A 115,343-nucleotide genomic window follows, 5' to 3' on the forward strand; every position below is an offset into this window, starting at 1 on the left:
CTTCGTCCGAATCATGCGCAATACGCTCGCCCAGAGCTTCCTGTCGCTTTTGTTCGGATTCCCTATGCCGATCATACTGGCGCTCATGATTAACGAATTGCGTAACGGCTGGTTCAAGCGGACATTCCAGACCGTCTCTTATATGCCGCACTTTATTTCGTGGGTTATCGCCGCGAACATCATCGTCACGATGTTATCCTCCGGCGGGGTCATCAACAACCTGCTGACGGGACTCGGAATCGTCGACGAACCGATCCAGTTCATGCAGAAAGGGCCGCTGTTCTGGTGGATCATCGCCATCTCGAATACGTGGAAGGATATGGGCTTTAACGCCATTATGTACTTGGCCGCGATCTCGGCGATCAACCCTGAACTGTATGAGGTAGCCAAGGTGGACGGAGCGAGCAGGCTGAAGCAGATGCTGCACATTACGCTCCCGTCGATCCGGCCGACGATCATTATTTTAGCTATCCTTGCGGTCGGCGGCATTCTGAATGCCGGCTTCGATCAGCAATATTTGCTCCAGAACAACACGGTACTGCAATATTCCGAAGTCATCGACACGTACACGTACAAGTATGGTTTGCAGAACGGCATGTTCTCTTACGGTGCGGCTGTCGGCTTATTCAAATCGGTCGTGGCTTTCATACTCGTCATCAGCGTGAATCAGATGGCCAAAAAAATGAATGAACAGTCCTTGTTCTAGCAAAACGAAGAGGAGATAAGCGCCATGGTGAAAGACAAGAAAGATTTTCTCTTTATGACCGCCGTTTATGCGTTTATCGTTGCGGTGTTCGTCGTGACCTTCTATCCATTCTGGAATATATTCATTATTTCGTTGAACAGCGCGGAGGATACGCTGCGGGGCAACTTGTACTTATGGCCGCGGGAATTCAGCCTGGCGAGTTACGCACAAATCTTATCCGATAGCGAAATATGGATGGCGATTAAGGTGACGGTGCTGCGAACGGCAGTCGGTACGCCGCTGGCCGTGATGACGATCAGCATGCTGTCGTTCGCGCTGAGCAAGCGGGAGCTGGTGGCGAACCGCTTCTGGATGCTGTACTTCGTGTTCACGATGTATTTCGGCGGCGGCTTGATCCCTTATTATATGGTGCTCAAAAACTACCACTTAATCGACAACTTTATGGTCTTTATCGTACCGGGACTGATGAACGTGTTCTATATGATCATCATCCGGACGTTCATGCAGGGACTGCCGCAGGAGCTTGACGAATCGGCGAAAATCGACGGCGCCAATTATCTGCAGATATTTTTCCGCATCATCCTGCCGCTCACGACGCCCGTGCTTGCGACGATCGGACTGTTCACCGCGATCAGCCATTGGAATTCGTGGTTCGATTCGTACGTGTTCACTTACGATCCGGGGCTGAAGACGCTGCAGGCGGTGCTCGTTAAGATTCTGAACCAATACCAGACGGGTTCGATGGTCGGGGACGCGCAGCAGATGGCCAACTCCGCCAAGCGGCTGGCCGTATCGCCGGATACGATCCGGATGGCGGCGACGATGGTCGCTACGCTGCCGATCATCATGGTGTATCCGTTTCTGCAGAAGTATTTTGTCAAAGGCATGACGCTGGGCGCGGTTAAGAGCTGATTCGTCTGCAGGCTGAGGGCGAATGACTTAAGGGAGGTGTTGCGGCCGGATCTATTATCTATTAGGAGTACGAAACGTTTTTCTGATAAAATGACGACAACGAATAAGGGGGATTTTGCATGAACGCAAAGAAATGGCTGCTCTCGATGCTCACTGCCGTAATGTTGGTATCCGTATTGTCCGCATGCGCTTCGAACTCATCCAATAAACCAAGCAACGGCAGCAACGCGGAGAATGGCGCCGAAGGCACCAACGAACCGGGTACGGAGCCGATTACGATTACGTTTTTCGATAAAAACACGGGCGACAAATTCGATAACCAAATCGCCCAAGAGATAACGAAACGAACCGGCGTTACGATCGAAATTCAACAGCCTACCGGCAACCCGACGGAGAAGCTGAACCTGATGCTGGCGAGCGAGGACCTTCCGGATATGATCATGTTCGACCGCTCCAGCGATCTGGTGGCGAAATATATCGAAGCCGGCGCTATTATTCCGCTTAATAAATTGATTGAAGATTACGGCCATGACGTATCCGAAATGTACGGAGATGTGCTGAACAAGACGCGCTATAAGGACGGAAACAACTATTACCTGTCGAACTGGTACGGCCTTGAGCATGAGCCGGTATTCGGCTTCAATATGCGCAAGGATATCGTGAAGGAGCTCGCTCCGGACAAAGCGGAAGGCGGCGTGCCGTTCACGGCGACCGAATTCAAGAAGCTGCTGAGCGACTTCAAAGCGAAATATCCGCAAATCGACGGCAAAGACACGATCGCCCTTACGATGGACGGCGAGAACTTCGGCGGCACGATGGGCACGTTCAAAGGCATGTTCGGCCTGACCAACTATTACGAGAAAGACGGCAAGCTGCAATACGATGTGAAAAATCCGGCATACCGCGACATGATCCTGTACATGAACGATCTGTACCGCTCGGGCTTGATGGACAAAGAATGGGCGATCAACAAGCGCCAAGTATGGGAGCAGAAGATCGCGACAGGCACGATTTTCTCTTCGACCGGCGCGTACTGGGATCTTGGCAACTCCAATACGATCATTAAAAAGGACATCGGCGAGGAATCGCAGCTATTCGCTTACAAAGTCGTCGCCGACGGTCTCGATCCGTCGAAAACGACGTATGGCGGCCGGAGCTCCCTTGGCTGGGACGCGATCGCGATTACGAAGAAGAACAAAAATCCGGAACGCACGATGCAGTTCATCAACTTCCTGGCCAGCGAAGAAGGCCAGTACTTGCTGATGTGGGGGATTGAAGGCACGCACTGGGATATGAAGGACGGCAAGCATACGCCGCGTCCGGAAGTGCTCCAAAGCTTCAAGGACGACTGGGCGGCTTACACGAAGGAAACGGGCATTCGCAAGTGGACCTGGTTCATCAAGAACGGTCCGGGCGCCGACGGTACGCCCTACGATCTTCCAGGCCGTTACGAGCGTTCCCCGATCGACCAGATGGCGATCAAGAACTTGTCCGATTCGGTGTTCGACACGGCGATCTACGACGGTTTAAGCCCGCAAGGCGGCACGCCCGAAGCGCTGAACGAGCAGAAGATCAACGATATTACGAGGCAGGCGATCACGAAAGCGATCATGGCGCCTTCTGCCGAGGAAGCGGGAGCGATCTTCGACAAAATGTTGTCCGACATGAAGGCGGCCGGCGACGAGAAAGTAGAAGCGGTGTATACGGCTAACTTTGCGGTTCGTTCCGAATTGTGGCAGTAATAGGCGGGTTAGAATCGATTGTTTAATAAATGGAGGGCCAGCATTGCTGGCCTTTTCCTTTCGGGCCAGAAGCGTCCCAACATACCAATAGGGGGAGAGGATTACTCATGACAACGGTCATTGGGCAAATCAAGCTGGAGAAGGATCATGCCGCTTACATCGCGGATAACGGCATTGTGAAAGTAACGGCGAATATTGCGGAAGGGACGCTATCGCTTGCTTGGAAGGATGGACAGTCGTTGAACGGCCTTTATTCTGAAGCTCGATTCGGCTGGGAGACGGTGCGGTCGTCGCTGTACGGCAAGCATGACGTGCATGCGGAATCGGTGCTGCCGATTGCGGACGGCTTCGGAGAAGGCGTGTGCTTCTGCTTCGAGCATGCCGAACCGGGCAAGCCGCAGCTCCGTCAGCACATTCGCTTATACGAAGGGCTGCCGTATGCGCTTGTCGAGCTGGAAGCGGCAGGCGAGGCGGAGTGGGAGACCAATGAGCTGACTCCGATCGCCGCTTACTTGAATGACGGCGGCGTGCTCGACTTCGGCGATGAGGCCGGGGAAGCCGAAGTACGGGCGTTGTTCATCCCGTACGATAACGACAAGTGGGTGCGCTTCGCCTCGCATGCCAATCAGAACAGCGTCCGCAGCTACGAAGCGACGGCCGTCTACCGTTCCGAGTCGCGCCGCGGCTTCGTGTTCGGTTCGGTGACGCATGATACGTGGAAAACGGCGATCGACGTTGAAGGTACATTTACTTCTACCATAGGCCGGTTACGGGTAATTGCCGGCGTTGCCGACCTGCAGACTCGCGATACCGTGCCGCACGGTTCGCTGCGGGGCGAGAGCATTGTCTCGCCAACGATATTCGTCGGCGCGTATCTCGATTATCGCGAGGGCATGGAAGCTTACGGCAAAGCGAACGCCATTGTGAAGCCAGCGCTGAATTGGTCCGGCGGCGTGCCGATGGGTTGGAACAGCTGGTCGGCCGTCATGGCGAAGCTCGATTACGACGTATATACGCATACGTCGGATTTCTTCGCCTCGGCGTTGCAAGGGGAAGGCTTTGCCGACGATAGCGGCAGCCTGTACGTTAACTTCGATGCCTTCTCGGACAACTTGACGGCGGAGCAGCTTGCCGATGCCGTGCGCCGCGTGAAGGCGAACGGCCAGAAGCCGGGCACGTATTATACGCCGTTCGCGTTCTGGGGAAGCAATCCGGATATGCCGGTCGAAGGAACGGACGGTGCTGTACTGTACCGGGAAATTTTGCTCAAGGACGCCGGGGGGAATCCGTTACCGAAGCTGGACGGCGCGTTCCCGATCGACCCTTCGCATCCCGAAGCGATTGCCCGAATTATGCGTAAACTGGATGAGGTTGTCGCTGCGGGCTTCGAATATTTGAAAATGGACTTCCTTGCGCATGGCGCGATGGAAGGCGTGCATCACGATCCGTCCGTGCGGACCGGCATCCAAGCATACAACGCCGGCATGGCCGCCATCGCGGAGGCGCTAAGCCCTGCGCGGATCGGCCGCGAATTTCTCATCAACCTGTCGATTGCCCCGCTGTTCCCGCATGGTTATGCGCATAGCAGACGCGTCTCCTGCGATGCGTTCGGAACGATCGGCGATACGGAATATATGTTGAACGCCGTGACATACGGCTGGTGGATCAGCGACAACCTGTACCGCTTCAACGATCCCGACCATATCGTGCTGTACAAGAGCGACAATCAGCGCGCCACCTCGGAGCAGGAGGGACGAAGCCGGTTGAACGCGGGCGTCATTGCCGGCACGTCGTTGCTGCTCGGTGACGACTACCGGATGAAGGAGGCGGCGCGCCGCGCGAAGGAATGGATGACGAACAAGGCGGTCATGACGCTCGCGCGCCGCGGCGAGACGTTCCGTCCTGCGGAAGGCCGCAGCGGCACGAAGGGCGAGGACCTGTTCACGTTAGCCGGCGACGGCGGCGTATACGTGGCCGTATTCAACTTCGACGCCGCGAACGGTCAGTCGAAGACGGTCGACCTCGCGCGCGTCGGCATCGACGCAGCGAAAGGCGTTGCCGTCCGCGACCTATGGTCGGGCGGCGAATACAGCCTGACGCCGGGCACGGCCGAGCACGCCATAACTTTGGAAGCAGCCGAATCCAAGCTGCTGTTCTACAAATAAACGAAGAAGGGCTTTCCTGGCGGGAATTAATGGCTCGCTGGCAAAGCCTTCTCTATTGCCCCTATTTAAATAGCCAAGCTTATATCCATCCTCCTCCGCTAGCGGAGAAGAGAGGATGAATCGGCACATAAGGAAGGGATAAGGGGTGTATAGGTAGAGAAATCCATCTAATTTTCGAGAAAATGAGCTCAAATTCAGGAAATAAGATGGATAATCCAACTTAGCTGTGGCGCGCCGATGTAGAGGGAGGATGAATCGGCACATAAGGAAGGGATAAGGGGTGTATAGGTAGAGAAATCCATCTTATTTCGAGCAAATGAGCTCAAATTCAGGAAATAAGATGGATAATCCAACTTAGCTGTGGCGCGCCGATGTAGAAGGGAGGATGAATCGGCACATAAGGGAGGGGATAGGTTGAGAAATTTGCTGTGTCTCCCATGGGGCTGCATGAGCGTATCGCATCAATACTTCAGCTTCAGCATATTGCGCTCGGTGATGAAGGTCGTGGTGTTGAACAGCAGCAAGACGTCTTCGATACCGTTCTGCTCCATATAGTCGGCGATGCTGCCGTTGTAGTAGCGAATGTCGATGACATGGATTTCGGGCACATGCTGCGTAAGGAAAGGCAGCATGCTGTGAGCATACGAATCTTTGATGACGAGCAGTTTCTCTTTATCTGCATACTCCGGATCAATATTCGTCTTAAGCGTCATAAGCGCATGGACGCCGCCTTGGAAGTAGGAGTATTTGTCCTTCTTATCCAGATAGCTCTTATCGTACATGCTGTCGAACTTCTCATCCGAATCCGCGACATACATTTGCGTTGCTGCCTGATTCAGCGGCTTATACGCCTGGATCGAGTCCGGCTTCAGGCCGGTGAACTGGCTGCGCGTATGATAACTGCCCAAGAAGCTGTCCGTCACCGTCTCGATGACGAACTCGGATTCCGGCAGAGGCGCCCAGCCCATCTGCTTGGCGTAAGCCGCATAAGCCAAGTATGCGCCGTACGACGTCCAGTGATGGTCGGTCCGGTAAAAGATCGGCTTTTCATCCGCGGCATGCGGCTTGAGCATATCGAATCCGTCCATGAACGTTATGCTGCCTGCCAGCTGCTTCGCGATATAGTCGTTAACCAACGCCTGCGGATAAGCTTCTGCGAGCCATGGCAGCCGGTTATCGTATACGCCAATGGAATTGGGCGCGAGCAGAAACGTCATGCCGGACGCCGGATGAGCTTCGGCGAAAGCCTTGACGGCATCGGTCAGCTCCTTGATCTGCGCATAATCGGGCTTCGAGAACTTCTCGAACAAGTAACCATCCTTGCCTTTGAAAATGCTGTTGTTTTCCTGCTGCAGACGAAGCTGCTCCATGGCGGATTTGACGGATACCCAGTTGTCCCGGTAAGGGAAGTGGTCGGTCACGTAGTTCTCCGCCTGCTCGGCGAACTTCTTGTTCCATATATTGTTCCAAGAAAGCTCGGGCTTGCCCTGCAGGCTGCGGTTCTCCGTATCGGAGAAAGCTTGTTTCGCAGAGAGAAGAACAACGCCGACATGATGAGCAAGCTTCCGGCGAATCCCCATACGTATACGCCGGCATTTGTTTTCTTCATAGCTGGAACAACCCCTAGAAGCGGAAATATAAGAACGGATTAAACGTTGCATCGACGAGATAGGCGACGGACAAGAAGAACAGGATGCCGTGCCAGACGAGACGAGCGCCGCCAGCGCCGATCGTTCTGCTCCTCCGTGCCGGCACCGATGCTGCAATTAGAAAGATCAACAAGACCGCATTCGTATACAACAGGTACAAGCTGTTGTTATCCCATAGCGGCTGCCCGTTTGCGCCAGCCATCGCCGTGAAATAAGCGCCCATCTGCGGCAAGTCCTCGAATGCGAAAAACACCCATCCGAGCAGGATCAATACAATCGCGTACAAATGCCGAACCCAGGCTGGCACGCGTTGCAATAAACGCAGTCCGATCCATTTTTCGAAGATGAGCACGACCCCGAAGTACAGCCCCCAAAGCAGGAAGTTCCAGCTCGCTCCATGCCATATGCCCGTCAGCAGCCATACCATCAAGATGTTGCGAAGCTGCTTCCAGATGCCGTGGCGGTTGCCGCCGAGCGGGATGTACACATAGTCGCGGAACCAAGTGCCGAGCGAAATATGCCAGCGCCGCCAGAAGTCGGTAATGCTTCGTGCCGAATACGGCTTGTTGAAGTTCTCGTTGAATCGGAAGCCTAACATAAGGCCGAGACCGATCGCCATATCGGAATAGCCGCTAAAGTCGAAGTAAATCTGGAACGCGAAAGCAATAATGCCGATCCAAGCCGTTACTGCGGTCAGCGTATCCGGACCGTTGCTTGAAATCCCGTCCCATAACAGGCCGATATTGTTCGCCAGCAGCACTTTCTTGGCCAGTCCGATGATAAAGCGCTGAACCCCTTCGGCGAACATCTCCATCGTGACGGTCCGATGCCGCAGTTGCTCGGCAATCGTCGAGTATTGAACGATCGGCCCGGCGACAAGCTGCGGGAAGAGCGCGACGAACGTACCGAAGTCGAGCCAGTTGCGCTGCGCCTTCGCCGTTCCGCGATAGACGTCGATAATATAGGACATCGACTGGAACGTGTAGAACGAGATGCCGATCGGCAGCGGCAGATCCGTAGGCGGGATGCTCGTGCCAAGCAGCGCGTTGATGTTGTGTATAAGAAAGTCGGCATACTTGAAAAATCCGAGCAGCGTCAGGTTGATGAGGATCGAGACGACGACGATCCCTTTGCGCTTACCCGCGCTTATATTCGGCCTGCCGAGCAGCAGGCCGAAGAAGTAGTCGGTGATCGTCGACAGCAGCATGATCGCAATGTAGATCGGCTCGCCCCATGCATAGAAGATGAGGCTTGTAACGAACAACACTAAGTTTTTGATCCGCCACGGAGAGCTGAAGTAGAGCAGCAATACCGCCGGCAGGAAGATGAATAGGAATAATAGGCTGCTGAATACCATAAACGTTATTTTTGCGCGAAGAAGGTTTCGAATTCGGCTACGAGCTTATCGGCTTCCGCACTGTCCGAGATAACGAACAGAACATATTTGCCTTTCGTGACAAGCTTGTAGTTCTTGGCGTTTTCGTATTGATCTTGGAGGTAAGTTTCGAACTGCTTCTGTACGTCGCCCGCACGTTTCTTGATCGCTTCCTCGACCGCAGGAACATCCTTTGCATCTTTCACTTTGATTATGGCAACCTCGTTCGTCTTAATGTTCATCATCGGCGTCATAATCGTATATTGGTCAAGCAGAGCCGCATCAAGGTAGTACATTTGCGCCAGCATGTCGCCTTGCAGCTCCATAAGCGCCGGCGGTTCGATTGTCGCGAGCATGGCATCCATCATTTCCTTTGTCGTTTGCGTCGGTTCGGTTACCTTATCTTCTTGTTGCGTATTGTCGGATTCATTATTTGCACTGTTGTTTTTGCCCCCATTGCCACCTGAGCAAGCGGTAAGCATAAGTCCTAATATGATCGTGAGCAGTAGTGCCATGTACGTTTTTTTCATCGTGTCTGATCTCCTTGTTGTCTATTATTGCGTTTCATATAGCCTCAAACGTTGAGGACGCAGCAATTGTTGCAATGAATATTTTGGAATTGTATGCTCTTGCTCGAACTCCACAACAAAAAAAGCCGCTCTGCTTGAGAGCGACTTTCACGTCAATTGTAAACCGCCGTATACGTTCGATCCTCCGTGCTAAAGTCGACGAGCTTGCAGCGGCCTTCAAAGGTCAGCTTGTCCAAATAAGCGGCAACGGCAATGTAGATGTCCGGCTTGCCGGAGGACATCCGCTTGTCGCTGGCAAGCTTCTGCTCGATCAGAAATTCGGATACGGAACGGGCGCTTATTCGGCCGCGATGAAGCGCGTCGTCGATGATCCGCTGAGACGAAGCGCCTAGCCGGAAGAGGTTGGCTTTAGAAGGCTCCGTCACAGGTACGTAGGCGGGCAGCGCAGCAGGAGCAGGTGCCGGTGCTGCTTCCTCCTCGAAAAGATCGAATAAGAACATGCCTTGGCCTTCATCATCCGCCATAAAGCTTGGTTCGTCGGCCGCCTGCTGGGGAGCAGGTTCGTCCCCGGCAGGCAGCGTGAAAGCTGCATGATCCGCCGTGTCTCTGTCCTCGTCGGCGAAGGAGGATCCATTGCCGAAAGGCTGACGGTACGAGGCGCTAGTTTCTTTCGGCAGAGCTTCAATTCGCTCGAGCCTGTTCTGCTTCTCGAGCTCGCGCAGCTTGGCGCGCAGCCGAATCAACTGTCGTCCAAGCAGCGGCAGCTTAACCTGCAGATGCTCCTGGATATCTTCGGGCACGAGGAAACCTTCCGGGAATGGCAAATAGACCTGATGCTCGATCCGCCAACCGTCCCTGTACTTTCCGAGCACCTCGTTCATCTCGCCGTCGAGCACGTCGAACCCTTTTAGAATCGCGCTAACCGCTTTGGCGTCAATGCCCGTATGAAGCTGCAGATGCTCTATGCCGAAGTAACGAATCGTATTCGTCGGCACATGAAGCACTTTGTGCTGATATCTCAACGATCTGCCGCATTCGCATTTCGTTAAGGGAGATACTTCGCCGCTGTCCGTGAATCCCTGGTAGTCCCATTCTTCTATAAACGCCTGTATTTCTTCGAATTCGGCATCCTCGGGGATGAATTGGACTTTTACGCGGGCAAGCTGTCTGGCGAATAACGTTCTTCTGCCTCTGACGAGCACATGATGAATGAAATGCCGCTGCTCCTCCGAGAGCTGGGCCATAATCTGATCACGCTGCTCAATCGTTAGCTCATAGCTCATCGTCTGCACCCCTCTCATCGTGAGTTTTAACCGTTATATCAACTATACCATATTCGGATAGGTGCTTAGCCTGTCCTTTCATTATATAATAAGGGTCGGCGCCCCAAGCAAGAGAGGTGCCGCAGCGAGAGGAGGCTACGAGAGCATGTCAGGCACGAAAGTGAAGGTAGAAGCGCCGAAATTGCCGGCAGCGATGGAGTCAAGAGTAATCGATGCCTACGAGCTGTCCGACGAATATGCGATCAGCGATTGCGTCATTCGGGATAGCGAAGTGGACAATCAGACAGGCTATCGCGTGTGCTTCGATCGTATATCGTTTCAAAATGTCGTTTTTCGAGGAACAAGCCTGCCGAAGTCGGAATGGACGGATGTCAGGTTCGACAATTGCGATCTGTCGAATATCGATTTGAACGGGGCTATTTTCCATAGAGTGACGTTTCATGAATGCAAGCTGCTTGGCATGGATTTGACCGAAGCGACGCTGCGCAACGTGCTGTTCGATGAATGTTATGCGGATTATGCGGTGCTGCGCTTCTCGAATACGAAGCAGGTCAAGCTGGTGAAGAGCTCATTCGGAAAAGCGGACTTATCCAATATGACGTTAGCGCAGACTTCGCTCCAAGAATGCAATATCGACGGCGCGCAATTTGCGCAAACGAAGCTTCGCGGCATGGATCTTAGCAGCTGCGATTTCGCTAGCTTGAGCGTTAACATAGAGGATTTGCAGGGCTGCATCATTTCACCGCTTCAATCGTCGTCGTTCGCGACCATGTTCGGTTTAGTTGTGAATGAGGACTAGAAAGCTTACAATAGGTAGAAAAAGACGGCGATATTTGCGAATAAGCTTGAGGTGAAGGGCCTGTCTTACTTATAATGATTAAAGCTAATGAAGTTGACGATGCAATATCATGTAGGAGGACATAGACAGATGGAGTATGTAAGCACTAGGGGCAAGATTGGGAAAATCGGTTTTTTGGACGCATTCCTGATGGGACTTGCCAATGACGGAGGATTGCTCGTACCAAGCGAGATCCCGGTTGTTCCCGCAAGTACGTTGAAGGAATGGCAGCAGCTTAGCTACCAGGAGCTGGTACTTGCTATTTTCTCGTATTACACGAACGGCGAAATTCCAGAAAACGAGCTGAAGGAAATGGTGTATGCCAGCTATGCAAGCTTCCGCGATCCGGAAGTGACGCCGGTGCGCAAGCTGACCGACGACTTGTACCTGCTTGAGCTGTTCCACGGCCCAACGTTCGCGTTTAAGGACATTGCGCTGCAATTCATGGGGCAATTGTACACCTACGTTTCCCGCAAGCAGGGCAAGAAAATTCACATTCTCGGCGCGACGTCCGGCGACACCGGCGCTTCGGCGATCGAGGGCGTGAAGGGCAAGGAAGGGATTAAGATTTGCATCCTGCATCCGCACGGCAAGGTGAGCAAGGTGCAGGAGCTGCAAATGACGACCGTTCTTGACAGCAACGTGCTTAATCTGTCGGTAGAAGGCAACTTCGACGACTGCCAAGGAATGATCAAGGAGCTGTTCAACGATCTGGACTTCAAGGCCAATAACCATCTGGCGGCGATCAACTCGATCAACTTCATCCGGATTATGGCGCAGATCGTCTACTACTTCTACGCGTACTTCCAAGTGGCGAAGGAAACGGGAGCCGCCGAAGTGAACTTCAGCGTTCCTACGGGCAACTTCGGCGATATTTTCGCCGGTTACATGGCGAAGCGGATGGGGCTTCCAATCGGCAAGCTGATCTTGGCAACGAACGAAAACAATATTTTGGAACGTTTCGTGCTGGAGGGCGTGTACAAGCCAGGCGACTTCCGCATGACCTACAGTCCGTCGATGGATATCCAAGTAGCAAGCAACTTCGAGCGCTATTTGTATTATGTGCTGGGCGAAGACGCTGCGAAGATCAGCGAGCTGATGAACCAGTTCAAGTCGGAAGGGCAAATCGTCATTTCCGGCGACGCTCTTGCGAAGGTGCAATCGGAGTTCGGCGCGCATGGCGTCCAAGGACAGGAATGCCTCGATACGATATCGAAATACAAAGCGGAAACAGGCTACCTGCTTGATCCGCATTCGGCATGCGGCGTTGCTGCAGCTAACAAATACAGCGGCGACGGCTTGGTGACGATATCTCTGGCGACTGCGCATCCGGCGAAGTTCGACGAGGCAATCCGCCTTTGCGGCATCGAGCAGCAATATCCGGAGCAAATCTCGTCGTTGTTCGAGAAAGAACAGCGCCAGACGCGGGTCGACGGCTCGCTGCCGGATGTTGTTAGCGAACTGCTTAAATTCTATAACGCCTAAAGCGCTGGGGCAGCGCATATGAAGCCGTTGCGTAAGGAGAAATCCTTATGCAGCGGTTTTTTGCTGCCGCAAAGCGCGAGCGGACGCTGTAAGTGCACATATGCACTTACAGCATCGAGGTCACAAATATTACCCGTCTGTAAGTGCACGTATGCACTTACAGCGACGAAAGGACAGCAGGTACTCAACAGATAGATGAAAAAGATGTAACAGCTCCTTTTCAAAGGGTGGAGGTGATGCGCTAAACGATAACAACAAACCATTTTACGATTAAAATATATTGTAAAACGATAAATAATGTGCTAAATTCAATATCGAGATATCGAAAGGAGGGGTGTTTGATGAAACGAGGTTCTACCTTTTTCCTGAAGGGGGTTGTCGTGCTACTTGGCCTTGGGGCACTTGCAGTATGTATCTTCTTGTTGCCGTGGATTGCGAGCGGAGATGCGGAAGCCCACCCGGAGGACAGTTATTTGCAATATCCGTTTTTGGTGTGTTCGTATTTATTGTCTATCCCTTTTTTTGCAGCATTGGTTCAGACGTTGAAACTTTTAAGCTACATCGATCGGGGCCAAGCCTTCTCGGAATTATCGGTTAGGGCTCTGAGGTCTATCAAGCATTGCGGCATCGCAATAGCTGCGTTCATTGCGTTAGGCGTGCTGTTCGTCATGGTGTTTATTGACGACGATATCACGCACATTATTACCCTGGGAGTGCTATTCATCTTTGCTTCAAGCGTCATTGCATCCTTTGCTGCGGTTCTGCAGAAGGTTCTGCGAGATGCCATAAGAATCAAAATAGAAAATGACCTAACGGTCTGAAATGAATTAAAATTTACAATAAGCGAGGGGCTTTTTTATGGAACGGGGAACGACACTCTTTTTAAAGGCGGCTGTTGTTGTTATCGGTCTTCCAATACTTGCGTTATGCATATTCGCAGTGCCGGAGATAGCGAATTATACAGTAGAGCTGTATCCGGATCATTCGTATTTGAAATATCTTGTTTATATCGTTTTTTATGGAGCGGCGATCCCATTTTACTTTGCCCTGTATCAAGCATTTAAGCTTTTGAACTATATCGACATGAACAATGCTTTCTCGGAACTGTCCGTACGCGTGTTAAAAAATATCAAATACTGTGCGATTATCATCAGCTGCATTTTCGTGTTAGGCATGCCGATCTTCTATCTTTTTGCGGAGAGGGACGATGCGCCGGGTGTCATCGTAATTGGAATGGTGCTGGTCTTTGCCTCCATGGTGATTGCTGTATTTGCCGCTGTTCTCCAAAGGCTCTTGAAAGAAGCTATCGATATCAAATCAGAAAACGACCTGACGGTCTGAGGTGAATGATATGGCGATTATTATTAATATAGACGTGATGCTGGCTAAGCGGAAAATGAGCGTGACCGAGCTTGCCGAGCGGGTCGGAATTACGATGGCTAACCTTTCTATACTGAAAAACGGAAAGGCAAAAGCGATTCGGATCTCCACTTTAGAGGCGATTTGCAAAGCTTTGGATTGTCAGCCAGGGGATATTTTGGAATACAGAAGCGACGAAGACGGCACGTCTTGAGTCCTTTAGCTCACTATCCCTTTGGCTCAGAGGAACAGATGAAGCAGCCTATCCGCCGAAAGGATGGGCTACTTCTGTTTGTTCTTTTTTCTGTTCTTGATCATATTCTTGGTCCCACAGCAGGCGCATTTCGTGCGAAGAGCTCAGCAGCTCGGACAACGTTCCTTCCGCCTCGATGCGGCCGTCCTTCAGTACGATAATATGGTCGGCGCGCTGAAGGGCAGCTCTGCGGTGAGAGACAATGAGGCAGGCCGCATGCGGCGCATGGGCAACTCGCTCCCATAGCAGCTGCTCGGTCGCGACGTCGAGCGCGCTCGACAGGTCGTCGAAGACGAGCAGCTCCGGCTCGCGAACGAACATGCGGGCAGCAGCCGTGCGCTGCGCTTGGCCGCCGGACAGCTTGACGCCCCGTTGACCGATCATGGTGTTCAGTCCTTGCTCTAAGCTCGAAATATCTTGATCAAGCACGGCCGTATGAATAGCGCGTTCACGCTTATCTTCTTCGCTCGACGGCAGTCCAAGTAATATATTCGTTAACAGCGTTTCACTGAAAAGATTCGGCACTTGCGATGTATAGGCGCTTCTTGGCGGAACGAAGAAGGAAGCGGGATCCGTGACGATGCAGCCGTTCCAACGGATATCGCCCGCCTCCAGCGGCAGCAGTCCGAGCACAGAGCGGAGAAGCGTTGTTTTGCCGGAGCCGATGCGGCCTGTAATAACGGTGATGCCCCCACGACGCAGCTCCAAGCTAATACCGTCGACTCCTCTGCCGGAATCGGGATAACGGTAGCTAAGATTGCTTACCGTCAATGACTGGAATGGTGCATCGCCATCTATACTACCGCTAGCAATGTCGATTGGCACAGCAGGTTCCTCCGACCATTCTTCTCTCAGGTGCAGGGGGCGATGTTCAGTCAGCGATTCGGATGGAACGCCTTGCAGCAGCGCATACATCCGTTTGAACGATACGCCCGTCTGCTGCAGGTGGGAAAGGAAGTTGCCGAAGAACGACGTAAAGTCCGTTACGAAAGCCAAATAATAGATGAACAGGGCGAAGTCGCCCACCGTCAACTCGGAGCGCTGAAGGGAAGCTGCTCCAAGCAGGAGAATAAGTCCCGTCCCAACGTTAACGATGTTGGAGAAGACGGAAGCGAGCAGGGAGCTGAACAGTCGGTCCTTCAATGCGGCTTGCCTGCGCCGCATGTTCAGCTCGCGGAATCGTTCGATGAAGCGCTCTTCTGCTCCGGCGAGCTGAATCGCCTGCACGGAGCCGAACATTTCACCGACATGGCCCGATACTTTGCTCGTCGCTTCGCGGCTCTCGGCACGGTAGGCTTGCACCCGTTTCGTTGCGATCTGAGTGACCGATACGATGAGAATGATCGGAAGGAACACATAGCAGGTGATTTTGGCATCGACGCGGAGCAGAAGGACGATGGCTGCCGCCGCAAAGACGATTTTACCGATTAGATCAAGCGTCCAGCTAATGGCATCTTCGGCTTGACTTGCGTCATCGCGGAATTGAGAGAGCGCTTCGCCCGGAGAGCCGGGAATCGCTGCCGCCGCCGGCTGCTTCAAGATCTGGCGCAGCATATTCGTACGGAGCAATGCCCCCATGTTGAAGCGATGGAGCGAATCGGTCCATGCCCCGCCATAGATATTAACGATTCGGGCGATGGAAATAGCCATCAGCAGAGCTGCCAGCCCATAGGCGCTTAAGGCCGACGTGGACTGCCCTGATAGTTTATCGAAAAACTGCTGTATGATTAACCCCGGAAATAACGGGAATAAGTGAACGCCAATCCATAGAATCGCGTTAGCCGAATAAAGAATAGGACGATAGCGAATGAGCCGCCACATCGATTGCAGCGTAGACGGTATGTTTTTATTAGCGTTCATATTCTTCAAGCTCATACAAGCACCTCTTCCGTCCCGGTCTTCAATAATTGATAGAGGCGCGATCCGTTGTCATCTGCCAGCTTGGTGCGCAATCCGGATTCAACAACACTGCCCGCATCCAAGATGAGGATGTCGTCTGCCCGTTTGATCGTTGTCAGCCTGTGGGCAATAATGATGGCCGTACGCCCTGAAAGCAGCTTATCGATGGCTTTCTCGATATGCGACTCCGTCGCAGGATCAAGCCTGGATGAAGCTTCGTCCAGAATGACCAGACTTGGATCGGATAGAAAAGCGCGGGCGAATGCAAGCAGCTGCGCTTCTCCTGCCGAAAGACCGCTGCCGCCTGAAGCGAGCATCGTATCAAGACCGTTCTCAAGCGCTGCCAGCCATGAAGCTAAGCCCAGCTCGGACAGCACCCGGGTGAGTCGATCATCCGGTATGGAACGGTTGTATAAGGTTAGATTGTCACGGACAGTAGCTTGAAATAATTGAATGTTTTGCGATACCATGGCAATCCTGCCACGTAGCTGAGATACGGCGACCTCTCTTACATCCTCGCCGCCGATACGGACAGTCCCGTCGGTCGCATCGTAGAATCGAACGAGCAGGCGTGCAAGGGTGCTTTTGCCGCTTCCCGTCCTTCCCAGCAAACCGAGCACTCGGCCCGGAGCGAGCTCGAAGCTGACATTGCGCAGCACAGACGTCTCGCTATCCTCGCCGCCATAGTTAAAGCTCACGCTTTCGAACCTAACGGCTAGCGCGCCGTCTTTCAACTGAGCTTGCGATTTCTTCTCTACGAGCGCAGACTTCGTCGCGAACAGCTGGCTCACCCTTACAATACTCGCGTCGGCTCGCTGCAGATCCTGAATTTGCGTTCGGATTTGCTCGAGCGGATGGTTTAATAGCTCCGTGTAGGTGAAGATCAAATAGATCGTTCCGAGCGTCATCGAATCGGTAGCCCACAAGTAGCCGCAGTAAATAAGCGCAAGCGAACGGCTTAGTGCGAATACGAAGATCGTCGAGACCCACATCGTGTAGCCGCCGAAGCTTGCTTTCATATGAATAGGGAGCAGCTTGCGCAGAATGCCATGGAAGCGACGCATGACGAAGGAGCTTGCACCGTTCGCACGGGTATCCTCCGTACCTGCCATATGCTCGCCCAGAAAACCGTACATCTCGGCATAAGCCTCGCTGGATTTGACCCAAGCGGGCGAGAATGAGGATCGGATTCGCTGCAGTACGAAAATGGCGGCTATGACGAATAGCGTCATGCCTAGTCCGAGGATCCAGTCCTCGAGGAACATCATAACCAGCACCCCCGAAATGAGCAAAGCATTGGCAGACAGCGCGAATACGAAGCTGGAGAAAAAGTTGGACAGCTCGTTCACGTCGCCGTCTATCCGCTGAATCATTTCGCCGCTCGTACGATCCTTATGGAACGTCTGATCAAGATGAAGGCAATGCTTGGCGAGATCGCCACGCAGCTCATTCGTCGCCGTCCAGCCGACCTGCTCGCCTATATATCCGGAGCACACGGTAACGAGCTGATACAGAAGAGCGAGCACGATGAACAGGACCGCGCTTCCGATGAGGGCGCCGATTGTGACGCCCGGCTTCATCGCGTCGTCTATAAACTGCCTCATAATTTGAGGATTCCAGAGCTGCAGTCCGATGCCGGCGATAAGCAATAACGCGAGTATAGCCAGCTTACGACGTTCATGCCGCAGGTAGGAGCTGAGCAAGCGCCAATATTGTTTGATAGGTATGTTCAATGTGATTTCCTCCAGAGAAGACAAATTCATCCATGATATGTTCTAATAGTAGGGTGAGCTAATTGCAAGCACAAGGTAAAAGTTAAATATAAAGTTAAATCTACTGGTCTGGCAGAACGATGCCGAAGAGGTGACGATATGGATCAATTATTGCAGCAAGCAGAGGCAGTGCTTATCGCGCATAAGCAGGAGCATGTGGTTTCGGTTATTAGGCGGCTGGACGCGCCGGAGCGGGAAGCTTTGTGCCGGCAGGTGCTGGGTGCGGATTTGGATCGATTGAAGGGGATAATGGATCAGCAACGCAATATCTCTATCCAAGAGCCGCATACGATAGCCCCAATCGGCTATCTGGAGTGGGATCGCTTCGGAGAGGAGGAACGCGATCGCTACAAGGAGCTAGGTTGGCAGAATCTGCAGGACGGCAAAGTGGCGGCGCTCGTCGTCGCGGGAGGACAAGGCAGCAGACTCGGCCATGACGGGCCGAAGGGGACGATTGATATCGGCCTGCCATCGGGCAAGTCGCTGTTCGAGCTGCAGGCGGATCGTCTTGCCTCGCTGTCGCGAGAGGCAGGCGCGTTCATTCCTTGGTACATTATGACAAGCCCCGATAACGATGCGGAGACGAGAGCTTTTTTTCAAAAGGCGGGGTTCTTCGGTTATCCGGAGCAGGACTGCTTCTTCTTCCAGCAGCATACGATGCCGGCGGTCGACTTAAATGGCAAGCTGCTCTTCGCGTCGGAATCGGAGCTTAGCTTCGCGCCGAGCGGCAACGGAGAGTGCTTCTCTTCCTTGCGAAGCACTGGCGCGATTGAAGATATGAAGCGGCGGGGCGTCGAGTGGGTGTTTTATTACAACGTCGATAACGCGTTGATCCAGATCGCCGATCCCGGTTTCGTCGGAGTTGCGGCAGACGGTCATTATCCGATCGCAACGAAAGTCATTGAGCGGTCGAATCCGGACGAGAAGATCGGCATTCTTTGCACGAAGGATGGCAAACCAACGGTCGTTGAGTATACGGAAATTCCGCAAGCCATGCTTGAAGCGCGGGAGCCTGATGGAACCTTGACGTATCATTTGGGGAACGTCTCGATTCATCTGTTCCGGCTCGACTTTATCGATCAGCATGCGGATAACGACCTTCCCTATCATCTCGCGATGAAAAAAATCGACTACGTCGATGACGAAGGACGTCAAGTCACGCCTGCCGAGCCTAACGCTTATAAGCTGGAGAGGTTTATTTTCGACTTCTTTCCGTTGTCGGAGGGGATGACGGTATTGAAGGCCAGTAGGGAAGGCGAGTTCGCACCGGTCAAAAACAGGGAGGGAGAGGACAGTCCCGCGAGCGCGCGAGAGCTTGTTATGCGAGCAGAGGCGGCCGAGGTACAGCGTACCGTTGGCAACGAACCGGCGTTTACGTTCGTGAACGGACCGTATTTGCAATGGCCGACCGAGCAAGGCATGACGATGATGTGGGAGACTTCTTTGCCCGCCGTCGGGAAGCTCGAGATATACGCTGCCGATCGCATTCATAGCGGGGAGCGGGGCAATTACGCGCTCCGTGAGCAGCCACTGTTGACCGTGCAAAGCGAAGGGGACGCGCGAGTTCGCATTCAACGGCTTACGGTGGATGGCCTAGAGCCGGAAACGACTTATTTCTATAAGGCGTATGCGGACAATGGGGATGGGAAGAAAGTAGAGGCTGGACCGTATCCGTTCCGAACGGCTACGCGAAGAGGCGTACCTTGTTCGTTCGTCGTAACGAGCGAAACAGGGGGCTACAGCTATTTTGATCAGAGTGGCGGAGGTATAAATAAAGCGTTATTCGAGGGGATGCGGAAGTACCGTCCCGACTTCGCGTTATTCGTCGGCGATATGGTGGACGATGGCCGCAGGCAGGAGGATTGGCATACATATTTGTTCGCACCGGGCAAGGAATTGCTCACAACGACGCCGTTCTACAGCTGTCTAGGCAATCATGAACATAACGGTTCGTGGTATTACGATTACTCGGCTTATCCGAGTCCCGGCAATTACTATTCCTTCGACTACGGTGATGCTCACTTCATAGCGCTCGATAGTACCGATTTCATTAAGGACGAGCATTATCCGAACGGCGATGGATCGATTGGCCCTGGCCATCCGCAATACGATTTTTTGGTACGCGATTTGCAGGAGGCTGCAGAGGCTATGGACATCAAGTGGCGGATTGTATATATCCACTATTCGCCGTATGTGTCGGGCGGCTATGAACTGGAGGCGCTGAGGCAGCTCGTACCGGTCATGGAGCAGTACGGCGTCGATGTCGTATTCAGCTCGCATACGATCGTGTACGAGCGAAGCCATCCGCTGCGGAACGGGAAGCCCGATTTCGATAACGGAATCGTCTATGTCGTGGCCGGAGGGGCAGGAGAGATGCCGAACTGGCAGCTTCCGAAGCGGGAGTGGCATACGTCGCAGTCGCTTGCCGTACCGCATTTTGTACAGGTGACGGTGGCCGGCAACTGCTTGGACCTTCGTGCCATCGATGTCGAGGGCCGGCTGTTCGATATGCTCAAGATTCGGAAAGGCAGCGAAGGATCGAAGCAGTTTGTGTAGCGTGAGATGAATCACTATGAACCACCATGTTTGTTAGATGCTTAAAGTCAGACAAAGAAGGGCCAAGAGCATTAAAGCAACACGGAGGGGAATTACGCGATCCCATCGGTTTTGAAGCAATCGTACATTGGAAGGAACACGTGCCGCTTGAGCCGCTTGGATTAACTCTATATTAACGTGATACTGTGGCGTACAAGACAAGAAACATAATTTGGGCAATAAGAGCCGTGAGAATCCATCCAAGAGATGAAATAGACATGGAGTTGAACAACCATTGGGTAACTGCCAGAGCGAGTGTTGAAACAAGGGCGGAAGCCCCGAAGATGGGCATTCTTCCACTTGAAACTTCATGGATTCTGCCGATTACTTCTGTCATCCCGGCATCGGAGCTTCGAGTCAATGCCTTTCTCACAATGACAGTGAAGAATACATCAACACCGTACACGACTCCGATGCTAAGAATAGCGATGCTATGCAAGATTCGAACGAAATCATCCATTATTTCTTAGCCTCCTTGGAAATAGGTTTGCGTTTTTTTCAGTAGTGAATGGCTACCGCTTTTTTTATGGATTGCCTTGAATTCACTTGTTTTACGATGAAATCTGCCAAATCAGCCCGAGAAATAGTGCTTGTTAACTTCAAGTCGGCCGATTCCCCCGCACGATATTTCCCTTTAAGCGGGCCATTGGTTAGAAATGGAGGTCTAACAATCGTCCAATCCAAACCGCTGTTCTTCATGTATTGTTCCATAAGTTCCTTATCCTCAATGGCCTGTTTGTCGAGGAGCAGCCGGATAACAGCTCTACCAAGCATGGGCAGCTTACTTAACGATTCAGATACGCTGGCTTCACTTATTGCAATTAAACGCTGCACTTTATTTTGGGCCATAGCTGTTAGAATCCGCTTTATCCCTTCTGAACATATCGTTTTGCTTGAAGTACTTGTAATCCCAAGAGACGATATCACCATATCATGATGCCGTATGGCCCTATCGATATCTTCTGTCCGAAGGACATCCCCTTCAACGACGACAAGGTTGGGATGACTTTGGTGGATACTGCTCCGTGTGCGGACAAATGCAGTAACGGTGTGTCCGCTCTGTAATGCGCTATCTACGATATGCCGACCCGTTCTACCGCTTGCGCCAAAAATGATAAGTTTCATTTTGCAGCTCTTCCTTTGTCCGTCTTGCCATTGATTCTAAACCATTCCACCGTATCCCGCATGGTATCTTCAAGCGGTCTGAAACTGATTTGCAGATCGCGGATTGCCTTAGCTCCGCTAGTTCGCTTCATTTCCGTCATGACTCGAAGTTCATCTATAGACAGATCCGTTACTCTATTCCGCCATGCTGCTATTTTTTCATTTACCCATGTTGACAGATAGACCATGGTGAGTGGAAACCTTTTGGAAGGTCCTTGAATGCCGGACACTTTCTGCAGGATGCGGAACAAATCTTCTAAACCAACGTGATAAGCAGATAAAATAAATCGATCATTGCCTGGAGAGGATTCGGCTGCTTTAATCATCGCGTGTGCGACATCTCGGGCGTCCACAACATCTATGCCCGATTGGAACGATCCCGGAAACTTCCGCCCGAGGAAATTCAATACCAATTGGCCGCTGCCGGTCGGTGCGGCATCGCCAGGGCCGAACATCCATGCGGGCAGAACAGTAACGATCGGTATTCGGTGATGCTTTGCGAATTTATCGATCTCCTGATCGCCTACAAGTTTGCTCTTCCCATATAAATTAAGCGCCTCATCCGGATTCATCCGATCGTTTTCATCGCTGATTTGTCCGTCCTTGCGCTTGCGGATGGTCGCATTTGTGCTAGTGTGAATAATTTTTCCTACCCCGTATTTTTCCGCGAGCTCAAATAATCGAACGGTTTGCGTCACATTAACTTTCTCCAGATTTGTCCAGTGATCTCCTCTGCGGAACGTCTCGCGAAAATAGGCAGCTGTATGGAAGAGGACATCGCAATCTTTCATGTAATGCGCCCAGGATTCAACGTCCATCATATCCCCTGTAACGACCTTAACTTGCAACCCGCCGATTAACGTCTCGGCTTTTTTGGCCGATCGTGCTAATGCAGTGACCCGATACCCGCGCTCGACCAAAATACGAATCAAGTTGCTGCCCAGCAATCCTGTGCCGCCTGTTACAAAAGCATGCATCAAACCATCTCCTTTTTCTTTAACAGATAAACCTCCAATACTTGCTAATTACTGCTGCAATCAAAATATACAACAAAAAATGAATGTTGTAAACTAAATTAATAAAATTAGTTCAGTTAGTATATTTGGTTTACAACGTTCACTTTTAATTTAATGTGATATACTAAGTCAAAGACGGGACAGGAGGTTTCTATGATGGAGAAGGCAAATAACAAAAACAAATACTTCGAAAAAATTAAGCCCGTGTTTAGAAAAAGCAGATTCAGCCAACTGAATATGGACGATATTGCGAAACAGATGGATATCAGCAAGGCGACAATGTATAAATACTTCTCGTCGAAAGACGAAATGATAAAAATGTTCGTTGACCATTGCGCAGACTATTTCAAAACCGGCGATATCTTGATGACAGACGAGAGGATATCCTACACGGAGCGATTCCAGATCGTCTACGAGCAGTCTTTGAAAGCAGCCGTGTACATGCCCGATATTCTTTTGCAGGATTTGAAAGAGGTGTACCCTAGTTTATTGGATAACGTTTTGTCGGCACAACAAGAACGCCTTGCAAGTTTCCGACAGTTTTTCGATGCCGGCGTATCCGGAGGCGTGTTCAATCCGATAAATCCTATATTGTTTTTGGTGCAAGACGACGTCGTGCTTCGGCGGATCTTGGAACCGTCATTTACGATACATTTTGATCTCACCTTGAAAAAAGCGCTCATCGATTTTTACTTGATAAAAAAACATCAATTGATTACTCCAAAACATTTGGATACGGTGGATGATTTGTTAATGGAAAAGAAAATTTCGCAAATTATTCAACAAATTTCATAGGTACTTGGATAAAACGATCACCGATTAGGACCCCGCAACCCTGCGAGGTTCCTTTTTTTGTATTTTAAGAAAATAGAGGGGATTGATTGAAGTTTATATTGGGGAATGAACAAAATGAAGTCGGGAAATCCGTCTTATTGCTGCCAATCCTGCAAGGTTGGCCGAAATAAGACGGATAACTCTACCTATCGCCCTATTTATGCAGTGGCACAAGCTCATAACGAAGTCTTTCATGCGCAATAAGCCGGATAACTCATCCTAATCGATGCTGATTAAGTCAGTTTACTAGAATAGGATGGATTTCTCTTCCTATTACCTGAATAGTAGTAGCCTAACGAGCGTAAGTATGCTGTGGAGCAAGCATCTCGCGCAGGTAGCGGCCCGTTAAGGAGTCGCTGCTGGCAGCAACCTGTTCCGGCGTGCCGGAGGCGACGACCGTACCGCCCTTATAGCCCCCGTCTGGCCCCATGTCGATTATATGGTCGGCGATCTTGATCATATCGAGATGATGCTCGATGATCACGACGGTATGACCGGCATCGACGAGATGGTTTAGGCAGTCGATCAACCGCTGAATGTCCCGCAGATGAAGACCGGTTGTCGGCTCGTCGAGCACGTATAGATTATGCGCGCCACGCTTCACTTTGCTCAGCTCGGTCGCAAGCTTGATCCGCTGAGCTTCCCCTCCAGACAGCGTGGCCGACGACTGGCCGAGCTGCAAATAGCCGAGACCGAGGTCGTTCAGCACGGCCAGCTTGCGTGCGATATAGGGCTGATCGTCGAAGAAGGCGACGGCATCCTCGATGCTCATATCGAGGATCTCCGCAATGTTTTTCTCCTTAATGCGTATATCGAGCACGCTCTCGTTGAAGCGAGCGCCCTTGCATACCGGACAGACCGCTTCGACGTCAGGCATGAATTGCAGCTGCGTCGTTACCGTTCCTTCCCCCTGGCAATGCTCGCAGCGGCCGCCGTTCTTCTGATTGAAGCTGAAGTCATGCTTGGTAAGCGGACTGCCTTCCGCGCTTGCCGCCTCCGCATACATCTCGCGAATCCGGTCGAAGAAGCCGACGTATGTGGCTGGATTAGACCGGGAGCTGCGGCCTATCGGCGATTGATCGATATTGATAATGCCGCTAAGCTGCTCATGCCCTTCCAGCGCGTCATGCTCGCCAGGCACGATGCGGGCGTCATGGAACATCGCATAGAGCTGTTTGCACATGACCTCGTTAATGAGCGTGCTCTTGCCCGAGCCCGATACGCCGGTAATGCACACCATAACGCCAAGCGGAATGTCGACGGTAATGTTCCGCAGATTGTTCGCCCGGGCGCCGCGTATGGTCAGCTTCATCTCGCCCGTCTGTCTGCGCTGCGCGGGCACTTCGATTTTGCGCGCTCCCGTCAGGAACGCGCCGGTAATGGAGTCCGCTTGCGCGCGAAGCTGCTCGGCCTTGCCCTCGGCGATAATGCGGCCCCCGTGCCGGCCCGGTCCGGGTCCGATCTCGATAATATGGTCGGCGCTGCAGATCGTATCGATGTCATGCTCGACGACGATGATCGTATTGCCGATATCCCGCAGCTTCTTCAGCGTGTCGATGATGCGCATGCTGTCGCGGGCATGAAGACCGATGCTCGGCTCGTCGAGCACGTACAGCATGCCCATAAGTCCCGAGCTGATCTGCGTCGATAGGCGAATGCGCTGCGCCTCGCCCCCGGAGATCGAGTCGGAGCGTCTGCCAAGGCTTAAGTAGTCGAGCCCGATATCGAGCAGCAGAACGAGCCGCGACTGAATCTCCGCCGTAATCTGTCGGCCGATAACCGCCGTTTCTTCCTTGAACCGCAGATCTTTCAAAAACTCATGCAGCTCTTGCAGCGACATCTGGCATAGCTCATGAATATCGGCGCCGCCGACTCTGACATGGAAGCGCTGCGGCTTCAGCTTGCGCCCTTCGCAGTCCGGGCAGGTGTGCTCGATCATGACGCGCTTATAGAACTCTTCCTCGGCGGGGCTTGCCGCCTTGCGCTTCAAATACAGCTTATACCACCAGTTGACCATATGGACGAGACCGCCGTAGCTCATTAACTTGCCGACATGACGGGCTTGGGTTTTGCTAATTTCCTCACCCGGCGTAAAAGGGAATTTCTCCCCTCGGGATCCATAGAAAATAAGGCTGTGAGCCCATTCGGGCAGCTCCTTCATCGGCGTATCGAGGCTGAAGCCGTAATGCTTCGACAGGCTGTTCAGCATCGCCCAGTTCCATGTCGTCATGTTCGTTCCGAGCAGCTTCGGATCAAGCGCGCCCTTGTTAACGCTTTTGTCGGCGTTCTTCACGAGAAACTTGGCGTCCGCGCGCATGAACGTCCCGATGCCGCCGCATGTCCGGCAGGCGCTGTCCGGATCGTTGAAGGAGAAGTAATTCGGCTGCAGCTCGCCGAGCGTCAGATGATGCTCCGGACAGGCGAAGCCATTGTAGAAGTCATTGGCGTTCACATGCTTGCCTTCAGGCACGCCGGTAATCTCGAAGCGGATGAACCCTTCGCCAACGAGCTTCAGGCTGTTCTCGATCGTCTTGGTCAGCATCTTGAACACGTTCGGCTGCACGACCACTTTATCGATGACGACTTCAATCTGATGCTCCATTTCCTCGTCCATCGGGATCGGATCTCCCAGACTATGCCTCGTTCCGTCGATAATGACCGTACGGAAGCCTTTGGAGCGAATCTCGTCGAATGTCGTTTCATAGTTTTCGCCATAAATCTTATAGACCGGCGCAAGCACCTCCAACTCCGTACCCATTGGCAGTTGCTGAATGCGATCGATCATTTGACCGGGTGTCCGGGCCGGTACCTTGCGGTCGCAGAACGGACAGCCGGCATCGCTGGCAGAGGCGAACAGCAGTCGCAAGAAGTCATAGATATCGGTCATTGTGCCGACTGTGGAACGAGGATTGACAATGCCTTTCTTCTGCTCGATCGCAATGACGGGCGACAGTCCGAATACGAAGTCGACGTCCGGCTTCTTGAGCTGATTCATCCGGCTCTTCGCGAAGGTAGACAGCGATTCGAGAAATCGCCGTTGTCCTTCTCCGTAGATGACTTCGAACGCGAGTGACGACTTACCGGAACCGCTTACCCCGGTAATGACCGTCAGCTTGTCGCGCGGAATGTTGACGTCGATATTTTGCAAATTGTTTTGTCTCGCTCCGCGTACCTCAATAAACTGTTTCATTCTTAGATCACATCCCCCATTGCATGTCTTCTAAATTCTCGAAAAGATAGGCAGGCTCGCTCAAGCTTACTCGGCTAGCAGGCGTCGCCTTCGTATCCGATTCCAGCTTGGCGATCAAGCCATGTTCGGCCAACCAGTCGCAGCCTGTCGTAATCGCCCCGGCATCGAGGTCGATGACTAAGCCGAACTTGTGCATAATGTCCGTTGCGGTCCGAACGTCCGCTTCTTCCTTCAAGTAGGCAAGTACAGGAGCGAATAGCCGCTCGGCACGGTCGTTCATGTACGTGTTAATGCTCTTGAGTGCCGCGTCAACCTTATCCTCGCGGACCTCGGCTACGATCAACCCCGCATACACCGTTCCAAAAAAGTCCGGGTTGTACGTCAGCGCTTGCTGCACGCATTCGCGCATCGGGATGTCGCCGTTCAGCAGCACTTCGATCTGGGATAGCGTATCGATCATCTTGATAATCCAGAAAGCGCTATACGTGAAGTCGCGCTTCACGTACTGCCATTTCTCGGCCTTCGCCAGCAGCGATAGAGAGAAGCAGCTAAGCTGAAGCAGCCGAAGCTGTCTATCGCGTTCCCCGACATAGCGAATTTGCTCGAAGTAAGACTGAATCGACGAATCCTTCGTGAACAACAGCGTGCTTCGCACGAGCATCGAGTGGCCGAACGAGCCTTGTACGGTCCGCTCCATTTCGCGCTTGAAGTCATTCCTCGTCGTAATACTCGCGTTGATCGGCACGTCGTTCTCCACGAAGGTCCGGTAGCCGTACTTCAACTTCTGATCATGCACGATCAGCTTCAAATCAATATCGGATTTCTCCCACACCTGGTCGTAAGACAAGCTGCCGAGCAAGACGACGGCGATCACTTGATCATCCTGCTTCACCTTGTCGACGAAGGTTTGCAACGCCGACCGGAAGACGGCTGTCATGGCGTCCGCCTGTTTTCTATGGTCCATATATTTACCTCCACCTTATAGATGCCAACGCTTCGAGAATGCTATCATCTAGCTAAGATTATTTTCCAATAAGTTGACTCGCTTGTTTCTTGAATTCGTTGCAAGAAATGGAAATCCTGTTTTTACTATTGCAAAATGGCAACGGTTACGACGGAGAGACACGAATCATCGTTTCTCCAGTCGAGGATGAGTGGAATTCCAATAAAAATGCTCTTTTCCAATAACTTTCGCCGATTGTGTCGTTCCCAAAGAATGCCGGACAACTTACAATGAAGGTACTAGCCTTATCGGATTCGAAAAGGGGGAAGCGAAAATGCCTTCGGATAAGATGGAAGTGTTGATCGTCGACGACGAGCCGAGGCAGCGGCGGGGACTTGCGGCAATGGTTCGCTCCTTGCGTCCGGCCTATAAGGTCGGCGAGGCGAAGAACGGCAAGGAAGCGCTCGAATACGCGCGGGGCAGGCAGCTCGATATCGTCTTCACCGATATTCAGATGCCGATTATGAACGGCCTTGATTTCGCCGCCGAGCTGGGCAAGTCATGCCCGAAAGAACCTAAAATCGTTTTTGTAAGCGTATACCATGAATTCGATTACGCCCGGAAGGCGATCCGGCTCGGCGCCAAAGATTATTTGGTGAAGCCCGTGAGCTCGGAAAGTCTGGACGGCGTATTGCAGGAGCTGGAGAACCAGCTTATACAGGAGAGCTCGGTAATCGCGGAGACGCGGCAGCTGTCGGAGGAGCTCGCCCACACGAAGCCGATCTATCTGGAGCATCTGCTCTTTAAATGGATGACAGGCGAATTGCAAGCCGCGGAAAAGAAGGAAATCGAGCAGCACTTCGATATCCGAGGACACGGAACGGTGTTAATTCTGGAATCTCATTGCACGCAAGCTTCGGAAGACAGCCACGAATGGAGGAGCATTCTGAAGCGTGCGGCCGCACAAGCGCTTGGCAAGTGGGCTATGGCGTATATGATCTCGCCTGAGCATGAGCGAAACAAGCTGTATACGATCATCCAGTGGAAGCCTGGCGTGCAAAGCGCGGAGGGGCTGAAGCAGCTTCAGCTTGCGCTTGCGGCGCTGGAGAAGGTTCACGATAAATCGATTGGCGCGGGTATAGGCCATGAAACGTTCGATCTGGAGAAGGATATGAAGAGCTGTTACGAGAGCGCGGCGACGGCGCTTGAATATTTGTATTATTTCCGCGACGGCAGATGGGTGTCCGCGGAGCAGCTTCGCAAAGAGAGGGACAGCTTCCCTTCGGGCAGAAGCGTCGGCGTGAAGGACAACGGTCGACTGGAGCAGGCGGTAACGGGGGGGAATGTCGAGCTGTCTATCCAAGAATGCATGGCGATATTGGATAAGCTTGCTGCGGCTAAACCATCTCCGTTCCGCATGAAATGCAATGCGATTCAACTGCTGCTCTCGTGCTTAAAGCAAGCCGAGCCTGTGATGGACGATCGCAATTATGCGGCATTAGCCCTGCAGATCGACGAGCAGCTGCTCCGTACGGATTCGCTTCTTGCAACGAAGGCGACGGCGGCCGGCTTACTGGGCGACATCGTCAATCAGATGAAGAAGGACAAGGGCTCGCGCAGCGAGCTCATTATGCAGAAGTGCCGCGAATATATCGAGGACAATCTCCATGAAGACCTGGGGCTCGAGGTTGTCGCGCAGCATTTTTTCTATAACGCCTCCTATTTCAGCATTTTGTTCAAAAACCATTTCGGCATATCGTTCACCGATTTTCTCGTGAAGCAGCGCATGCAGAGGGCGCGCAGTCTGCTGCTTGAATCGGATAAGCGGGTAGGCGATATCGCCAAGCTGGTCGGTTACAAGGACATTAAGTATTTCAATAAAGTGTTCAAAAAAACGTTCCTCTACTCGCCGGAGGAGTTCCGCAGAATGTTCGCCACAACTTAAGCGCAAATGAGGTCAGCCTATGCTCTTGATGAGAAAGCTTGCAGCTTTGATCGCCAATGCCAAGTTCCGCATTAAGCTGATCGTTTCTTATTTTCTGCTCGTCAGCGTCATCATTCTTATTCTTGGATTCACGTATTACCGGATTAGCGCCAGCAATATGCTCATGAACGTGAGGAGCAGTCTCGGCAATGTCGTCCTGAACAACAACCAATTGCTTGACGAGAAGCTGGAAGCGATTCGCGGCAAGAGCGACGTCTTGCCTGTCGATAGCGAGCTCTATCAGATCATGATCGGGCTGAAAATGTCGGATAACGAATCGTTATTGAAGGCAGACCGCCGTCTGACGGAATTATTGTTTCAATACTTTGGCGGCAATGACGATATATACGCCTCGTTCATCGTGACCCGCGATTATACCTTCGGCAACGGGGCAAGGATGTACGTGCCGTCCGCCGGTTTCTTCAATTCGGAGCTGCATCTGCTCGCGGAGCGTTCCCAGGGCGACCTTGCCTGGATCCCGACGTATGACTTCGCCCGAACGTTCAAGGATCAGCACATGGAGCCGATTTCCTTCGAATACAGCCAACTCGTATCGGCCGTTAAGGAGCTGAATCTCACTTACATCGATGAGGAGGGGATCTTCCATTCGCTTCCGCCGGGGATGGAGCGGCCGGTGCTGATGATTAATTTTACGACGGACGACTTCGGCAAGCTGTTCAAGGATTATGCGAGCAAGAACGAGTATCGCAATCTGTCCTACGGCATCGTGAGCGCGAAGGGTGACATGATCATTCATTCGGAGAGAGAGTTGGAAGCAAGCCGCAAAGCCCCGCTATGGCTCGAGGAGGCATTCAGGCAAGGAGAAGGAAGCTTCGAGAAAGTGACCGACGGCAAAGAAATGCTCATCAGCTTCGATCGGATGGAGAGCACGGGCTGGATGTCCTACGTCGAAATTCCGGTAGAGGATGCGCTGTACGGGCTGAAGTCGCTGCAATCGGTGTCGTTCCTCTTTCTTGCGGTTATGCTGCTCGTATCGGCGTTGCTTGCTTACCTGATGTCCATCTTCATTACGAAGCCGATCATTCGGATCAAAAAAGCGATGAAGATGGTCGAGCGCGGCAACTTCGATATACGCATACCGGAGAAAGGGCGCGATGAGCTCGGTCAGTTGACCCGAATGTTCAATCATATGAACGGAAGAATTCAGGCTTTGATCGAAGAGAATTACGCCTCCCGCCTGAGGGAGAAGGAAGCCGAGCTGATGGCGCTAAACCTTCAGCTTAATCCTCATTTTCTGTACAACACGCTAACGACGATGTATTGGATCGCCGTAGAGAACGGACAACAGGAAATTAGCACGATCATGCGCAATTTGGCCGAAATGCTGCAGACGTCTACACGGAACAAGAACGAGACATGGCCGCTGCGAACGGATCTCGATTGGCTCGAGAAATACATCTACATTATGGCAAGCCGGTTCGGGAATCAGTTCAAGGTGAGCTTCGAGGTGGATGACAGCCTGCAGGATATGATGGTGCCGAAGCTGTTCCTGCAGCCGTTCGTCGAGAATGCCATCATTCATGGTTTTGCCGAGATGGAGGAAGGTGGACTCATCGTTATCAAAGGCTGGTGCGAGGACGATCAAGTGCTGTTCTCCGTGGAGGATAATGGTGCGGGTATCGAAAAAGATGCGATGGATCGGATGAAGTCCGGCGAAGGCGGATCGACGGGCATGCCCAATGTAGAAAAGCGAATCAAGCTGCTTTATGGAAACAGCCAGGGGATCGACGTCTACTCGCTTGCCGGAAAAGGTACCAAAGTCGTCATACGCATGGGTACGTGGACGGGGGGACAACGGAGATGAAGGCGATGAGATTCAGATTCGTATGGTTGCTGGCGATCTGCGCCATGCTTGGGGCGGCGGGCTGCAGCTTCGGGGCGGGCGGAAATGGCGGCAGCAGGGAGGGCGCTTCGAATACGGACAACGACCCGTTCACGGTCGACGGCCATGAGCGGGTTACGCTTACCTATGCTTCTTGGGGATCGCCGAACGAGAAGCAGGTGCAGGAGCGGATCGTTGCAAAGTTCATGGAGAAGTACCCGTGGATCACGGTGAACTATTTGTTCGTGCCAGGCGATTATGTGAAGCGGTTGACGACGCTGTATGCCGCGAACAAAGCGCCGGATGTGTTCGTTATCTATAAGCATTTTGCGCTTCAATGGGCCGAGCAGGGGAAAATATACAATCTTAATGAGTTTCTGAAGCAGGATGAGGATGTAAATGAAGCGGCCCTCATACCGAATGCGATTATGTATTGGGCTCCGAACAAAATCGCGGGGATTAAGGTAGCGGAAGAAGTATTCGCGCTCTATTACAATAAGGAAATGTTCGACGAGGCGGGCGTTGACCTTCCGCCGTCTAGGGCAGAGGAAGCTTGGACGTGGGACGAGTTCGTGCATCATGCCAAGCTTCTTACGCTCGATGAGGACGGCGATAACGCGCTGTCGCCGAGCTTCAATCCGAACGAGATTAAGCAATACGGGGTCCGCTTCAACAATTGGGCGTGGCATTTGTTCGTCCCCTCCAATGAGGCGAGCGTCATTGCGCAGGATGGTAGCGGCCTTAATCTGGAAGACCCAGCAGTCATTGATGCCGTGCAGCGATTAGCCGACTTGATTTATGTTCATCATGTAGCGCCGTCCCCGATTCAGGAGAAAAGCTTGCCTACGCCGGATATCGCGCTTCAGAGCAAGAAGGTGGCAATGGATCTGAACGGTCAATGGGTGCAGCTCGATCTAGCGGCTACGGGGATCAAGTACGGAGTCGGCGTGCTGCCAAAGCTGAAGAAGAGCGTGACGGTTCAATTCGGCGAGCCGCACGTCATGTCCCAGACGACCAAGCATCCGAAGGAGGCATGGCTGTTCTACAAGTGGCTGCTTGACGCGGACAGCGCGATCGATATGCATGCCAGCGGCCTATGGATGCCGACGATGAAGGATTATTATACGAAGCCGGAGCTGATCGACAAGTGGGCGACCGTCGCTCCCGGCCATGCCGAGGGGTACGAGGATGCCGTCATGCGGCAGACGCTGGAGAACGGAGTCAACTCGTACGACTACTATGTGAAGAACATTGAGAAGATCAACGGCATCCTGAATCCCGCGCTTGACCAGATATGGCTAGGCAAAAAAAGCGTCAAGGATGCGTTCGAAAGCATTATGCCGAAGATTAACGCCGAGTTCAGAGGGACGTATCCTTGAGCGGATGTGCGGGATAGCGAGATTGGAGGGAGACTGGAGACTGGAACTGGTGCGCTATGAGGGAACTCACTAAATAGGGAGGAGAACCTTACTATTTAGGGCCGTTTTTGGCCGTCGCGCGAAAGGAATGAGGCAAACCTCACTGCTCGTGAACCTAGGTTCATGGCTAGTGAGGTTTGCCTCATTGTTTTTTACTAGACCTAGATTTTCCTTTAATTGTATGAGGAAAGCCTCATAACTAATGAATATAGCCTCATTTCGTCCCTTGCTCCCTCCTCCAACCACCGTCCCCTCCCTTCCAAACCGAATCCAATAAAAATCGCCTAATCCAATGATTTTCCGAATTGTTGCTTATGTAAGCGTTTGCTAAGCTAAGGTTGTCAATCGCTGCAGCGTGACGCATGGTTTCTGAAGGCGGCACAAAACCGAAAAACTGGAGGAACTTCAATGAAAAAAGCAGTTGCTGGTCTACTTAGCTTTTGCATGATTGCGACAATAATAGCGGGGTGCAGTTCGAACAATACAGACAAGAATACAGGTGCAAATGGTGGCGACGGCGGAGCATCCGGCAGCAAAGTGAAGCTGACGGCTCTTATAACGAAGCATCCGCTGACGCAGGAGCTATCCAAGATGACATGGCTTCAAGAGGCGGAGGATAGAGCCGGCGTAGACATCGAGTGGCAGGAGGTTACGGCGGACTGGGATCAGAAGAAAGGCGCGTTGCTTGCAAGCGGTGACGTACCGGATCTGATCGTCGGACCGAACGCGATCACCGATGCGGACTTCGCGCAATTCCCGGGTTTGTTCCAGGATCTTACGGAGCTTGTGGAAACCAATGCCCCGAATGTTAAAACGTTGTTCTCCGAGAAGCCGGAGACGAAGGTTATCGCCACGCAGCTGGACGGTAAAATCTATGGCCTTCCGAAATACCAGCGGTTCTGGCCGGGAACGGCAACGAGACAATTCATTAACCAGAAGTGGCTCGATAATCTCGGTCTCCAAATGCCGACCACATGGGACGAGCTGTATAACGTATTGGTTGCCTTCAAGGAGAAGGACGCGAACGGCAACGGCGATCCGAACGACGAGATTCCGATGGACTTCGCGCCGACGGGAACGGTAGCCTTCGGCTTCTTCATGCCGACGGTGCTGCTTGGAAGCCTTGGCATTACGCTGACGGACGCGAGCGGCTTCGGCTACTTCGTCGAGGACGGGAAAGTGAAAAACTTCCTCGTCGACGATCGCTACAAGCAACTGATCACCTTCCTCAACAAGCTGTATAGCGCGGATCTCATCAATAAGGAAGTATTCACGCAGGATTATACGAAGTATCAATCCGTTGCACGCGGCAATGGCGAGACGGCAGCCGTAGGCTTCACTTGGGGCTGGGAAATAACGGACCGCGTCGGCAATACGCTCGCTCCGCAGTATGCGTTTATGTCGCCGCTCAAGGCAACCGCGAATCAATCCGAGCAGGTGTCGTGGAGCTACGACTTTAACGCGCTTAACTATGGCACGAACATGGTTACGATGTCGGCCGAGACGAAAAACAAAGAAGCAGCCATGAAATTCATCAACGAGCTGTACGATCCGAAAGTGAGCATGCAGGTGTTGTTCGGCTCGCTCGGCACGAATATCGAAGATAAGGGTGACGGCAGCTACGCGATTTTGCCTCCGGCTGATGCGGCGATGGATCCGGGCACATGGAAGTGGACGTCGTCGTGGGCGGATAACGGTCCGATGTACATCTCCGATTCCCTTAATCTGACGCTGGGTACCGATATGCAATCCGTTGGCAAGCAGACGGAGCCTTTGCAGGCCGCGCTCGATGCGGTAGACAAGGAGAAGGACGTACTGCCTAGCATGTTCATCAAGTACAGCACGGCAGACAACAGCACGCTTGGTATTAACAACACGAACCTCATGAACTTGGCGCTGGCTAAGTGGTCGCAATGGATTACGGCCGGCGGTATCGATTCTGAATGGGATGCTTACTTGAGCAATGTGAAGAAAACAGGACTTGAAGCCAACTTGGAGATTATGCAGAAGTATTACGATGAATATATGAGCAAGTAATCAAACGATGGCGTCGCCGGATGCTTCTGCTGGAAGTGGCAGGGCAGGGCATTCGGCTAAGGCGTTAAAGGGAGTAGGGAATCATGGCCGCTCAAACGAAGGTTATTACTCGCAAAAACGCAAACCACGGCCTCGGAAGAAAGCCGTCGATCGCTATGGAGTTCGTACGCGACTACCAGCTTTGGCTGATGATTTTGCCGGCTATCGTCGTCATTATCCTCTTCAACTACATTCCGATGTACGGCATTCAGCTCGCCTTCCGCGATTATGATTTTACGAAAGGGCTTACGGGCGGCGAATGGCGGGGACTGTTCTACTTCAAGCAATTCATTGACAGCTACATGTTTGCCGACTTGATGAAAAATACGATTGTCATCAGCCTAGCTACCATTGTGCTTGGTTTTCCAGCGCCGATTCTGCTCGCCCTGCTCATTAACCAAGTGAGATGGAAGCACGCGAAGAAGACGCTGCAGACGACCGTTTATTTGCCTCATTTTATATCGATAGTCGTTATGGTTGGTCTGATGAACGTGCTGCTCTCGCCTAACTCGGGCATCATCGGACATTTGTTGTCCTCGCTCGGCATGGGTGAGGTGAACGTGCTCGCATCGACGAATACGTTCGTGCCGGTCTATGTCCTGTCGGACATCTGGCAGCATTGCGGCTGGAACAGCATTATTTATTTGGCGGCGCTATCGACGGTGGATCCGCAGCTGTACGATTCCTCCAAGATCGACGGTGCTAACCGATGGCAGACGATTCGGCATATCGACCTGCCTGCTATTTTGCCGACTATTATCATTTTGCTCGTGCTCAGTATGGGCAGCGTGCTTGGAACGGGCTTCGAGAAAGTGTTCCTCATGCAAAACTCGCTTAACCTGCCGGTATCGGAAGTCATTGCAACGTACGTCTACAAGATAGGTATTATTTCGAACCAGATCAGTTATTCCTCGGCCATCGGTTTGTTTAATACACTAATTAACTTTATTTTCTTATTCGCTGCCAATGCAATCTCTCGGCGAGTCGCGAATATCAGCTTATGGTAATGGAGGCAAGGCTATGGGATTAATACGCAAAAGCACCATGGGCGATAAAATGTTCGATGCAGCCGTCATCGTGTTAGGCCTCTTCGTTTTCTTGATCGTCGCTTACCCGCTGTACTTTGTCATTATCGCCTCCGTGAGCGATTCGACGCTTGTGGCTACCGGCAAGGTGACAATATTCCCGAAAGGGTTCAGCCTGTTTGGCTACAACGAGATTATGGGCGATTCGCGGGTATGGACGGGGTATAAAAATACGATCCTCTACACGACACTTGGGACGCTCGTGAACCTGGTGTTCACGCTCCCTGCGGCCTACGTGCTGTCGCGGAAGGAGTTCCGTGCAAGGCGCGTTCTGATGCTCGTGTTCGTCATTACGATGTTTTTCAGCGGCGGTCTTATCCCGACTTACCTGCTTATGAAAGGCTTGCACATGACGAATACGATGTGGGTATTTATTTTCCCGTTCTGCGTCAACGTCTACAATCTTATCATTACGCGGACGTTCTTCGAGAGCTCCATTCCGAAGGAACTGTACGAGGCCGCGGCGATCGACGGCTGCTCGCACTTCGGCTTCTTCATGAAGGTGGCGCTTCCGCTCTCCAAAGCGGTTATCTCCGTCATCGGCCTCTATTATTTGGTGGCACACTGGAACGATTTCTTCACGGCGCTCATCTACGTTAGAAGCAATACGCTTCAACCTCTGCAGATCGTTCTGCGGGACATATTGCTGTCCAACCAAGTATTCTCAGGCGGAGCAGGAGCGGGAGGAGCGGCGGGCGGTTACGCTCAGAAGTACGCAGACCAGATCAAGTACGGCGTTATTATCGTATCGACGCTGCCGATCCTGTTCGTCTATCCGTTCATTCAGAAGTACTTCGAGCAAGGCGTCATGATCGGTTCTGTAAAAGGATAAAATGGAAACATTGTCCCCCTATATGCCGTTTAGTAAGTAATGCTTTACTAAGCGGTAGGTAGGGGGATGGTTTTGTTGGTACGCAATTTGATGATTATACTGATGTTGATGGTTGCGGTGGCAGCTTCGGGCTGTACGGCGGAGGCCAACATCGATGAACCTATAAGTTTAGGCCTGCTCTATCCTGGAGAGATCGAGCGCGTAGATCGGATGGAAGTGATGAGCGGGTCAACGGGAGAGAAGAAGATGTTTGACGATGCTGGACAGGTGCAGAGCTGGCTGAAGTCAATCCAGGACATCGAATTGACGGTCTCACTTGATCAGAGCAAGAAGGACGGCTTCCTCTATTCCGTCTCACTGTTCGAGGGGGACAAGAAGACAATGGGTTTCACGCCTAACTTCATTGATGACAAATACTATGAAACGGATGAGAGAGTTGTTGAAGCGATAGAGGTGTTGTTCGAGAAGCAATGAAGTGGTGACGTAGCAGAGGTTGCAAGGGCTAATTATGGCCCTAGCAGCCTCTTTTTTTTATTTCCAGCAATTTCAAAAATGGTATACTGAAGGAAGTGTTATTTTGAACTATTTGTGGCACAAGAGACGTTAAGACTGTCAATAACGATAGCAATGATTTTCTATAAGGAGATGAAAAAACATGGATCTTAGAAAAATGAATTCATTGACTAAATATCCTAGTATTTTAACGTACCACAAACTTGGAGAACGTGGGAAATTAACGGAGGAAATAACAGAAGAAAGAGGTTTTTTAAATGAATGTGATAGAGTCTACGTTTATGAGAAAGTGGATGGGGAGAACTCACGAATAATCTTTTTCAAAAATCAATTCGGTGAAATGGACTATCTTATCGGCTCTAGAGAAGAATTATTATATGCAAAGGGAGATCGCATCGGTAATCCGTATGGGAACATTGCCGAATTTCTAAAGCCTATTGCAGAAAAGTTTATTCAAAATAATGTTCCTAAAGATGACTGGGCTTTAACCGTTATGTATCAGGAGTCTTACGGCGGTAAAACGAAAGCCGCTAAGAACTATACAGATAATAAGACACAAGCATATAGGGTTTTTGATATCTTTTCTTTAACAAAAACGGAATTGGATGAACTCCTCCATTTACCAAATGAAAAGATCGCAGAGTGGCGAGAACATGGGAATCAACCATTTTATAACGAAAAAGAGAAAGTTGGATTCGTGAAATCAAATGAGCTTGAATATGCTCCCCTTCTTGCTGAACTTAACGGATTAGAGTTTCCTAAATCTCTAGAGGCTACATTTACTTATTTGAAGAACTTTGAACAAACAAATGTGGGTATAGATTCTGCGGGCAGGTCTGAAGGAATTATTGTTCGATCTGCCGATAGAAAACAAATCCGGAAAATTCGCTTCGAAGATTACGAAAGGACATTCAGAAAATAATGGAATGAAACAAGTGATTTATTGGCACATCACAAGTTTGCAACAAACAAAGAAGTTAATGGATCGGAGTGTCGTTCTTGACTAGAAGAAAACTAAGTTTAATTTCAATTATTATTTCGGTTGTAACTTTATTAATAGTGTTCGGAATCATGTCCATTTTTTATGATCAATCTCAATGGGTAAATTCACTAGTATTATCGATAATAGTGTCATTCATTTCGGGGACATTAAGTTATAGAACATTAATAAGGGCTTTTAATTTTGACATAAAAGATCAGGAATTAAACTGACAAAGAGTTGATCTACTCATACTTAAGGTTTAACAATAAACATAAGGAACGGTTCGAAACCGTCTAAATTCATTAAACATTTATCCTAAGTAGGTGAATCAATGAAGCCAAGTAGAATTCTATCTATTACGCCTAGTGGTCTTATCTATCAAAGCCTATCAGGTCAGACTGTTTTTGTTGATTTTGAACAATGTAAACAAAATTTCACCAAATGGCTTCAATTTGAAAATGGTCTTACTGATGAAGAAACAAAAGAATTAGAAATGAAGACAAGATGTGTAGCAATTCGGGATGCTTTTGAAGATCCCCAATATATAGAATTTATTTCAGAACCAAAAGTTAGATTTGAATTCAAAAAAACATTATTTAAAGATGAATATAAAGAATTTAGAAAATTAGATTTAAAGATAAATGAAGTAGGATGGAAGACCTTTGATATGGGGTAGGTTCGAAGAAGAGACTGCATAGCATAACACCGTATTCACGCTGCGGGCCATTCGGCCCTCGGTCCGGCCGGAGTTAGAAGAGGATTCGAAGAGGCAATGCGACAGCTGGGAAGTATTTCAGCCGGACACACCCGTACCACCTAACCGCATCGCGGCCGCCACTTCGTGGCTTAAGGTGGTGGGGAAATACAAGAATGTTATGTGAAACCTGTGCAAAATACTTGAAGGAGAAAAAACCAATGAATCAATTCTCAAAATTTACAAGGCCAATTAATAGAACATACAAGTTTCTTTTTTCTTTTTTTAAATCAAATTGGAATTTACAAGACTACCCAATTGAATTTAGACAACAACAATTGTTGAATCTTTCAGAGTATCCATGGGAAGCAAGAATAATAAATTGGTATTGGATGAATGGAGATGGACAATCAAAAACAGAGGCATATTTAAAACTTAAAGAAAAATTTAATAAATATAAATCAGAAGGACATTTACTTCCCAGACCTGGTCGCAAGATCCAACTAACTTATGCAAGTGTAGAACGAATGGATCAGTATGAGAATGAAGCAGTTCATTTCTTTAAAGAAATACTTGAAATGGATTATTACGAAATGTTTGTTAGTGATAAAACATCAATGTATGATTTTTGTTGGACGGATGAGATGTTGAATGAAAAGTACATACAAATACAAGAAATCTATGGAGTTCAAATAGAAGACATAGAAGGCTTAATGATCGCAGATATTTTACAACGAATTTCGAGAAGGCACAGGCATCTCATAACATCAGTCCGGCAAGAGTTAGAAGTGGAATCGTAGTGGCATCTCAGTACGCAGAAGTGAACCCAACCGGACACATCAGCACCTCCTAATCGCATCGCGGCCGCCCTTCGGGCTTAAGGTGGTGGGACATCGTGAACAAAACAACGTTATACGTAATAACTGAGAACAATAAAAAACGGAGATCAAAGAACATGATGAAATACATAATGATAATTAGTATTTTAGCCTTTTTGATTGGATGTAGTAATACAAATGAAAACTTAATAAAAGAAACAGAAAGTAAACTAATTATCGAACAATATTTTTACACTAAGAATGAAGAAGATTTAAGGTTACTCTCTGAGAAGTTACGAGAAGAAGGATATAAAATAAATGATTATAAATCATACGAATTACGTGGGGAGACAGAATGGTATTTTTATTCAAGTAAAGAGATTTATGAAGATGAAATTGATATAGAAGATAGTAAGAGCGAGAACTACGCGAAAGAATATAATGTGGGATATGATGGTCATGGATTTCCACTAGAATAAGACGAGTTCATTGTAAGTAACTCAAGAAGTCGGTTACTGCGTATAACACCATATTCACGCATCGGGATTTCGCCCTCGGTCTGGCAGAAGTTAGAAGTGGGGTTCGGAGAGGCATTTCAGTTGCAGGGAAGCATATTCAGCCGGACACATCCGCACCGACTTAGCGTATCGCGCCCGGCGACTTCGTCGCCTTAAGTCGGTGGGAGGTCGTGAATACAACAACGTTAGATGAAAGTCCTGCAATCCTTGAAAGAGGTGAAAGAATGTTTAAGTGGTTCAAGAGGACAAAATCAATTTCAGGAGCTGAACAATACAGTAAGCTTAAAGAGATAGGGATTATGCTAATAAAACAAGAATATTTTGATCTGAGTAAATCGGAGTACAAGAAAAATCCCTACATGCAATTATTAATTTCAATGGGTTCAGAAGTTGAAAATAGTAATGATATTATTTATCCAAGCAATAACGTTTGGTATCTCGATAGAGAGTGTATTGAGGATCATGGTGATTACGTAAGCATTGTCGAAAGAATAGCTGAAATAATAAAAGAAGAAGTTGTTATTTCTAATATTCAAGATTATGTAGATATAGAAAATAAAAAAGCTAGAATCTCATTCCTATTGAATGATCTTAATTATGAATACGAACTCAATGTTATCAACGACTGGGTAGATCTAAGTATTCTCGAGTATTTCTCTAAGTTGCTAGCAGAGAGTGGGAGTGAATACAGATTCTTTTTCTCAGATATAGATCAAAGTGTATTAGTCGTATTCATAAAGAAAGGATACTATTATCAACTAAACAAACTGCTCAACATCTTTATTCCAGCGTATCTCAGAGAAGGCAGGCCCATCATCTAACATTGCATTCACGCATCGGTGACGACCCTCGCTTACGCGCTTAAGCCGGTGAGGGCTCATGAATGCAGAAATGCTAGGCGAAATGCATCTATTAAATAGTTCGGAGGAGCATATGAATATTATTACAAAACAAAATAAATTTGAAGAGTTAAGTGATATTAAATATGAGGTGCATATTGGAAATTCGTATATTGTTGATTATCAAACCATTATGATTTTGAAATTTATTGGTGTTTATGGACTCGGCTCGAGTGGGAATTCTGATGCAACTTTTATGTGCGCAATCGGTAAAGCAGCATTAGAAGCTTGGGACCCAAGTGGACTAATTATTGATTTAAGTGATTTGTCTTATCAGTGGGGAGATCTATTAGAACGTGTTTTTGATATTGGAAATGATAAATATATTGATGCACCATTTCCTTTGGCTTTAATAGTTGGTAATAGTTCTGAAGAAGCAGTCAGAACACTGCTATTGGGAATTGATAGCAAGAAAACTATAAAAGAGATAGGATGGGTCTTTAAAGATCTAAAAGATGCATGGACTTATATTGAAAACAAAATGTAAATCATTCTAATTCGTATCAAGACAATTCACTTCGCCTAACATCATGTTCACGCTTCGCGGCATTTGCCCCTCGGTCCAAACCCGAGTATGAAGTGGATTCGACTGGAGTAGCAACTGTAAGTAATTCAGCCGGACACATCCGCACCATCTAACCGCGACGCGGCCGCCCCGTTGGGGCTTAAGATGGTGGGACGTCGTGAACACAAGAACGTTATCTGAAAGATCGGAAAAAGTTAAAAGAAAGAAGTGATAGGACATAGAAACATCAAAATTATTCAAAATTGTTAAGGATAGTATCAATGAGTGGGACCCTGCACAATTATTAGCATTAGATTTCCCTGAAGATGAGTACAATATAGAAATTCGAGAAATTTGTAAATTAATTGAGACAAGAGAAATTGAAGATTTGAATATTGATGATTTGAGTTTAATTATTAATAGAGTAATCAAAGATTATTTCGGAAGTGAATATCAGGCAACGAAAGAAAGAATTGATGAAATGAGTAATAGAATTTTAGTAAAAATAAGAAATGAATCAGAAATCTGAAACGAACATTTTTTTTGGATACTCAATGAAGCCCGATCCTTCAGATAACAAACGTATTCACGCATCGGGGCATACGCCCCTCGGTCCGTACCGAAGTAGAAGTGCTGAGGGGAAATTCAACCGGACAACCACTGCGAGCCTAAGTCTGGCGACCCGTTCCCGATGGTCACTTAAGGCTCTCGGGTACGTGAATACAAGAACGTTAGATGAAATGTTCGATAAATCTTAAAACTACTAATCATACTCAAGAAATAACACTTTTTCTTTTATAAAATCTACTTCAACAAATATTTTTTTATTACCTTTTTCGTTTAAGTTCTTGGTGTTACAAAGCAAGATAAGGTTACTTATTGTAACTTTATGAATATAAAACCGTTCTGTTTTTTCTTCATTCTTGATCTCAATGTAATGGTAACTGGTTTTCCTGAATGTTTCAAATGTTGGCATGGCAAAGCTAATGAATATAAACCAAGCAATAACTAATATAATAAAAAGTGCAACGTAATACTCTATTGGCTGCTCACTATCTATGAGCAAATGAATATAAATTACAAAAATTGATAGGAATAAACTATAAGAAAAAATTTGTATTGCTTGAATCATTAGATTTTTTTGATCATTAAGGATTAATCGTTCAATTTTCGATGTTTTCAACATAGCAATGATTTTGAAGATTGCGACGATAGTTACCGGTAAAGACGTTATTCCTAACCAAGGGATTAGCTGTTGTAAAAGTTCCACACTGATCACCAACCTTAAGATTATTAATAATGAAATTATCGGTAAAGAGATCAAGAAAATGAATGTTTGGTCGAAGAAGTCGGACACTTCATCTAACACCATATTCACGCATTGGGCCATTCGGCCCTCGGTCCGGACAGATGTAATTGGCATGGAAGTTGGATCAGCCAGACACATCCGACTTCGTCGGACGTCGTGAATATACAAAACGTTATTCGAAATCCTTGTAAGTGCTTATTAAAACCAACCTCAAGGAGACATAAAATGATTGAACAGAGAAGACATATTAGAATCGATTCAGAAGACTTCGTAGAAGATATAGAAAATAGTCAGGTCGATGTAGTCGTAATTTTTCCGGATTCTACGACTTGGATTTCAAACTTTTATACAATTAAATGTATTGAATCAATGAGAAGTGACTATTTAAAGAATGGTCGATGTTTGAATGGAGCGTATTGGTGTGCTTCCAGTCCAGTCATTATTGTAGATAATGTAAGTCGTGAACGAATTGAGCAAGTAGTTGATGAATTAATCGAAAATAAAACATTTGAATATTTATTTGAGTATTTTGGTCCAGTACAGGAAAGAGATTTAACTCGAACACGATTTAAAGATGATTTTTTTAATACTGAATCAAAAATAGAACCTTCAATAGTATACAGACAAGCCACTCAATTAAAGCAAATGTTAGATCAAGCAAGTGATGAAGTAAAAACAATAATAATGAAAGAAGTATTTGGGGTATCACCATGAAGTCAAGGACTTCGTATAACACCTTATTCACGCATAGGGCATTCGCCCTCGGTCCGGCAGGGGTCAGAAGTGGATTCGGTGAGGCATATTAGTATACGAGGAAGCAGGAGTAGCCTGACACATCCGCACCACCTAACCGCATTGCGGCCGCCCTTTGGGCTTAAGGTGGTAGGACGTCGTGAATACAACAACGTTAGCTGAAATTACTGAAAATATTAAAAAGTAATTTAAATCTTGTTGAAGTGAGGCAAGAACTAATGGAAGATATTACACCGAAGTATTTAAAAAAAGAAGCAATTGAAAGTCTAAATAAGAGATTAATCTTACCTGCGCTCGATCCGTATTCCCAAGATTGGGAATACGAACTTGCAGATTCCTCAAAATTAAATGAGTTTATAACATATTATGAAAAAAGTACTTTAACTATTGATGAGAAATTTGCTCTTATGGCATTGATTATTTCATCCTTTGACGATTCTTTATCTGAAGGAAAATTATCTGATCATACAAGAGATACAATCAAATATTTATTGATTAAAGATATTGAAATACATAGAAATAAAATTAAATATTGGGCACGTGAAGAGGAGGATGAGTTAGAGGATTGTTTTGCTGTAACTCCATTAATGAGAGAAATATTAGATAAGCAAAAACAATAGATATAATAAATATTTTAGCCACTCGATGAAGTCAGCAACATCAGCTAACACCATATTCACGCATCGGGCCATTCGGCCCTCGGTCCGGCAGAAGTCAGATGCGTTTCGATGAATCATTATGCTTTATGTTAGGAAGTTGATGACATATGTTTGAAAAATTATATTCAAGAAGATTGATGAAAGCATTGTACCGGTTATTCATTTCTATTCGTGCAAAGCCAGATAATCCGCTTCATATAGAAATTATCAAAGCATTTCAATACCACTTTGATAAAGATATTAAATTCTATAAATTAAACGGACTTATTAGAGATATTAAAAAACTTGAAGAAAATGACTATACAAACACTATTATTAAAACCCTAAAAAAACATGAATTCTTCAAAACGAGATATTTCACCTTAATTAGAATTAGTAGAAGCATCTCTGTACTGAAGGCAATTCTTGAAAAATTATTAATAAGAATTGATAGTCGGGATTTTGATAAAGTGAGAATAATGGCAAGTGCAGTACATAACTATCCAGACTTTTTGATTAATGAATATAGAATGAAATCTGAGGAGTTTTGGGAAGGTCATATTAATTACTATACCAGGACATGCGAAGAGGATTTTCTTAAGGAATGGGAATATTTATTTAAAGAATTCTATCCAAACAATTAAAGATTTATTTAAGCAATTCGAAGAAGAGGGAGCATCCGATAACACCATATTCACGCCTGCGAGGCTTACGCCCCTTGGTCTGCCCGAAGATATTTCGGTGAAGTGGAATCAGGCAGACAACCCTGCACTGGCTAAGTCCATCGGACCCGGCGCTAACGCGCCTTAAGCCAGTGAGGGTTCGTGAATACAACAACGTTATAGGAAATCGGGGGAGAGCTTTTAACTTAGGAGGAATATTCAATGGGGATGGATTTTTGTGCTTATTTAGGTCATTCTCTCGACCTAAGTGGAATAAAAAATTTATGTAATGATTTAAATAATAACGCCTTGAAATTCACTGCCTCATTTATAGGTGATTTAATAGAATTCAACCCGAATGATGTAGGTAAAGAATGGCGAATTCAATATGATAGTATAGGGGGGACTACTGAATTAAGTGGTCCTTGTGGTCTTCAGTTTACTTTCTCAGAAAAAGTTTGTGTCGTATCACATTACACGAGGTGGCTTACATTTTTACTAAATGATTTAGAAATTGATTTTCAAACACATTTAAGGAAAGTCTCATACGAAATTATGAGTTATTTTAACTCGGTATTTGTTATTTATGTTCCAGATAGTGGAGCTAAAGAATCAGGAATAATGGATTTTATCTGGGATGATGAGAATAAAGATATTTATTATATAAAGGATTGGTTAGTAAGAAAGTGCGGAGAACCAAAGAAACAGATAAGAGATATCTATAAAGATGTAGATGATACAACATGGGAATCAGAAGGATACTATATAGATTACATAAACGATGTAAAACATAATTTATAGGTTGAATCGTAGAAGCCCCCGACATCCTATAACACCGTATTCACGCTGCGGGCTAACGCCCTTGGTCCGGACCGAAGTGGAGAAGCCAAGAAGCTAATTCAGCCGGACAACCATTGCGAGCCTAAGTCTGACGACCCGTTCGCTATAGCTCACTTAAGGCTCTCGGGTTCGTGAATACAAGAACGTTAAGCGAAATTCCCGAGATCATAAACTACAAAATCATTAAAAAATAAATTAAATTATTACAATATTAATAGCTAAGTCATGGAGGAATTTTTGTGCAAGATTTCATTCGATTGCTACAGTTGGGATTGCCGGAATCTGAGATTGAATTATTTGATCAGAAAAAAGTTGAATATAATAAGAAGACAAGTAGCATTCTTAGGAAAAGTAGAGAAGATTCTAAAAGACCAAAATGTTATTTATGTAGCAATGACTGTAGTAGCTTTTGTAATTCTCATTCAATACCGCGCTTTTGTTTAGAGAATATAGCTCTTAACGGACATTTATATTATTCTGGAAATCTCATTGATATGCCGATGTTCGATAAAGAGAAAGGTGTAAATGAAGCTGGAACATTTCGAATAATTTGTAGAAACTGTGATAGTACAGTTTTCAGTGATTACGAAAATCCAGAACATTATTCAAATGTGCCAACCGATAAAATGTTGTCTCAAATCGCAATGAAGAACTATTTGAAAGGTATTAGTAAACGTGAACTAGAAATTTCACTTTATAACAACATGGCTCAAATGGCAGGAAATGATTTATCACAACAGCAAACAGTTAATGAACTAGATTTAAACGAGTATATTAATGAGTTCGAATATGCGAAGAAAGCATGCGGATCTAAATGGAATGATAACTACTACCTGTATTATTACGAGATACTTGAGTATGTTGTACCAATTGCTTTTCAGAATAATATAGCATTGGTAGGTGATCTTGATGGCAATGTGATAAATAACATATATCACCATTCTGCCGATTACGTGTTAAAAGATATTCATATATGTGTCTTTCCATTAAAGACTAGAAGTGTTGTACTCATGTTTATTAGAAATGGAGAAAGTAGGTATAGGGCTTTTTTTAAGCAATTCAATAAACTCTCGGCTAATGAAAAGCTCAAAGTAATTAATTATATATTATTCAGCTACTCTGAAGATGTTTTTATTTATGGTGGGATTGATGAAAGCGTAATGAATCATGAAGGATTAAAATTAGCTGCAAAGCAAACATCAATTGCTATAGCAGACACTCCATTTATTGATCCACTAGAACAAGCATTAAGAACTTTTGATCTAAATAAGAGATCAACAATACCAAATTTATTAGATGAGAATTATAGAGTGAGATAATATTATCTCTGATATTTATTTTATAAGTTGTACAAGAAGTCAGGAACTTCGCTTAACACCATATTCACGCATTGGGCATTCGCCCTCGGTCCGGGAGGAGTGAAGGCATGGAAGCGGAAGCAGCCGGACACATCTGCAAGACTAATCTCGCTTCGCGAACCGGTATGCAGGATGGCTGCGCCAATCCGAGCAGACCCTTAAGTCTTTCGACGTCGTGAATCCCAAACGTTATATGAAACTTACGAAATATAGAAAATGGTGATAATTCAATGAAGTTATGTAGAAGGTGTGGTAATCCAGTTAAGGTATACGAGAATGATTATGATATTTTTGAAGGAATGCATTGGATTTGTTTCCATCTTGAGTTTGAACATGGTGATTATGATCCAGACGAAGCATGCGATGATCCAAGTTGTCTATGGAACAGGATAAATCATAAAAGTGAATATATTATTGAACATGAAAAAAGTTTTGTTTTTAAGAAAACTCGACAATTTATAGGTTTTATCTGTTTGGAACAAATAAAAGATATTTATCCAAGTGTAAGGTTCAAGATTTCAGTAGAAGCTTTTGAAAATTTCATTCAATATGATGGTATTTGGTTTGACAAAGAAAATATCACTCAATTTATTGAAGATGCACTCAAGCTAGAGAGGCAAAGAGAAGGAAGTGCTTTAATAAAGTCTATGTCCCCAGATGAATTCACTATGAAGATAGAAGCTAATAAAAGAGGAATATTGGTATTAGACTATGAATTACAGAAATTCAATTTGAATTTACACAAAGCAGCGATAATTGGAGAGATGGAGATATATCCTGAAGAACTTTTAAAGCTATGTAAGTATTTCAAAGAGGTCGTAAGCATCATATAACACCGTATTCACGCCGCGGGCCTCACGGCCCTTGGTCTGCAGAGGCATTTCGGGGAAGCGGAATCAGCAGACAACCCTGCACCACCTAACCGCATCGCGGCCAGTTGCTATCGCTCCTTTAAGGTGTTGAGGGTTCGTGAATACACCAACGTTAGGTGAAATCCCTGTAAATACTATGATAGAGTGAATTCGATGGAGTTAATAGAAATCAAGCTTCTTAATTATTTTCGTATCGATGATGAAAGCAACAATACCTCCAATTGTATATGCAATCATATCCATAGGGTCGAATATAGAACCAATTACTAGCTGTGCAATTTTATTGTGTTGAAGACCTAGAATTGAAGCAAAGTGAAAATACTGCAGCACTTCTGTGATTAAAGCCAATACAAGAGTAAAGATTACAACATAAATTGAACTAAAATCTTTCAGAGTCATAATAAAATAATATATAAAAACTACTATAATAACATCCCCAACCAATCCTCTTATGAACGGCGTTTCACTAAAGAGCAAAACTATAAGTATACAGAAAATAATACACATTAAGGACAGGCTAAAGTAAACTAGTCTTCTATTCATAAGTACACCTCGTGTTTTCTTTGTATGAGAAATGACATCAGAGAAAAATTTTTATAGTTCTTTTATAAGGTGAAGTATATCCTATTAACTCAGTAGTGCCAATCGCCGGTTCCTTACATAAATAAAGAAGGCTTCGGATTAACGAGATCTCAATGGCAGGGCCGGCCAGTTTAAATAAATTAGCAATGCCAGAAATTCGATGTGGTCTAGACAAATTACAATGGGGAAGAGTAAAAGAAATAATCTCTAGAGATCACATTTGCAGATTATAGATAAAGAGAAGGGATGTAGCTCGAAAAAGACAGGGACATCACCTAACACCATATTCACGCATCGGGCATTCGCCCTCGGTCCGGCAGAAGTTAGATGGGATTCTAGGAGGCATTTCAGCAGCAGAGAAGCGGAATCTGCCGGACACATCCGCACCACCTAACCGCATCGCGGCCCCCCTTCGGGCTTAAGGTGGTGGGACGTCGTGAATACAACAACGTTATAAGAAATCCCCGCAAGATCGTTATAATTGAGGTGATCCAGTGAAGAAGACAAATGCAAAAATATACTTTAGATTGTATGGTGATGATTTTCCAATTGAAACAATATCCAACCTACTTAAATTGGAGCCAACTAATTCACACGTTAAAGGTGAAGAAATAATAAGAAAACCCAATCCACATGTTACATACACCAAAGCCCACTATAAGAAGGATACAATCTGGGAAATTGGAACGGAGTATGAGGAAACTTTTGATCTTGAAGAGCAAATAATCAAAGTAATAAAACAACTGGAAAATAAAGAAGAAATAATAGATGAAATATGTGAGACCTATAGGCTGAAATGTTATTTCATGATTGTGATTATCATTAATGAAGGTGATACACCTGCAGTTACAATAAATAAAGAGTTCATAAGAATGGCTAATCATATTGGCGCAGAAATTCATTTTGATATTTACGCAAACCCATATAAGTCAAAATTAGATGAGTGACATTGTAAGTGGTGCATAGAAGGCGGGGACATCTTATAACACCATATTCACGAATCGGGCATTCGCCCTCGGTCCGGTACGAAGTTAGAAGTTGAATCGAAGAGGCATTTCAGTAGCAGGGAAGTAGAATCAGCCGGACACGCCCGCACCGACTAAGCGCATCGCGCCTGGCGACATACGTCGCCTTAAGTCGGTGGGACGTCGTGAATACAACAACGTTATATGAAACTGGCGAAAACCAAAAGAGCAATAAAGACAAGGAACCCGTTAAAACATTCTTCTCAATAATCTAGAGTAGGTGAGTATTATATGACAAAATCGGAAGACCAAAAGATAAAGAATATCTTTTTAAACAAATCAAACTTCTCTGAACTAATTAATCAAAAAACGATTACTAGATCAGAAGTTCTTAATAATGGGGCAATAGAAATACATTTTGAAGATGATACAAGTATTACAATTATAGGTGGGGAAGGACTTTATTATAAATCTGATGGAGTAACAAGATAATAGGTTTTTTATAATAAAGGTTCAATTTAGTATGTTTCTCGCAGTAGACGCCAGCATCACATCATATAACAATGTGTTCACGCATCGGGGGACAAGCCCCCTCGGTCCCGGAAGATAAGTCGAAGAAGCAAAATTACCGGGACACATCCGTACCACCTAACCGCATCGCGGCCGCTTACTATATTCGCGTAAGGTGGTGGGATGTCGTGAATACACAACGTTATAAGAAATTGGCGAAAAAACCTAAAAATATTCAAAACATTAATGGGCAAATTTTGTGAAATTGAATTAAAGGGGTGGCTGAATGGAAAGGGATATTGCATTGAAATACTCGAATAAGTTCAAAGCATTACTAACACTACAAGACGAGGTAAAAAGCATTCATCCATTGCTAAGTGAACATTTCCCGATTGCGATTGTAGAAGATAAACAACTACACATCTTTGAATATAAGAAAGGAAGTTACAGTTTATCACATATTGAACCTGATACCATGGATATACCAGTAGGTGTCAGGGCTGCTTTTCCGCTGGAATGTATGCAGAATCAAGCAGTTGTCGTTGTAACTGGAGAGGTGTTTAACACTGTTAGTGAGCAAGTGATTATTTTTCATGAGTTTGTGCATTGTTACCAGTACCACACATGCGAAATGCAATTGAGGGAACATATTGATTTAGCCAAACGGTCAGTTAACACAGGTAATTATTCATGGGAGTTGAACTACCCGTTCCCTTATTCGGACAACCAGTACATAGAAATCACAAGGTCATTATTTGAAAGTTTAGATAAGAAGGATGACAAGTTAATTGGCTCGACAAGAAGAAAACTTAAAGAATGCTTGACTACTGAGCAAGTCGATTATATGGTTTGGCAAGAATGGAAAGAAGGATTTGCAAGATACATTGAGAATCAGGTCAAGTTCTTTCTGGGAATTAATTTGAATCACGGAGGAAGGGATGAACCTTACAGGCGAACTACCTTTTACGAGATGGGTTCACAATTCATTAAACTTATCGTCCAAGCTTCACCAGGTTCACTTTACAGAATTGAACATTAAAAAATGATTTGTTTTTTGAGACTAGTGAAAAGATATAAGGGATTACACAAGTAGTTCAAAGAAGGCGCCACCATCTTATAACACCGCATTCACGCATCGGGCTGATGCCCTCGGTCCGCAGAAGGGAACTTGGAGAAACTGGAACTGCGGACAACCTCCTGCGGAGGTTCGTCGAATGCAAAGACGTTATCCGCCATTGCCTTGGACAAAGAAGCATTGCCCATTAGGATCATAACAAAGTCATTGTGTAGATAACTCGGAGAAGAACGATTGAATCGTCGCTCGCCTTTAGTCAGGCGTTCTCAATCCAAATGTAATAGAGCGGCACAATGACTTTTCATGATCGAAGAGATTCCTGAACGAAATCGTATACGACTTTACCTAACGAAGCTTTCAATATGAACACGTACAAGACGAAATAAGATTCATCCAATGAAAAGACGTAAAGGGTTAAACCGAAATGCGATTGAATACAGAGCGGAAGTTAGTTTCCGCCCTAGATACAATCAGTTCTGCCCCTTCACGTCCCCCTGGAAAACAAATCGAATGAATCCTTAAGCCAGGTACAAAGCATATTGAAAGACGATAAAAAGCGCTAGGTAAAGACCGTATAAACGCGATTTCTTGGGTTAAGTCGAAGAAGAGGCAACATCGTATAACACCGTAGTCACGCTACTGAAATTATTGCAATACAATTATGTAAAGCACACTCAAGGTGGTGTTAAATTTAAGTATTTCAAAGGAGCATGATTTTTTACTTCAATCCGTAAAGAGATGGTTCAATCGTCCGGATCAAATCTCTTATTACTATGATGAAGTATCTGGTGGGCTGACAGAAGCAGAACAGTATTTATTAAATAATTTACCTAACAATGGATCTATTCTTGACGTTGGTTGTGGAGCCGGAAGAATAAGTATGTACTTAGCGGAAAAGGGTTACATGGTAACGGGAGTTGATATTAGCGAAGGACTTATCACTAGAGCTCGTGAACTATCAACCAAAAAAAATCTCACCATCAATTTTATTAATACAGAAGGATTAGATTTACCTTTTAAAGATGCAACGTTTGAAATTATGGTCGGATTTAAGGTGCTATGTTATATACCTTCAAGGAAATTAAGACATGAATATCTCCAGGAATTATTCAGAGTGCTTAAACCAGGAGGTACACTGATTATGACTCAAAATACTGTTCCAGAAGAATATATTGACGAAGCAAAGGATGAATTTTTTGAAAGTTGTCCAGCGTCGCAATTCATGATTCTAGAACCAGGTGATAATTTTCCGTTAGGAGATGGATACGTTCGATGGTTTACAGAAAGAGAATTACTAGACGAAATTAAGAAAACAGATTTTGTAGTTGAAGTATTCGATTCAGATGAGGCACATAATGGAGCAGGTTTTTTAAAACTTATCAGACTAAAGAAATTTTGTTAGGAATTCGAAGATGGCAATAACTTCACCTCCTGAAATACATATATAGCCTCATTAAAGAGAATCAAAGGAGTTGATCATAGATGTCACTATGCTATTACGACAATTCTGAAATTACAGATAAACCTGTCAACTTAATTGATCGAGTTTATTGTTTAGATTTTCATCAATTTAATAAAGAGACGTGGAACAAGCTAGGAGAGATTTATTCAATTCTTCCTTCGCAAGTAATAATTAATAATATCGGTCAAGCTGCTTGGTTTGGTGAAGAAGGTAAATCAGATAATTACTTGTGGGCATCAGTCGAACCTTCAGGTTTGCAAGTTGCAGGGAAATTACTGACTAGTGATTGGAAAGACTGGGAAGGGAAATTTAATGAATTAATAATTGATTTTCCATTCTTTGAGTGCTAGAGATTGAATGATGGGCCATTTGGCCCTCGGTCCGGCCGGAGTTAGAAGTGGAATTGAAGAGTCATTTCAGTTTTCGAGGAAGCTGAAGCAGCCGGAAACATCCCACCACTTAACCGCATCGCGGCCGGCGACATTCGTCGCCATAAGGTGGTGGGACGGCGTGAATACAATAACGTTAGGTGAAATCATCTATAATGCTTTATAAAGAAAGAGAGGAGAGATAAAGTCTATTATTCTTTTCCTCATTCATCATTTTCTGAAGAATTTGTAGAGGAAGTATATAAATCGTTTTTTCATTACTTTCCTTATAAATCAGGATATTGGGAAGCAGAAGATAACTCACTTGAAGAGATTATTAGATGGAATACCAATCTTTTGTTAGGATTCAATCAGCATGTAAAGAACAATTACAAACAAGTACTATTAGATTCTGGATTACATAATCACCTGAGATTATTTTGGAGCTGTGACTCCAAAGAAATAACATTACATATGATCACTTCTGAACGAGATGTAGTTCTGGATGATAATACTTGGAGATTCAACGGGAATCAGATCAAATCTTTTATAAATCTTTCTGTAGATGTATGGGAAACCCACATAACCAATAATATTCAAACCTATCATGAATTAGATGTTCCAATACCCATAAATAGAATATTGAAAGGCGAACACCCAGCAACAGACCCATTTTGTATTATTTGTTCAAAAACTTTTGCGAAAATAAAAGATCAAATTGAAAGTCGGTATTTTCTTAAAACCATTAAAGATGGAGTTCTTATTTTAGACAAGATATATGCAAGTTTACTCGAAGAAGATAGATGACTTCACATAACAACGTATTCACGCATCGGGCCATTCAGCCCTCGGTCCGGCAGAAGCACTTCGGTGAAGTGCAATCAGCCGGATACATTCATTCCCCTAAGATAAGAGCTATCTAAGGGGAATGGACGTCGTGAATACAAGAACGTTATAGGCAGCGTAAACCCTAATATATTAAACCTCGTTCTTGACATGAAATTGAATACATAATTTTGATTGGTGGTGGTTGACAATGCATGAACAGTCAAAACATCTAATTGCTGTATCAGCTCTTGTTAAGAATGAGATGGGGCATGTTTTGATGGTCCGGACACATTTACGAGCTGAAACTTGGGAATTGCCTGGAGGATTTGTTGATGCTGGCGAGTCATTAGAAGTAGCGGTATGTCGTGAATTTCTCGAAGAAACCGGAGTTGTCATCCGTCCTATCGGAGTGTCCGGTGTCTACTACAATGAAAGGCTTCATGTTTTGTCAGTAGTTTTTAATGCGGACTATGTTAGCGGTGAAATAACAATTCAACCCGAAGAGATACTAGAAGCGAATTTTTTACACTTGGATGCAACTAAAATGGATGAATACATTAAACGGCCTCATTTAAAGTCGCGAATTTTAGATGCGCTAAATGTGGTACACTCTATACCCTATGAGGCATGGAATTTGAACCCACCTGACTATAAGCTGCTGTCAAGAATAGACGGGGAACATCAGAATGCAAAAAAAGTTTTTTTGCTCACGGGAAAGCCAAGAACAGGAAAGTCAACTTTGATAAAAAAGCTTATAAATAAGATGGGATCAGAATTATGCGGTGGATTCTACACGGAGGAAATAACCAATTCCAATGATAATCGAATTGGTTTCAGATGCGTATCTGTTGATGGAGACAGTGTGGAAATTGCTAATGTAGAAAGTCCAAGTGAAGTTCGAATAGGAAGATACGGAATTGATATAGGAAAATTCGAAAAATTTGCTTTAAGAGTATTGCAAGAAGCCATCATCCTTAAAAAAGTTATTGTTATTGATGAAATTGGATTTATGCAAATGCTATCCTCATCTTTCCAAAGAAAGGTGCAAGAAATTATTTCTGAAAATCGCATTGTATTAGGGACAGTTCCTCTAGATAGTCATCCTGAAATTGACAAAATCAAATATATCAAGGAAGTGCAGTTAGTTAGGATTAATGAATTTACCCGTGATGTGATAACAGAATTATTAGCAACGGATATTTTGAAAGCTATAGAATCAAGTGTTTAAAATAATCTCTGAGAAGGCGCTGACATCCTATAACATTATATTCACGTATCGGGTCGACTCTGTCGTGGCAGAAGTTAGGAGTGGATTCGGTGAGGCATTCAGTGTTCGGGAAGCAGAAGCAGCCGGACACATCCGTACCGAATAAGCGCATCGTGCCCGGCGACTTCGTCGCCTTAAGTCGGGGGGACGTCGTGAATACAACAACGTTATATGAAATCCACTAAAGACCTTATATATTGGAGCTGAATCATGGAAGAAGAAATAAAGAAAATTAGAAATAAGCAATCTAATATTTTGTTTTATTTCATGTTATCGATCGGATTGATAGGCTCATTAACAATTCTACTTCAGAATATATATCGTTGGACCATTGTGGATATTTTCACACCTTTTATTGCACCGTTCATTGAGATGATTGGTTATCTAGTTTTTATAGTTTGCTCATTGATAGTTTTTGTGTATTTTGTTGTAAGTAAACCATTCCAAAGAGCAAGAAACGGGATACCAATCTTGATAAATATTGTTGTTCTTGTACTGGTATTCATTGTTCCTTTTACTTCATTAACATTAAATCTTGATTATCGTTTAAATAAGTCAGAACGCGAAGAAGCTATTAAATTGGTATTAGATGAATCGTTGAAACCCAACGTACCTTACAATACAGCATTAATACATTTACCTAATAAATATGAGAAGTTGTCCAAAGGCGGTGGTGAGATAGTTGTCAAAGGAAGTGGACAGGATACTCATATTCTTTTCTATACTTATCGTGGAGTAGTTGATAATTTCGCTGGATTTATATATACGGCAGATGGAAGAAGCCCGGATGAAACGTTATTTGGGGATTTTATTCAAGTAAAGAAATTAGATAAGAATTGGTATTGGGTAAGCGCTACGTAGCAGCGGACTTCATATAACAATGTGTTCGCGCATCGGGGTACAAGCCCCCTCGGTCCCCGGAAGATAAGTCGAAGAAGTGATTGCCGGGACACATCCGCACCGACTAACCGCATCGCGGCCGCTCACTTCGTTCGCTTAAGTCGGTGGGACGTCGTGAATACAATAACGTTAGTGGAAATTTCCTAAAGACGAAAAATTTAAATGAAAGCTAGATCTGATTTATCAAGCAGGATAGGCCATTACTACTTTTGATAAATGATAAGGAGTAGATAACTTTTGTCAAATAGTGATTTTCCAAGAAATGCTGAAGAAAAAACAGGATACTCTTTAGTCTTCAAAGATGATTTTAATTCATATGATCTTGATAATAATAAATGGTTTCCCTACTATTTGCCTCAATGGAGTAGTAAACAAAATTCTAAAGCAAATTATAGGATTCAAGACAGCCAATTAATATTGCAAATAACAGAAACTCAACTGCCGTGGTGTCCTGAATTTAATGGAAACGTTAAGGTAAGTAATCTCCAAACAGGAGTTTATTCTGGTCCCTTAAATAGTGAATATGGTCAACACAGATTTTCAAAAAACTGTCTCGTTAGAGAAGAACAGAAAGAAGTAAGGCTTTTTACTCCACAATACGGCTACTTTGAGATTAGAGCTAAAGGATCTAATGACCCAAATAATGTTTTCGGATTCTGGATGATTGGATTTGAAGACCTCCCACATCGCTCGGCCGAAATATGTCCTTTTGAATTGAAAGGCTGGAATGTGAATACTACCAAGTCTACAATAGGATTCGGTATTCATTCATTTGGAGACCCCGAAATTAAAGAAGAGTTTTTTGAGAGAGAGTTTATGATAGATCCTACGAAGTTCCACATTTATGCAGTGAATTGGACGCCTGATGGAGTTGATTTTTACCTCGACAATGAATTAATTCATAACTCAAGTCAATCCCCTCAATATCCGATGCAACTGATGCTTAATATCTATGAGATTCCACCATTAGAAAGTGGTTCAAAAAGGGCTCCTACTTACCCAAGTGAGTTTACCATTGATTATATTCGTTGTTATCAGAAGAAGTAAAATTAATGGTATTTTCAGAGGTGAAGAAAAACTTCGTCTAACACAATTCACGCATCGGGGGACAAGCCCCTTGGTCCGGTACGAAGGTAGAGAGGATTCACTGAGGCATTTGCAGGGAAGTGAATTCAGCCGGAAACATCCCACCACTTAACCGCATCGCGGCCGGCGACATTCGTCGCCTTAAGGTGGTGGGGCGTCGTTAATACAAGAACGTTAGATGAAATGGGACAAGTACTTATTTTTAAAGAATATATTAATGTAAATAGGTGATTCTATTGAATATTTATGGTCACACAAAAAATGCGACACAAGAACTAAGGCATATATTCAATAATGATAATAAGAAGGATATCAACTCTATTTTACTTGCGATTAAATCTTCATGGAGATTTATTCATAAGTACATAAAGAACATACATCCAGAATGGACTATTGAATTCTCGACGAAGCTAAATATCATTAATCCAGAAGAATTAGTAATTACCTCTAATATGATCTCAAATGCTCGGAGAAGTTTTATTTCGATGGAACAGGAAAGAGAAATTAAAACGTACATGATGTATTTCATCTGGATTATGAATAAATTACTTATATTTAATAAATCTGATGAAGAGGGATGTAGAGTTTGCCAAGGTGAATTGTATTATTATTTTGATATAGAACATGACATTTTAATTAAGGAATGTGGAACCTGTAGCTCTTGGTATCATGGCAAGTCTGATAACACTATAAAGGAATTTACAAAGAATATTAGACCTGCAACAAGAACAGATTTAATAGACAACAAAATATCTTGGAATGCTTAATGCTTTGAGAGGAGTTCAAGGAGTGTCCGACATCATCTAACATCATATTCACGCCCATCGGGTCATTCGGCCCTCGGTCCGACAGAAGTTATGAAGCCAAGAAGCTGTATCAACCGGACACATCCGACTATGTCGGACGTCATGAATACAAGAACGTTAGACGAAAAATCACTTAAATCAATAAATTATGGAGACCAAATGATACAGAAAATACAAGGATACATGAAAGATAAATTCCCTGAATATTGGAGCAATATCAACATTCGTTTCGAGTTAGGTGAGCCTTATCGAAATGGGTCAAAGCGAAGAATAAATCAAGTAAACAAAAGAGTAAAGACATTATTCGAAGAGCTCTTCAAACCAACGGATACAATATATGTCTTAATCAAAGACTGGGGATCATATGAAGATCCCATGTTTGGCAATACAACTCCTGAATATCTATATGAATTATTTAAAGGTATAACAATGGAAGAGACAACCCTATATGATATCGATGAGGACGAAGATGAAGACGGAAATAACATTGAAGTAAAGATTGAATATAAGTTTAAAGTTTTGTCTGGTGTGGTCTCTTCAATCCCTTATAAGGAAATCTTTGAAGGGATTTCTCATTACGAGCAGGGAAGAGAACCATCGATTGGACAAAGAGTTTTCTTTTTAAGCCAAGAGAAGGACATCTTATTCCACATGTACGATGATAGAGGATGTATTGCTCATGCGGTCTCAAAGGAACATTTAAGTGCACTTTATGTAAAATACAACGATTGGATTGTGAATTACTGGAGAGAGTATTTTGATGGTATTTTCAAGGAAGAGTGATCCTTCATCTAACACCATATTCACGCATCGGGCATTCGCCCTCGGTCCGGCTGAAGTTAGAAGAGGATTCGAAGAGGCATTTCAGACGCGGGGAAGTGGAATCAGCGGACACATCCGCTTTGCACTGCCTAACCGCGTCGCGGCCACTCCCTACGGTCGTTTAAGGCAGTGAAGGTTCGTGAATACAAAAACGTTTGGCGAAACGACCGAAGAAGTGATTGAACTACAGAAAGGAAGTATTTCAATAATGAAAACCAAGTTAATTATTTTATTTCTGATATCAATCATAATGCTCGGATGCAATAATCATGAAGATAACACCAATAAAGTATCATTATCCACTACCGCAGAACGTTTTATCACTAAAAAAGGATACAAGATAATTAATAATGAAGGTTATGTTTATGAATACATATTAGAAAAAAAACATCTGACGGAAATGCCATATTTACAATACTGGAGTGTTCAAACCATAGATCCAGTTTCTTTTGTTGGCAAGCGAATTAAGACCAGTAAGTTTATTGTTAAAAACCATCCGCTAGATAATATAGATAATAATAGAGGAAAACAAACCAATATTTATATAATGGAAACTGAGAAGCAAATAATTGGAGGATACAGTTTGCCTGTCCATGATGATCTACAAATGGGTTGGGTCTATACCATTGATGGAAAGACACTAGAAGAGTTAACTGGGATGCCTTATCAAGAATGGTTAGAACAGTGGAAACAAAAATACGAAATATAATTTAAAAGTATATCAAGAGTCGGATCGCCTAACACCATATTCACGCTTCGGACCATTCGGCCTTCGGTCGGCCGGAGCACGATGAATTACAGAGAGGTATTTCAGTATTCAGGGAAGCATATTCAGCCGGACACATCCGCACCACCAAACCGCATTGCGGCCGCCACTTCGTCGCTAAGTCGGTGGGACGTCGTGAATACAACAACCTTAGGCGAAATAACCTGGAGAATTTACAGAGAGGAGATCTCAATGAAGTTTCCATTAATCGTTTTAGATTTAGATGGTACACTACTCAACTCAAATAAAGAAATATCTAATCGTAGTTATAATGCCATTATGGATTGCATAAGGCTAGGAATGAAATTCATCTTTGCGACAGCACGTCCTCCAAGGGCAGTCAGGTCATTTATGAAAGAAGAGTTACTCAGATTAAGTTCTTTTATTTATTACAATGGTGCCTATATCGAGTGTAAGCATACGGGAATAAAGGATCATGTACCGATTGAATCTGAAATTACAGCTGAAGTCCTAGATTACTGTCTGAATTGCAACCCTGATCTTGACTTAAGTTTAGAAGTGAAAGATGAATGGATGAGTTTAAAGGAATATGACTACACGACACTCATTAAGGTTAAAGACAATCCTATTGTAAAGCCACTGGATGAACTCAAACGACTTGAGGCATCAAAGATCCTGTTTTCAGGAAACATTGATATGGTTTCATTTCTGGAGAAATTTAATACGAAATTAAATATTTTAACTACAGACAATGGAAAGCTTGTTCAGCTTTCATCACTAAGGGCTTCAAAGGAAAGTGCAGTATCGGTTTTGTGTAAGGCGATAAACATTTCACTCGAAAACGTCATGGTTTTTGGTGATGATTTCAATGATATAGGATTATTTAATTCTTGTGGATGGCCCGTGGCTATGGGAAATGCAATTGAAGAATTGAAACTGATATCTAAAGAGATTACAGAAACTAATGATAATGATGGAGTGGCAATGATCTTAGAAAGACTTTGTGGGTGATTCAAGGTTACTTCGCCAGATTCAGCCGGACACATCCACCACCTAACCGTATCACGGCCAGTTCTTTTCGGAGCCTTAAGTCGGTGGGACGTCGTGAAATACAACAACTTTATGTGATATCCCGGCAAAAGATAACTCAATGAAACTTCAAGGAGGCTAAAATGAGAAATAAACCATATGAGATTACGAGATTTAATGCTTGGTTAATCCTTATTTTTGGAGTTAGCTTTGGTATATATGATTCTACAACTACTATTTACATCTCTTATCCATATACCTATGAATTCGACTGGTGGCTCTTTATAAGATGGTGTTTCGGAACATACTGCATATCAATGGTTTTATATTCTTTATCTGAATTATTAAAGCGAGCAGAGAAAAAGATTGAAAAAACCCCTTATTCATTAATTGACGTATTGAAACTACCAGAGAAAGAGATGGATACAACCAGTAGTTCGGAAACTACTTTAAATAACAATGAGAAAGATGATCTTTAACAAATAATGCGTTTGTAATGCGGGAAGTTATCTACTCGAAAGAGCGATAAACACTACCTTAAAGAAATTGGTGAAACATACCATGAATACAAGTGAATTGATTCCACAGCACAAAAACGATCACGAAAGAGTAAATATTCTTAAAACTTTGGAGTTAATAGAAATTAAACCGATTCTTCCCGATCTGCTTGTTTGGCTGCAAGATGCCAATTGGCCAATTGCTCAGGGCGTTGAGGATATCGTAATTAATTTTCAAGATGAATTGATTCCTTATGTGAGAGACATTTTTCAAACCAATGATGGAACATGGAAGTACTTCTTACTACATGGACTAATTAAAAGGCTTCCTGATAGTGTATTAATTCTCTTGAAGTCGGATTTGGAAAGAATGAAAAATACGCCAACACCTGATGAAGAATATGAAGAACTCGAAGATATTTTAACTGAATTGTTATTAAGGATTTGAAGGCATTCCAAGAAGTCGAGTACTTCTGATAACACCATGTTCACGCTTCGGGCTATTTGGCCCTCTGTCCGCCCGAGGCATTTCGAAGAAGTGAATCAGGCGGACACATCCACACCGACTAAGCGCATCGCGGCCGTCCCATTAGGGCTTAGGTGGTGGGACGTCGTGAATACAAGAACGTTATGCGAAACCCTTGTGAAAGATCAATAAAGACACTGATGGAAGTGATTTCATGGAATCTCAAAGAATAAAATGTACGAGTATCGACGTCTATGAACATGCCTTAACTCGAGGGAAAGTATATGAAGTAGTCGATGAAGATGAGAACAATTACCGTATTGTAGGAGATCATGGAAGAAGAGTCTGGATTTCCAAGTATAATTTTGCATCCATCGAAGAATCGGTATTAATTATGAAGACATGGCAATTTGATGATGATATCGACAAGTATGAATTAATAGAAGTGACAATAACCTTTGATGATGAATCTAAGAGATGGTGTGTAATCACTACACCGGAAAAAATAGTCGAATATTTTGATAATGAATTAATGAGTCCACCTGGAATAAATATGAAGCATCTAATAATAATGAAGACTACTAGAACAGAAGATGTAGAAACAATGTTAAAACATCTAGATAACCAAAACGAATTAATAGAAGTGACAATACCTTTACTTGAAAGCTAATCGAAGAGGACAATGGCATCGCATAACACCGTATTTACGCTGCATCGCGTACGCTCCTCAGCCGGAGCCTAAGTCTGACGACACGTTCACTGCTCAATTAAGGCTCTCGGGTTCAAGTTGATCGAAGGGCGTAAATACATATATTCTGGAGTGATTTCATTGAAGGTAAATGATTATCGAAAGTTATATAAACCTGTATATCATATGAAACCAGACATGATTGAACTTCTACAAGTTCCACCATTGCAGTTTATTGTTCAAGAAGGGAGAGGAAGACTAAATACGTTAGGAAGGCCTGCAGAAGACTACTGGGCTGTTTGGAAAACAGTTAACCAACTCAAAAGAATGTCAAAAGAAAGAAACAATTATCAGTTTAAACTTATGCCTCACGAGATCGTTTGGCATGAAAAAGTTAGTGAAGAAGAATGGACATTTACTGAAATGATGCAGGTCCCGGATTCAATTGATTTTGATATGTATGATGAAGCAAACCGGGCTGTAGAGAAGAGATATCGAAAACAGATAATGCCCAAGACGAAACTTATAATGATTGACCAAGGTTTTTGTATTCAAAAACTGCATATCGGACATTACAGAGAGTCGTATAAAACTGTAGAAGAGCTACATAAATACGCAGAAGATCATGGTTATAAAGTATCCAAAGATAGGAGGGAAATATATCTTAATCCTCCAGATTGCTATCCAACTCCTGACAGATGGGAAACGATTGTAAGATTACAAGTCAAAGCACTTTAAATTGCCGAAAGGATAGATGATGAGGGATGAAGCAAGGAGAATTGGTTAAAAAAACGATAGCCTCTCTTAAAGAAAGACTAGAAAAAAATAATGGATTATTAGAACTACAACTTGGTGAAGGTTATTTGACCCAAGCTATATGTACATTTAATGAACCAGTAAGTGAAAGTGAATTACTTCATTTTCAGAAGAAGGCTGGTCTTAAGCTTCCAGTCGATTATTATAATTTTTTATTGTTAACCAATGGTTGTTCATTATTTGACCATCCGCAGTATGGTGGAGAGGCGCAAATTTGCAAGTGGCAGGACACAGAAGTCGAAACTATTGAAGATTTGCATGAAGGCTATATGAAATTAAAGATCGCGCGTATTTACCAAGATGACATTATTATCGATCTAAATGCTTACAATGAAGGTTCTAATAATTATATGATGGTGAAAGGAAGCATTGATAAGTTTCACGAGGCAAGATGTTTGAATATGAATTTTGAATTGTGGCTTGATCGGTTTGTTATTTGCCAAGGGGATAAGTTTTGGGATTGGCCGATATATACAGCTGAAAACTACTACAGGCTAAGAGGATGAAGTAGTGAATTCAGCGAACAACCTTTGCGGCTAACCGCATCCTGCTGCTTACTACGAGGAGAGACCAATGGATATACATGATATTCCTGTTGAATTTGCAGATCAAATAGGAGCGATTCGGAACATTTCATTCCCTCAACAAGGGCATACTTCGGTCGTTGTTAAAATTGAAACTCGCGATCATCAGTTCATTATTAAAAAGACTGAGCATGGTTTATTTAATGAATGGTTATCTGAAGAATATAAAGCATTACAATATCTTTCGACTGCTGGACTACCGGTTCCAAAGGCTTATGCTTTCCATGTTCAGGACAATTCTAGATGGCTGCTCATGGATTATATAGATGGAATTAGTTTGAGACATTTCCTCGGAAGCAAACCTAATCTTAGGGACAGAGAAAAAGTTATATCTAACTATGGTTTATGTTTAAAACAAATCCATGAAAGCCAATGCCCTGTTGGATTGCGCAAGAATGATCAATCTTGGTTAGATATGATGCTCACGAAGGCAAACCACAATCTTGCTAATTATGATGTGGAGGGCACTGAAGAATTACTTATACGACTGAAAAATGATAGACCTAAACCGATTGAAAATACTCTGATTCATGGCGATTTTCACACCAATAATGTATTGGTTAATTCCAATAATGTAATTGGTATTATCGATTGGCCTAGAGCTGCGTTTGGTGATCCCCGATTTGATATCGCGTTGGCTATCAGACCTAAAAAGGATATTTTTGATCAAAAGGGGGATCAAGATTTATTCTTTGAATCCTATGGCAGATTAAGGATAACGGATGAAGAATATAGGTATTTCCAAGAAGGTTTGTATAAGTTCTTTTAAACATCGTTTCAGGGGGCTTGTTTAAAAGGTACGGCTAATCTGATGAAATAAATGAAGAATATAAAGAATCATTTAATAACGTTATACGAAAGGACGATGCGAATGATATTTAATAAGGCAATCGGTGATTATGATTTTGTTCTTCAATCAAAAAATAGAAACTCTTTTATTCTCTTTAATTTTTTAGAACTCGATCGAGTACATCACTCATCAGTAAACTATCTTGTTAGTATTAAGGATGATAAGTTCTCTGGCGAGATAAATGTCTGGATAGATACAGATGTACTCAAGAATTTTATAAGAGATCTAATCGAAGCCAATATTAATAGGACAGGGAATTTCAATTTATATTCTTTATCCCCAGAAGAGATGGAAATTAAATTCATGAGTCAAAGAGTAGGCCGTTTTGAAATTGCTTATTCAATCAAGAGAATTGGATATACAGAGAATTTATTTATAGAAACAACGTTAAAGGGATCATTAGAATTTGATATTGAGTTTTTTTATCCACTAGAAGAAAAATTGAAAGAAATAAATAAACTTTTGAAATAAGAATAAGGATTCGAAGAAGCATTCCAATGCAGGAAGAGAAGCTGTAAAAATTAAACCCATATAAAAAACCAACACTTTTAGGAGTTTTAAATATGTTCGAAAACTTTAAATTTAAACCGGGGATTGTAACATATAACCCTTATAAATTAAGTCCTGATGACATGACAGATATTAGATGCTTAAGCGAAGACATGTTTCAAGTCGAATATCCAAATGGATATTTAATAGATGTCGGATGGTATGGTAAGTTTTTAACACTCAACGGAGTATTTATTATCTATATATTAAAGGACACCAAATGGGACAAACCAGTATTCAAAGAAGAGTATAGATCAGTGGCTGAATTATATGAAGGAATGAAAAGTGCCATTGAAAGAATCAATCAATCATTAATGCTTCGGACGTAAATTTATTTGCAAAGGAATGAGAATCATAGACGTACAGGATTTGGCTATTACAGCATGTCAAAAATCAAAACAATATTTAGTGCCTGGAATTTCAGAAAAAGCATTTGCTGAAAAATGTGAAGAGATCATGTTTTCGTTGGGAGCTGAATCACTATGGTACCCAATGCTCGTAAACTTTAATAAAAACTCAATCTATTGCACACGTGGGAATCACTTGCCTTCTGAAGAAATCATTTTAAAGGAAACTGATATTGTTTTAGTAGACTTTAGTCCGATGTTGAACGGGAAATGGGGAGACTACGCAGAGACTATTCTTGTTGGTGAAGATCTCAATTTTTACCGATTGATTACTGATGCTAAACAAATATTTGAGTTAACCTATGCTTACTCACAAAAAGCAGAGACTATTGAAGAGTTATTTATATTTTGCAAGGAGTTAATTGAATCCAGAGGATATGAATTGCTTGATCCAAACGGAAATATCGGTCATTCCATTGAAGATTATTCAAACCAATCAAAGCGAGTATATATTTATCCCAGCAATGGCCTTATAACCTTGAAAGGCAAGAAGTGGGCAATTGAACCTCACATTGGAAAGAACGGTTATGGAGCAAAGTTCGAAAATGTAATCGCATTATAAAACGTTTAGAAAGATGGGAATAAGATGGATCCAAATACTTCAAGAAAATCATCTTTAGTAATAATCCTTCACGAGATATATGGAGTAAATGATCATATAAACTTTTTCAGTGACATTATGAACAAAGAAGGTTTTGAAGTCTTATGCCCAAATTTATTACATAGGGAACCATTTTCTTATGATCAAGAAGATACAGCTTACCACTATTTTATGAATAAAATTGGATTTAACAAATCATTAGAAGAGGTATTACATACAGTTAATCTAAATAGAAAGAAGTATGACTTCATCTATATTATTGGATTTAGTATCGGTGCAACAATTGCGTGGATGAGTAGCGAGTATGAGGTTGACGGAATTATTGAATTTTATGGGTCGAGAGTTCGAGATTATGTAGAAATAGAACCGAGATGTCCAGCCTTATTAATATTTCCAAGACATGAAAAATCATTTAATGTACTTGAATTGGAAGAAAAATTAATGACTAAGAAGAACAATACTGTTGAAATTATTGAAGCTGAACATGGATTTATGAATCCTTTTTATAAAGCATATAACTCATCAAAGTACACCAAATGTATTAAGAAAAGCATCGATTTTCTAAGTCGAATCGAAGAAGGCACAGGCATCCGATAACACCGTAAAAATGACTTTAAGAACATAACAACAAATTCCCATCTTTACATACGAACAAATATTCTGTATTATCTATTTGGGCATAAATTCCATTTTGTGGAGGCGTTCAGTATGGGAAGAGTTGTTTTATTTGATTTGAGTAGCCAAGATCCAGAACGTGCAGCAGCATTTTATTCATCCGTATTCGGATGGAAGATTGCAGAGCCCAATTGGGGATACTATCCAGTAACAACAGGTGATGATAATAAGCCAGGAATACATGGAGGAATTTCCAAAGGACCTAATGATTTTCCGCATGGAACTAGAATTCAAATTGAAGTAGATAACATTGAGGAATCAATTAAAAAATCAGTTGAACTAGGTGCTCAAATTGTAAGAGATAGAATGGAATTCGATAATTTCTATTTAGCTTATTTAGTAGATCCGGTTGGTAATGGTATTGGATTAATTCAGAATAAATAAAAGTGAAAGAAAGGAGATCTGCATTGCAGATCCCTTTTTTAAATAAATTAGAATTTAAGGACCCGATAAAGTAATTCGGGGGTAACTCAAGAAGACGCCGACATTATAACGCTGCATTTACGTTTGATACGGACGATATTTATGAAGCTCACAAATCTCCGAAGGCTTTTTTTGGACTCAAAGAAAGACTGAATGAGATTTATGACGTTGTAAACCCAGTAAGACTTATTGGTGCATTTATCGTTGGTGATTTCTCGGAAGAGGAAGATGGTTACTGGGTATGCGTTGAGGTTAATAATATTAGACAAGTTCCTGAGGGCATGATTTCTGTAGTAGTTCCTAAACAAAAATATGCGGTCCTAAGACATAAGGGGTCTAATTATGAAATTAGAGATTCATATGAAAAATTACATAATTGGATAGAAGAAAATAAACATGAGAGATTGCTGAGATCCTGGCATCTAGAAGTTTCAGATGAATGGGGACAGAGGGAAGCAGATAAAATGGAAGTAGACTTGTATGACACAATTAAATAGACTCTGAGAATTGTGCAGAGAAGGCGTTCTTCTCGTCCTATAACTCAAAAGCAGGAGTGATTATTATCAAATTCATTTTAATATTTGGCCCTCAGGCCGTCGGAAAAATGACGGTTGGCAACGAATTGACGAAAATAACTGATTTGAAATTATTCCACAATCATATGTCAATTGAGTTATTCCATCCTTTCTATGGATTTAGTAGCGAAACATGGAGGTTAGCTAATCTATTACGAAGAGAATTTTTTGAATCTTTTTCCAATAGCAATCAATACGGACTTATTTTCACTTATGTTTGGGGATTTGATCTTCAGGGAGATTGGGATTTTGTAAAACAAACTTGCGATATTTTTGAATCAAAAGGCGCAGAAATTTATTTTGTAGAATTAGAAGCAGATGTTGAAGAAAGATTAAAAAGGAACACAACTCCATATAGACTTGAACAAAAGCCGACAAAAAGAAATGTTGAACAATCTGAAAAAGACCTAATAAACACCGTTGAAAAACATAGGCTGAATTCCAACCAAGGAGAAATTTTAAGAGAAAACTATCTGAGAATTAATAATACAAATTTATGTGCAGAGGAAGTCGCAAAACGTATCAAAGATGAATTTATGTTATAGAGTGCTTTATGTAAGTTATTGAAGGTACCGACATCATATAACACCGTGTTCACTCGAATATTGAATGATAGGAGAAATTAATGAAAATATTGTCCAGCCTTTTCATTAAGAAGTTTGATTATGTGGCATTCCCGATTTGTATAGTCTCTTTGATGTTAATTACTATAAATCTTTTTTATAAAACAGGCTTTTCTAGTTCGATGTTGTGGAGTCAGGTATTAATTGTGATTTTATATTATTTAGCTACAAGGGGAAGGGCTGAAAGAAACTTAGAATCCAAAGGTATTGAGCCTAATATATTTCTATCAGTATTCGTTTTGTTGGTTGTTCTTTTGTTCATAGCTAATGTAATGAGCTTTATAAGTAACTTGTAAGCAACTCAGTCCGTTGATTGACACTACTGCAAAGCAAGAACATGAAACAATTTTAAAAGAACATCCTCAAGCAGCCGCATCAGATTGCATGTTAGTATAATACTTTTAAGGAGACTACAAATATGTCGTTAATTGGAGAAATTCATTATTTCCGTATACCTGTACTTAGTTTGGAAGAGTCGGTAAGATGGTACACAGAATGTTTAGGATTTCATCTTAGAAGACAGAATGAACAATTAGCTGTATTCGAATTGAAAGAAGAGCCCTTACTAGTCTTACTTAAGGCTGATACAAATTCGAGAGGCCACTTCTTAATAGACGGTAAACCAGAATTTTCAGTTGGCTTTACATGCCCGGAAATTCATAAATTCCGTCAGCAATTAATGGATCAGAACGTTGAAGTAGATGAAATGAACGAAGAGGATGGTCATTTTTATTTTCATTTCTATGATCCGAGTAAAAACAAGCTCCAAATACATTGGTAGACAATTCAGAAGGACCATCAGCTCTGCGAGGAGTCCTATTAGGCTGTGAAGATAAAAATGTTGTTCTCGAGGAGCAAGTCCAACAGGTTCAAAAAGAGCCAGGTGAGTTGTTTATGATGGATCTTAGAGAAACTATCAATCTTTCCTTTAAAATCATCAATGCGATGGAGAATAATAATCATCAATATTTGGAATCTGTTTCAGCATCAGAGCTAACAGTGGATAAAGAATTATAAGGGGGGAAGAGATTTTGCGGGCTACTCCGGATGTACTTAGTATTTGGAGAAAGTTTGACCATTTCCCTATGGAAACAATCACCAAAGCTTGGTTTTTTCATTTAGCTTTAGGTTTCAAACAACGAACAGTTGAACAAATGAAATCGCATAGAGAGCAGTATGGAACCTCAGGAAATTGTTTTGATTTAGCAATTTGGTTAATTCATGAATTCAGAAAAGAGAAATTTACCAGTTACGCAATATTAACTCCTGACTCTCACGTTGCTGTGGTGGTATTAAATGAAAAAGGAAACAGATACTTATGTGATCTAGGTGATCAGTGGATTGATCCAATATTAATAGACCAAAAAGATGAAGATTACTCGGAAGAGTTTCTTGATAACTTCTTTCCAGGTGCACAGGTAAAGATGGAATCACGGGAGAATAGCCTTCTAGTGACATATAGACGACCGAACGGTAAAGAAATGAATCAAACGTATCTCTTAAATCCAATAACGGATGAGACTCTAATAGCAGAGGGAGAGAAGACTCAAAGAACATTAAGTAGTCCGCTTGTAGAAAAGAGAATTTTTACAAATAGCTCCGTCATTCATTGGGAGTTTGATAACTATATTAGTTTCTATAGCTCAATGGATGGGAAGCAGATCGAGAGCAAATTACAAACTATAGAAGAATGGGCAGAACGAATCGGTAACGTTAGCGGTATTGATAAAAAAATAATAAGGGATGCTTTGGAAGTATATTCGAAGAAGTCCCCCCATAACTAACATCATATAATATGGATTCGGGGGGCATTTCAGCAGCAGGACGTACATGTAGACTGAGGAGGAGATAGAATGGGCACAAAGTTTGCAAATCTTCATATTAAAACCACTAATCAAGAAGTGGTCGTTCATGCATTGCAGAAATTAAGCAACAAAGCGGGATCAATGCTTACCAATACAAAAAGTAGTTTGAGCATTATTGACCAATATATTTACGGAGCTACTAAGGATAAACCGTCAAGAGAAACTGAGCCGTCGGTAACTTTTTATGTTAATCATGTAAAGCAATGGAGTAGTGTACTGAATGATTTTTTTGAATGGGGAACAGTGGAGAAGATCGGAGAACTCGTTTCAACATTAGTGTCGGAACCTGTTATGACAATTGGTTTTTTTGACGAGGATATATTCGAATTTACAATATTTCAAGATGGACAAATTAAAGCTAAAAAGTACTTTTGTGAAGAGTGGGTAAAAGAAGAGTATGGCCTTGGATCAGAGTTCATTGATTTGAAGTATTTAGAAGAAGTTCTTGAAGTAAACCATTCAGACTTAAGTGAATTCATTGATATTAGCAATCCCGAGCAAGCAATAGATCAGCTTTCAAAAATGATCCAGATAAATCTTTGGGTGGATTCAGAATGGATTGGTGAAGTTGATGAAATAGAAGAAAACTACTCTAAAATAGAATTAAGAATAATGTAACGTACGAGATCGAAATTATTTAACGAGGTGTTCTCAATTGGGTTATAACATTCGTGGGTTTATTTTACCTAAATTAGAATCATTTTTGTCAAACGAAAACTATCAGAGTATTCCTTATGCAAATCTAAATAACAGTTATATATTAGTGCCTTTAACAGATGAATTATATGATCAAGTAAATATGTATCAAGGAATAGCGGAACCGGGATATACATATTTAACAGATAAGTTATTTGATTTTGGAACGCAATTATCAATTTTTGTTAAGTCAGTTGCAGCTTATATTGAGGCCGATTATTTCGGGGGACATGGAAATCAAAGCGCTATTGTTTGGTGTAATGGAAAGAAGATATACGAAGAAACTGAAGCAAAAGAATCAATAAACAAAGCTATTAGAACGATGGGAACTATAAAAGAACATGGAAAAGATGAATTTGAAACAATTGGATTAAATAAATATAGAAGATTAGAAGACTGGGTAGAGAGCTTCTAAGAACTGGGGGAATCATATGAATCCTTTTAAAGATATATTGACATCAGAAAATGAGATCAGAGATCTACTGGGTTATCCAAGTGAGGTTGTAAAGAGGAAAACCATCCATCATATAGATGTTCATTGCCGCAATTTCATCTCCATGTCACCCATATTGTTTATTTCTACATCGGATAAGGAAGGCTTTTGCGATGTGTCTCCAAGGGGCGATGCGCCAGGTTCGGTACTAGTTCTAGATGAGAAACATCTCGTTATTCCGGAAAGACCGGGTAACCGCCGAATGGACTCACTAAGAAACATCCTATCGAACCCGCGAGTAGGTATTATATTTATTATTCCCGGACTGGAAGAAACGCTTAGGGTTAACGGACAAGCCTATATTATTAAAGACGAAAACATTCTAGATCAGATGAAAGCAAAGGAAAAAAAACCTTTGTTAGGCATTGGTATAGAAGTTGAGGAATGTTTTATTCATTGTGCTAAAGCCTTTAAGCGTTCCGGGGTATGGGATAGCAAGACGTGGATGGAGGGAGATGCGTTGCCATCGATCCCAACCATCCTATCCGATCATGTGAATTCAACTGAATTTACAGAAGAGGTAATCAGAAGAGGGCTGCAAGAAAGTTATGAGAAGAGATTGTATTAAAGAATAGAGAATAGGGATAAGGAGCACAAAATGATACTTGAGGTAGCCATACTGAACGTGAAGCAAGGAATGACTTCTGATTTTGAAGGCAATTTTAAAACAGCATCAGAAATTATTTCAAGCATGCAAGGATATATTAGACATGAATTAAGAAAATGCATGGAAGATAAGCAAAAATACATTTTGCTAGTAGAGTGGGAGACGCTGGAAGATCATACGGTGGGATTCCGCCAGTCTGATGAATATCAGAAATGGAAAGCGTTGCTGCATCATTTTTATGATCCGTTTCCTGTTGTGGAGCATTACGAAAAGATCGATTAAGCTAACGAAATGATCGAATGTGAAGAAAAACAATCATTATTGGAGGCGAATATGAATCTTCAAGAAATAGTGCCTATATTAAGAATCTTTGATGTAGCGAAGGCCGTGGACTTTTATATAGGCTATCTAGAATTTCAGGTGGATTGGGAACATCGTTTTGAACCTGATTTACCCCTATATATGCAAATTTCCAAAAATAATCTGAAGCTTCACTTAAGTGAACATCATGGAGATTGTAGTCCTGGAGCGGCAATAAGAATTGAAGTAAATGGAATCAGAGAACTTCAAAGAGCCCTTATAGAGAAGCAACATAAGTATTCCAGACCTGGTTTGGAAAGCACTCCATGGGAAAGCGAAGAATGTTGTGTTACTGATCCTTTTGGAAACAGGATCATTTTTTATGAGTACAAAAAGAAGTAATGACTGCATACCATACTTGGAGGGCTATTATGGGAGTGAATTGGTACAACTCGATCGCCTTGCGTAATGGCGGGTATAAGTCGAATGCTAAGTTTCTCATTGAGGGGATCTCCGCGGAGGACATTTTCGAACAAGAATTAATGACTTTGCTTCCTAACTTTCAATGTGTATTAGATGCTGGCTGCGGGCATGGCGATTTTACGGTTAAGATGTCTCCGTTTGCTAAATTACTTTATGGCTTTGACAATTCAATTGAGATGATTAAGATTGCTAAATCTAATCTATTAGGCGAACCTAATTTGGAATTTGTATTTGCAACAACAAAGGAAGAACTTCCATTTAGGGATGAACAATTTGATCTCATTTATGATCGGAGAGGGCCAACTTCTATATTGAATCATAGTCGAATTCTACGGCCGGGCGGAACTGTATTTGGTATCCATTCTGGAGCCTTAGAGAAAGTTAGGCAGCTCCTTCAAACTAACCATTTTACAAATATTGAAATTAGAGAGTATAAAGATGCAAGATTCATTTTCCCTAATCGTGAGGAGTTTACGAAGTTCATTTCCAGTGTCCCTGGAAACCCCGATTATGCAGATGACAGTCTGAAAGAAGAACTCGAAAATAAAATAAAAGAGAATACAATCAACGGAACGTTACAATTAAAGGATTACAAATACATTTGGAAAGCCGTTAAAGCATGATATAAGGCGAGCAAATTTTAGATGAAATCACAAGAGGTGATCTATGAGGTTGTATCATTTCAGTGAGGAACCTGATATCAAGGTTTTTGAGCCTAGAATGATCAATGGTCAGATCGACGAATTAGCAAAGGTTTGGACGATAGACGAGTACCATGCAGCTCATTATTATTTACCCCGTGATTGTCCGAGAATATGTATATGGCCGAAGGAAGATACAACAGAGTTGGATCTAGATAAATTTTTTGGAATGTCTAAAACAAAGCGAATAATAACCATCGAATCAGGTTGGTACGAACGAGTGAGAAAAGGAACGATTTACAGATACGGCTTTGATCCAGATGCTTTTGAATTGTATGAACCGAACGCAGGATATTACATAACGACTCGTACTGTCAAACCATTGTTTGCAGAAAGAATAGATGATTTAATAACGGCGATTCTACACGAAGGAATTGAACTAAGAGTAACGCCATCGTTAATTCCTTTGAAAGAACATGTTTTGGCATCGTCGGTGAACTTTTCGATGATTCGAATGAGAAATGCAGTTCTGGAATATTATTAATGCAAGCCAGATTTCAGATAAATAATCCCCTCCGGTTCAACAACCGTGAGGGGTTTTTTTAAAAAAACACTTTATATTATTGAATGAGCTGCTTGCCGCGAGCTTCGTTGATCCAAGAAGGGAACTCGTTCAGCAGCTTGTCGTAAAGCTCGTCGTCGCTCATTCGGTCCAGGCTTCTGACGTTGAAGAAGTTGGCGTTGTCGATGAAGCGGCCGGACAGGTTGTCCAACTTGCTTAGGAATGCGAACTGCTCGTTGCCGACGCCGACGAATTGGAAGAACAGGCCGAGCTCGGAGGCGAGGCGAATCATTTCTTCCGTATCGGCGTCATCGAAGCAATTGCCGTCCGTTACGAAAATGACGTAGACCGGTACTTGATTACGGTAAGCCGACGCGTCGATTGTATAGTTCTGCTTGCCGCCAAGGCCGAAGAAAGAGCCGGTTTTGCCGCTCTTGCGAAGCGCCTTCGGGAAGTAGAAGTCAATGATGCGGCGAATGACGCCGGCATAGTTCGTGCCCGGCTCGAGGCTGTATTTTTTCGTGATTTCGCGGTCAACGAATTCAAAGAAGTTGTTCTTGGCGATCTCGCCCGCTGCGTGGTCGCGAACGCCGAACAGGAATACATCGGCCGCTTGATTGTCATCGAAGTTCATCGCTAGACCGAGCGTGCGCTCGCAAGTACGCTGCACGACTCCTTTGCGGAACAGCTCTGTCATAGAGCCGGATATGTCGAGTGCCAACGCTACGCGGGCTCGAACGCCGTTCAATCCTTTTTTCGTAAGAGAGATGGTAGCTTTCTTGGATAGGTCGATCAGACTTTCTTCTGCGCGTTTCCTTAGATCGATACTCATGTTTGTCCTCCCCTGGAACGATTTTAGTGCATCGTTACAGTACTACGATCAATAGGAGATTAGGATGCAACAATATTGGCTTGGCGGCCTTCGATGCCCGCCACAAGCAAACAAACGATCTAGCTGCGGCGCAGCGAAGAAGGCGACGTCTTCTTGTAACGCTTAAACGTGCGGCTGAAATAATAGATGTCGCTGAAACCGGTGGCAGCCGCGATCTCGGAGACGGTAAGCGACGTATGGCGCAGCAGATGGTCGGCTTGATTCAAGCGGGTAGCGGTCACGTATTCGGTGACGGTCTTGCCGCTCAGCTCCTTGAACAAGCGGCTGAAGTGGTAGCGGCTTAGGCCGGCCATGCCGGAGAGCTGCTCAACGGTCAGCGCTTCCTCGTAGTTGTTATCGATGTAGCTGAAGATCGGGGCGAAGCGCTCGATGTTCTTCAGTCGCTCGTCCGATTCGTTTTCGGACAGGACGGTGGCAACGTGGCTCCGCAGCAGCAGCGTTAGCAGCCGGTAAAGCTCGGACTTGATCGCGAGCTCGTAACCGAATTCACGATGCTCCAGCTCGTGAATAATGGCCAGCATGCAGGCCGATGCCTGCTTGTCGCTGCGTATATGGTTGTGCAGCAATAGTCTGTTCTGCAGCATCGGTGTAATGAACTTCGTCTCGGCATCGTCGACGGACTGGCTGTGCAGCAGCGAGACGTCGGCAATCAGCGCATAGTAGAACAAATGGTCGGTTAGGCTGACGCCGGAGTGCAGCTCATTGCTATTCACGACGATGAGGTCGCCTTCGGTGGCGTGAATGGCGGTCGATCCGCATTCGATGGATGCCTCTCCCGATACGATGTAGAGAAATTCCAAATGCTCATGCCAGTGGTGCGGGAACAGTGTTTCGCCATTTTCGTGGAACGTATTTCGGTGCACCTTAATCGGAAAATGCGGGTTCGGCATGTCCATTGGCTCTCGCAGCGACTCCATAGATTCCATCACGCTTCCCACTCCTCCCCATGTCATTAACCGCCATCTACACCTAGCAGCCATCGCAGCACGATTGTACAAAAAAACCGCACACGCTTTCATGGTTTAATATCGCATTTTCATTATAATACGAAAGTGTATAGAGGAATATAGCGAAACCATAGAGGAGAGATTGGCAATGAAAGCGGTCAAAATCGGAGTAATCGGAACAGGCTCTATCTCATCATGTCATCTTCAATCTTATCAAAATAATTCAAACGCCGAGCTTTATGCGGTATGCGATCTGAACGAGGAGCGCGCACAGAAAGCTGCCGATAAATACGGCGCTTCCAAGGTATACACGGACTATCGCGAGCTGCTTGCCGATCCTGCAATCGAGGCGGTCAGCATCTGTACGTGGAACAATACGCATGCCGAGATCAGCATCGCAGCGCTTGAGGCCGGCAAGCATGTACTCGTCGAGAAGCCGCTCTGCCGTACAGTGGAGGACGCACTTCGCATACAGGAGGCAGTCGCCGCATCCGGCAGGCTGCTGCAGGTCGGCTTCGTCCGCCGCTACGACGCCAACGCGCAATTGCTGCGCTCGATGGTCGACAAAGGCGAGTTCGGCGAGCTTTATTACGCGAAAGCGACAACGATCAGACGGCTCGGCAATCCGGGCGGCTGGTTCGCGGACAAGGAACGCTCGGGCGGAGGTCCGCTCATCGACATCGGCGTTCACGTCATTGACCTCTGCTGGTACATGATGGGCAGACCGAAGGCTGTTTCGGTTAGCGCCAATACGTACCGGAAGCTCGGCAACCGCTCGAACGTGAAGAACTTGTCGTTCTACAAGGCGGCTGATTACGATCCGTCGCAGAACACGGTGGAAGACCTCGCGAATGCGCTAATTCGCTTCGAGAACGGCGCTTCGCTGCTCGTCGACGTCAGCTTCACGCTGCATGCGAAGGACAATGAAGGCGCAGTTAAGCTGTATGGCGACAAAGGCGGCTTCGAGATCGATCCGGAGATGGTGATCGTCACGGAGAAGGAGGATACGATTCTGAACATTTATCCGCAGACCGATCATAAAGGCTTCGACTTCGAGGGTGCTTTCCAGAACGAAATCAATCATTTCATCGACTGCGTGCAGCAGGGCAATACGCCGATTAGTCCTGTCGAGGACGGTGTGGAAATTATGAAAATATTGTGCGGCATTTACGAATCCGCAGCCAAAGGAGCTGAGGTTCGTCTATGAAGCTTGGAATAAGTACTTATAGCTTGTATCAGGCGCTTCATTCCGGCTCGATGTCGGTTACGGATGTAATAGATTACAGCGCCGAGCTTGGCGCGGCGCATGTAGAGATCGTACCTCTCGGCTTCAACCTGTCGGAAAGCCCGGAGCTGATCGATACGATCCGGGGGCATGCGGAAGCGCGCGGCATCGAGTTGTCCAATTATGCGATCGGCGCGAACTTCGCCGATCTGAACGACGAGGCGTTCGCTGCCGAGGTGGAACGCGTGAAGCGCGAGGTCGATATCGCCGCCGCGCTTGGCGTGAAGCGGATGCGGCATGATGTTGCGTCGTCGACAGACGTCTCGATCGGACACTTCCTTCAGCAGCTTCCTCGCCTGGCGGAAGCGTGCCGCCAAGTAGCCGACTACGCGGTGCAATACGGCATCACGACAAGCGTCGAGAATCACGGCTACTTCATTCAGCATAGCGACCGCGTGAAGGCGCTCGTGCATGCGGTCGGTCGTCCGAACTTCAAGACGACGCTCGATATCGGCAACTTCCTATGCGTGGACGAGAATGCGATCGTTGCGGCAGCAAGCAATGCCGGTCTTGCCTCGATGGTGCATGTGAAAGACTTCTATTATCGTCCGGCTGCCTATGCAGCTGGCGAAGGCTGGTTCGGCACATCCGGCGGCAATTGGCTGCGCGGCGCCATCGTCGGTCACGGCGATATCGATATCCCGCAAGCGCTTCGGAAGGTGAAGGAAGCGGGTTATGACGAATATATATCTATTGAGTTCGAAGGCATGGAAGAGTGCAGACTCGGCACGAGACTCGGCTTCGAATACGTAAAGCGCAAATGGAACGAGCTATAAGTCAATTCAATCGCGGGGAGGAACTATTGTGACAGCACCAATCATAACGAATAAGATCGGCGTTATCGTGGACAGTTTCCAGCTAGGCGTCAAGGAAGGTTTGCTGAAGGCGAAGCTGGTTGGCGCTGACGGCGTCCAGATGTATGCCGTATCGGGCGAGCTTGACCCGGCTAATCTATCGCCTGCTGCGAGACGGGAATGGCGAGCTTATATCGATTCGCTTGGCCTTGATGTATCGGCATTAGTCGGCGATCTTGGCGGTCACGGCTTCCAAGACCCGGCGGCGAATCCGGCAAAGATCGAGAAGTCGAAACGCATTATGGAGCTGGCGCTGGAACTTGGCACGAACATCGTTACGACTCATATCGGCATCGTTCCAAGCGACCCGAACAGCCGCATCTACGAAACGATGCATAAGGCTTGCCTAGAGCTGAGCGAGTATGCAAACAGCATGAAGAGCCATTTTGCCATCGAGACAGGTCCTGAAACGGCGGCGCATCTGAAGTCTTTCCTCGATAGTCTCGGCTCCAAGGGCGTTGCGGTAAACTTCGATCCGGCCAACATGGTCATGGTGACGGGCGATGATCCCGTGCAGGGCGTTTATACGCTTGGCGACTATATCGTGCATACCCATGCGAAGGACGGCGTGAAGCTCGGAGATATCGATCCGCGCGATGTGTATGGACAATTCGGCTACGAGAAGGAGCTGAATCACGAAGAGATTGCCATTATGGCCGAGTCAGGCGCCTCGTTCCGCGAAGTGCCGCTTGGAGAAGGCGACGTGAATTGGGACGATTATTTGAGTGCGCTGCAAGACATTGGTTATGGCGGGTACCTAACGATTGAACGCGAGGTTGGTACGAATCCGGAGGCGGACATTACCAAAGCTGTACAGTTTCTGAAGCGCTATAGAGCGAATTAAAGTTTGCAATAAGGTGTTCGGTAGGCCTACTAGGCCCGCTGAGCATCTTTTTTTTGCTAAAAGGGTATTGATAGATGCCGAGTGTCCACTTTAAGATAGGATAGAATGTCAAGCTAGCGGAGCTGCTGCAGGCGGTCAAATAAGCCGTCCTCCTACCTGTCGCTGGTATGGAATGTTATTTTTCGGCGATAATTCTCTGTATGGGTATAGGAATAAGGTGGACTTAGCGGTATAATATTTCTTAAATGCTAACAAGGTCGGGTAACGGCTCTCATTGCGAGGGGCGTCAGTCCGGCCTAATAAAATGATTAAGGAGTATTCGAAATGACTAAAACGCTAATTTTCGGGCACAAAAACCCGGACACCGACACAATCACCTCGGCGATCGCTTACGCGGAGCTGAAAGCAAAATTAGGCAAAGACGTAGAAGCAATTCGCCTTGGCGAAGTTAACGGTGAAACGCAATACGCTCTAAACTACTTCGGTATCGAAGCGCCGCGCCTCGTTGAGAACGTTGCTGACGAAGCGAAGGAAGTTATCCTGGTCGACCATAACGAGCGCCAACAAAGCGCGAATGACATTGATAAAGTACGTGTCGTAGAAGTTATCGATCACCACCGTATCGCCAACTTTGAGACAAGCGCTCCGCTTTATTTCCGCGCTGAGCCTGTTGGCTGCACGGCTACAATCCTGAACAAACTGTACAAAGAGAACGGCGTAGCGATCCGCAAGGAAATCGCAGGCCTAATGCTTTCCGCTATCGTATCGGACTCCCTGTTGTTCAAGTCGCCGACTTGCACGGGCGAGGACGTTGCGGCAGCTAACGAATTGGCGGCAATCGCTGGCGTTGACCCGCAAGTTTACGGTCTTGCAATGTTGAAAGCCGGCGCTGACCTGAGCGACAAGTCGGTTGCGCAATTGATCTCCCTGGACGCGAAAGAATTCGCAATGGGCAGCTACAAAGTCGAGATCGCGCAAGTGAACGCGGTTGACGTGAACGACGTGTTGTCGAAACAAGCGGAAGTTGAAGCGGCTCTGAACGACATTATCGCGGCAAAAGGTCTTGACCTGTTCGTGTTCGTCGTAACGGACATTCTTAACAACGATTCCGTAGCGCTTGCGCTCGGCAACAAAGCAAACGCGGTTGAGAAAGCTTACAACGTAACGCTTGCCGATAACAAAGCCGTGCTTAAAGGCGTTGTGTCCCGCAAATCGCAAATCGTACCAGTATTGACAGAGACGCTTAGCAACCTGTAATCGTTTCGTTTAGCGGCAGTCCGATGCTTGCTTGGCAAGCGTTGGGCTGCCTTTCTTGATATGATACACACCTAGGAGTGGATGAGATGTTCGAGGTTACGGAATATAGCGTTGAGGTAATGAAGGATCCGTTCGGTATTTTGACAGGGCAGCGTTATGAGTTCATGCTTGATCTGGATATCGACGAGGAGGACGAGCTGTATTCGCAGGAAGGCATTAGCCTCCGAGTGATTTACGTGGTTGACGGCGAGCAGTCGCGTATTGCGAAATACGAGTTTCTGACGCGTTCGTCGAATTCGTACGTGGACTTCGAATTGGAAGAGGACGAGCATGCTTGGGTGCTGGCCTATTGCAAGGAATGCTTGGAGAGCCCGGGCCAAGAGCAACAAAAGCAATAGGATTGCAGTAGGAAAGTGTAGGATGTGCGTTTCATTGGCTGCATTTCAGGCGGCTGATGGGACGTTTTTTTGTGCTTTTTTAGAGGAATCGCATTGGCATTGGAGAATCATTCTAGTAGCGCTAGATCAGAGAATGGAAGTTGACGATGATGCAGGCAACCATGCGCAACTTTAAGCAAGGCAGGAGAGAAGCGGTTATGGACAACGGCATTAAGCATAAGGTGACGAAGGAGCAGTTGTCGCTCTTGATGGAGCAGACTTTCGGCGTTGCCGCTTTGGAAGCGGAGGAGCTGTCGGATGGCTGGGCCAATACGGCCTATAGGGTTGAGCTGTCGGACGGAAAAACGGTTATCGTGAAGGTAGCGCCGCAGGCGAGCGTGAAGATGATGAGCTATGAGAAGGGCTTGATGAAGACCGAAGTCGACACCCTCAGACGAATGAAGGAGATGGGGGGCATTCCCGTGCCCACGGTTCTTGCTTATGCTGCGGATGACGGCAACTTGGGCAGTGAATATTTTATAATGGAAAAGCTGGAAGGCACTCCGTATAACAAGGTGAAGGATAGCTTGTCAGAGGCGGAACGTTATAGGATCGAATTCGAGCTTGGCGTATACAATCGGCGGATTAACGAACTGGTGGGCGAGCGTTTCGGCTTATATGCGGATAGTGATGACGAACAGGGAAATGGCGGGTCATGGAGGGAAACGTTCCATAAGCTGATTCTCTCCGTGCTGGAGGACGGACGTGCCGCGGACGTGGCCTTGCCGGTTGACTATGACACGATTGAACATGAAGTCGCTGCCCGTTTGGATTGTCTGGATGAGGTTACCGTGCCGCGCCTAGTCCACTGGGATCTGTGGGATGGCAATGTGTTCGTTGAGGACGGGCGAATTACTGGAATTATTGATTTTGAACGGGCACTATGGGGCGACCCGCTGATGGAGGTTTATTTTGGCCGCTTCAATCATTCTACCGGGTTCCTGCAAGGGTATGGGATAGGGGAACTAACAAGTGCCGAGAAGAACCGGAAAGCCCTATACAGCTTATACTTGGATCTCATCCTGGCAATCGAATGCGCTTACCGCCTATATGAGGACGGAGGTCATATCGCTTGGACGAGAGACAACTTGGCACAGGGCTGGCAGCAATTTTTGCAGCAGGCGTAAGGATGAATTCGGGAGAGGAGAGATGTCGCATGTTAGCTGTCATTCAGAAAGCCGAAGTCGGTTACACGGCTAGATTCGAGCGATACTGGAAGCATTCCACGGAGGAGGTATGGTCTTGGCTGACGGATAACGATAAGCTGGCCGTATGGTTCTCCGAGCTGCGGGTAGACGAGCTCCGGCAGGGCGGGCTGATCAAGTTCGATATGCAAGACGGAACCTTCGAAGAGATGATCATTACGGAGCTGCAGCCTGGCTCCGTGCTTGAGTATACGTGGGACAAGGATCGCGTTCGCTTCGAGCTGTATAAGGACGATGCTGACGGCAGCAAATTGGTCTTCATCGAGAAAATAACGGAAGTGACGGGGCATACGCCTCGAGATATTGCCGGTTGGGACGTCTGCTTGGATGCGATCGGCATGCTGATGGACGGCGAAGGCGATGCCGTAACGCCTGATTCCCGCAAAGGCATGTGGGAAAGCAAGTATGAGCAGTACGTTCGAATATTCGCAGAGCTTGCGAATTGATGCGGCGAGCGGATAGATCGTAAGGACGGGAATGAGGGGCATATGGGGAGCGGGCTGTGCTTGCTCCTTGTAGGCCCTTTGTTTGTGCTCAACTGCATTTTCGTACGCCTCAAAGAACGTATAGTGAGGAAAAGAGGAGGATGGAGGACGAAGCTCGATCCTACTTTTTATACCTTTATCGCACTCTCCCCTTAGATCAGGCTGAGCAATCAGTCTAAGCTTATCTATCTGGGCCTTTATCGAACTCTCCCCTTAGCTCAGGCGGAGCTCTCAGTCTAATCTTATCTTTCTGGGCCTTTAACGCACTCTCCCCTTAGCTCAGGCTGAGCACTCAGTCTAATCTTATCTTTCTGAGCCTTTATCGCACTCTCCCCTTAGCTCAGACTGCTCCCAGCTCAATCTTGTCATACTCTCCAGACTTTACCTCTCGTAACGGAATATCTGAGCAGAAGGGAGAGTGCGATAAAGGAGAAAAAAGGCTAACCCCCGTATTCGCATCAGCTCCCATCGCTGGGATTAACGGGAGCTCCTATTATCTCGTTAGAATAGTTTACTCCCGCTGAAAATTACGGTAGTTTTTTCGGAAATTTATTAGCTGTTAGCTGGCGTCAAGCGAGTTGTTGCGTTGGTTATGAGATCATAAGCGAGGGAAGTGGAGTTTTGCTCATTTGTAAACGAATCGGCGCATAAAATGTCACTACAGGGACGGCAAAGGAGAGTGGGAGATGAACAGGGCACAGAAGTCGATTGAACTGGCAGAGCGTTACGGAGCCCGCAATTATCACCCATTACCGATCGTCATCAGCAGCGCCGAAGGCGTGTGGGTGCAGGATACGAGCGGCGCGCGTTATTTGGATATGCTCAGCGCCTACTCTGCTCTCAACCAAGGCCATCGTCATCCCCGCATCATTGCGGCTTTGAAGGAGCAGGCCGATAAAGTCACGATTACTTCAAGAGCGTTCCATAACGAAACGCTCGGTTTATTTTATGAGAAGCTTGCCGCTTACACGGGCAAGGAGCGCATTCTGCCGATGAACACGGGGGCGGAGGCCGTCGAGACGGCGGTGAAGGCGGCGAGGCGCTACGCCTACGACGTAAGAGGCATTGCCGATTCGATGGCGGAAATTATCGTGTTCGAGGGCAACTTCCACGGCCGGACGCTGACGGCGACGTCTTTCTCGTCTACGCCGGAGTACCGGCGAGCGTTCGGGCCGTTTATGCCGGGCTTCCGTATCGTCCCTTACGGCGATCCCGCCGCGCTTTCCGCCGCGTTCAACGAGAACACGGCGGCCGTGCTCATCGAGCCGATCCAAGGCGAGGCGGGCATTCGAATCCCGCCGGCCGGCTTCCTGAGGCAAGCTGCGACGTTGTGCGCAAAGCATGGCGCGCTGCTGATCGCCGACGAGATCCAGACGGGCTTCGGCAGAACCGGGAAGCGGTTCGCTTGCGACTGGGAGCAAGTCGTGCCGGATATTTATGTGCTCGGCAAAGCGCTGGGCGGCGGCGTGACGCCTATCTCTGCCATCGCTGCGGATGCGGCGATTATGGATGTGTTCGAGCCCGGCTCGCATGGCTCGACGTTCGGCGGCAATCCGCTTAGCTGCGCTGTCGCAACCGCGGCAATCGCAGTCATCCAGGAGGAGAAGCTGGCCGAACGTTCCGCCGAGCTTGGCGATTACATGCTGCAGGAGCTGAGCAGCTTATCCCACCCGGATATTAAGGAAATTAGAGGGCGGGGACTATTCATCGGCATCGAGCTTCACACGCGCGCTCGTCCTTATTGCGAAAAGCTGATGCAATTAGGCTTGTTATGCAAGGAGACGCATGACTCGGTCATTCGTCTTGCTCCTCCGCTCGTCATTACGAAGGTTGAACTCGAATACGCTATCGAGAGATTGAAATCCGTATTCGGAAGCGAGTCTCGGTCCGGCGCAGGAGGTGAAGATCCGTCATGACGTTGTCCCGCGTTGCCATTATTAAAGTTCCGTTTGATCTAGGCGCGGGGACGAGAGGGGCATCGCTCGGTCCTGATTGCCTGCTGCAGGAAGCGGGACTTACCGACAAGCTGAACTCGCTTTCGGTTCCATATGAAATCGCCGGAGAGATAGGCGTTCCGGCCATTGCCGGCACCGCGACAGAGGCGTTCGATCCGGCGCAGTTGCCGCCCAATCTGAAGCATATAGCTGAAGTATACGCGATGAGCGACAGCCTTGCGGAGCATGTGTCGGCTGCGGCCGCAAGCGGCGCGTTCCCGTTAGTGCTCGGCGGCGATCATAGTATCGCAATCGGTACGATTGCCGGGCTCGCCGAGCATTACGCCAATATGGGCGTCATCTGGTTCGATGCCCATTCGGACATGAACACAGAGCACACGAGTCCGTCGGGCAATATTCATGGGATGTCGCTTGGCATCAGCCTAGGCAGAGGGTATGAGCCTCTTACGAAGCTAAGAGGGATCTGTCCGAAAATAAAGCCGGAGCATGTCGCGATCATCGGTGCTAGGTCGCTTGATCCGGACGAGAAGCAGTTCATACGGTCGCTTGGCGTTGCCTGTTATACCATGCACGATATTGACCGGATGGGCATTGCCAGAGTGATGGACGAAGTCATCCGCCGCATGCAGCGCGAGACGGACGGCGTCCATATCAGCTTCGATATCGACAGCGTCGATCCGAGGGAAGCGCCAGGTACGGGCACTCCGGTGAAGGGGGGCTTAAGCTACCGCGAAGCGCATCTGGCGATGGAGCTGCTATACCAGTCCGGCATCGCAACGTCGGCGGAGCTGGTCGAGGTGAATCCGAGCCTCGATCAAGGTCTCAAGACCGCAACGCTTGCAGTCGAATTAATCGGTTCGTTGCTCGGCGACCAGATTTTGTGAAAATAGAAGAAGCAGCCGTTCCGTTTACGCTAGGGAAGATTCTGTTCAGCAGGGGGGAAATGCCGATGCGGGAGCCTTATCAGAACGAACCGTTTACCGACTTCACGATTAGTGACCGAATCGACGAATTTCAAGAGGCGCTCCGCAAAGTGGAGTCGGAGCTAGGCAAGGAGTACTTGATTAAGATCGGCGCCGACCGGATCGAGACGACAACGAAGCGGAGATCGATCAATCCGTCTCAGACGACCCAGCTTGTCGGTATCGTATCGCAGGCCGATCAGGCGTTGGCTCATAAGGCCATTCTCGCTGCTGCTGCGGCGTTCGACCATTGGAAACGCATCGCGCCTTCGGCCCGTTCGAGAATGCTGTACAAGGCAGCGGCTATTCTGCGGCGGCGCAAGCATGAGTTCTCCGCATGGCTTGTCTATGAAGCCGGCAAAACTTGGGCCGAAGCCGATGCCGATACGGCCGAAGCGATCGACTTTATGGAATATTACGGCCGGGAGATGGAGCGGCTGTCGGAGCGGCAACCGCTCGTTCCGTATCCTGGCGAGGACAATGAGCTGTTCTATATCCCGCTTGGCGTGGGAGTGATTATCCCGCCGTGGAATTTTCCGCTGGCGATCATGGTTGGCATGACGATGGCGGCGATCGTTGCCGGCAATACGGTCGTATTGAAGCCGGCGAGCGCTACGGCGGTCATTGCCGCGAAGTTCATGGAACTGCTGGAGGAAGCCGGCCTGCCCGACGGGGTCGTTAATTTTTTGCCGGGATCCGGCACGGAAATCGGCGATTACTTGGTGGAGCATCCGCTGACGAGGTTTATTTGTTTCACCGGCTCGCGGGAGGTGGGGCTGCGCATCAATGAAAAGGCGGCCATCGTGCAGCAGGATCAGAAATGGATCAAGCGCGTCGTTGCCGAGATGGGCGGCAAGGATACGATCATCGTCGACGAGGATGCCGATCTCGACTTGGCGGCGGAGGCCATCACGGCGTCGGCTTTCGGATATGCCGGGCAGAAATGTTCTGCTTGCTCCAGAGCAGTCGTTCTTGAAGCGGCATACGATGCGGTCATCGCCAAAGTCATCGAACGGACTAAGTTGCTCAAGGTCGGCAAGGCCAACGAGCTTTCTTCGCATATCGGCCCGGTCATTGACGAGCGGGCATACTTCAGCATACTCAAATATATCGAGGTTGGGCGCAGCGAAGGAACTGTCGTCTATGGAGGAAGCAAAGGGGCGAGCGGCGGATATTTTATCGAGCCGACGATTATTAAGGATGTTGAGCCGTATGCGCGAATCTCGCAGGAAGAAATTTTCGGACCGGTGCTTGCGTTTATCCGCGCGGCCAACTTCGAGGCGGCAATCGATATCGCCAACAATACGGAATACGGGCTGACGGGAGCGGTCATCTCCCGTGACCGCAGCAAGCTGGAGCAAGCGCGGGAACAGTTCCATGTCGGCAATCTGTACTTCAACCGCAAATGTACCGGCGCGCTCGTCGGCGTCCAGCCGTTCGGCGGCTTCAATATGTCGGGCACCGATTCGAAAGCCGGCGGACGGGATTATTTGCTGCTGTTCATGCAGTCGAAGGTGGTTACGGAGCGGTTCTAGCGATGTCATTCATTGGAGGCCGGACTGGCGTAGTGGGAAGTGAGGATAATCTTTAGCTAAAGTGAGGCTAACCTCACTTTGGCAGAGGTTCTTGCTCGTTTGCAGACAAATAGCGAGGCAAATCTCACTCGTCGTGAAGCTAGGCTCACGAGCAAAGAGGTTTGCCTCATCATTTTGCGGAAGTAGATGGATATGCGGCGGGGATGCCTACATACGCAGCTTGATCGATTTTTTGTACAGCGGGTACAGCCACTTTACGCCGCTTGGCGTGAGGGAATCCGCTACGAGATGGGACAAGTAGCCGAGCGTGGCTACGACGGCGATTCCTTCTGTCCGCAGCTGCTGCTCCAAGCCCCAGCCGATAGCCGCCCAAATGAGCGTCGCCCATACGGTATGCGTCATGCCGCGATGCTTCAGCCACGGAACCCATGCGACAAATAAGCCGAAGCCGATGAGCCAGTTCATTTGATAGGTGAAGCCTACGTACATAAGGATGCAGCCGACTGCGCTTACGAGCGCGTTGCGGATGGCACCCTGCTTCATAACAAGACCAAGCAGCAGTGCGGCAGCGGCGCTGCCGATAAGGATAGGGGAAACGGGATGCCCTGCGAAAAATAAATAAGCGATAATGCCGATAAATGCGACGCCGCCCCATAACATAAGCTCCCGAATGAGCTTCGACAGCTTTCCTAGCTTGCTGCTCAGCATGCTCGTGCCGTCGAGATCGGCCGCGAGCGCGGAGAATCCCGCGATACCGACGAATAACGCCGCATGTTGAAGCGTGAACGGATAATAGACGGATGCGGCTGCGCCAATCGCCGCGCCGATGGTTAGATGTGTTTTACCTGTCATAATTCCTCCTGTGACTAACTTGCCTGCTGCTCATAAATATTCGTGATTAACTCGCTCGTTGCTTACCATCTGCTCTAAATTCTGAGTAATTTGATCATGGTGCGGGTCGCGCTCCAATAGGCCGAAGAACCGTCTGCGCATTTGTCTCTTCAGAAGCGGGGTCAGATAAGGTTACGTTTCATTATAGAGGAAAAATAAGCGGTTATGGAAGCGGTACACGGTACGAATCGAAACATGGTATAATAGCCTCACGAAATGAAGGGGCGGGTGGGATCGAAAATGGATAATCAATTAGCCGCTGCCTGCGACGATCCGTGCGCCGGGACGGAAGCCGATATAACAGATGTAAAAAGCAAGCTAGTGAGCGACGGAACGGCCGTGGAGCTGGCCGATCTGTTCAAGGCGCTCGGCGACCCTACGCGGGTGAAGATCATTCATGCGCTGCTGCAGTCGGAGCTATGCGTCCATGATTTGACCGAGGTGCTGGAGATGGGGCAGTCTGCGATCTCCCATCAGCTGCGGCTGCTTCGGAATATGCGTATCGTGAAGCGCAGAAAAGTAGGCAAAACGGTATTTTACTCGCTGGACGACGATCATGTGGAGCAAATTTTCACGTTAACGCTGCAACACTTAAAGCATGTATAAAGAGAGGCGGCCTGCCTAGCGGGTTGGCCTCTCTTCTTATTTAGGCTGTCCTCGTCGTTGAAGTAAAAATATGAATGATAATTTACTTGATTTTTAGTAAAAAAATCGTATATTTGAAGATAGAGAATGAAAAGAAGGCGCTATGAACCGTAATGAAGGAAGGAAAGGTAGCGATAGCATGGCTACAATCAAAGATATTGCACAGCAAGCGAACGTGTCTATCGCAACCGTGTCGCGCGTGCTTAATTATGATCCGGGCATATCCGTTACGGACGAGACGCGTAAGCGGATATTCGAGGTTGCGCAGAAGCTGAACTATAAGACGCTTCGCGAGCGTAACGGGAATGGGCAAGCGCCAGCCAAGGACCGTTATCGGATCGGGCTTGTAAGCTGGTATTCCGAACAAGAGGAGATGCTTGATCCTTATTACTTGGCTATCCGGCTTGGCGCGGAAAAGGAGTGCTTTCAGCGGCAGATCGAGATGTTCAAGATGTTCGTTCAAGACGGTGATGCGGGCCTTGATCGGGCTGGCGAACCGCTTGACGGGATCGTTGCGATCGGTCGTTTTGAGAAGGAAGACCTGGAGCGTTTTCCCGTCGGGATGACGAATATCGTGTTCGTCGATTCATCCCCGGATGATAATCGATTCGATTCGGTTGTCATCGACCTGCGCAAATCGGTGTCCGAGGTTCTCGACTATTTGATCGGGCTGGGCCATACGGAGATAGGCTATATTGGCGGGCATAAAAAGGTAAACAACAGGCCGGTAAAGGATGAGCGAGAGCTGGAATTCGTGGAACGGCTGACCGTACGAGGAATTTATGATCCGAAATTTGTATATACGGGTGACAATTTGTACGCCGAAGAAGGGTATAAGCTTATGAAAGCGGCGATTGAAGGCGGCAGACTGCCCACGGCCTTCTTCATCGAGAACGATTCGATGGCTGTTGGCGCTTTGAGAGCGCTTCACGAGGCGGAGCTGCAAGTTCCGCATGACATTTCTATCGTTGGCTGCAACGATATTCCGATCTCCGCTTATATGCAGCCGCCTCTGACAACGGTTAAGGTGCATATGGAGCATATGGGCGAGACGGCGGTTGAGCTGCTTGCGGATCGAATGGCAGGTGGCAGGGATATCGCTCGGAAAATCATACTGCCTGCCCGGCTGCTGGAGCGGGAGAGCAGCGGTCGGCCGCCACGACGGAACGCCTAGCAAATATAGGCTGCGATTACCGCATAAGAATGGAGTGAGGAAATGCCATTATTATCGTTAGATCAGATTGTTTTGCCGGCTGTGCGCAAACAGAAGGATGTGGAGGCGGTCATCGCAACGCCGTATACGTATATGGTGCTTCTGGGCGGCCATCTGGGCCAATTGAAGCCGATTGTCGACCTCGCTAATCAGCATGGCAAGAAGGTGCTGCTGCATGCCGATCTGATCGACGGGCTGAAAAACGATGAGTACGCGGCGGAGTTTCTATGTCAGTCGATTAGGCCCTCGGGGCTGATATCGACGCGTTCCACGGTGATCGCAAGAACGAAAAAAAACGGACTGATCGCGATTCAGCGGCTGTTCCTCATCGATTCCGATGCGATTGAGCACAGTTATACGTTGCTTGAGAAAACGCGGCCCGATTATATCGAGGTGCTGCCGGGCATTATGCCCGATATGATACGCGAGGTCAAGGAGCGAAGCGGTATTCCGATCATTGCCGGAGGCCTTATCCGGACACCGGGCGATGTATCGAATGCGCTAGCGGCAGGCGCTTCCGCTATTACGACCTCACGTAAGGAGCTTTGGCAAAATTATCGTTAGCATAAGCAATTAACAATAGTTACTTCATGGGGAGGAATATCGGATGGACAACTATATGCTGGCGCTCGATCAAGGCACGACGAGCACAAGAGCATTGCTGGTCGATCACAGCGGCCATATTGTGGATACGGTGCGCGAGGAGCTTCCGCTCGTATATCCGCAGCCCGGATCCGTGGAAGCCGATGCGGCTTTCATTTGGGAGTCGGCCAAGAAAGTCATTGCGGGGTTGCTTGCGAAGACGGGGGTTACAGCATGGCAGATTGCCGGCATCGGCATTACGAACCAACGCGAGACAACGGTTGTATGGGACAAGGCCACCGGCGAGCCGATTCATCATGCGATTGTATGGCAATCCCGCCAAACGACGCCGATATGCGAGCAATTGAAGGCGGACGGCCATGAGCGCGAGTTCCATACGCGGACAGGTTTGTTGATCGACGCCTATTTCTCGGGTACGAAGGTGAAGTGGCTGCTCGACCATGTTGAAGGAGCTCGCGAGTGTGCTGAGCGGGGAGAGCTGCTATTCGGTACGATCGATAGCTGGCTCGTCTGGAAGTTGACAGGCGGAGCGGTGCATGTGACGGATGTGACGAATGCGTCCCGCACGATGGTGTTCAATATTCATGAGCGGCGCTGGGACGATGATCTGCTGCGCATATTGGATATTCCGGCATCGATGCTGCCTGAAGTACGCTCCTCTTCAGAGGTGTATGGTCATGTTACCGCCGAACTATTCGGAGCGCCGATTCCCATTGCGGGCATGGCGGGCGATCAGCAAGCGGCTTTGTTCGGACAGACGGCGTTCGATAAAGGCTGTACCAAAAATACCTACGGAACGGGCTGCTTCATGCTGATGAATACGGGCGAGCAAGCGATCGTGTCCGATCGCGGCTTGCTGACGACGATCGCATGGGAAGTGGACGGCAAGCTGGAATACGCGCTGGAAGGCAGCGTATTCGTAGCGGGAGCGGCTATCCAATGGCTGCGGGACGGGCTTGAATTGATTGAATCGGCAAGCGAGACGGAGGCGCTCGCCGAGCAGGTGGAATCGACGGACGGCGTGTATGTCGTGCCTGCATTCGTCGGACTCGGAACGCCGTACTGGAACAGCGATGTGCGCGGAGCGGCGTTCGGCCTGACGCGCGGAACGTCGAAGGCTCATTTTGTCCGAGCGGTGCTTGAATCGCTTGCTTATCAGACGAAGGACGTTCTCTCGGTCATGACCCGGGAGTCAGGGCTCGCGTTGCAAGCCTTGTCGGTCGACGGCGGCGCTATCGCCAACAATCTGCTAATGCAGTTCCAGAGCGATTTGCTAGGCGTGCCGGTGGAACGGCCGCTCGTGAGCGAGTCGACGGCCCTTGGCGCCGCGTTCTTGGCGGGGCTCGCAACCGGCTTCTGGAGCGGCAAGGAGGAACTTGCTTCGCTTCGTCAAGTGGAGAGGGTATTCGAGCCGAGCATGGAGGAAACAAGAAGACAAGAGCTATATGATGGCTGGCATCGCGCGGTAAAGGCAGCCATGGCATTCGCCAAGTAATCATGTTATAATAACGACAAGTTAATAACGGTTGGAGACACGGAGAAACCATGATAGCCGCTTTCGTACCCTCGTTCGAGGGGGAGAGCGGTTAACATGGTTTCTTTTTTTGCTTCTGTAGGAGTAACGAAATGGATGCAATAGACAATAATAAGGATAGAGCGCTGGGAGGCTGCAGAAATGATGAATGAGGAATTGAAAGAATCGGCTTTTGCCGCACAAAATAGGGAACTGCGATTAGAAGAGATGGCACGCATGGAGCTGGACCTGCTAGTCATTGGCGGAGGCATTACAGGCGCTGGCATTGCGCTTGATGCGGTTACGAGAGGGCTTCGTGTCGCCGTCGTGGAAATGCAGGATTTCGCGGCAGGCACGTCGAGTCGTTCGACGAAGCTCGTGCACGGCGGGCTGCGCTATTTGAAGCAATTAGAGATTAATGTCGTTGCCGAGGTAGGCAAGGAGCGGGCGATCGTATATGAAAACGGGCCGCATGTAACAACGCCCGAGTGGATGCTGCTTCCGCTGTACAAAGGGGGTACGTTCGGCAAATTCTCGACTTCGATCGGGCTCCGCGTCTATGATTTTCTTGCCGGCGTCAAGAAGAAGGAGCGCCGCAAAATGCTAAGTGCGGAGGAAGCGCTGCGCAGAGAACCGTTATTGAAGCGTGAAGGACTGAAGGGCGGCGGCTACTATGTGGAATACAGAACGGACGATGCTCGCCTGACGATTGAAGTCATGAAGCGAGCGGTCGAATTGGGCGCGCTAGCCGTTAACTATGCCAAGGTGGATAATCTGCTCTACGATACCGGCGGTGTAGTTGAAGGCGCTGCGGTACGGGATATGATCAGCGGTCAAACGTATGACGTTCGTGCGGCAAAAGTGATCAATGCGACTGGTCCATGGGTCGACGAGCTGAGGGAGAAGGACGGTTCGAAGCACGGCAAGACGCTGCGGCTGACGAAAGGCGTTCATCTGGTGTTCGACGGGAAAAGGTTCCCGCTTAAGCAGGCGGTATACTTCGATACGCCGGACGGACGAATGGTATTCGCCATTCCCCGCGAGGGCAAGACGTACTTCGGCACGACCGATACGAATTTTAAGGGCGATACGGCAAGTCCGGTCATGACAATGGAGGATCGCGACTATTTGCTGCAAGCGGCCAATTTCATGTTCCCGCAGATGAATCTTGTCGTGGCTGACGTGGAATCGAGCTGGGCCGGGCTAAGGCCGTTAATTCAGCAAGAAGGCAAGTCGCCTTCGGAAATTTCGCGCCGCGACGAGATCTTCGTTTCGAACTCTGGCTTCATCTCGATCGCGGGCGGCAAGCTGACCGGCTACCGCAAGATGGCCGAGACGGTCGTCGATAAGGCGGTCGAACTGCTGCGCAAGGACGGGGGGGCTATCGGCATCGGCCGCAGCGAGACGAAGGAGCTGCGTATGTCGGGCGGCGATACGGGCGGCTCGGCTGGCTTCGAAGCGTACGTTGCCGCACAGACGAAGAAAGGAATCGCCGCTGGCTTCAAGGAAACCGAGGCGCGTACGATTGCGGAAAAATACGGCTCGAACGCCGAGAAGCTGTACGAACTCGCTGACGAAACGACTGCGAAGTGGGCGGATTCCCACAAGCTGCCGCTAGCGCTCGCCGTTCAACTGCGCTATTCGATCGAAGCGGAGATGACGGCGAAGCCGGAGGACTTCTTCATTCGTAGAACCGGCAATTTATTCTTCCGTATTGCCGAAGTGCGCAAGTGGAAGGAAGCTGTTATTGCCGCCATGGCTGAGTCATTGGGATGGACGGCTGAGCAGCAGGCCGAATACAGTAAGGATCTGGAGCGGAAGCTGGCCGAGGCAGTCGAAGCTCCGAAGCAATAAATGTGTAAGGCGAGGTCGGCGCTTTGGAGCGCGGCCTCTTTTTTTATTTGCGTTATTGGGCAATATAAGTTGCAGAACTTGCAAATTATTCATATAATACATATGAGCATGTATTCATATATTGATCGATTTCGTATTCATTTGCGGCAAAATGGGGGAGTTTGGCATGAGTGATACACCGAGCGGGCGATTTGGAAGTAAGCATGGCAAGGTAGAGGATGATAGCGATAGCGCAGGTCGCCGCGAGCACAGTGTTGGAGGCGGTCACGGTCATGGGGATGGCTGCGATCATAGCGCAGATCATGAACATAAGCAAAGTAAGGTCCGTAGTCAAAGACATATCCATAGTCATGGGCATCATGGCCATAGCCACCACGGTCACAGCCATCATGGACATGGTCATCACGGCCATTCGCATGCGCCGAACAATAAGGCGGGACTACTGTTCGCTTTCGTTATTACGGCAGGCATAATGGTGCTCGAATTCGTCGGCGGGCTCGTCACGAATTCGCTCGCGCTGCTCTCCGATTCCGGGCATATGCTTAGCGATGCCGCTGCGCTTGCGCTTAGTCTAGCCGCGATGTGGTTCGCGGCAAGGCCGTCATCCGCGAAGCGAACCTTCGGCTTCCATCGCTTCGAAATATTGGCTGCGCTGCTGAACGGCGTATCGCTATTCGTCATTTCCGGCTTCATTATTGCGGAAGCGATCAAGCGTTTCTGGGAACCGCCGACCGTAGCGAGCGGATCCATGATGATTATCGCCGCAATCGGCTTGCTGGCGAATCTTGCAAGCGCATGGTTTCTGATGCGCAAGGGTGACGTGAAGGATAATTTGAACGTTCGCAGCGCTTACTTGCATGTCATCGGCGATGCGATAGGATCTGTCGGCGCTATTATTGCGGGGCTGCTCATGACGCTATTCTCCTGGTACATTGCCGATCCGATCATCAGCGTCGTCGTAGCGCTCCTTATTCTGAAGAGCGCATGGGGCATCATCAACTCTACCGTTCATATTTTGATGGAAGGGACGCCGCATTCGATTGACGCCGATGAGGTCAAAGCGACGCTGCTCGGAGTTGCAGGCGTCAACGATGTGCATGATCTTCATATCTGGACGATTACGTCCGGCATCGACTCGTTAAGCTGCCATCTCATCATTCACGATAATGCGGACGGCCAAGTTGTCCTGCGTGAGGCGCTTAAGCTGATCGAGGAGCAATATGGCATCGACCACGCCACGATTCAAGTAGAGAACTCGTCCCTGCGACATGCCGAGCTGCATATATAAAATGAAAAACGCCCACTTCCTATCGCTTGTAGCGACGGTGAAGATGGAGCGTTTTTTTTATTCAGCGGGAAATTTAACTGGAATTTCTCCCGTTAAAAACATAGTCTTCTACAATTCGTAATGAATTAACTGGAGTTCCTCCCGTTAATATCGCGGCTTTCAAGGTAGCAGGCAACTATGGTGCGGAATAACGGGAGCTTTTCCAGCTATTTCGGAGGGGATTGATGCGGCAACCCTACACGCTCATCGCGCTTCTTCGCTAATCGATTTGGTTTTGTACACTTGAGCGCCGACAAGGAAGGAGGCGACGCCCCATAACGCCATAATGCCCATGCCCAGCCAGAAAGCGCCGTTCGTAACGCTCTCCGCATAGATGAGGCCGTCGCGCATGCCGTCGACAAAGTAAGTAAGCGGAAGCGCCTGCGTTACCGGCTGCAGCCATACCGGCAGCGATTCGAGCGGGAAGAAGACGCCGCTTAAGAACATCATCAGCATGCTGGCGATATTGGCCATGCCCATGTATGCCTCGATCGTTTTGCTGAACGACGAGAATAAGTAGCCCATTGCATTGAAGACGAGAGCGCCGCCGAAGAAGGCGATGGCAAGACTGAAAATATTGATATGCAAGGATGCGCCAAAGCCATATACGCCGATCAGCGACAGAACGACGATCTGCACGATACCGAGCATCAGTCGGACGAGCATGCTGGAGAGACCGTACAGACCCATCCTGGCCGGTGTCATCCGAAGACGCTTCAATAGCCCGCGCCTACGCATGTCGACGAGATCGACCATGCCGAACAACCCGCCTTGCGCGATAGATAATCCGATCATGCCCGTAAGCAGGAAGTCCTCGTACTTCAAGTCATCTTCGCCGGAAGTGACGGAAGAGACCGTCATGCCGAATACCGGCTGCGCTCCCGCTGCCGCCAGGTTCGCTTGCTGAATGAATTTGTCCAGCACGCCGGAGACGACCTGCGTCGTCGCGCTTCGTTCGTTCTTCATATTGACGATAAGCTGCAAGGACGAAGCATTCTCCGATTCCGGAAGAATGATTAACGCGTCTACATCCTCGTTTTTCACCCATTCCAGCCCTTGCTCCTTGCTAATTGGCTCTTCGTTCTTCAACTCCAGCACAGGAACTTGGCGAAGCTGCCCCAGCAACTGCTCCGAGGCGGCGGTCTGTACCGGTTCGGAGACAGCGATCGTAGCCTTGAAATCATCGTCCCCGCCGCCTGCGAAAATAATCATGAACAGCACCATCAGAATAATAGGGAAGAAAATATTCCAAAACCATACCTGCTTCTCCCGGAACATCATCTTGAGCTGGGCGACGAACATTTTATTGAATTGCTTCGCGCCGTTCATCTTAATCCCTCCATTCCTTGCCGGTGAAGGCGATGAATACGTCTTCGAGGCTCATCTCGCGTATCGAGATTTGTTCGACTCGGAAGCCCCGATCCTTCGTGAAGCCGAATAAGTCATACAGCGTTTCCTCGGGCTGCGTCGTCCAGATCTTCAGCGTCGGACCTTCCCGATTTGCCCTTACGACGGCCGGATGGAGGAGCGCCATCTGCTCTGTCACCTCTGCCGCCTTCTCGCCGTCCATAAGCGATAGCCGCACCTCGCGTTCCTTCGTCAATCTGTCGATTAGCGCCGCAGGCGTGTCGAGCGATACAATCTTCCCTTGGTCGACAATGCAGACGCGGTCGCTAAGCTTCTCGGCTTCCTCCATATAGTGAGTCGTGAGAATGGTCGTCTTGCCAAGCCCCTTCAGCTTCAGGATGATGTCCCAAATATTGCGCCGAGCCTGCGGATCTAGCCCCGTTGTCGGTTCATCGAGGAAAATGACAGTCGGATCGTTTATCATAGCGAGGCCGATCGCGAGCCTCTGGCGCTGGCCGCCGGACAGCTTCTTCACATGCTTATTGCGTTGGTCGGTCATGTTAATCATCTCGAGTACGGTGGCTGTAGGCGTGGCTTTAGGGTAAAAGGAGGCGAATAAATCGAGGTTTTCCTCGACAGTCAATAAATCGAATAGAGCGCCGGACTGCGGCTGAACGCCGATCGTCATTTTGATTTGGTCGGCGTTGCGCTTCCAGTCGAGCGAGCCGAAGGCAACACTGCCTCTATCGGGCATCTGCAGCCCCTCAATCATCTCCAGCGTCGTCGTCTTGCCTGCACCGTTCGGGCCGATAATCGTAAATATTTCTCCGGCCTCGACCGAGAAGCTGATGTCCTCGACTGCCGTGACCGCTCCGAATGTTTTGTGCAAATGGTTGACTTCCAATACGGGCATAAGGCCTATCTCTCCTTCATGTTCGATTGGTTATACAGACCGATTGTAAAATAATCTAGCCCTTCCTCCCAGCGTCCGTAGGACGTTATTCGTCTCCGTCTGTGGGAGGAGTGGGTAGTAGGTTATGTATACTGTCTACCTCTCAAGAAGCAGATCGAGCTTCTTAGCCTCATGCTTCATTCTAAAGAGATCACCTTCAAGAAAATTTTGAGATTGCCGACTAATAAGGCTGATGCGACCACTGTTTTTAGTGTATTCCAAAAATTTCGAAACTGATATACTGGAAGGGGAATTCCATGGAATGAATTGTAACAAAACGAGTTAACCATACATGCAGTGCATGCATAGCCAAAGGGAAGTGGGTCTATGAAAAATATTTATTTAGTTAGACATTGCAAGGCAGAAGGGCAAGAACCAGATGCCTCTTTAACAAAGCAAGGACAAGAGGACGCAGCCGGCACTATTGTTGATTTTTTCAAGGATAAGAATATCGAAATCATTGTTTCAAGTCCTTTTGTGCGTGCAATAGATACGATTAAACCATTTTCAAAGATTGTTAAGAAAGAGATTCTAATTGATGAACGATTAAAGGAACGCGTTTTAAGTTCGATTGATCTTGATGATTGGCTAATAAAGTTAGAAGAAACCTATGATGATTTGGATATTAAGTTTGAAGGTGGAGAGTCGTCAAACGAAGCAATGAGAAGAGGACTAGAGGTAATCAAAGAGTTAATTGAGATGCCCGAGACTAATTTCGTAGTTGTAACTCATGGAGCACTATTATCACTTATTATTAAGTATTACAAAAAGGCGTTTGGATTTAAGGAATGGAAGACAATGAAAAACCCGGATATCTATTGTTTGGAAGTGAATGAGAAGGGGACTACGGTGCAAAATGCCAAGACAAATTACACTAGCTGATGGCAGAGTAGTTGAAGTTGAATGCTTAAGCTGCGCTTTGACTAGCGGCTTGATTGATCCAACAGGTGGAGTGATTTATGAATCAAGCCTATTTCACGTTCATCAAGATGTTGCGTATCCAATTAGAGGGTTAGTCATTTTAGCCTCAAAGAGACATCATTACGGCATGGATGAATTAACAGATGAAGAGCAACTTGAGTTTATTTCATTGATTCATAAAATCAGAAAGGAACAACGAAATCGATTAGGAATCGAAAAGGTCTACTACTTCTATAATGAAGACACTACACACCACTTTCACTTATGGATGGTTCCAAGATACGAGTGGATGTATCAATTAGGAAGTTCGGTAGAATCATTGAGACCCGTATTATTACACGCAAGGAATCATATGAACGACGAAGAGAATATGAAGAACGTAGTTGAAGGGATTAACATTCTAAAAGTTGGTATGAAGGATTTCAATTTGAAAATGAAACGATAACGAGGAGCTTTCATGAGACAAGTAACTGAGATATTCGAAATATTTATAATTTTTTTCTTTTTACAAATCCCTTTTTTGATAGCCTTCAATTTATTCAAGAAGAACAAACTTCTAACCAATATAAGATTCATAGCCATAACAGCATATGTTGTTGTCATTGTACAATTAACTTTATGGCCGACTGTCGCAGGGCAATTTCCAATTGGTTGGTCTGAAGTGACGTATAACTTTAAACCATTTCATAGTATCCTAGGATCATTGAATCATCCTTATTATCTTGTTGGAGTTAGAAATGTGCTCGGCAACTTTGTGCTTATCCTCCCTCTTGCTCTCTTCATTAAATTAAAAGGTACCATGAGAATACTATTGCTGGGGTTTGGAATTTCACTAGGTATTGAAGTCGTTCAAGCAATATTCACTATGTCGGGATTAATATTGAGACGATCTTTTGATGTGGATGACTTAATTCTTAATACATCAGGTTTCTATGCGGGATATCTAATAAGGGCAATAGCTATACAATTTGGCAAATTTAATCAGCCCTTGTTACGATGGATAAAAAATAGATATAAAAGGCGGTAGATGGGTTAACACGGGCCAGAAACAAGTGCTTGCCCGAATTGTTCAGGAATCAAGAGACGGTGGCATTCATGATGTATTAGTCTATTTAACTGATATGGATGGATTGAAGTTGATACAAGATAACCGTGGAAATGGCGAAGGAACCTTTTGGTTCGGAAATGTATTTTGATTGGGTTTGCCGGCGTGAAGGGGATCCATGGCCTGATTCAGACTAGAAAAATGGAGGTATTCAAATGAGCGAATTTAGTGAAAGTTATCATTTGTTTTCAAAGGATCAGAAAGAAGGAGTAGATCTTCTAAATAGAGCTGGGATAGGTGGATTTGTTTATCCAGAAGAAAATAACTGGGTTACGCTACTGCCCGAAGGAGAGATCTTTCATGAGAACAACAAATTGATCTCCAACAATACCGGAACTTTATTGCATTATATCTTTGCTGAGGATCATGGATGGCTTCTCAGTATATTTGAGAATAATACGATGACATTCCATTATGAATGTAATTGGGACACGGATGTAGAGAATAACTATAAAGAAATAGACAAGAATAAACTCATTGAATTAATAAATAGAAATCGTGAAGAACACAATCGTATAACGGTATTTGAAATCTCGAAGTTATTAAATATAAACAGTATGGAAGATATCTTTGAATTCGTTCCTGCTTACCAAGTGGCAGAATTGATTGGTTTGAAGCACTATGAGTGGTTGTCTTATGACAATATGGTGAGGGATATTGATGATCTAAAAGAGTCAGATCCTAATTTCGTTAAGGGTTTGATTATTGTAAGTAAATAATCATAAGACTTTACTCTTCGGGAGGACTAAAATTCATGGCTGCAAGTAAACGATCAGGCGAGGAATTAGTAGATGAATTTATGGATACGCTCGAGCATCCCTTAAAGGATGCCATTGTGGTAGTCCGTAGACTGATTTTGAAAGTAAATAAAAATATAACCGAACATATTAAGTGGAACGCACCTAGTTTTTGTATCAATAACGAGGATCGGATTACCTTTAACCTTCAGGGGAAAGGTTTTTTTCGACTTGTCTTTCATACAGGTGCCAAAGCGAAACAGAATACAGACATAAAGCCGCTTATAGAGGATCCTACCGGGTTACTAGAATGGGTTGCAGCTGACAGAGCAATTATAAAGTTGATGAATTTGAATGATGATGAGTTAAAGAAAGATGATCTAGTAAAAGTAGTCGCAAAATGGGTCGAAGTAACGGGTTAAAACTGTCTTGGTTATAGCGGTATACAAACCGACTACATTGCCTATTTAAGAACGTTGTAAGGATCTAACAGGATTAAAGGAGTCGGATTCATTGTGAATTTTCATCAGGTCCAAATGGGTAGCCTACCTTCGGTTTTGAAGATTTTCAGGAGAGCCAAAAGTGAACTGAAAAATCAGAAAAACGATCAGTGGAAGTGGATTTATCCTAATCGTTCCAATTACAAGGCTGATCTTAGGAACGGAAGCATGTATGGAATTTCGTACGGGGATGAATTAATTGCTGTAGTTACGCTTGATAATATGCAAAGTAAGCAGTATCAATTGATAAGTTGGAACGATAAAGATGGAAAACCATGCTGCATACACAGACTTGCAGTCGATCCGAGCCATCAAGGTAAAGGATTAGGTAAGGCCTTATTGCAGTATATAGAGAATTTCGCAATCCGAAACGGATACACAAGTGTACGTATTGATGTATACAAAATCAATGAAACTGCCAAAGCTCTGTACATACGAAATGGTTATGAAGAAAGAGGAGAAGTACGCTACCCTATGAGAAAGCATACTTATGTTACGATGGAGAAACAGTTGTGTAAGCTGTCCTAGCGCTGTCGTTAATGTAAATTGAAAACAAAGGAAAATGTGAATGAACTATCATTTATATCATTACTTTGAAATGGATTTAGGTCCCTTCAGGAATCTTTCTAAACTTAAATATGAGGAAGCAATAGAGATATTAAACCAGATCAAAAGAGAAGGGAACACCTTTGCAAGCAAAAGAACAGATGAATATATGAGTATTCGAAGGGGGCTTGAACAATTAGCTCGAGCTCAATTTATAGCAAAAGGTGGGTTCCCCAAAAATTCATACCCCCACTACATGACATTAGGTGAGTGTGATTGGCTAAAAACTTGGTATCAGAGACCAGGAGTAATTATAATACCGTGGGAAAAGTTCACAGATGAATCAATTAGTTTTACATACGGCGACCTGTTTCCCACAATGAGATTTCAAGATCAGAAACCATACCGTAAACAAGTTTATACCAAGAATGAAATCAAACAGATAATAAACCAATTCGGATTCCCACAGGAATGGAATAGGAACGGAGATAAAGGGCCGGAAAGATATATTGAGGCTCAAGTATGGGATGAAGATGTAATTAATGAGTTCTAATAAATTCTTTCAGAAACCATGTACCGTACAATAAGGGAGATACAATTATGAAAATCAAAGAAACAGGACTCGTATTATTTTTGGAAAATTATGAAGATAATGTCCATTTCTATACCGAGAAACTTGGTCTTACAATCAGAGAAAAAAAAGAAGGACTTACGAAACTTGATTTCGGCGGCAGCTATTTGATGGTTGAGAACAATGGAGTTTCAAATACTTCCGAAAAAAATAGAAGTCAAAATCCAACTGTAATAAGAATCGAAGTAGAGGATATTGATGAAGCAGTCGGAGAGCTAAAACATAGAGAAGTTCAAGTTGAAATACTTAAATTTAATTGGGGAACCATCGGAGTAATTATAGATCCTGAGGGAAATAGAATTGAATTAAAAAATTATGCTTAATAAAGGAGCTTTTACGTTGATGAGTCGCGAATACAATGTCCTAGACAGAACACCTACATTCACTGAATATAAAAAGCTCTGCGCAGCTGTTGGCTGGGAAGATTACATGAATTTTGAAGTTGCGGAGGATTCGCTAAAGCAATCGTTATTCGGCGTTGTTATTCAATATGGAGATGAGATCGTTGGAATGGGGAGAGTTGTCGGGGACGGCAAGATCTACTTCTATATTCAAGATATAGCCGTCAAACCTGAGCATCAAAATAAAGGTGTCGGCAATAAAATAATGGCTGCCATTCAAAAGTTCCTAAAGGAAAATGCACCGGAAAAATCATTTGTAGGATTGTTTGCGGCTAGCGGGAAAGAGTCTTTTTATAATAAATTCGGGTTTAATAAGCATGAAGGCATGACGGGCATGTTCGGAGTTGTTCATAATAGCGAATTGATGTGAATTCTTGAGAAATTTCCGTGAAAGGTTGAGCAGCCATGGAAGATCTAATTAGAAACGTGGATTGGTTGGAAAAGAGCAAGGCAGCGGATTCGCTGTTAGACAATAGCAGCTCGATTACTTTAATGCCTTTGGATGCGGGGCTTGAAGCGGAAGTAACAAAGATTTGCTCAGGCGATTCCAGCTATGTGCTTAAAGTATGGAATCGATCATCAAAGCCCAATGTTGGTAATCAGTACAGGCTGTTAGAGGCGCTCTACAATCAAGGAATACCCGTCTCGCAACCTCTAGGCTGGGGTATCGACAAAGAGATGAATCAGGTATTGTTGACAAGCTATGACGGGACTCCAATTAGGAAAGTAAATCAATCTTCCCTCAAAAAACTCGCGAAAATATTATCCAGCATACACAGCTATCCTTTAGAAAATTTGGATGCATCGATACTTCAGAGCTATGACTTTGTCGGTTATTTTTACCCGTCGATAGAAGAGCATTTGGATATAAAGGATTTACTGAATAAACTCTTGGAACGTAGCAGCTTCAAACAAGGCGCGCTCATTCATGGCGATTATAACTTGGGCAATATACTTGTGAACGAAGGGAAATATACGATTATCGATTGGACCAACGGCCAACTTGGAGATCCAAGGTACGATTTGGCGTGGTCCGTTGTTTTAATAAGGATTTATGTGGGGGAAAGGCATGGTTCTGTCTATGAATCGGCCTGTCTTACTGAAAGTGGATTCACCAAAGAAGAGCTAGAGCTATTCGAGGCCATCGCTTGCTTGAGGTGGATCTTGCTTAATCGAATTGCTGACGACCTGCCAAGAGGGAAGGACACCCTGGTAAGGGTGAAGAGCATTTTGAAGAACAATGTGTATTTAGATGAAAGCTTACTTATAGAGGTGAAGAAATGATTCGGATTATTGATATTAGGGAAAGACCAGATTTGCAAAAGGCCGCTGTTGATTATTTTTGGCAGCGATGGGGTTCGGATTCGAATCGGAACTTTTATCGGGATTGCATAGAAAGATCCTGTGATACACAGTGTGATGTTCCGAGATTTTATCTTGCACTTGAGGACGATCAAATCATTGGAGCATATGCGCTATTGAGAAGCGACTTGAATAGTAGACAAGATCTTTTTCCATGGTTTGCCTGTTTATTTGTAGAACCCGAGCATAGGGGGAAGAGAATAGGGGCACTTCTTCAGGATCATGCGATAGTCCAAGCAAGGCAGAAGGGGTATGAGCGTTTATATTTATGTACGGATCTAACTCATTATTATGAAAAAACGAACTGGAGCTATATAGGAAAGGGATACTCTATAAGTGATGATGAAACAAGGATTTATGAATATAAGGTAGGGGTGCCTAGTGACGATACTTATACGGACGGAAAATGAAAATGACCACGCTCAAGTGCACCAAGTTAATTTCACTGCTTTTGGCAATCGTGATGATGAAGCGGAATTGGTGGGACGCATAAGAACATCACCAAACTTTGTGCCGGAGCTCTCGATTGTTGCAGAAGAAAATGGCGTCATAATTGGACATGTACTACTCAGCAAAGCCGAAGTTACCCAGGGAGAGCAGCGTCATGATGTACTTGCTCTAGCGCCAATAGCAGTCAGCCCCAATTATCAGAAGCAAGGTGTAGGAAAACAACTTATTTTTGAAGGATTGCAGCGAGGCAAAGAGCTTGGCTATTCCATTGTCTTGCTAATCGGGCATCCGTCTTATTACCCGAGGTTTGGCTTCAAACCAGCCCGGCCGTACGGCTTAGAGTTAAAGCAATTCGAAGTGCCTGATGATGTTTTTATGGTATGTGAACTGCAAGAGGGTGCACTGAAGAGTATTAAAGGTGAGTTGAAATATCCAGGCGCCTTCTTCGGATAAAAAACGAAAAGCGAAGTGACCTAATATGACCATTCAAATAAGAGCGGCTGAATGCAATGAAATACCGATTGTTCATGAAGTCATGCGAGCATCTTTCGAAGAGTATCGAAACAAAATATTCCCGCCATCTGGAGCATTGATTGAAGAGATTGACGATATTCATAATAAAATAAGCGACAATGGCGGAGCAATCTTAGTGTGGAACGGTCAAACTCCTGTGGGGTCTGCTCAATACTACTTCTCAGAGGATTTTATGTACATCGGAAGAGTCGCCGTTATTACGGAAGCAAGAGGAATAGGAATCGGCAAAAAAATAATGAACTTTCTTGAAGAAAAGGCTTTAGAACACGCTATAGCAGAGGCAAGGATCGAAGTCAGACTATCCGTACCTCAAAATATCGAGTTTTATTCAAAACTAAACTATAAGGTAATAGAAGAGCATGAATATCCTCAAGGGACAGATAGATGGTACGTCATGAAGAAAAATCTGAGTGTACAGTAGGTGAGCCTACAAATAAAAAAGGGGAATAGACCAAATCAATGCAAAACCAACAGCTAACAGGCATCAAGGGATGGTTGTTTTTTTATGTGCTATTAACGATTTTTACGTTCTTCACTAATACAATGGGTATATTTCTGGAAACAACATTAATATTTCAATTGCATATAGAAGTAAATGCCGAAAGAATCTATGATGTGGTATCGTACCTGATCCTGAATATTCTAATCGTGATCTCATTGCTGGCTTTAATTAACAAGAAAGTTTATGCGCCAAGCCTTATAATTACGATTGAAGTTATCGGAATTATAGTGGGAATAGTTGATTTTTGTTTATCAAATAGAGATATATCAGAATTTATTGATTTGCTTATAGTCGTTATTTTAGGGATTGTATGGATTTTGTATTTTAAGCATTCAAAGAGAGTGAAATACACTTACCTTTAGAAGTAGTGGTAGCAAAATAGCGATTGGAACACACGGTAATGTGATGACGCTGATGATGGGGTATTTCGATGGACGGTCGAGGCGCGGTATGCAGGAATTTGTATGTTTTTATCGAATATAGTCACTCTTTAAATGATCAAACGAAGAGGGTGCACACGATAAAAAACCAAATATGGGGTCAAGGACGCAAGGGCCGGATCAAATTTCAAAGCTTGCTCGTGGCTTTGCTTGCGTTCACATTATTAGGCTCGACCATCATCTTAATGGCGGTGTCGATTCGCAAACAGAATGAGACACTAACTGCGACCATACTGCAGAGAAATTTCGAGGGTGCGCGGAATTTAACGATATCCGTGAATACGATTAAAGACCTTATGTTCCACGAGCTTGGCAGCACAGCTCACTATATAAGTGACGAGAAGATAACGATCGAGGATAATCCTCGAATGGTTGGCTCGATGCTTATGGGCAGCCGGCTATTCAACAGTGCGATGATCGTGGATGAATCCGGCATCGTACGGTTTTCGACGCCTGATTCAGGCTTTGTTTCCGGACAACAACTTGATGACGAGTTGCCGACGCATCCCGTTGGCATCCGAGGCCCTTACGTATCCGAAGCGTTTAATGCTCCGGACGGGCATCGGATGATTATGGCGGTTCATCCTCTCCGATCGCCAGGTCAGCAGTCTAGCGGATTCGTTGCCGGCTTGATCGATTTGCAGGGACGGAATGTGTTCACTGATATGTTCGACCATGCGATCAAGAGCAGTGTGGGAACGTTCGCCTATATCGTTGACAGCCAAGGGGAACTTCTGCTTAACCCAGACGTCCGTAGGGAGATCAATATCGTACCGGCTAGCATCATTAAAGAAACATTCAAAGACAGAAATTTGCGATCAGCCGTCATCGACAATCAACAAGGGGATGAGTACTTTGTCGGTTACTTGCAGGTTGTAGGAATAAATTGGGGGATCGTCTTCCAGTCCCCAACGGAGATCGTGAACGAAACGAAACAAACGATCATGAAAACACAGATCGCCTGGAGTGCGCCGTTTATATTGGTCATCTTGATACTGTCCTTATGGATGGCCCGGAGGCTAGCATCGCCCTTCGTTGCGTTGACAGCAACTGCCCGTAGGATTGCGGTAGGCGAAAGGGTGGATCGACCGCCGTTCAAGAGCCATTGGAATTACGAGGCTCACCACTTGGCCCTTGCAATGATGAAGGCGGTGCAAGGCCTGCAGAACGAAGCTGACAAGAAAAGCCTGCAGGCGCGAACGGATCATTTGACAGGACTCGCGAACCGTGCGGGATTAGAGGAATGGCTATCTCTCCATGATGGTGAAACAGACGGATATGCGCTAGCCGTTATCGACATCGACCATTTCAAAAGCGTAAATGACAAGTACGGGCATCACAAGGGAGACGAGACACTCGTCCATCTGGCACGTATTCTGGAGTCGGAATGCCGGAAGGAGGATCTCGTCTGCCGCTTGGGCGGTGAAGAATTCGTAGCCATACTGCCGATGGAAGCCCTCCGTGGAGGGACAGAGTTGGCTGAGCGTGTGCGCAGTAAGGTGGAAAGTGCCATCAGTCCCACTGGCAAGCCGATAACGGTATCGATTGGGGTGGCCCATTATCCTGAGCATGGCCGTGATTTCGAAGAGGTATTCCAAAGGGCGGATGAAGCGCTCTATGAAGCTAAGCGGATAGGACGAAATCGGACGATGGCAACAGCGGGATGATCGGGTAAGAAGGGAGACAATCAAATGACAACAATCTATATGGTCAGGCACGCTGAATCTCCATATATGGATGGTAGCGAAAGGACAAGAGGACTTTCTGTTGAAGGCAAGAAGAAGGCTCGACAAGCAGCAGATTTGTTAGTAAATGAAGGGATCAATCTGATTGTGTCCAGCCCGTACGCTCGAGCTAAACTCACGGTCGAAGGATTGGCTCATAAGCTAAACTTGGATATTATCGAGATTGAAGATTTAAGAGAGCGGCATTTTGCAGACGATGATTATAAGATTTCCGAAGAGGAGTTTGTGCCGGCGGTCAATCGTATGTTCGAAGATCCTAGTTATGCATTGCCGGGCGGCGAATCCAATTTGGTTTGTCAGAACAGGGCAGTCGCTGCGCTAAAAACTCTTTTGATAGAACATAATGGCAGCAAAATAGCGATTGGAACACACGGTAATGTGATGACGCTCATGATTGGGTATTTTGACTCGAGTTTTGGATTCGATTTCTTAATGCAAACCGATAAACCCGACGTGTATAAGCTTGAGTTTGAAGGCTTGGAATTAAAGGCAGTAACACGATTATGGCAAACCCTAAGGTTTGATGATAAGGATGCAGTAAAATGATTATGATTTTTTGCTAACCTCTCAGGATCGGAAATCCCGCTTACTGTTCACGCTTACTACAACGGTCTATAGGAAATGAACAGAACGAGAGAAGGTCAACTGAGCTTGAGTTCAATGAGCCCAGAAGAACTCGATATTAAATTATCAAGTACTAGGGTAGATCGATTTATCTGTATTTATTCTATTAAGAGGAACAAAATATTTATTAATGATATTCGCCTTTGAATGGGTTACAATTCCATTTGAGGGCTGTTTTTATTTAGCTGAAAAGGACGATATTGGTTGCCGTGATTCGTAATGTGATCACATGGTAAGGAAGGGATGCAATGAGAGCTAGAATAACGAAAGCGGATCTTGAATCGTCACAGCTCAGCTGGAAATGTATCGAACCCATGCTGCTCTCTGTTCGGGGCAAAGATTTAGCGTCGAAAGCAGCAGTCTATGACCAACTGAACGAAGGGCAGCGCGCTCTATATTTATTTTATGCTTTTCATAACCATGTCCATTCTGTCGCCGAGTTCTATTGGTTCGCAGCCTATTCGATTATTGAACTCAAGTCGTGGGACGGATTGAAAAACGGACTAAGGTATCTAAATAACATGGAGCTCGTGCAATTACTGGAGCAGATTGAGCGGCTAATTGAAAGTGAAAACAAGCTAGGCGAGCAATGGGCGATGCCCAATCCATCCGATATAGCGGTAGATAACGAATTATTTCAAGAAGCGGAGAAATTATTTTGTAGCTATAAATTAGCTGCCGAAGAGGCAATTGCTAAGTTGAACGGAATCATTCTTAGCAACCCGGATGACTTTATAGAGATGGAAACTGATTGAGCCATGAGGAAGGGACGAGGACATTGATTACTTATTCAGAGAACAAGACGCTTCATGCGTCGGAAGTAGCTGAAGTATTCAGAACTTCAGGCATTAAAAGACCTTACGAAGACCTAGGGCGAATCCAAAGGATGATAGATAATGCCGATATTACGATAAGCGCATGGGATGATAACAAGTTAATTGGGATTGCCAGAGCACTGACGGATTACTCCTATTGTTGCTACTTATCCGATCTAGCCGTAGATCAGAAATACCAGCATCAAGGAATCGGCAAAGCATTAGTTCGTAAACTGCAAGCCGTACTTGGAGATGAAACCTCACTCGTGTTGCTTTCAGCGCCCGGGGCAGTCGACTTCTATCCTCGAATCGGGTTCGAAAAATCGGAAAGAGCCTTCGTTATCGCTAGAAAGAAATAAAACATATGTGAGCGAATAGCCAAAATGAAAGGAAACCGACTGATTGACAGAAACCATGATATTAAGGGACAAGTTAATTGAGATCCTGCTGACAAAAGAGAACCTGCTCAGAGATCTACGCATCATACAAAAGTTAGGTCTTCCAAGTTGGTGCATAGCAGCGGGCTATGTGCGCAATCATGTATGGGATTACTTGCATGGCTATGTGGAAGCCACTCCGTTAAACGATGTGGATATTCTCTATTACGATTCGAACGATGTTGAGGAACAGGCAGAGAAGAGATGGGAATCTATCTTATTCGAGAATTACCCACAATACAATTGGTCGGTAAAAAACCAGGCTAGAATGCATCTTCGTAACCATGCAGAGCCATACCGCTCTGTAGAGGATGCGATGAAAAGATGGCCCGAGACGGTTACGGCCGTAGGAATATATCTGAATTCATACGACCAGATCGAAGTTATCACGCCGCATGGGTTAGATGATTTGTTCGGCCTTGTTATAAAGAGAAGCCCATATTTTCAGGATAAAAAATATTTCTATCGAAGAGTTGAGAGCAAGGGATGGCTTAAAACCTGGCCTCGGTTAAAGCTGATAGATGAATTTTAGGAGGATGATGTGGAATGGAGATGGAGAAGGCAAAATTGTCTGGGCCAACAATGGTGCTTCTTGTAAGAAGCATTGAAGAATCTGTAGCCTTTTATCAAAAAATTGGATTTCAGTATGAGTTGGTAGGCGGACCGGAGGTGCAGCATGTGCATATGTCGAGGGATTCGGTAACGTTCATCCTTCATCAAGCGAAGAAGGTGGAGGATGTTAGACCATTCTCCTCCGTACGGGGGGGCTTATACTTCGATGCATTTTGTTACACGGATGTGCGTGCATTGTTGGAAGAGGTTCAAGCTGCGGGAGTCACTGTAGTCAGAGGGCCAGACCTTAATGAATTCTTTAGCGAATTTACAATCGAAGACGTGGACGGTTATCGGATTGCCTTTGGCGGGTAGTCATGTTGAAGCATGAGGTGAACGAGAGACAATGATTAAAGCGTTGATTTTTGATTTTGACGGCACAATTATTGATACCGAGACACCGTGGTACTTCGCTTTCCAAGAGGTATACGGTAATTATGGGCTAGAGCTTCCGTTAGCGTTATGGGGCAAGTGCATTGGAACAACATTCGCAGAGTTCGATCCTTATGAGTATTTAGAGCAGTGTTTGAACAGACCCATTGATCGCGACGACATTACAACTAGATCGAAAGAGTACTACAAGAAGCATATGGACAAGCAAGAGCTGCGTGAGGGCGTTCGGGACTACCTATCACTGGCTAAGCTTAAGGGGCTTCGCATTGCGATCGCCTCCAGCTCTTCGCTGGGATGGATTCAAAGGTATTTGGAAAAATACGAGCTCGACGATTCATTCGACATCATCGTTGCCAGAGATCATGTTGGGCAAGTGAAGCCTAACCCGGAACTGTATTTGAAGGCAATCGAACTGCTTGGCATCGAACCGACGGAAGCCATAGCGATTGAGGATTCGTTGAATGGCCTTAAAGCTGCGAAGGCTGCTGGGCTCTATTGCGTTGTTACGCCGAATGACGTAACGAAAACGATGAATTTTGAAAATCACGATGTGCGGGTTGATTCTCTGAACCAATTGAGCTTAGATCGATTGCTTGCTACATTCCGTTAATGGACAGGAGGCATGAGTCGCGTGGTTGTTGATACGAATGTTGTTATTAAAAAAGCGGTTCCTGAGGATGCAGCAATTATACTGGATTTATGGCAGACCTCTGCGAGGTGGCTGTTAGCGAACGGCATTAAACAGTGGCGGCCGGAGCACTTTCATCTTGAGAAAGTTTTCAAGTTTATGAACGATGGCTCGAATATGTATTTGGCAGAAATGAATGGAGTGGCAGTAGGAACTTATGTGATTACATGGGCGGATCCTAACATCTGGCAAGAGCTCGATAGTAAGGATGCGGGCTATATTCACAAGTTTGCAGTGAATAGGGACTATAAAGGCGCAGGAATTGGCAGTTATCTGATACGTTGTGCGGAAGAACAGATACGACAGAGCGGACGCTCTTTGGTCAGGCTCGACTGTATGGCGGCTAATCCCAGGCTTAATCAATATTATCGTGATCTAGGGTTCAGTTATGTGAGAAGCATTGATGGCGAAGGCTGGAGCGCTAACCTGTACGAGAAGAAGTAAGGAAGATACATATAGGAGGGCGTACATATGAAAATCGCTTTGGTTGTGTTCAACGGCATTACGTTTCTGGACCTCATTGGATTTTATGATGTGATTTATCGCTTGAACCTGTTCGAACATACGAAGGGAACGACATGGGATTTCTGCGGACTGCAAGATGAGATCACTGACGAGCTCGGGCTCGCGATCAAAGTGAATAAGGTCAAACCTGATCTGTCTGAATACGACATGTTATTCGTCCCTGGCGGCATGGGAACTCGCCAGCTTAGATTCGACGATGAATTCGTAGAATGGTTGAAGGGAGCGCGGAATGCGCAATACGTCATATCCGTATGTACGGGCGCGTTGCTGCTTGGCGCTGCGGGTTTCTTGGAAAATAAGAAAGCAACGACTAATCCGAGCGCTTATGAGCTTCTTGAGCCGTATTGCAAGGAGGTAATAAAGTCCAGGATTGTTAAGGACGGCAATGTGATAACAGGCGGGGGCGTCTCTACATCCATCGATCTTGCTTTGTATATCGTAGGACTCCTGGTATCCAGAGAAGCTGTCGACATGGTCAAGAAGCAAATCGATTACCCGTACGAAACACAGGGAATTGTGGAAGTATAAACGCTCTTGGATATATAGAGACATCGGTTGATATAGGGTTATTGAATATAAAACCTATCCTTACATAGTAACAAGCGACTAGCTGTTAAGAAACTAAACAAAAAGGAGCATACCAATGAATCTCGCTAATAAAATCACGTTAGTAAGGATACTCCTTATACCGCTGCTCATCTTTGTTATACAACCATACCCCCTTTGGTTAGAAAATAAAATGCCCATGTTCGCCCATCTGAATGAATGGGGAATGTTCTATGCTTCGGTTTTGTTCTTGCTTACGGCGGCAACGGATAAGCTTGATGGCTATATTGCAAGAAAATACAATATGGTCACTAATCTTGGCAAATTGCTCGATCCTCTTGCGGACAAGCTACTGATTTCGGTAGCGCTTATTATGCTCGTATGCCTGCATATGATTCCAAGCTGGATGGCTGTTATCATCATCGGCAGAGAAGTTATCATTACTGCAATTCGAGTAAGCGCCTCACACAAAGGTATCGCGCTAGCAGCCGACAAGCATGGAAAGATCAAAATGGTGTTTCAAGTCATCGGCATAGCTGCAGTCATGATTAACAACTCCCCTCATGTTTTCTTAACAAACTTTCCTATCGATATCGCTCTAATGCTCATTGCAGTGCTGCTAACCATATACTCCGGGTACAATTATATAAGAAATAATTATGAGAGATTGGATTTGAAAATGTAGCCATGAACGTGAACATAATCATGAGGTGAAGCCGTGAACAGAGTCGAACGAATACGGGACGTAGAGAAGAAGTACCATGATGCCTGCTATGAGGAACATAAGTTATTCGAGCCGGGCTCATGGCTTCATAAACCGGTAGCGACCGTCCTTGAAGTGCTCGAACAGTTCAAGGAATACAGAGAGCTGAACGTGCTTGATCTAGGAGCGGGAATTGGACGGAATAGCATACCTATTGCCCAAACGCTGATAGGGAGAGCAGGTAAAGTCGTATGCGTGGATTTATTGGAATCTGCGATTGCTGGCCTATTAGAAAATAGCAAGCAATTCGGGGTAGAGTCTTATATTGACGCGAGGTTGTCCGATATTGAGCATTTCACGATTGTTCCTTCTGAATATGACTACATTATAGCTGTATCTTCGCTGGAGCATGTAAGTTCAGAGGCGATTCTGGCGCGTAAGCTCGGCGAGATGGTTCGGGGAACTAAGCCCGGCGGCTTTCATTGCATTATTATCGGTTCGAATATTCAGGAGACGACTCAGCATGGCAATATGAAGCTGGATCCGATGTTTGAAGTGAATATATCCACGGAGAGCATGCTGGCTCTGTTAGATGAGCAGTATGCGGGTTGGGATGTTCAGAGGCGACACGTGAAACCGCTAGCCTATGAGATTGATAGGAATGGCGAACCCGTTAAGCTGACAACCGACTGTATTACTTTCGTAGCGAAACGCTAATATACCAAGGGGTGAAGGAATGGAGATCGTATTGCAACCGCTCAGTGTATCTGAATTTCCTATCATCATGGACGCGGTGAACGCTCAGGATAGAGATTTCATGTACCTGTGGGCGGGAAGCACGTATACTTATCCGTTAACGATCGAACAGATGGAACAGCACTACGGCAAGGGCGTTCATTCCATTGAAGCGGGCGTATTTCTCTACAAAATCGTTGATCGCGAGACGCAGCGAATGATAGGATCTGTTCAAATTGGCCGAATTGATCCCATCCGCAAGGAAGCGGTAGTCGGCAGATTCCTTATTCATTCCGAGCATCATAGAGGCCAAGGCATTGGCGAAAAAGTGCTTCGTGGGCTCGCTCGCATCGGATTCGAAGAGCTGGATCTAGAGCGTATTCTACTTAATGTATATCATATTAATGCGCGAGCGATACGCTGCTACGAGAAAGTCGGATTTTGCAAAACCTACTCAAAGAAGAAGCTGTATCAGGCATTGAACGGCGAATATTGGGATGGGATTGAAATGACTCTCGAAAAACAAGCATGGATGGCTGCCAAATAGCTTGGTATGGAACGGTTAGATAAGAAGGGGAAGATTCGTGTGGGCTATATCATGGAGCTGAGAAAAGCAGTTGGCACAACACCGATAATTATGGCCGGAGCATGCGTCATAGTAATAGATAAGCAAGAGAGAATGCTTTTGCAGCTTAGAGCAGATAACGGTTTATGGGGATTGCCGGGCGGAGCGCTTGAGCCGGGGGAGGCAATGGAACAGGTCGCAAGAAGAGAGTTGCTCGAAGAGACGGGCCTTATTGCAGGCGAGATCCGTTTGTTGGATATTTTTTCAGGCAATGAAATGTATTATCGGTATCCTCACGGCGACGAAGTATACAATGTGGTGGCGGCTTACTTATGCAACGAATATGAGGGGGAGCTTCGGGTGGAAGAGGCTGAGGTGAGGGAGCTTGCGTTCTTCCCTGTCCAAGCTTTGCCTGAGGCAATTAATCCGGCGGATAAACCGATTATTCGTTCCTTTCTCCGTCAAATATCGGAAGAGTAACCATTGGGGGCGATTCTATGGCTAACCATCATATCCAATTAGAACAGCAAGCGTTGATCGGTTCTTTTACGAAAGAAGCGGCTCCGATAGTAACGGTGGCATCCGGCGATACTTTGCGGTTTGAGGTGCTGGATGCAGGTTGGGGCAGAGGAGCGAGCAATAAGGACAGGCACAAACCGTACATAAGAAGAGAGAAGCTGGACGGCGGCCATGCAATGATTGGTCCGATCTATGTGGAACATGCGAAGCAAGGCATGACACTCGGCGTTACGTTCAATGATATCATTCCTGGCTCTTACGGATTCACCGCAGCCGGACATTATCCGAATTGGCAAAATCAAAAGCTTCATTTGACCGAATTCGAGGAATTAACGTTAGATTGGAAGCTCGACAAAGAACGAATGGAAGGCACATGTCAGATTGGCGATAAATCATACACGGTCGGACTTAAGCCCTTCATGGGGGTTATCGGAATGCCTCCGGATGAAACCGGCATTCACTCCACATGGCCTCCTCGGTTCTGCGGCGGAAATATCGATTGCAAGGAGCTTGTGAAGGGCAGCACTTTATATTTGCCTATACCGGTTGATGGTGCATACCTTGCTATTGGTGACGGCCACGCCTTGCAGGGAGATGGCGAAGTTAGCTGTCAAGCCATCGAATGTCCAATGGAAATCGTTGATGTTACCGTTCAGTTGTTTGAAAATCAAACATTGACTAACCCGAGAGCAAATACGCCTTCAGGATGGATTACGTTTGGATTTCATGAGGATTTAAACGAGGCAACCGTTCAGGCCTTGGATGACATGCTCGACTTGATGGGCGAGTTATACGGGTTGAATCGAGTGGAAGCCATTGCTTTGGGAAGCGCTGTGATCGATCTTAGAATAACGCAAATCGTGAACGGAATTAAGGGCGTGCATGCTTGTTTGCCTCATAACGCAATAAAGTAGAAATAGGCGAGGTGTTTGCGTTGAAAGTAGAGCTAATCGAGACAACCGAAATCGCTTCCTATGTTGGCATTAGGGCACATAGTACGATGACGAATTTGGGCAGCGCCGTGCATTCAGCCTTTCAGCAATTGACGAAGAGGCGGGATGAGATCAATAACATCGTGGATCGAAAGGTTACGTATGGCATCACGCCGCCAAACTATAAGGGTAATGACGGGATGCTAGATTTTTATTGTTGTTATGAAGTGAAGTC

General features: G+C 46.0%; 133 protein-coding genes (2 of these 133 cut by a window edge). 115 read left to right on the top strand and 18 right to left on the bottom strand.

From position 1 onward, the window contains the following. The 4 genes from J2T14_RS10335 to J2T14_RS10350 form a co-directional block, all read left to right on the top strand. A protein-coding gene (locus J2T14_RS10335; RefSeq protein WP_307470489.1) for an ABC transporter permease crosses the window boundary here: on the top strand, positions 1–706 show its 3' portion. Its footprint begins 281 nt before the window's first position; 706 of the gene's 987 nt are visible here — the last part of the coding sequence; the start codon falls outside the window, past its left edge; it ends in the stop codon at positions 704–706. Between the two features lie 24 nt (positions 707–730). Next, complete coding sequence (locus J2T14_RS10340; protein WP_307470491.1) at positions 731–1,618, top strand: carbohydrate ABC transporter permease; 888 nt, start codon at positions 731–733, stop codon at positions 1,616–1,618. A gap of 119 nt (positions 1,619–1,737) precedes the next feature. After that, a complete protein-coding gene (locus J2T14_RS10345) occupies positions 1,738–3,360 on the top strand; it encodes an ABC transporter substrate-binding protein (RefSeq protein WP_307470493.1) in 1,623 nt (540 codons plus the stop codon). Positions 3,361–3,467: 107 nt separating this feature from the next. Continuing rightward, positions 3,468–5,525: an alpha-galactosidase gene (locus tag J2T14_RS10350; protein ID WP_307470495.1), complete on the top strand. Its 2,058-nt coding sequence runs from the start codon at positions 3,468–3,470 to the stop codon at positions 5,523–5,525. Positions 5,526–5,986: 461 nt separating this feature from the next. On the opposite strand, the gene J2T14_RS10355 is transcribed toward J2T14_RS10350, so the two are convergent. The 4 genes from J2T14_RS10355 to J2T14_RS10370 all read right to left on the bottom strand — a co-directional run bounded on the left by J2T14_RS10355 (position 5,987) and on the right by J2T14_RS10370 (position 10,362). After that, positions 5,987–7,105 carry a DHHW family protein gene (locus J2T14_RS10355; RefSeq protein ID WP_307470497.1) on the bottom strand — a complete coding sequence of 373 codons (1,119 nt, stop codon included), beginning with the start codon at positions 7,103–7,105 and terminating at the stop codon, positions 5,987–5,989. A gap of 43 nt (positions 7,106–7,148) precedes the next feature. Next, positions 7,149–8,531 (bottom strand): MBOAT family O-acyltransferase, encoded by a 1,383-nt coding sequence (locus J2T14_RS10360; protein ID WP_307470499.1) that lies wholly within the window; start codon positions 8,529–8,531, stop codon positions 7,149–7,151. A gap of 5 nt (positions 8,532–8,536) precedes the next feature. Then, a complete protein-coding gene (locus tag J2T14_RS10365) occupies positions 8,537–9,079 on the bottom strand; it encodes a DUF4358 domain-containing protein (RefSeq protein ID WP_307470501.1) in 543 nt (180 codons plus the stop codon). 152 nt (positions 9,080–9,231) lie between these two features. Then, the gene (locus J2T14_RS10370) at positions 9,232–10,362 is read right to left on the bottom strand and encodes a DUF3895 domain-containing protein (protein ID WP_307470502.1); all 1,131 of its coding nucleotides are present in this window, start codon (positions 10,360–10,362) and stop codon (positions 9,232–9,234) included. 145 nt (positions 10,363–10,507) lie between these two features. Between J2T14_RS10370 and J2T14_RS10375 the strand changes: the two genes are divergently transcribed. The 5 genes from J2T14_RS10375 (at position 10,508) to J2T14_RS10395 (ending at position 14,258) form a co-directional block, all read left to right on the top strand. Beyond that, a complete protein-coding gene (locus J2T14_RS10375) occupies positions 10,508–11,161 on the top strand; it encodes a pentapeptide repeat-containing protein (RefSeq protein WP_307203355.1) in 654 nt (217 codons plus the stop codon). A 129-nt stretch (positions 11,162–11,290) separates the two neighbouring features. Further along, the gene (thrC, locus tag J2T14_RS10380) at positions 11,291–12,685 is read left to right on the top strand and encodes a threonine synthase (protein WP_307470504.1); all 1,395 of its coding nucleotides are present in this window, start codon (positions 11,291–11,293) and stop codon (positions 12,683–12,685) included. 341 nt (positions 12,686–13,026) lie between these two features. Further along, positions 13,027–13,506: a DUF2975 domain-containing protein gene (locus J2T14_RS10385; RefSeq protein ID WP_307470506.1), complete on the top strand. Its 480-nt coding sequence runs from the start codon at positions 13,027–13,029 to the stop codon at positions 13,504–13,506. A gap of 37 nt (positions 13,507–13,543) precedes the next feature. Next, positions 13,544–14,026 (top strand): DUF2975 domain-containing protein, encoded by a 483-nt coding sequence (locus tag J2T14_RS10390; RefSeq protein WP_307470508.1) that lies wholly within the window; start codon positions 13,544–13,546, stop codon positions 14,024–14,026. Between the two features lie 10 nt (positions 14,027–14,036). Continuing rightward, on the top strand, positions 14,037–14,258 hold the full coding sequence (locus tag J2T14_RS10395) for a helix-turn-helix domain-containing protein (RefSeq protein ID WP_307203350.1): 222 nt from the start codon (positions 14,037–14,039) through the stop codon (positions 14,256–14,258). A 48-nt stretch (positions 14,259–14,306) separates the two neighbouring features. Here J2T14_RS10395 and J2T14_RS10400 read toward each other — a convergent pair whose 3' ends face one another. Beyond that, the gene (locus J2T14_RS10400; RefSeq protein WP_307470510.1) at positions 14,307–16,172 is read right to left on the bottom strand and encodes an ABC transporter ATP-binding protein; all 1,866 of its coding nucleotides are present in this window, start codon (positions 16,170–16,172) and stop codon (positions 14,307–14,309) included. Beyond that, positions 16,169–17,929 carry an ABC transporter ATP-binding protein gene (locus J2T14_RS10405; RefSeq protein ID WP_307470511.1) on the bottom strand — a complete coding sequence of 587 codons (1,761 nt, stop codon included), beginning with the start codon at positions 17,927–17,929 and terminating at the stop codon, positions 16,169–16,171. The genes J2T14_RS10400 and J2T14_RS10405 overlap by 4 nt, the downstream gene beginning before the upstream one ends. 138 nt (positions 17,930–18,067) lie before the next feature. Between J2T14_RS10405 and J2T14_RS10410 the strand changes: the two genes are divergently transcribed. Then, positions 18,068–20,524: a UTP--glucose-1-phosphate uridylyltransferase gene (locus tag J2T14_RS10410; protein ID WP_307470513.1), complete on the top strand. Its 2,457-nt coding sequence runs from the start codon at positions 18,068–18,070 to the stop codon at positions 20,522–20,524. A 172-nt stretch (positions 20,525–20,696) separates the two neighbouring features. Here the strand turns inward: J2T14_RS10410 and J2T14_RS10415 are convergent, their stop codons facing one another. Genes J2T14_RS10415 through J2T14_RS10425 form a run of 3 tightly spaced genes read right to left on the bottom strand, consistent with a single transcriptional unit; the run spans position 20,697 to position 22,704 of the window. Beyond that, positions 20,697–21,023 carry a hypothetical protein gene (locus tag J2T14_RS10415; protein WP_307470515.1) on the bottom strand — a complete coding sequence of 109 codons (327 nt, stop codon included), beginning with the start codon at positions 21,021–21,023 and terminating at the stop codon, positions 20,697–20,699. A 38-nt stretch (positions 21,024–21,061) separates the two neighbouring features. Further along, positions 21,062–21,688, bottom strand: a complete 627-nt coding sequence (locus tag J2T14_RS10420) for an NAD(P)-dependent oxidoreductase (RefSeq protein ID WP_307470517.1) — start codon at positions 21,686–21,688, stop codon at positions 21,062–21,064. Beyond that, positions 21,685–22,704 carry an SDR family NAD(P)-dependent oxidoreductase gene (locus J2T14_RS10425; RefSeq protein WP_307470519.1) on the bottom strand — a complete coding sequence of 340 codons (1,020 nt, stop codon included), beginning with the start codon at positions 22,702–22,704 and terminating at the stop codon, positions 21,685–21,687. The genes J2T14_RS10420 and J2T14_RS10425 overlap by 4 nt, the downstream gene beginning before the upstream one ends. Positions 22,705–22,899: 195 nt before the next feature. On the opposite strand from J2T14_RS10425, the gene J2T14_RS10430 reads away from it, so the two are divergent. Next, a complete protein-coding gene (locus J2T14_RS10430) occupies positions 22,900–23,538 on the top strand; it encodes a TetR/AcrR family transcriptional regulator (protein ID WP_307471910.1) in 639 nt (212 codons plus the stop codon). Positions 23,539–23,869: 331 nt separating this feature from the next. Here J2T14_RS10430 and uvrA read toward each other — a convergent pair whose 3' ends face one another. Further along, on the bottom strand, positions 23,870–26,767 hold the full coding sequence (gene uvrA, locus J2T14_RS10435; protein WP_307470520.1) for an excinuclease ABC subunit UvrA: 2,898 nt from the start codon (positions 26,765–26,767) through the stop codon (positions 23,870–23,872). A 7-nt stretch (positions 26,768–26,774) separates the two neighbouring features. After that, the gene (locus J2T14_RS10440) at positions 26,775–27,731 is read right to left on the bottom strand and encodes a hypothetical protein (protein ID WP_307203342.1); all 957 of its coding nucleotides are present in this window, start codon (positions 27,729–27,731) and stop codon (positions 26,775–26,777) included. A gap of 313 nt (positions 27,732–28,044) precedes the next feature. Here J2T14_RS10440 and J2T14_RS10445 point away from each other — a divergent pair, with 313 nt between their 5' ends. The 14 genes from J2T14_RS10445 to J2T14_RS10510 all read left to right on the top strand — a co-directional run bounded on the left by J2T14_RS10445 (position 28,045) and on the right by J2T14_RS10510 (position 42,406). Then, positions 28,045–29,655: a response regulator transcription factor gene (locus tag J2T14_RS10445; RefSeq protein WP_307470521.1), complete on the top strand. Its 1,611-nt coding sequence runs from the start codon at positions 28,045–28,047 to the stop codon at positions 29,653–29,655. A gap of 19 nt (positions 29,656–29,674) precedes the next feature. Further along, positions 29,675–31,519: a sensor histidine kinase gene (locus J2T14_RS10450; protein ID WP_307470523.1), complete on the top strand. Its 1,845-nt coding sequence runs from the start codon at positions 29,675–29,677 to the stop codon at positions 31,517–31,519. Further along, positions 31,516–32,916 (top strand): ABC transporter substrate-binding protein, encoded by a 1,401-nt coding sequence (locus tag J2T14_RS10455; protein ID WP_307470524.1) that lies wholly within the window; start codon positions 31,516–31,518, stop codon positions 32,914–32,916. Before J2T14_RS10450 ends, J2T14_RS10455 begins: the two co-directional genes overlap by 4 nt. 447 nt (positions 32,917–33,363) lie before the next feature. Beyond that, positions 33,364–34,992, top strand: a complete 1,629-nt coding sequence (locus J2T14_RS10460) for an extracellular solute-binding protein (protein WP_307470526.1) — start codon at positions 33,364–33,366, stop codon at positions 34,990–34,992. Positions 34,993–35,147: 155 nt separating this feature from the next. After that, the gene (locus tag J2T14_RS10465; protein ID WP_307471912.1) at positions 35,148–36,038 is read left to right on the top strand and encodes an ABC transporter permease; all 891 of its coding nucleotides are present in this window, start codon (positions 35,148–35,150) and stop codon (positions 36,036–36,038) included. Positions 36,039–36,075: 37 nt separating this feature from the next. Further along, complete coding sequence (locus tag J2T14_RS10470) at positions 36,076–36,948, top strand: carbohydrate ABC transporter permease (protein WP_307471914.1); 873 nt, start codon at positions 36,076–36,078, stop codon at positions 36,946–36,948. A 75-nt stretch (positions 36,949–37,023) separates the two neighbouring features. Further along, positions 37,024–37,422 (top strand): hypothetical protein, encoded by a 399-nt coding sequence (locus J2T14_RS10475; protein WP_307470527.1) that lies wholly within the window; start codon positions 37,024–37,026, stop codon positions 37,420–37,422. 181 nt (positions 37,423–37,603) lie between these two features. After that, a complete protein-coding gene (locus J2T14_RS10480; protein ID WP_307470528.1) occupies positions 37,604–38,383 on the top strand; it encodes an RNA ligase family protein in 780 nt (259 codons plus the stop codon). 391 nt (positions 38,384–38,774) lie between these two features. Beyond that, positions 38,775–39,119 (top strand): hypothetical protein, encoded by a 345-nt coding sequence (locus tag J2T14_RS10485; protein ID WP_307470530.1) that lies wholly within the window; start codon positions 38,775–38,777, stop codon positions 39,117–39,119. Between the two features lie 239 nt (positions 39,120–39,358). Beyond that, positions 39,359–39,937 (top strand): hypothetical protein, encoded by a 579-nt coding sequence (locus tag J2T14_RS10490; protein ID WP_307470532.1) that lies wholly within the window; start codon positions 39,359–39,361, stop codon positions 39,935–39,937. A 155-nt stretch (positions 39,938–40,092) separates the two neighbouring features. Then, entirely contained in the window at positions 40,093–40,434 is a 342-nt protein-coding gene (locus tag J2T14_RS10495; RefSeq protein ID WP_307470534.1) for a ribonuclease E inhibitor RraB, read from the top strand. 209 nt (positions 40,435–40,643) lie between these two features. Further along, positions 40,644–41,294: a hypothetical protein gene (locus J2T14_RS10500; RefSeq protein WP_307470536.1), complete on the top strand. Its 651-nt coding sequence runs from the start codon at positions 40,644–40,646 to the stop codon at positions 41,292–41,294. Between the two features lie 58 nt (positions 41,295–41,352). Then, entirely contained in the window at positions 41,353–41,859 is a 507-nt protein-coding gene (locus J2T14_RS10505; RefSeq protein WP_307470538.1) for a hypothetical protein, read from the top strand. A gap of 406 nt (positions 41,860–42,265) precedes the next feature. Continuing rightward, the gene (locus J2T14_RS10510) at positions 42,266–42,406 is read left to right on the top strand and encodes a hypothetical protein (protein WP_307470539.1); all 141 of its coding nucleotides are present in this window, start codon (positions 42,266–42,268) and stop codon (positions 42,404–42,406) included. A 234-nt stretch (positions 42,407–42,640) separates the two neighbouring features. On the opposite strand, the gene J2T14_RS10515 is transcribed toward J2T14_RS10510, so the two are convergent. Next, positions 42,641–43,147, bottom strand: a complete 507-nt coding sequence (locus J2T14_RS10515; RefSeq protein ID WP_307470541.1) for a hypothetical protein — start codon at positions 43,145–43,147, stop codon at positions 42,641–42,643. Between the two features lie 264 nt (positions 43,148–43,411). Here J2T14_RS10515 and J2T14_RS10520 point away from each other — a divergent pair, with 264 nt between their 5' ends. From J2T14_RS10520 to J2T14_RS10545, 6 genes are all read left to right on the top strand, one after another. Beyond that, on the top strand, positions 43,412–43,900 hold the full coding sequence (locus J2T14_RS10520; protein WP_307470543.1) for a hypothetical protein: 489 nt from the start codon (positions 43,412–43,414) through the stop codon (positions 43,898–43,900). A 257-nt stretch (positions 43,901–44,157) separates the two neighbouring features. Further along, entirely contained in the window at positions 44,158–44,559 is a 402-nt protein-coding gene (locus tag J2T14_RS10525) for a hypothetical protein (RefSeq protein ID WP_307470545.1), read from the top strand. A gap of 146 nt (positions 44,560–44,705) precedes the next feature. Further along, positions 44,706–45,221, top strand: coding sequence for a hypothetical protein (locus J2T14_RS10530; protein WP_307470547.1), 516 nt, complete (start codon positions 44,706–44,708; stop codon positions 45,219–45,221). Positions 45,222–45,461: 240 nt separating this feature from the next. After that, entirely contained in the window at positions 45,462–46,040 is a 579-nt protein-coding gene (locus J2T14_RS10535; protein WP_307470549.1) for a hypothetical protein, read from the top strand. Between the two features lie 278 nt (positions 46,041–46,318). Continuing rightward, positions 46,319–47,398 carry a hypothetical protein gene (locus J2T14_RS10540; protein WP_307470551.1) on the top strand — a complete coding sequence of 360 codons (1,080 nt, stop codon included), beginning with the start codon at positions 46,319–46,321 and terminating at the stop codon, positions 47,396–47,398. Positions 47,399–47,667: 269 nt separating this feature from the next. Continuing rightward, complete coding sequence (locus tag J2T14_RS10545; RefSeq protein WP_307470553.1) at positions 47,668–48,270, top strand: hypothetical protein; 603 nt, start codon at positions 47,668–47,670, stop codon at positions 48,268–48,270. Positions 48,271–48,468: 198 nt separating this feature from the next. Here the strand turns inward: J2T14_RS10545 and J2T14_RS10550 are convergent, their stop codons facing one another. After that, entirely contained in the window at positions 48,469–48,852 is a 384-nt protein-coding gene (locus J2T14_RS10550; RefSeq protein ID WP_307470555.1) for a ribosomal maturation YjgA family protein, read from the bottom strand. 533 nt (positions 48,853–49,385) lie between these two features. Here J2T14_RS10550 and J2T14_RS10555 point away from each other — a divergent pair. The 37 genes from J2T14_RS10555 to J2T14_RS10735 all read left to right on the top strand — a co-directional run bounded on the left by J2T14_RS10555 (position 49,386) and on the right by J2T14_RS10735 (position 74,119). Then, entirely contained in the window at positions 49,386–49,838 is a 453-nt protein-coding gene (locus J2T14_RS10555) for a DUF4279 domain-containing protein (RefSeq protein WP_307470556.1), read from the top strand. A gap of 309 nt (positions 49,839–50,147) precedes the next feature. After that, the gene (locus J2T14_RS10560) at positions 50,148–50,348 is read left to right on the top strand and encodes a hypothetical protein (protein ID WP_307203307.1); all 201 of its coding nucleotides are present in this window, start codon (positions 50,148–50,150) and stop codon (positions 50,346–50,348) included. 304 nt (positions 50,349–50,652) lie between these two features. Continuing rightward, positions 50,653–51,405 carry a hypothetical protein gene (locus tag J2T14_RS10565; RefSeq protein ID WP_307470557.1) on the top strand — a complete coding sequence of 251 codons (753 nt, stop codon included), beginning with the start codon at positions 50,653–50,655 and terminating at the stop codon, positions 51,403–51,405. 715 nt (positions 51,406–52,120) lie between these two features. Further along, positions 52,121–52,843, top strand: coding sequence for a class I SAM-dependent methyltransferase (locus tag J2T14_RS10570; protein WP_307470559.1), 723 nt, complete (start codon positions 52,121–52,123; stop codon positions 52,841–52,843). An 80-nt stretch (positions 52,844–52,923) separates the two neighbouring features. Further along, positions 52,924–53,253 carry a hypothetical protein gene (locus J2T14_RS10575; RefSeq protein WP_307203301.1) on the top strand — a complete coding sequence of 110 codons (330 nt, stop codon included), beginning with the start codon at positions 52,924–52,926 and terminating at the stop codon, positions 53,251–53,253. Positions 53,254–53,745: 492 nt separating this feature from the next. Continuing rightward, on the top strand, positions 53,746–54,078 hold the full coding sequence (locus tag J2T14_RS10580; protein WP_307470561.1) for a hypothetical protein: 333 nt from the start codon (positions 53,746–53,748) through the stop codon (positions 54,076–54,078). Positions 54,079–54,307: 229 nt separating this feature from the next. Continuing rightward, complete coding sequence (locus J2T14_RS10585) at positions 54,308–55,327, top strand: nucleoside-triphosphatase (RefSeq protein ID WP_307470563.1); 1,020 nt, start codon at positions 54,308–54,310, stop codon at positions 55,325–55,327. An 89-nt stretch (positions 55,328–55,416) separates the two neighbouring features. Further along, positions 55,417–55,551, top strand: coding sequence for a hypothetical protein (locus J2T14_RS10590; RefSeq protein ID WP_307470565.1), 135 nt, complete (start codon positions 55,417–55,419; stop codon positions 55,549–55,551). Between the two features lie 25 nt (positions 55,552–55,576). Further along, positions 55,577–56,227, top strand: coding sequence for a hypothetical protein (locus J2T14_RS10595; protein WP_307470567.1), 651 nt, complete (start codon positions 55,577–55,579; stop codon positions 56,225–56,227). Positions 56,228–56,503: 276 nt separating this feature from the next. Then, positions 56,504–57,313, top strand: coding sequence for a glycoside hydrolase family 16 protein (locus J2T14_RS10600; RefSeq protein ID WP_307470569.1), 810 nt, complete (start codon positions 56,504–56,506; stop codon positions 57,311–57,313). Between the two features lie 524 nt (positions 57,314–57,837). Further along, entirely contained in the window at positions 57,838–58,119 is a 282-nt protein-coding gene (locus J2T14_RS10605; RefSeq protein ID WP_307470571.1) for a hypothetical protein, read from the top strand. A gap of 141 nt (positions 58,120–58,260) precedes the next feature. After that, positions 58,261–58,941, top strand: coding sequence for a DUF3885 domain-containing protein (locus J2T14_RS10610; RefSeq protein WP_307470573.1), 681 nt, complete (start codon positions 58,261–58,263; stop codon positions 58,939–58,941). A gap of 178 nt (positions 58,942–59,119) precedes the next feature. Further along, a complete protein-coding gene (locus J2T14_RS10615) occupies positions 59,120–59,689 on the top strand; it encodes a hypothetical protein (protein WP_307470575.1) in 570 nt (189 codons plus the stop codon). Positions 59,690–59,881: 192 nt separating this feature from the next. Further along, entirely contained in the window at positions 59,882–60,718 is an 837-nt protein-coding gene (locus J2T14_RS10620; RefSeq protein ID WP_307470577.1) for a Cof-type HAD-IIB family hydrolase, read from the top strand. A gap of 161 nt (positions 60,719–60,879) precedes the next feature. After that, positions 60,880–61,215, top strand: coding sequence for a hypothetical protein (locus tag J2T14_RS10625; protein ID WP_307470579.1), 336 nt, complete (start codon positions 60,880–60,882; stop codon positions 61,213–61,215). A gap of 82 nt (positions 61,216–61,297) precedes the next feature. After that, positions 61,298–61,681 (top strand): DUF5071 domain-containing protein, encoded by a 384-nt coding sequence (locus J2T14_RS10630; protein ID WP_307470581.1) that lies wholly within the window; start codon positions 61,298–61,300, stop codon positions 61,679–61,681. Between the two features lie 232 nt (positions 61,682–61,913). After that, positions 61,914–62,369, top strand: a complete 456-nt coding sequence (locus tag J2T14_RS10635) for a hypothetical protein (protein ID WP_307470583.1) — start codon at positions 61,914–61,916, stop codon at positions 62,367–62,369. A gap of 159 nt (positions 62,370–62,528) precedes the next feature. After that, complete coding sequence (locus J2T14_RS10640; RefSeq protein WP_307470584.1) at positions 62,529–63,125, top strand: GyrI-like domain-containing protein; 597 nt, start codon at positions 62,529–62,531, stop codon at positions 63,123–63,125. Positions 63,126–63,151: 26 nt separating this feature from the next. Continuing rightward, the gene (locus tag J2T14_RS10645) at positions 63,152–63,709 is read left to right on the top strand and encodes an SMI1/KNR4 family protein (RefSeq protein WP_307470586.1); all 558 of its coding nucleotides are present in this window, start codon (positions 63,152–63,154) and stop codon (positions 63,707–63,709) included. A gap of 67 nt (positions 63,710–63,776) precedes the next feature. Continuing rightward, positions 63,777–64,556 (top strand): phosphotransferase, encoded by a 780-nt coding sequence (locus tag J2T14_RS10650; protein WP_307470588.1) that lies wholly within the window; start codon positions 63,777–63,779, stop codon positions 64,554–64,556. Positions 64,557–64,658: 102 nt separating this feature from the next. Beyond that, complete coding sequence (locus tag J2T14_RS10655; protein WP_307470589.1) at positions 64,659–65,108, top strand: hypothetical protein; 450 nt, start codon at positions 64,659–64,661, stop codon at positions 65,106–65,108. Between the two features lie 92 nt (positions 65,109–65,200). Beyond that, complete coding sequence (locus J2T14_RS10660) at positions 65,201–65,515, top strand: hypothetical protein (RefSeq protein ID WP_307470590.1); 315 nt, start codon at positions 65,201–65,203, stop codon at positions 65,513–65,515. 40 nt (positions 65,516–65,555) lie between these two features. Further along, on the top strand, positions 65,556–66,155 hold the full coding sequence (locus J2T14_RS10665) for a M24 family metallopeptidase (protein WP_307470592.1): 600 nt from the start codon (positions 65,556–65,558) through the stop codon (positions 66,153–66,155). A gap of 24 nt (positions 66,156–66,179) precedes the next feature. Beyond that, positions 66,180–66,791, top strand: coding sequence for a dienelactone hydrolase family protein (locus J2T14_RS10670; RefSeq protein ID WP_307470593.1), 612 nt, complete (start codon positions 66,180–66,182; stop codon positions 66,789–66,791). Between the two features lie 111 nt (positions 66,792–66,902). Beyond that, positions 66,903–67,253: a VOC family protein gene (locus J2T14_RS10675; protein ID WP_307470595.1), complete on the top strand. Its 351-nt coding sequence runs from the start codon at positions 66,903–66,905 to the stop codon at positions 67,251–67,253. Between the two features lie 239 nt (positions 67,254–67,492). Then, positions 67,493–67,789 (top strand): effector binding domain-containing protein, encoded by a 297-nt coding sequence (locus J2T14_RS10680; protein WP_373458153.1) that lies wholly within the window; start codon positions 67,493–67,495, stop codon positions 67,787–67,789. A 65-nt stretch (positions 67,790–67,854) separates the two neighbouring features. Beyond that, positions 67,855–68,412, top strand: a complete 558-nt coding sequence (locus tag J2T14_RS10685; RefSeq protein WP_307471918.1) for a shikimate kinase — start codon at positions 67,855–67,857, stop codon at positions 68,410–68,412. Positions 68,413–68,908: 496 nt separating this feature from the next. Next, positions 68,909–69,271, top strand: coding sequence for a VOC family protein (locus J2T14_RS10690; protein WP_307470597.1), 363 nt, complete (start codon positions 68,909–68,911; stop codon positions 69,269–69,271). Beyond that, complete coding sequence (locus J2T14_RS10695; RefSeq protein WP_307470598.1) at positions 69,265–69,507, top strand: hypothetical protein; 243 nt, start codon at positions 69,265–69,267, stop codon at positions 69,505–69,507. The genes J2T14_RS10690 and J2T14_RS10695 overlap by 7 nt, the downstream gene beginning before the upstream one ends. Positions 69,508–69,521: 14 nt before the next feature. Then, positions 69,522–70,274 (top strand): hypothetical protein, encoded by a 753-nt coding sequence (locus tag J2T14_RS10700; protein ID WP_307470600.1) that lies wholly within the window; start codon positions 69,522–69,524, stop codon positions 70,272–70,274. A gap of 69 nt (positions 70,275–70,343) precedes the next feature. After that, positions 70,344–70,973: a hypothetical protein gene (locus tag J2T14_RS10705; protein ID WP_307203258.1), complete on the top strand. Its 630-nt coding sequence runs from the start codon at positions 70,344–70,346 to the stop codon at positions 70,971–70,973. A 37-nt stretch (positions 70,974–71,010) separates the two neighbouring features. Beyond that, entirely contained in the window at positions 71,011–71,466 is a 456-nt protein-coding gene (locus tag J2T14_RS10710) for a hypothetical protein (protein WP_307470602.1), read from the top strand. A 16-nt stretch (positions 71,467–71,482) separates the two neighbouring features. Then, complete coding sequence (locus J2T14_RS10715) at positions 71,483–72,112, top strand: pyridoxamine 5'-phosphate oxidase family protein (protein ID WP_307470603.1); 630 nt, start codon at positions 71,483–71,485, stop codon at positions 72,110–72,112. Between the two features lie 30 nt (positions 72,113–72,142). Beyond that, a complete protein-coding gene (locus tag J2T14_RS10720) occupies positions 72,143–72,433 on the top strand; it encodes an antibiotic biosynthesis monooxygenase family protein (RefSeq protein WP_307470605.1) in 291 nt (96 codons plus the stop codon). 51 nt (positions 72,434–72,484) lie between these two features. Continuing rightward, positions 72,485–72,853 (top strand): glyoxalase superfamily protein, encoded by a 369-nt coding sequence (locus tag J2T14_RS10725; RefSeq protein WP_307470606.1) that lies wholly within the window; start codon positions 72,485–72,487, stop codon positions 72,851–72,853. Between the two features lie 29 nt (positions 72,854–72,882). Further along, positions 72,883–73,557: a class I SAM-dependent methyltransferase gene (locus tag J2T14_RS10730; RefSeq protein ID WP_307470607.1), complete on the top strand. Its 675-nt coding sequence runs from the start codon at positions 72,883–72,885 to the stop codon at positions 73,555–73,557. A 43-nt stretch (positions 73,558–73,600) separates the two neighbouring features. Next, positions 73,601–74,119 carry a DUF6886 family protein gene (locus J2T14_RS10735; protein WP_307470608.1) on the top strand — a complete coding sequence of 173 codons (519 nt, stop codon included), beginning with the start codon at positions 73,601–73,603 and terminating at the stop codon, positions 74,117–74,119. 76 nt (positions 74,120–74,195) lie between these two features. Here the strand turns inward: J2T14_RS10735 and J2T14_RS10740 are convergent, their stop codons facing one another. Together J2T14_RS10740 and J2T14_RS10745 are read right to left on the bottom strand one after the other, a co-directional pair. Continuing rightward, entirely contained in the window at positions 74,196–74,969 is a 774-nt protein-coding gene (locus J2T14_RS10740; protein ID WP_307203246.1) for a VWA domain-containing protein, read from the bottom strand. Between the two features lie 119 nt (positions 74,970–75,088). Then, positions 75,089–75,955 (bottom strand): AraC family transcriptional regulator, encoded by an 867-nt coding sequence (locus J2T14_RS10745; RefSeq protein WP_307471920.1) that lies wholly within the window; start codon positions 75,953–75,955, stop codon positions 75,089–75,091. Between the two features lie 169 nt (positions 75,956–76,124). On the opposite strand from J2T14_RS10745, the gene J2T14_RS10750 reads away from it, so the two are divergent. The 10 genes from J2T14_RS10750 to pruA all read left to right on the top strand — a co-directional run bounded on the left by J2T14_RS10750 (position 76,125) and on the right by pruA (position 86,795). Then, positions 76,125–77,183 carry a Gfo/Idh/MocA family protein gene (locus tag J2T14_RS10750; protein WP_307470610.1) on the top strand — a complete coding sequence of 353 codons (1,059 nt, stop codon included), beginning with the start codon at positions 76,125–76,127 and terminating at the stop codon, positions 77,181–77,183. Continuing rightward, positions 77,180–78,037 carry a sugar phosphate isomerase/epimerase family protein gene (locus J2T14_RS10755; protein ID WP_307470612.1) on the top strand — a complete coding sequence of 286 codons (858 nt, stop codon included), beginning with the start codon at positions 77,180–77,182 and terminating at the stop codon, positions 78,035–78,037. The genes J2T14_RS10750 and J2T14_RS10755 overlap by 4 nt, the downstream gene beginning before the upstream one ends. 28 nt (positions 78,038–78,065) lie before the next feature. Beyond that, the gene (locus tag J2T14_RS10760) at positions 78,066–78,959 is read left to right on the top strand and encodes a sugar phosphate isomerase/epimerase family protein (RefSeq protein WP_307470614.1); all 894 of its coding nucleotides are present in this window, start codon (positions 78,066–78,068) and stop codon (positions 78,957–78,959) included. 324 nt (positions 78,960–79,283) lie between these two features. Beyond that, entirely contained in the window at positions 79,284–80,216 is a 933-nt protein-coding gene (locus tag J2T14_RS10765) for a manganese-dependent inorganic pyrophosphatase (protein WP_307470619.1), read from the top strand. Between the two features lie 86 nt (positions 80,217–80,302). After that, complete coding sequence (locus J2T14_RS10770; protein WP_307203235.1) at positions 80,303–80,614, top strand: DUF6509 family protein; 312 nt, start codon at positions 80,303–80,305, stop codon at positions 80,612–80,614. Between the two features lie 146 nt (positions 80,615–80,760). Then, positions 80,761–81,780, top strand: a complete 1,020-nt coding sequence (locus J2T14_RS10775; protein ID WP_307470620.1) for a phosphotransferase family protein — start codon at positions 80,761–80,763, stop codon at positions 81,778–81,780. Between the two features lie 29 nt (positions 81,781–81,809). Beyond that, positions 81,810–82,304 carry an SRPBCC family protein gene (locus J2T14_RS10780; RefSeq protein WP_307203231.1) on the top strand — a complete coding sequence of 165 codons (495 nt, stop codon included), beginning with the start codon at positions 81,810–81,812 and terminating at the stop codon, positions 82,302–82,304. Positions 82,305–83,029: 725 nt separating this feature from the next. Then, on the top strand, positions 83,030–84,259 hold the full coding sequence (locus J2T14_RS10785; RefSeq protein WP_307470622.1) for an ornithine--oxo-acid transaminase: 1,230 nt from the start codon (positions 83,030–83,032) through the stop codon (positions 84,257–84,259). After that, positions 84,256–85,182, top strand: a complete 927-nt coding sequence (rocF, locus tag J2T14_RS10790) for an arginase (RefSeq protein ID WP_307470624.1) — start codon at positions 84,256–84,258, stop codon at positions 85,180–85,182. Before J2T14_RS10785 ends, rocF begins: the two co-directional genes overlap by 4 nt. 65 nt (positions 85,183–85,247) lie before the next feature. Further along, entirely contained in the window at positions 85,248–86,795 is a 1,548-nt protein-coding gene (pruA, locus tag J2T14_RS10795; protein ID WP_307203470.1) for an L-glutamate gamma-semialdehyde dehydrogenase, read from the top strand. A 207-nt stretch (positions 86,796–87,002) separates the two neighbouring features. Here the strand turns inward: pruA and J2T14_RS10800 are convergent, their stop codons facing one another. After that, on the bottom strand, positions 87,003–87,647 hold the full coding sequence (locus J2T14_RS10800) for a metal-dependent hydrolase (RefSeq protein ID WP_307470625.1): 645 nt from the start codon (positions 87,645–87,647) through the stop codon (positions 87,003–87,005). A gap of 279 nt (positions 87,648–87,926) precedes the next feature. On the opposite strand from J2T14_RS10800, the gene J2T14_RS10805 reads away from it, so the two are divergent. From J2T14_RS10805 to J2T14_RS10830, 6 genes are all read left to right on the top strand, one after another. Then, positions 87,927–88,292 carry an ArsR/SmtB family transcription factor gene (locus J2T14_RS10805; RefSeq protein ID WP_307470627.1) on the top strand — a complete coding sequence of 122 codons (366 nt, stop codon included), beginning with the start codon at positions 87,927–87,929 and terminating at the stop codon, positions 88,290–88,292. 178 nt (positions 88,293–88,470) lie between these two features. After that, positions 88,471–89,505 (top strand): LacI family DNA-binding transcriptional regulator, encoded by a 1,035-nt coding sequence (locus tag J2T14_RS10810; RefSeq protein ID WP_307470629.1) that lies wholly within the window; start codon positions 88,471–88,473, stop codon positions 89,503–89,505. Between the two features lie 42 nt (positions 89,506–89,547). Continuing rightward, on the top strand, positions 89,548–90,108 hold the full coding sequence (locus J2T14_RS10815; protein ID WP_307203219.1) for a glycerol-3-phosphate responsive antiterminator: 561 nt from the start codon (positions 89,548–89,550) through the stop codon (positions 90,106–90,108). 43 nt (positions 90,109–90,151) lie between these two features. Next, complete coding sequence (gene glpK, locus J2T14_RS10820; RefSeq protein ID WP_307470631.1) at positions 90,152–91,642, top strand: glycerol kinase GlpK; 1,491 nt, start codon at positions 90,152–90,154, stop codon at positions 91,640–91,642. Positions 91,643–91,822: 180 nt separating this feature from the next. Then, a complete protein-coding gene (locus J2T14_RS10825; RefSeq protein WP_307470633.1) occupies positions 91,823–93,514 on the top strand; it encodes a glycerol-3-phosphate dehydrogenase/oxidase in 1,692 nt (563 codons plus the stop codon). 340 nt (positions 93,515–93,854) lie between these two features. Then, positions 93,855–94,802 (top strand): cation diffusion facilitator family transporter, encoded by a 948-nt coding sequence (locus J2T14_RS10830; RefSeq protein ID WP_307471922.1) that lies wholly within the window; start codon positions 93,855–93,857, stop codon positions 94,800–94,802. Between the two features lie 243 nt (positions 94,803–95,045). Here J2T14_RS10830 and J2T14_RS10835 read toward each other — a convergent pair whose 3' ends face one another. Both J2T14_RS10835 and J2T14_RS10840 read right to left on the bottom strand, forming a co-directional pair. Continuing rightward, positions 95,046–96,170 carry an ABC transporter permease gene (locus tag J2T14_RS10835; RefSeq protein WP_307470635.1) on the bottom strand — a complete coding sequence of 375 codons (1,125 nt, stop codon included), beginning with the start codon at positions 96,168–96,170 and terminating at the stop codon, positions 95,046–95,048. Position 96,171: 1 nt separating this feature from the next. Beyond that, positions 96,172–97,101, bottom strand: a complete 930-nt coding sequence (locus tag J2T14_RS10840; protein WP_307470636.1) for an ABC transporter ATP-binding protein — start codon at positions 97,099–97,101, stop codon at positions 96,172–96,174. A gap of 366 nt (positions 97,102–97,467) precedes the next feature. On the opposite strand from J2T14_RS10840, the gene J2T14_RS10845 reads away from it, so the two are divergent. The 31 genes from J2T14_RS10845 to J2T14_RS10990 all read left to right on the top strand — a co-directional run. After that, a complete protein-coding gene (locus tag J2T14_RS10845) occupies positions 97,468–98,022 on the top strand; it encodes a histidine phosphatase family protein (RefSeq protein WP_307203209.1) in 555 nt (184 codons plus the stop codon). Beyond that, entirely contained in the window at positions 97,997–98,506 is a 510-nt protein-coding gene (locus J2T14_RS10850; RefSeq protein WP_307470638.1) for an HIT family protein, read from the top strand. The genes J2T14_RS10845 and J2T14_RS10850 overlap by 26 nt, the downstream gene beginning before the upstream one ends. A 12-nt stretch (positions 98,507–98,518) precedes the next feature. After that, positions 98,519–99,088: a VanZ family protein gene (locus tag J2T14_RS10855; RefSeq protein ID WP_307470641.1), complete on the top strand. Its 570-nt coding sequence runs from the start codon at positions 98,519–98,521 to the stop codon at positions 99,086–99,088. Between the two features lie 25 nt (positions 99,089–99,113). After that, positions 99,114–99,257 carry a DUF6547 family protein gene (locus tag J2T14_RS10860; RefSeq protein ID WP_307470643.1) on the top strand — a complete coding sequence of 48 codons (144 nt, stop codon included), beginning with the start codon at positions 99,114–99,116 and terminating at the stop codon, positions 99,255–99,257. Then, the gene (locus J2T14_RS10865) at positions 99,247–99,303 is read left to right on the top strand and encodes a hypothetical protein (protein WP_307471924.1); all 57 of its coding nucleotides are present in this window, start codon (positions 99,247–99,249) and stop codon (positions 99,301–99,303) included. The genes J2T14_RS10860 and J2T14_RS10865 overlap by 11 nt, the downstream gene beginning before the upstream one ends. Positions 99,304–99,321: 18 nt before the next feature. Then, a complete protein-coding gene (locus J2T14_RS10870; RefSeq protein ID WP_307470646.1) occupies positions 99,322–99,885 on the top strand; it encodes a hypothetical protein in 564 nt (187 codons plus the stop codon). A 35-nt stretch (positions 99,886–99,920) separates the two neighbouring features. Further along, entirely contained in the window at positions 99,921–100,325 is a 405-nt protein-coding gene (locus tag J2T14_RS10875; RefSeq protein ID WP_307470649.1) for a DUF1801 domain-containing protein, read from the top strand. Between the two features lie 93 nt (positions 100,326–100,418). After that, positions 100,419–100,931: a GNAT family N-acetyltransferase gene (locus J2T14_RS10880; RefSeq protein WP_307470651.1), complete on the top strand. Its 513-nt coding sequence runs from the start codon at positions 100,419–100,421 to the stop codon at positions 100,929–100,931. Between the two features lie 40 nt (positions 100,932–100,971). Continuing rightward, positions 100,972–101,502, top strand: coding sequence for a hypothetical protein (locus tag J2T14_RS10885; protein WP_307470654.1), 531 nt, complete (start codon positions 100,972–100,974; stop codon positions 101,500–101,502). A gap of 47 nt (positions 101,503–101,549) precedes the next feature. Next, complete coding sequence (locus tag J2T14_RS10890; RefSeq protein ID WP_307470657.1) at positions 101,550–101,903, top strand: VOC family protein; 354 nt, start codon at positions 101,550–101,552, stop codon at positions 101,901–101,903. A gap of 19 nt (positions 101,904–101,922) precedes the next feature. Further along, a complete protein-coding gene (locus J2T14_RS10895) occupies positions 101,923–102,351 on the top strand; it encodes a GNAT family N-acetyltransferase (protein ID WP_307203189.1) in 429 nt (142 codons plus the stop codon). A 35-nt stretch (positions 102,352–102,386) separates the two neighbouring features. After that, positions 102,387–103,265, top strand: coding sequence for an aminoglycoside phosphotransferase family protein (locus J2T14_RS10900; RefSeq protein WP_307470659.1), 879 nt, complete (start codon positions 102,387–102,389; stop codon positions 103,263–103,265). Beyond that, complete coding sequence (locus tag J2T14_RS10905; protein WP_307470663.1) at positions 103,262–103,753, top strand: GNAT family N-acetyltransferase; 492 nt, start codon at positions 103,262–103,264, stop codon at positions 103,751–103,753. Before J2T14_RS10900 ends, J2T14_RS10905 begins: the two co-directional genes overlap by 4 nt. Then, positions 103,725–104,246 (top strand): GNAT family N-acetyltransferase, encoded by a 522-nt coding sequence (locus tag J2T14_RS10910; protein WP_307470665.1) that lies wholly within the window; start codon positions 103,725–103,727, stop codon positions 104,244–104,246. The genes J2T14_RS10905 and J2T14_RS10910 overlap by 29 nt, the downstream gene beginning before the upstream one ends. 25 nt (positions 104,247–104,271) lie before the next feature. Continuing rightward, entirely contained in the window at positions 104,272–104,748 is a 477-nt protein-coding gene (locus J2T14_RS10915) for a GNAT family N-acetyltransferase (protein WP_307470668.1), read from the top strand. A gap of 38 nt (positions 104,749–104,786) precedes the next feature. Then, positions 104,787–105,191, top strand: a complete 405-nt coding sequence (locus J2T14_RS30855) for a DUF2569 family protein (protein WP_373458139.1) — start codon at positions 104,787–104,789, stop codon at positions 105,189–105,191. Between the two features lie 68 nt (positions 105,192–105,259). Continuing rightward, positions 105,260–106,936 (top strand): sensor domain-containing diguanylate cyclase, encoded by a 1,677-nt coding sequence (locus J2T14_RS10920; protein WP_307470671.1) that lies wholly within the window; start codon positions 105,260–105,262, stop codon positions 106,934–106,936. Between the two features lie 24 nt (positions 106,937–106,960). Beyond that, entirely contained in the window at positions 106,961–107,560 is a 600-nt protein-coding gene (locus J2T14_RS10925; RefSeq protein WP_307470673.1) for a histidine phosphatase family protein, read from the top strand. Between the two features lie 326 nt (positions 107,561–107,886). Beyond that, positions 107,887–108,393, top strand: coding sequence for a hypothetical protein (locus J2T14_RS10930; RefSeq protein ID WP_307470676.1), 507 nt, complete (start codon positions 107,887–107,889; stop codon positions 108,391–108,393). 23 nt (positions 108,394–108,416) lie between these two features. Continuing rightward, positions 108,417–108,812, top strand: coding sequence for a GNAT family N-acetyltransferase (locus tag J2T14_RS10935; RefSeq protein ID WP_307470680.1), 396 nt, complete (start codon positions 108,417–108,419; stop codon positions 108,810–108,812). Between the two features lie 43 nt (positions 108,813–108,855). Beyond that, entirely contained in the window at positions 108,856–109,422 is a 567-nt protein-coding gene (locus J2T14_RS10940; protein WP_307203172.1) for a nucleotidyltransferase family protein, read from the top strand. Between the two features lie 14 nt (positions 109,423–109,436). After that, positions 109,437–109,817, top strand: a complete 381-nt coding sequence (locus J2T14_RS10945; RefSeq protein ID WP_307470682.1) for a VOC family protein — start codon at positions 109,437–109,439, stop codon at positions 109,815–109,817. 31 nt (positions 109,818–109,848) lie between these two features. Beyond that, positions 109,849–110,505: an HAD family hydrolase gene (locus tag J2T14_RS10950; protein WP_307470685.1), complete on the top strand. Its 657-nt coding sequence runs from the start codon at positions 109,849–109,851 to the stop codon at positions 110,503–110,505. Between the two features lie 21 nt (positions 110,506–110,526). Further along, on the top strand, positions 110,527–111,027 hold the full coding sequence (locus J2T14_RS10955; RefSeq protein WP_307470687.1) for a GNAT family N-acetyltransferase: 501 nt from the start codon (positions 110,527–110,529) through the stop codon (positions 111,025–111,027). A 27-nt stretch (positions 111,028–111,054) separates the two neighbouring features. Then, positions 111,055–111,636 carry a DJ-1/PfpI family protein gene (locus J2T14_RS10960; RefSeq protein WP_307470690.1) on the top strand — a complete coding sequence of 194 codons (582 nt, stop codon included), beginning with the start codon at positions 111,055–111,057 and terminating at the stop codon, positions 111,634–111,636. A gap of 115 nt (positions 111,637–111,751) precedes the next feature. Further along, positions 111,752–112,339: a CDP-diacylglycerol--glycerol-3-phosphate 3-phosphatidyltransferase gene (gene pgsA / locus J2T14_RS10965; RefSeq protein ID WP_307203162.1), complete on the top strand. Its 588-nt coding sequence runs from the start codon at positions 111,752–111,754 to the stop codon at positions 112,337–112,339. A gap of 33 nt (positions 112,340–112,372) precedes the next feature. After that, entirely contained in the window at positions 112,373–113,074 is a 702-nt protein-coding gene (locus J2T14_RS10970) for a class I SAM-dependent methyltransferase (protein ID WP_307470693.1), read from the top strand. A gap of 19 nt (positions 113,075–113,093) precedes the next feature. Next, entirely contained in the window at positions 113,094–113,639 is a 546-nt protein-coding gene (locus tag J2T14_RS10975) for a GNAT family N-acetyltransferase (protein ID WP_307203156.1), read from the top strand. Between the two features lie 39 nt (positions 113,640–113,678). Beyond that, positions 113,679–114,137: an NUDIX hydrolase gene (locus J2T14_RS10980; RefSeq protein WP_307203155.1), complete on the top strand. Its 459-nt coding sequence runs from the start codon at positions 113,679–113,681 to the stop codon at positions 114,135–114,137. A 17-nt stretch (positions 114,138–114,154) separates the two neighbouring features. Next, the gene (locus tag J2T14_RS10985; RefSeq protein WP_307203153.1) at positions 114,155–115,090 is read left to right on the top strand and encodes an acetamidase/formamidase family protein; all 936 of its coding nucleotides are present in this window, start codon (positions 114,155–114,157) and stop codon (positions 115,088–115,090) included. A 20-nt stretch (positions 115,091–115,110) separates the two neighbouring features. Further along, positions 115,111–115,343, top strand: partial view of a GyrI-like domain-containing protein gene (locus J2T14_RS10990; protein ID WP_307470696.1) — the start only. 250 nt of this gene lie beyond the right edge of the window; 233 of the gene's 483 nt are visible here — the first part of the coding sequence; its start codon is at positions 115,111–115,113; the stop codon falls past the right edge of the window.

It is taken from the genome of Paenibacillus harenae, assembly GCF_030812415.1.
Classification (GTDB): domain Bacteria; phylum Bacillota; class Bacilli; order Paenibacillales; family Paenibacillaceae; genus Pristimantibacillus; species Pristimantibacillus harenae_A.

What these genes read in the sequence shown, in the direction of transcription:
- J2T14_RS10750 (WP_307470610.1), top strand. Translation starts at nt 76,125, where the DNA reads ATGAAAGCGGTCAAAATCGGAGTAATCGGAACAGGCTCTATCTCATCA.
- J2T14_RS10465 (WP_307471912.1), top strand. Translation starts at nt 35,148, where the DNA reads ATGGAGTTCGTACGCGACTACCAGCTTTGGCTGATGATTTTGCCGGCT.
- J2T14_RS10985 (WP_307203153.1), top strand. Translation starts at nt 114,155, where the DNA reads ATGGCTAACCATCATATCCAATTAGAACAGCAAGCGTTGATCGGTTCT.
- J2T14_RS10755 (WP_307470612.1), top strand. Translation starts at nt 77,180, where the DNA reads ATGAAGCTTGGAATAAGTACTTATAGCTTGTATCAGGCGCTTCATTCC.
- J2T14_RS10895 (WP_307203189.1), top strand. Translation starts at nt 101,923, where the DNA reads ATGAGTCGCGAATACAATGTCCTAGACAGAACACCTACATTCACTGAA.
- J2T14_RS10920 (WP_307470671.1), top strand. Translation starts at nt 105,260, where the DNA reads ATGGACGGTCGAGGCGCGGTATGCAGGAATTTGTATGTTTTTATCGAA.
- J2T14_RS10525 (WP_307470545.1), top strand. Translation starts at nt 44,158, where the DNA reads ATGGAAGATATTACACCGAAGTATTTAAAAAAAGAAGCAATTGAAAGT.
- J2T14_RS10550 (WP_307470555.1), bottom strand. Translation starts at nt 48,852, where the DNA reads ATGAATAGAAGACTAGTTTACTTTAGCCTGTCCTTAATGTGTATTATT.
- J2T14_RS10800 (WP_307470625.1), bottom strand. Translation starts at nt 87,647, where the DNA reads ATGACAGGTAAAACACATCTAACCATCGGCGCGGCGATTGGCGCAGCC.
- J2T14_RS10635 (WP_307470583.1), top strand. Translation starts at nt 61,914, where the DNA reads ATGGAATCTCAAAGAATAAAATGTACGAGTATCGACGTCTATGAACAT.
- J2T14_RS10905 (WP_307470663.1), top strand. Translation starts at nt 103,262, where the DNA reads ATGATTCGGATTATTGATATTAGGGAAAGACCAGATTTGCAAAAGGCC.
- J2T14_RS10340 (WP_307470491.1), top strand. Translation starts at nt 731, where the DNA reads ATGGTGAAAGACAAGAAAGATTTTCTCTTTATGACCGCCGTTTATGCG.
- thrC (WP_307470504.1), top strand. Translation starts at nt 11,291, where the DNA reads ATGGAGTATGTAAGCACTAGGGGCAAGATTGGGAAAATCGGTTTTTTG.
- J2T14_RS10645 (WP_307470586.1), top strand. Translation starts at nt 63,152, where the DNA reads ATGAAGCAAGGAGAATTGGTTAAAAAAACGATAGCCTCTCTTAAAGAA.
- J2T14_RS10460 (WP_307470526.1), top strand. Translation starts at nt 33,364, where the DNA reads ATGAAAAAAGCAGTTGCTGGTCTACTTAGCTTTTGCATGATTGCGACA.
- J2T14_RS10775 (WP_307470620.1), top strand. Translation starts at nt 80,761, where the DNA reads ATGATGCAGGCAACCATGCGCAACTTTAAGCAAGGCAGGAGAGAAGCG.
- J2T14_RS10560 (WP_307203307.1), top strand. Translation starts at nt 50,148, where the DNA reads ATGACAAAATCGGAAGACCAAAAGATAAAGAATATCTTTTTAAACAAA.
- J2T14_RS10670 (WP_307470593.1), top strand. Translation starts at nt 66,180, where the DNA reads ATGGATCCAAATACTTCAAGAAAATCATCTTTAGTAATAATCCTTCAC.
- J2T14_RS10850 (WP_307470638.1), top strand. Translation starts at nt 97,997, where the DNA reads ATGCCAAGACAAATTACACTAGCTGATGGCAGAGTAGTTGAAGTTGAA.
- J2T14_RS10845 (WP_307203209.1), top strand. Translation starts at nt 97,468, where the DNA reads ATGAAAAATATTTATTTAGTTAGACATTGCAAGGCAGAAGGGCAAGAA.
- J2T14_RS10575 (WP_307203301.1), top strand. Translation starts at nt 52,924, where the DNA reads ATGTCACTATGCTATTACGACAATTCTGAAATTACAGATAAACCTGTC.
- J2T14_RS10390 (WP_307470508.1), top strand. Translation starts at nt 13,544, where the DNA reads ATGGAACGGGGAACGACACTCTTTTTAAAGGCGGCTGTTGTTGTTATC.
- J2T14_RS10345 (WP_307470493.1), top strand. Translation starts at nt 1,738, where the DNA reads ATGAACGCAAAGAAATGGCTGCTCTCGATGCTCACTGCCGTAATGTTG.
- J2T14_RS10715 (WP_307470603.1), top strand. Translation starts at nt 71,483, where the DNA reads ATGAATCCTTTTAAAGATATATTGACATCAGAAAATGAGATCAGAGAT.
- J2T14_RS10730 (WP_307470607.1), top strand. Translation starts at nt 72,883, where the DNA reads ATGGGAGTGAATTGGTACAACTCGATCGCCTTGCGTAATGGCGGGTAT.
- J2T14_RS10625 (WP_307470579.1), top strand. Translation starts at nt 60,880, where the DNA reads ATGAGAAATAAACCATATGAGATTACGAGATTTAATGCTTGGTTAATC.
- pruA (WP_307203470.1), top strand. Translation starts at nt 85,248, where the DNA reads ATGCGGGAGCCTTATCAGAACGAACCGTTTACCGACTTCACGATTAGT.
- J2T14_RS10740 (WP_307203246.1), bottom strand. Translation starts at nt 74,969, where the DNA reads ATGAGTATCGATCTAAGGAAACGCGCAGAAGAAAGTCTGATCGACCTA.
- J2T14_RS10835 (WP_307470635.1), bottom strand. Translation starts at nt 96,170, where the DNA reads ATGAACGGCGCGAAGCAATTCAATAAAATGTTCGTCGCCCAGCTCAAG.
- J2T14_RS10960 (WP_307470690.1), top strand. Translation starts at nt 111,055, where the DNA reads ATGAAAATCGCTTTGGTTGTGTTCAACGGCATTACGTTTCTGGACCTC.
- J2T14_RS10975 (WP_307203156.1), top strand. Translation starts at nt 113,094, where the DNA reads ATGGAGATCGTATTGCAACCGCTCAGTGTATCTGAATTTCCTATCATC.
- J2T14_RS10660 (WP_307470590.1), top strand. Translation starts at nt 65,201, where the DNA reads ATGTTCGAAAACTTTAAATTTAAACCGGGGATTGTAACATATAACCCT.
- J2T14_RS30855 (WP_373458139.1), top strand. Translation starts at nt 104,787, where the DNA reads ATGCAAAACCAACAGCTAACAGGCATCAAGGGATGGTTGTTTTTTTAT.
- J2T14_RS10950 (WP_307470685.1), top strand. Translation starts at nt 109,849, where the DNA reads ATGATTAAAGCGTTGATTTTTGATTTTGACGGCACAATTATTGATACC.
- J2T14_RS10400 (WP_307470510.1), bottom strand. Translation starts at nt 16,172, where the DNA reads ATGAGCTTGAAGAATATGAACGCTAATAAAAACATACCGTCTACGCTG.
- J2T14_RS10360 (WP_307470499.1), bottom strand. Translation starts at nt 8,531, where the DNA reads ATGGTATTCAGCAGCCTATTATTCCTATTCATCTTCCTGCCGGCGGTA.
- J2T14_RS10520 (WP_307470543.1), top strand. Translation starts at nt 43,412, where the DNA reads ATGATTGAACAGAGAAGACATATTAGAATCGATTCAGAAGACTTCGTA.
- J2T14_RS10580 (WP_307470561.1), top strand. Translation starts at nt 53,746, where the DNA reads ATGATCACTTCTGAACGAGATGTAGTTCTGGATGATAATACTTGGAGA.
- J2T14_RS10450 (WP_307470523.1), top strand. Translation starts at nt 29,675, where the DNA reads ATGCTCTTGATGAGAAAGCTTGCAGCTTTGATCGCCAATGCCAAGTTC.
- J2T14_RS10840 (WP_307470636.1), bottom strand. Translation starts at nt 97,101, where the DNA reads ATGCCCGTATTGGAAGTCAACCATTTGCACAAAACATTCGGAGCGGTC.
- J2T14_RS10420 (WP_307470517.1), bottom strand. Translation starts at nt 21,688, where the DNA reads ATGAAACTTATCATTTTTGGCGCAAGCGGTAGAACGGGTCGGCATATC.
- J2T14_RS10805 (WP_307470627.1), top strand. Translation starts at nt 87,927, where the DNA reads ATGGATAATCAATTAGCCGCTGCCTGCGACGATCCGTGCGCCGGGACG.
- J2T14_RS10375 (WP_307203355.1), top strand. Translation starts at nt 10,508, where the DNA reads ATGTCAGGCACGAAAGTGAAGGTAGAAGCGCCGAAATTGCCGGCAGCG.
- J2T14_RS10470 (WP_307471914.1), top strand. Translation starts at nt 36,076, where the DNA reads ATGGGCGATAAAATGTTCGATGCAGCCGTCATCGTGTTAGGCCTCTTC.
- J2T14_RS10855 (WP_307470641.1), top strand. Translation starts at nt 98,519, where the DNA reads ATGAGACAAGTAACTGAGATATTCGAAATATTTATAATTTTTTTCTTT.
- J2T14_RS10605 (WP_307470571.1), top strand. Translation starts at nt 57,838, where the DNA reads ATGGAACAGGAAAGAGAAATTAAAACGTACATGATGTATTTCATCTGG.
- J2T14_RS10505 (WP_307470538.1), top strand. Translation starts at nt 41,353, where the DNA reads ATGAATGCAGAAATGCTAGGCGAAATGCATCTATTAAATAGTTCGGAG.
- J2T14_RS10490 (WP_307470532.1), top strand. Translation starts at nt 39,359, where the DNA reads ATGAATCAATTCTCAAAATTTACAAGGCCAATTAATAGAACATACAAG.
- J2T14_RS10445 (WP_307470521.1), top strand. Translation starts at nt 28,045, where the DNA reads ATGCCTTCGGATAAGATGGAAGTGTTGATCGTCGACGACGAGCCGAGG.
- J2T14_RS10455 (WP_307470524.1), top strand. Translation starts at nt 31,516, where the DNA reads ATGAAGGCGATGAGATTCAGATTCGTATGGTTGCTGGCGATCTGCGCC.
- J2T14_RS10485 (WP_307470530.1), top strand. Translation starts at nt 38,775, where the DNA reads ATGAAGCCAAGTAGAATTCTATCTATTACGCCTAGTGGTCTTATCTAT.
- J2T14_RS10535 (WP_307470549.1), top strand. Translation starts at nt 45,462, where the DNA reads ATGGGGATGGATTTTTGTGCTTATTTAGGTCATTCTCTCGACCTAAGT.
- J2T14_RS10735 (WP_307470608.1), top strand. Translation starts at nt 73,601, where the DNA reads ATGAGGTTGTATCATTTCAGTGAGGAACCTGATATCAAGGTTTTTGAG.
- J2T14_RS10825 (WP_307470633.1), top strand. Translation starts at nt 91,823, where the DNA reads ATGATGAATGAGGAATTGAAAGAATCGGCTTTTGCCGCACAAAATAGG.
- J2T14_RS10565 (WP_307470557.1), top strand. Translation starts at nt 50,653, where the DNA reads ATGGAAAGGGATATTGCATTGAAATACTCGAATAAGTTCAAAGCATTA.
- J2T14_RS10925 (WP_307470673.1), top strand. Translation starts at nt 106,961, where the DNA reads ATGACAACAATCTATATGGTCAGGCACGCTGAATCTCCATATATGGAT.
- pgsA (WP_307203162.1), top strand. Translation starts at nt 111,752, where the DNA reads ATGAATCTCGCTAATAAAATCACGTTAGTAAGGATACTCCTTATACCG.
- J2T14_RS10650 (WP_307470588.1), top strand. Translation starts at nt 63,777, where the DNA reads ATGGATATACATGATATTCCTGTTGAATTTGCAGATCAAATAGGAGCG.
- J2T14_RS10815 (WP_307203219.1), top strand. Translation starts at nt 89,548, where the DNA reads ATGCCATTATTATCGTTAGATCAGATTGTTTTGCCGGCTGTGCGCAAA.
- J2T14_RS10930 (WP_307470676.1), top strand. Translation starts at nt 107,887, where the DNA reads ATGAGAGCTAGAATAACGAAAGCGGATCTTGAATCGTCACAGCTCAGC.
- J2T14_RS10370 (WP_307470502.1), bottom strand. Translation starts at nt 10,362, where the DNA reads ATGAGCTATGAGCTAACGATTGAGCAGCGTGATCAGATTATGGCCCAG.
- J2T14_RS10365 (WP_307470501.1), bottom strand. Translation starts at nt 9,079, where the DNA reads ATGAAAAAAACGTACATGGCACTACTGCTCACGATCATATTAGGACTT.
- J2T14_RS10765 (WP_307470619.1), top strand. Translation starts at nt 79,284, where the DNA reads ATGACTAAAACGCTAATTTTCGGGCACAAAAACCCGGACACCGACACA.
- J2T14_RS10630 (WP_307470581.1), top strand. Translation starts at nt 61,298, where the DNA reads ATGAATACAAGTGAATTGATTCCACAGCACAAAAACGATCACGAAAGA.
- J2T14_RS10810 (WP_307470629.1), top strand. Translation starts at nt 88,471, where the DNA reads ATGGCTACAATCAAAGATATTGCACAGCAAGCGAACGTGTCTATCGCA.
- J2T14_RS10690 (WP_307470597.1), top strand. Translation starts at nt 68,909, where the DNA reads ATGTCGTTAATTGGAGAAATTCATTATTTCCGTATACCTGTACTTAGT.
- J2T14_RS10720 (WP_307470605.1), top strand. Translation starts at nt 72,143, where the DNA reads ATGATACTTGAGGTAGCCATACTGAACGTGAAGCAAGGAATGACTTCT.
- J2T14_RS10915 (WP_307470668.1), top strand. Translation starts at nt 104,272, where the DNA reads ATGACCATTCAAATAAGAGCGGCTGAATGCAATGAAATACCGATTGTT.
- J2T14_RS10595 (WP_307470567.1), top strand. Translation starts at nt 55,577, where the DNA reads ATGGAAGAAGAAATAAAGAAAATTAGAAATAAGCAATCTAATATTTTG.
- J2T14_RS10545 (WP_307470553.1), top strand. Translation starts at nt 47,668, where the DNA reads ATGAAGTTATGTAGAAGGTGTGGTAATCCAGTTAAGGTATACGAGAAT.
- glpK (WP_307470631.1), top strand. Translation starts at nt 90,152, where the DNA reads ATGGACAACTATATGCTGGCGCTCGATCAAGGCACGACGAGCACAAGA.
- J2T14_RS10725 (WP_307470606.1), top strand. Translation starts at nt 72,485, where the DNA reads ATGAATCTTCAAGAAATAGTGCCTATATTAAGAATCTTTGATGTAGCG.
- J2T14_RS10885 (WP_307470654.1), top strand. Translation starts at nt 100,972, where the DNA reads ATGAACTATCATTTATATCATTACTTTGAAATGGATTTAGGTCCCTTC.
- J2T14_RS10870 (WP_307470646.1), top strand. Translation starts at nt 99,322, where the DNA reads ATGAGCGAATTTAGTGAAAGTTATCATTTGTTTTCAAAGGATCAGAAA.
- J2T14_RS10675 (WP_307470595.1), top strand. Translation starts at nt 66,903, where the DNA reads ATGGGAAGAGTTGTTTTATTTGATTTGAGTAGCCAAGATCCAGAACGT.
- J2T14_RS10530 (WP_307470547.1), top strand. Translation starts at nt 44,706, where the DNA reads ATGTTTGAAAAATTATATTCAAGAAGATTGATGAAAGCATTGTACCGG.
- J2T14_RS10355 (WP_307470497.1), bottom strand. Translation starts at nt 7,105, where the DNA reads ATGGGGATTCGCCGGAAGCTTGCTCATCATGTCGGCGTTGTTCTTCTC.
- J2T14_RS10780 (WP_307203231.1), top strand. Translation starts at nt 81,810, where the DNA reads ATGTTAGCTGTCATTCAGAAAGCCGAAGTCGGTTACACGGCTAGATTC.
- uvrA (WP_307470520.1), bottom strand. Translation starts at nt 26,767, where the DNA reads ATGAAACAGTTTATTGAGGTACGCGGAGCGAGACAAAACAATTTGCAA.
- J2T14_RS10945 (WP_307470682.1), top strand. Translation starts at nt 109,437, where the DNA reads ATGGAGATGGAGAAGGCAAAATTGTCTGGGCCAACAATGGTGCTTCTT.
- J2T14_RS10480 (WP_307470528.1), top strand. Translation starts at nt 37,604, where the DNA reads ATGGATCTTAGAAAAATGAATTCATTGACTAAATATCCTAGTATTTTA.
- J2T14_RS10890 (WP_307470657.1), top strand. Translation starts at nt 101,550, where the DNA reads ATGAAAATCAAAGAAACAGGACTCGTATTATTTTTGGAAAATTATGAA.
- J2T14_RS10745 (WP_307471920.1), bottom strand. Translation starts at nt 75,955, where the DNA reads ATGGAATCTATGGAGTCGCTGCGAGAGCCAATGGACATGCCGAACCCG.
- J2T14_RS10610 (WP_307470573.1), top strand. Translation starts at nt 58,261, where the DNA reads ATGAATACAAGAACGTTAGACGAAAAATCACTTAAATCAATAAATTAT.
- J2T14_RS10415 (WP_307470515.1), bottom strand. Translation starts at nt 21,023, where the DNA reads ATGGATGATTTCGTTCGAATCTTGCATAGCATCGCTATTCTTAGCATC.
- J2T14_RS10425 (WP_307470519.1), bottom strand. Translation starts at nt 22,704, where the DNA reads ATGCATGCTTTTGTAACAGGCGGCACAGGATTGCTGGGCAGCAACTTG.
- J2T14_RS10495 (WP_307470534.1), top strand. Translation starts at nt 40,093, where the DNA reads ATGATGAAATACATAATGATAATTAGTATTTTAGCCTTTTTGATTGGA.
- J2T14_RS10430 (WP_307471910.1), top strand. Translation starts at nt 22,900, where the DNA reads ATGGAGAAGGCAAATAACAAAAACAAATACTTCGAAAAAATTAAGCCC.
- J2T14_RS10900 (WP_307470659.1), top strand. Translation starts at nt 102,387, where the DNA reads ATGGAAGATCTAATTAGAAACGTGGATTGGTTGGAAAAGAGCAAGGCA.
- rocF (WP_307470624.1), top strand. Translation starts at nt 84,256, where the DNA reads ATGACGTTGTCCCGCGTTGCCATTATTAAAGTTCCGTTTGATCTAGGC.
- J2T14_RS10785 (WP_307470622.1), top strand. Translation starts at nt 83,030, where the DNA reads ATGAACAGGGCACAGAAGTCGATTGAACTGGCAGAGCGTTACGGAGCC.
- J2T14_RS10350 (WP_307470495.1), top strand. Translation starts at nt 3,468, where the DNA reads ATGACAACGGTCATTGGGCAAATCAAGCTGGAGAAGGATCATGCCGCT.
- J2T14_RS10395 (WP_307203350.1), top strand. Translation starts at nt 14,037, where the DNA reads ATGGCGATTATTATTAATATAGACGTGATGCTGGCTAAGCGGAAAATG.
- J2T14_RS10770 (WP_307203235.1), top strand. Translation starts at nt 80,303, where the DNA reads ATGTTCGAGGTTACGGAATATAGCGTTGAGGTAATGAAGGATCCGTTC.
- J2T14_RS10410 (WP_307470513.1), top strand. Translation starts at nt 18,068, where the DNA reads ATGGATCAATTATTGCAGCAAGCAGAGGCAGTGCTTATCGCGCATAAG.
- J2T14_RS10585 (WP_307470563.1), top strand. Translation starts at nt 54,308, where the DNA reads ATGCATGAACAGTCAAAACATCTAATTGCTGTATCAGCTCTTGTTAAG.
- J2T14_RS10385 (WP_307470506.1), top strand. Translation starts at nt 13,027, where the DNA reads ATGAAACGAGGTTCTACCTTTTTCCTGAAGGGGGTTGTCGTGCTACTT.
- J2T14_RS10655 (WP_307470589.1), top strand. Translation starts at nt 64,659, where the DNA reads ATGATATTTAATAAGGCAATCGGTGATTATGATTTTGTTCTTCAATCA.
- J2T14_RS10440 (WP_307203342.1), bottom strand. Translation starts at nt 27,731, where the DNA reads ATGGACCATAGAAAACAGGCGGACGCCATGACAGCCGTCTTCCGGTCG.
- J2T14_RS10875 (WP_307470649.1), top strand. Translation starts at nt 99,921, where the DNA reads ATGGCTGCAAGTAAACGATCAGGCGAGGAATTAGTAGATGAATTTATG.
- J2T14_RS10705 (WP_307203258.1), top strand. Translation starts at nt 70,344, where the DNA reads ATGGGCACAAAGTTTGCAAATCTTCATATTAAAACCACTAATCAAGAA.